Raw genomic sequence first — 115,343 nt, 5'->3', positions numbered from 1 at the left:
AAAGAGCTATGGAAACAGAACCGAACCTGAAAGTAACCCTTCCGAATCTCGTAGACGAAAACTTACTGTAATATATACATTCAACATTGGCAACGATCAACAAAAAACTGTTTTCACATCTGAACGTAGAGGATAATGATTCTGTATGGGAAAAGTTTGCTGAGGTTGAATTTTCAAAAAAAACAATATTTCCGGACCGCAAAGCCTATCTTCTGGAAGATGGGCTTGTCCGGAAATATTACATCAACAGCACATCGGATATTGATACCGAAATCTGTGCAGAATTTTACTTTCCGGGAGATATTTTTACCGTTGAAGAAAAAAGTTCCGATGCCGTTTACGAGTCTATCAATAAAGGACTGGCCTGGGAAATCACTCTGGATGAGGTGAAAAATCTGTTCGCTGTCAATCCACATTGCCGTTTCGTACAGAACTACTATCTGAGCAGAAAGCTCAACGCTGCAATGAAAAGGGAAATGCTTCTGCTGAAAAATACTCCGCAGGACCTTTATGAATACCTGCTGAAGAACAAACCCCATTATATTCAGAATATTCCTCTGAAATATCTTGCCTCCTATATTGGCATTACACCTATTTCTTTAAGCCGAATCAGGAAGCGTATTCATTAGTGTTATTTTTAACGCCACGCTCGCAAAGATTTTTCACTTTATTTTTACGTTCGCAAAGTCGCTGTCGCTCAGCAACAGTATATTTTTAGCTGAATGAAATGCCCTTGCGATCGAAAAATAGCCATCATTATATATTCTTTGCGTACATCGCGTTTTATCTTTCAGTATGTTTATTCATTTATTATCTTTTGTTTATTGACTTGCCTTCCGTAAGTTTCTTCCTTTGCTGAAAAAAGAATATGGAAATACAAAAATTAAACTGGGCAGGGATCAAACTTACTTCTCACAACAAAACGATCTTAATAGATGCTGTGGAAGATTACTCTTATTATAAACCCGTTTTAGGGGATGCAGTGGAGAATATTATAGCATTTTCAGATCATGTACAGGCAGATTATATTCTGTTTACACATATGCATCTCGATCATTTTGATAAAGGAGTGATCCGGAAATGTTTAAAGAAAGACGGAAAGCTCATTGTATACAAAGGGCTTGAAGGTGTGGTAAGAAAAATTTTGAATGAAGTGGAGATCATAGTTCTTGATCTTGATGAAACCTTCACAGAAAACAATATCACTTTCAAACCTGTATTTGCGATGGATGGCGTGGGAGAGATACAGTCTTCATGGATGGTAGATGATGGAGAAACCAAGATCTTTCATGGCGGAGATACCATCTGGCACAACCAGTTCTGGAAGCTTGGAAAAGAAAATCCCAATATAGATTATGCGTTCTTACCCGTAAATGGTGTTGTGGTCAATTTTGAGATCATCGGTTTGGAATACAGTCCTGTTCCTGCTTCACTTAATTTGAAAGAGGCCTTTGCTGCTGCTCATTTGCTTCATGCAAAAAAACTGATCCCTATACACTATGGTTTGTTTGCACATGAGAAATTTTATGTTCCTCAGGTATTTGATGATAAGGATTTGATAAATATATCAGAGGAAGTAGGGCAGGAGTATATGATTTTGAAAGATGGAGCGGTACTGGTGTAATCTTGATTTATTTGTAAGGAAAATTGTCATTCTGAATGAAATGCAATGGAATGGAATGAAGAATCTCAACATCAATAGGAACGGGCTATAATCCTGAGCCTAGTCGAAGGAAGCCCGTTTTCTTTTGTGCGTAATATAATTGGCTTTAGCTAAAATTTAAAATAAAGTTTTAGCTAAAGCCTTTTGTATTTTTATTTTTAATATCGGGCTAAAGCCCGATGCTATTGATGACTTTATTAGATTCTACGCTTCACTTTGTTTCGCTCCTAATGACAAATGTTGCGCATATTTAATTCATACAATTAGTGTATAATTTTTCACCTTTTTTGTCATTCCGTAGGAATCTGAACTGTTATTTTATCATTATTTATTATTAGAATGCCTTCTGTGCCTGGATTCCTACGGAATGACAAGCGTTGCGGATAGGCTAGGGGAATGGTTAATATTATGTCTAGAGTAAATAAGCGGCTATGCACCCACATACATACGTTCACCTTGCGAATCTAAGCTGTTATTTAATCATTATTTATTATAATAACCTTTCGCTGTCCCGGATTCTACGGAATGACAAACTGTGCGTCTAGTCTAAGTGAGTAATTGGTATTAAGTCTACATTAAGTCAGTAGCAAGTAACCGGTTATACACCAACAATTATGCATCCACTTTGTCATTCCGGTAGGAATCTAAACGGAATTAGGTGCTTTAAAAAATGATTGCATTTTTTACATAGTTAATGAAAAACTCCGGCGATCGAAGATGCCGGAGTCTATGTCTATTTCAAAGTAAAAGAGTATTACTTCACAGCCGCAATAGCCGCCTCATAATTCGGTTCCTGGGAAATATCCGGTACCTGCTCTTCGTAGATGATCTTTCCTGAAGGGTCTATCACCACAACAGCTCTGCTCAGAAGCCCTTTCATTGGAGAATCTACCAGCTCCACTCCATAGTTCCACCCGAAGTCGGAACGGAAATCTGAAAGCATTACCACATTTTTGATTCCTTCTGCACCACAGAATCTTTTCTGGGCAAACGGCAGGTCTTTGGAAATACAAAGTACTACTGTATTGGGAAGATTTCCTGCCTCTTCATTGAAATGATGTACAGATGCAGAACACACTCCTGTATCTACACTCGGAAAGATATTCAGAATAACAAATTTTCCTTTGTAGGAATCCAGAGTCTGATCATTCATATTGACATCCGTAAGGGTAAATTTAGGGGCTGGCTTATTGAGAGCCGGCAATTTGGCGTAGGTATGAACTTCCTTTCCTCCCATTAAAACAGTATTGATGGCTTTGGATTTTTGAGCAAAGCCCACAGCAGAACAGAATAAGAGTGTACTGAAAACTAATTTTGAAAACATGAAATTTTATTTTTCAGCTAAATTATTCTTTTTTCAGGAGCTAAGATTAATTTTAATTCAAATAGATCGAATCTATTGTCAGAATATTTTTTTCAAAACAATTTACTTCTACCTTTATATTATTAAATCTCCGGAAGAAGGAGAATCTTATCACATAAAAAAAATAGAAAGATTTATGAGTTCAGAAAATACAGCATCATTTCATCACATTTTTAAGAGTGAAAACGAAATTCCTGAAGAATATAAAGTTCCGGTGATTCATCAGAGAACTTATCTTTTAAATGGCGAACTGGTAGAGTGGAACGGTGATGTCACCGAAATCTATTCACCCGTATGCATTCCTACAGAAAACGGATTGGAAAGGAAACTTCTGGGAAGCATTCCGAATATTGGCCCGAATGAAGCCATGGAAGTCCTGGAAGCCTGTGTAAAAGCCTATGATAATGGTCTTGGTGAATGGCCGACTATGTCTGTGGAAGGACGTATTAAATGCATGCAGAAATTTGTATATCTGATGATCCAGCAGAGAGACCTCATCATTAAGTTACTCATGTGGGAAATCGGAAAAACGCTGGCCGATTCTACAAAAGAATTTGACCGTACTGTAGATTATATCAACCAGACCATTGATGCCCTGAAAGATCTGGACAGGGAATCTTCCCGTTTTCAACAGGCAGAAGGGACAATTGCACAGATCAGAAGAGCGCCGCTTGGAGTCGTTTTAAGTATGGGACCGTTCAACTATCCTCTGAATGAAATCTTTACCACACTGATTCCTGCCCTGATCATGGGAAATACCATCCTTTTTAAACTTCCGAAACATGGTGTATTGGCTCACTATCCTTTGCTGGAGGCTTTCAAAGAAGCATTCCCGAAAGGAACGGTGAATACTTTATACGGAAAAGGTTCAGAAATCATTACTCCGATTATGGAAAGCGGAAAAGTAAACGTGCTTGCTTTCATCGGGTCCAGTAAAGTAGCAAACGGACTGAAAAAGCTGCACCCTAAAGTAAACCGTTTAAGAGCTATTTTAAGTCTGGATGCGAAAAATGCAGCGATTGTTACCAAAAATGCAAACCTGGATGTAGCCGTGAGTGAATGTATTTTAGGAGCACTTTCTTTCAACGGACAGCGTTGCACAGCATTAAAGCTGATCTTTGTACAGAAAGAGGTAGCGCTGGAATTTACAGAGAAATTAAGTGCAGCTGTTTCTGCACTGAAACCGGGGTTGCCATGGGAGAAAGATGTGAAAGTGACACCGCTTCCGGAAGTCAATAAACCTCCTTATTTAAAGGAATGTATTGATGATGCTCTGCAGAAAGGAGCTGCAGTTCTGAATAAGGATGGAGGCTATACGGATGAGTCGTTTGTTTTCCCAGCAGTGGTATATCCTGTAAACAGTGATATGAAACTGTATCATGAAGAACAGTTTGGTCCGGTAATTCCTGTTGTTCCGTTTGAAGATATAGAAGAGCCTATAGAGTATCAGGTAAATGCGTCACATGGGATGCAGGTGAGTATTTTCAGTGAAGATCCTCAGGAAGTGGCAAGACTTATCGATCCGTTTGTAAATCTTGTAAGCCGTGTCAATATCAACTGCCAGGCGCAGAGAGGCCCGGATGTTTTCCCTTTTACCGGAAGGAAAGACAGTGCAGAAGGGACACTTTCAGTTTTTGATGCCCTGCGTTCATTCTCTATCAGGTCGTTGGTAGCGGCGAAATTGACGGATTCCAATAAAGAATTACTGAATACTATTGTAAGAGAACATGATTCCAACTTTTTAAGTACAGATTATATTTTCTGATCCGGTTCAGACTGTATTTAACATAAAATAAAAATCCTCAATAAACGTCTTTGTTTGTTGAGGATTTTTTTAACTTAATACCGGAAATTAAAGTTTTGTGTTATAATAAGGTGGTGTTTTTTAGAAATATCATCTACGATCAGTTTGTAAATCATGTCTTCATCGGAAAAAGAATTTTTAGAGAAAATTGAAAAGCATAAAGGAGTGGTTTTCAAGATCTCTAAAATGTATATGGATAATAAGGACGATCAGAATGATCTCTATCAGGAGATCATTTACCAGGCCTGGAAATCATACGGTGATTTTCAAAAGAGAAGTGATTTCTCCACATGGCTGTACAGAACTGCACTTAACACAGCAATTGTTTTTTTGCGAAGTGAAAAAAAACGTAGTTTTATACAGAATCAGAATGTAGATGGGCTGAATGCCCGGCAGGAGCCTTATAATGATACAGATGATATAAACATGAAACGGATGTATGAAGCCATCCATCAGTTGAGCCCCATTGATAAAGCACTGATATTTTTCTTTTTAGAAGGTTTTTCCGGAAAAGAAATTGCAGCGCAGCTGGGAATTACCGAAGTGAATACAAGGGTAAAACTGAAAAGGGCTAAAGAAAAACTGAAAGAGATCATTACCCGCCAAAATATGGGCTCCTATTAAATGATAACACTATGGAGTTAGACAATTTTAAAGAACTTTGGAATAAAGATACAGGACAGGGATCTCCTGAAATTTCTCTGGAAAAGAAAAGAGAAATCCATTCTCCGCTGCAGATGCTGAAAGTGAATATGGAAACTGAATTCTGGCTGATGATTGTAACACTGCCAATGCTTTTAACCGGTTTCCCTTTTGCTTCTACAGATTATAATATCAGGACCATATCAGCATTTGTTACCATCCTGACCGTTGCGATTATCATTTATTTTTATTCCCGGTTCCTGAAACTGTATAAGCTGCTCAGGAAAAACAGCATCAATACCAATTATGACCTGTTCAATCTTAAAACCCAGCTTCTTGTCTCGAAAGAAATTTATATTTCCTATTATATTTCTTACATCCCTCTCGGATTTCTTTTGTCACTCATCAAAATCAACTTCCATTTTGATATGGAATATAATCTGGCGATTTTCGGAATCAGCCTTCTGATTACATTATTGCTGATCGCTTTTATCATCAGATACTGGATGTATTATATGTACGGAAGATATATTGATGATGTAGTACGGCTGGTAGATGAGCTTAATGGAATTGAAGTAAGTCCGAAACAGGAAAAGAAAAAGACCTGGTTTGAACGATCACAGAGTTTTTTCATGAATAAAATGGGAATTAAAGGAAATATTCTGAATACCGTCATATGGTTTGTATCCATGTATATTTTTATCATTTTATTTTTAACCCTTGTTCTCCTGATTATCATCATATTGGGTGCAAAACTGGAATTCCTCGATATAGGATCATTGCAGAGAGCTTTAAATAAACTGAATTAGAAATGGCTTGTCTTCTTAAATTTTTTATCTTTAAAAAGTCGAGCTGTTAAAAAAAATATCAGATGGAAGAGATTAAAAATCAGATGTATTCTATAGAAGAATTCCTGGAATTCGTAAAGCATAAGAAAGACAGGAAAGAATCCTATGATCCGGAATACAATTATGCGGTGTATTCTTCAAAAGACGAATTTGAGCCTGGAATGAAAGTTTTCATTGGCGATCCTCTAGATATTGGTGAGAATGATAATGAAATCTTACCCGATTTTGTATACCATAATAAACTGAATTATATGTGCTCTGATGAGAATATTCAGGATGTGGTGGATCTTGCTGTCCGGCAGTACGGAAATGTAACTTCTTTCCAGCTTATCACTGCTCTGAATCATTATCTTCAAAAAGATGATTTTCTTGATTTTAAATAATATTGATGTTTCTGCGCAAATAATAAAAGTTTTCTGAAAGAATTGAAGACATAAAAAGTTTCGGCGGGCTGAAAGCCCGCCGAAACTCTATCATTACTGCTTTTTATTTTTCTTTTCCTTGGTAATTTCGTTTTTTATCCAATCCAGTTGAGGATCTTTTTTATCAATAATATCCTGCATGCTCTCAATAATTTTTACATCAGGAACAACTCCTTTTCGTGAATCTGAAAAATTGATATTAGGCTGTACCAGAAGTAATCCGATAGGAAATCTTATTTCAGAATTGGGAAGTTTCTGATATGAATAAAAACCTGCAACGGTCCCGTCATTGGCACCACCGGTCTCTTCGCCCACCAGCGTTGCTCTTTTATCATTCTTAAGTTTGGCGGTGATAATAGAAGACGCTGAAAAGCTTCCACCGTTAATCAGTACAAAAACTTTTCCATGAAAGGCTCCTTTTTTAGGTTTTGTAGGTTTGTCAGCTTTCATTTTATAGAAGACCTTTCCGTCTTTTTTATACGTACTGAAAGCCTGTGCAAAAAAATAACTAGGGTATGCAATACTTTTCAATGCATATTCCAGCGGGTTGCTTTTCCTGAAATAATTGGTACGCAGAGGTGTACTCCTTGCAGCCAGCTGTGAAGGTTTAATCAGTGTAAAAGGAGCATCCGCCAGATAAGAATACAGGTTGTTGATCTCATAAAGAGAGCCTCCATAATTGTTTCTGACATCGATAATGAGATAAGAAGACCTGGCATTATTGATTCGGGTAAAAGTTTCCTTATAGAACCTATCTGAAAAATCTCTGGAGAAACTTTTCACTTTTATATAAGCAATAGTGCTGTCTTTATCGAGAAATTTGAAGCTTCTGTTATAAGAATCGCTGGAAGCCACATAATCGTTCAGTTTCTTTTCCAGGGTCTTCTTCTCCATTTCCTTCTCTTTTTCAAGATCAGAGTCAGATTTTGTTTCCCGGGTTATAGTATACGTTTTCTTTTTTCCCTTATAGAGGGTTTCGAGAGTGGCTTTGCTGCCAAAGCCATTTTCTGCAGTATAAAAATTGAAGAAAAGATCCTTTAAAAAATAAGGATAGAAAGTGGTATTATCACCATCACTGCTGATCAGGCTTCTGTATTTTTTTATATAACCGGATACAGGAACATGATTGATGGATAAAATTTCGGTTCCGGGTTGTATATTTTCGATAGAATCTTTGTTTTCAATAATATACATTCTATCTCCTGAAATATAATATTCAAAACGGCTGAACATTCCTTTCTGATGTTCCAGTCTTTTAATTTCACTTTTGGTAAATTTCTTTCTTGGAATTCTCAGTGAAAGGTGTCCTTCCCGAATGCCGGCAATCACTGGCTGAAGCTTAAAATAAAACTGAAGAGGGGTAAGAGGTTCAGTAATTGTCTGCTTGAGACTGTCAAATTTATGTTCCAATTCCTTCTTGGGAATATACCAGTATAATTGAGGGTGCATTTGCTGTAATTTTGAATAGGCAAAATCCACATCCTCCTTAAGTTGCTCCGGTGGAATACATGCAGCACGCTGTTCGTTGTGTTTTTTTATAGAGGCACAGGACGAAAATATAGCGAGAAGAAATATTACCGAATAATTTTTCAATGTATCTGAGTTTTTAACGTGCTAAAATAGAAAGTTTAAAATTAATCACCATTTAAATGAGTAATAAATTTTCCAAAATACATGATAAATTTAGTTAAAAAATGTAGTAAAATGGAATATATTTTCATTTAAAACTAAAAGTCGATACATTTGAAATTTATTTGTAAAGATGATGTATTGGATTATTACGAGTCTGGCAGTTCTGACAGTTACTTTTTTTATTGTGATCAATATGAAAGCTTTTGGCGGCGTGCCCAAAGGAAAAAGACTGAAGCGGATAAGACAATCGAAACTTTATAAAAACAAACAGTTCCGGAATATCAGCTATACTCCTTCCCTTACAGAAGGATATAAAATGTCGAAGGTAATGTATGACTTCTTTTTAGGTAAGAAGGATCCGCTGCTGAAACCTCTGCATCCGATCCCATTTCTTCATACGGATTTAAAAAATATAGATAAAAATCAGGATGTATTGATATGGCTGGGGCATTCATCGTATTATTTGCAGACAGATGGAGTTTCTTTTTTAATTGATCCTGTTTTGAGTCTGTATGGCTCACCTTTTAAATATTTTAATAAAGCATTTAAAGGATCAGATATTTTTAAGCCTGAAGATATTCCCGGGATTGATTATCTTGTTATCACCCATGATCATTTTGATCATTTGGATTATCCTACTGTACAATCTATCAGAGACAGAACGGGTATGGTCATTTTACCTCTGGGAGTGGGAGCACATTTGGAAAGGTGGGGCTATCCTGAAAACAAACTTATTGAAGAAGAGTGGGGAGCAGAAGTTGAGCTGAAAAATAATCTGAAAATTATTTTTACCCCTGCCAGACATTTTTCCGGCAGGAGGGTGAGGAAGAATGATACCCTCTGGAGTTCTTATGTCCTGATTACACCAACAAAGAAAATTTTCTTGGGAGGAGACAGTGGCTATGATACACATTTTAAGACAATAGGAGAGCAATATGGTCCATTTGACTATGCAATTCTTGAGAACGGGCAGTATGGAGAAGCATGGAAGTATATCCATACATTACCGGAAGATGTTATCCAGGCCGGTATTGATCTCAAAGCAGAACGCATTATTCCTGTTCATTCTGCAAAATTTGCATTGGCACTTCATCCATGGAATGAACCTTTACAGAAGATAACTGCTCTAGGAAAAGAAAAAAAGATAAATATCCTCACTCCCATGATAGGCGAGGTAGTTGATCTGAATCATTCAGGACAGCAATTTACCACCTGGTGGGAAAGCTGATCAGGCATGCCAGATTTCTTTATATCTTGCAGGGTGATTTTCAAACTGCTGTCTTACAAAATCACATTCCGGGTCTACAAGCAAATCTTTTTCTTCTGCATAGCGTACCAATTCATCCAGCAATAGTTTGGCGTATCCTTTTCCCTCACGCTCTTCATCAAGCTTCGTATAATATACAATTAGCAGTCTTCCGTCAACCTCTATGGACATATAACCTGCTTTCTTATCATCAATAAACAGCTGCAATTCATCCTGATATGGAGATACCTGAAACTTTATATTTTCCATAATAAATAAGATTTGGTTGATTAATAATTGAAGAATACTTTTAAAAAAAACATTCTTTTCATTAAAATTACGAAATTAAATCATATGGAATAATAGTTTTTAATAATCTTAACGAATTTTATAACATAAATGGTAAGATAAGGGATAAAGATAAAAGATAAAAGATAAAAGATAAAAGATAAAAGATAAAAGATAAAAGATAAAAGATAAAAGATAAAAGATAAAAGATGTTTATTGTTATAATTCAATAGGGGTGGGCTTTAGCCCACTTATCAAAAAATTATCATCTACTGGCTTTAGCCAAAAATAAAATAAATACATTTTATAAAGCTTAAGTTTTTATTGATAATTTATTGATTATTAATACGATCGACGTTAATGAAAACCTATTACAATACTATTATAATTTTTAAAACAAATAACATTCAATAATTCTAAAAAAATAAAATATATTTTAAAGATAATCAACTGTTTATGGTTTTTCTTAACAAATATTAGCATTTTCGGTTAAAAATTGGCACTTTAATTGACTATCTCTTCATGATTAATCTAAAAGTGGAGTGAAATGAAAAAATTAATATTAACAGCATTATTGGTTGGGACGTTCAGTTTAAGCTATGCCCAGTCCGATTATTATAATGATTACAGAAGGAGTATTTCAGATATCAACTGGCAGAGAGTGATCACTGATCTTGTACTTTCAACAACACAGGCCAATCAGATCTATGTATTGAATGACAGGTATCGTGATTATGATTCATGGAACAGGGTTTATGTAGTAGAGCCGGGAAGATGGAGAAATGACCGTTATTCTGAACTGGAAAGAATCCTCGGTAGAGAAAAGTATATTATCTTCAAAAAGAAATATTACAGAGGACAAAATCCTGTCATAGTGTACGGAAGAAATAAAAATGATTACAAAAAGTTCCGTAAAGAACAGGAAAAATACTATAAAAATCAGGAGAAGTACTATAAGAAACAGAATAAACATCGTGGTCATGGACACGACGACGATTGGGATTAACAATTATCAACTATATTCACTTACATGGCTGGCATCTTTGTCAGCCATTTTTATGTCCGGTCAGAAATATTTTTACCTTTAATTTGTTTGAATTTTATAATTTTGATATATGGAAACACACGAATCACTTAAGGACTTTTATGAAAGAAATGCTCCCAATCTGGAATCATCATGTATCGGAATCAGTAAAATGGGACATTTCAATGTATTTTCCCGGGAACACTGCTCACTACTGACTCCTTACAGCAGGAGATATTATTACAAAATTTCACTGATTATAGGAAAGGGAAAACTTCATTATGCCGATAAATGGATTAAAGTGGACCGCCCTGCATTACTGTTTTCAAATCCTAATATTCCTTATTCATGGGAGGCTGATGATGCCAATCAGAAAGGCTGGTTCTGTCTGTTTACAGATCAGTTTCTGCATAATGGAAGCCGGATGGGCAATCTTCTGGATTCACCGCTTTTTAAAATTGGAGGAACTCCGATTTTCTTTGTTGATGAAGAACAGCAGAAAACACTTTCGGATATGTATACAAAAATGATGACTGAAATTCAGTCGGAATATATTCATAAATACGATATGCTGAGGGCTTATCTTCATCTGATGATCCATGAAACCATCAGAATGCAGCCGGCAGAAAGTTTTGAGCCTTATCAGAATGCCTCACAAAGAGTAGCATCATTGTTTATGGAATTGCTGGAAAGACAATTTCCGATTGACAGTCCTGCTGCCTGTTTAAAGTTAAAAACTCCCAATGATTATGCGCAGAGCCTTTCCATACATGTGAATTCATTAAACCGCTCTGTAAAAGAGATTACAGGGAAAACAACCAGCCAGCAGATCACCGCAAAGATTATTCAGGAAGCCCAAGCTTTGCTCACCCATACAGACTGGAACATCTCTGAAATAGCTTACGGTCTGGGCTTTGAAGAGCCTGCTTACTTTACCAATTATTTTAAAAAACAAACAGGAATTACCCCAAATGCTTTAAGAATGAACCTTGTTTGAATTTTATAATTCTTGGTTTGAATTCTATATAACAGTTGATCTTTCCATATTCTAATTTTGTCTTGTAAAATTAAATCATACCTATCATGAAATTTAAAAAATTAGGAAACACAGAAGAACAGTTATCAGCAATCGGTTTAGGATGCATGGGGATGAGTTTTGCTTATGGTCCTACCGACGAGCAGGAAAGTATCAATACCTTACACAGAGCGTTGGATTTGGGCGTTAACTTTTGGGATACAGCAGATATGTATGCCAATGGAGAAAACGAAAAACTGATCTCTAAGGTTTTGGTTCCAAACAGAGATAAAATTTTTATTGCTACCAAATTCGGATTCAGATTTAAAGACGGTAAAGCAAGCCACAGCGGAGCTCCGGGAACTTATTTCGACGGTTCTCCGGAATGGATCAGACAGGCTGTAGATTTAAGTCTTCAAAGATTAAAAATCGATACTATTGATCTGTATTACGCCCACAGAGTAGATCCAAATGTTCCTGTAGAAGAAACAGTAGGGGCAATGGCAGAATTGGTAAAGGCAGGAAAAGTGAAATATCTAGGATTGTCAGAAGCTTCGGCAGAATCTATCAGAAAAGCCAATAAAATCCACCCGATTGCAGCTTTACAGTCTGAATATTCAATTTTAACCAAAGATATTGAAAAAGAAATTCTTCCAACCATCAGAGAACTGGGGATTTCTCTGGTTCCTTATTCACCGTTGGCAAGAGGGCTCTTCACCAATATCTATGATGCACAAAATCTGGGTGATGACGATTTCAGAAAATCATTACCGCGTTATCAGCAGGAATATCTTGAAAATAACACAAAGCTGGCTAACGAAATCAACGAATTTGCAGCTTCCAAAGGAGTGAAAGGAACCCAGCTTGCGCTAGCTTGGGTATTGAACCAGGGAGATGATATCATTCCGATTCCGGGTACAAAGCGAATCAAATATCTTGAAGAAAATATTGCAGCTGTCAATATAGAACTTTCCCAGTCGGATCTGGATACCATAGATGCCATCCTGAAAAAATATCCTAATGTAGGAGAAAGATACAATGAAGGTTCTATGAAATTGGTAAACAACTAAAAACTATTTTATATAAAAACTGAGTTTCTTCTTATGAAAGAAACTCAGTTTTTCATTTATATTTTAATGAAAAGAACCCGACTATGAACAGAAGAGAATTATTAAAGAACGGATTATTGGCAGGAACATTAAGTATGATTCCTTTTTCCGGTTTAATGGCAGAACATAGATCCATTTCGGTAAAAACAGGGGATGATCTTTCCGGATTTAAAAAACTGAAGCTTGGTGAGCTTGAACTATTTATTCTCACAGACGGATATATTCATGAAGAAAACCTGAATTCATTTGCACCAAGAGGCACCGTTTCAGAATTAAAATCAATTCTTAGAGATAATTTCAGACCAGAGGATTATATTGATCTTGCGATGAATATTCTACTGGTTAAAACAAAGAATAAGCTCATTCTACTAGATACCGGAATGGGAATTTTTGCTGATGAAAGAACAGGATTTCTGTTAAAAAGCCTTCAGAAAGCTGGTTTTACTCCCAAAGATATTACTGACGTTTTTATTTCACATGCCCATCCCGATCATATTGGTGGAGTGATAGATAAAAAAAATCAGCTTATTTTTCCTGATGCAAATATTTTCATCTCCAAAACAGAACATGACTTCTGGATGCAGGCTTCCATGAAAGACTTTAACAACAGTGCTCTGAAAACACAGCCTGAATTCCTCAATCAATTTATCCCGGCCGTCCGGAATATTCTGAAAACGATTAAGCCCAAACTGAAGTTTTATGATTTTAATAATCCCTTGTATGATTATTTTAATTTTCAATTAGCACCTGGTCACACCCCAGGTTTAGCGGTTACAACCATCTCATCTGGAAATGAAAAACTGATCTATATCGCAGATCTGATTCATTCCGATGTAGTCCTTTTTCCGCATCCTGAATGGGGATATTTTGGTGATACGGATCTTGATATCGCGATTGCATCAAGAAAAAAACTGCTGAAACAAATGGCAGATACCAGAATCAGAGCATTTGCTTACCACTTGCCATGGCCAGGTTTGGGTTACACAAAAGAAAAGGCTGCTGGTTTTGAATGGTTCCCGGAGAGTTTTATGAGTTAGAGAGCAGAGGCAGATGATAGGTAACAGGTAGTAGATGATAGCTGTAGAATTAAGGATATGGGGTTGTTGTCACTTAATCAGTGAACAGGTACTCAGTATTCCCCTCCTTTGGAGGGGTGGCAAAAATTGAAAGAATTTTTGACGGGGTGGTTAATATAAACGGGTTACTATACAAGATATTTCAATCAATAGCAGAGGACTTTAGTCCGCTTTCAGGAACAGTAATTATCCATCCGGCTTCAGCCAGAACTTATTGATCCAAACTTTAATGATATAAAACAACAGCACCTCCCGGGAAACGGGAGGTGCTGTTTTGAACATAAGAAAAATTTAAATTATGCTTCTCCAAATACCAGCTCAGGAGAATACAGTTTCCTGAACATCAGATAAGTCATCGTAAGTATGGAAAAAGCAACTATTGCGTCCACCGTAGCCGGAAAACCAAGCACGGCAATTTTTGAAAAGAAAGCAAAGAGAATATCAAAGAACATTCCGGCAAATACCCATTCTTTCAACCTCAATAATCTGTTGGGAAGCAGAAGAACGAGAACTCCTGAAATTTTAAAAACACCCAGGATATAGATAAAATGAGGTGGATAGCCTAATTGCTGTGTGATGTCCCATACTACCGGATTTTTTGTAAGTTCAAAGAACCCGCTGGCTCCAAACCATAGTGACATAAAAATAGCTCCGGCCCAATAGATGATTTTTGTAGTTTTTGTTTTCATTGCTGTATATTTTAGTTGTTATTATGTAGTAGAAATTATTTAAAAGATGTTTTTGCTGATCCCGAGATTTCTCCGGTTTTGACATTCTGAATAAAAGCTATCACTTCCCATTTTTCAGGAGAAAAACCTTCAGGAATTCTGAATGTTGTTGTTCCTTCCTGCTTATTCAATGAGATCTGATTTTGTTTATGAACGATTTGCCAGTGATGCAGATGACGCCCTTCGTTTTCACCTTTACCAACCTGGGTAGAGGAATGTTTTTCAACAAGATTAACGAGAAGAACACTATGAGAATCTGAGGCTGAAGTTTTATATTGAACATCAATTGTACTGCCGGAAATATTTGCCGATAGTGCCACATCTGTTTTTTTAGAAACAAGCAGAGCTTTCTGAATGGAATTTTTAATATGATCCTCATCAGAGCCTACAAATTCCGTTTTTCCATTAATTATCAGTTGTGGAGTATACACCTGTGAATTCAAAATACGGCTGTACTGCTGTTGGCGCTGCGAATTTTCTGCAGTACTGAACCGATCTTTCCATCCAAGACGATTCCAGTAATCAACGTGGTAAGAGAGAAGATAAACAGGCTCTCCTTTATATTCTTTTTCAATTTTTCCCATGAGTTCATCTGCAGGTGGACAGCTTGAACAGCCTTCTGAAGTAAAAAGTTCCAAAACAGCGAAACCATTGGTTTCAGAGGCTGGATGTTGTACTGTCTTTTGATCTTTATTTTGATGAATAAATGCTGAAGTAGCAAATAACACTGCGGTAAAAGCGCTTACTGTGATTAAGTTTTTTAGTATCATGTCTTTTAATTTGATTCAAAAGTAGATACCTGATAAAGGCAAAAGAATACAAAACAGGTTCAACCGGACAAATCAAAAGGTGAACCCGGAAATTGTGAGGGGAAGTAGTTTAAAGCTGGAAGCAGGAAGTTGGAAGCGGGAAGTTTCTGGAGTACCAAAAGAAGAAAGTTTGTCTTTTAAATATTAAATAGAAGCAGGAAAGAGCTTAAGAAATTAAAACAGATCAGATAAAAGCAAAAGAAAAGCCCGATCATATCAATCAGAGTTATAATGTATTTCAAAAGAGTTCTATATCTCAGAATGACTGCAAGTACTTCCAGCTTAGCTTCAGATTTGCTTACTCCTTTACCTGTCCTCAAGCCAGGTAAAGAAACTATGCGTTTTTTCTTTATTGATCAAAAGCTTTTCAGGCGTTTCAACAGTAAGTTTTACAAGGATTTTACGTTGGAAATAATGTTCCATTTCCTTAATGGCTTTGAAATTAACAAGATACTGTCTGTTTACCCTGAAAAATTGCTTGTCTGAAACCTGTTCCGCTACCTGCCCAAGCGGCTGTGAAAGGGGAAACTGTTCTTTGGCAAATGTCACCAGATGCGTGATTTCATTGTGGATATAAAAATAGGCAATATCTTCAGTAGGTATGGTAGTATATTTTTGATTTTTAAAAACCAGGAAACTACTCTTACCGGCAGCAGCAGGCTGGCTGATTTTTTGTATCAGTGATTCCAGATCCGGAAGTTCATTTTTCTGGAAGAATTTTTTCAGTTCATCCACTTTTCTCAGTGCTTCAGCAATATCTTCTTTTGAAAAAGGTTTTAAAACATAGTCAACTCCTTTACTTTTAAAGGCATCCAGCATGTACTGGTCAAAGGCTGTACAGAAAACTACAGGGCAAGTGATCTCCACCGATTTGAAAATCTCGAAGGAAAGTCCGTCAGAAAGATGGATATCCATAAAGATAAGATCAGGTTTGATATCTTTTAAGCCTTCAATACTTGTTTCAATACTGTCGTAAACGCCAAGGATTTTCGAATCCGGTTTTAAGTCTGAGAGTAAATTCTGCAGGGATTTTGCAGCCCTGAATTCATCTTCAATAATGATTATATTCATGGATTAATGGTAGTTTTATCTGGAAAGTTTTTTCATCTGAATGAATGATGATATCCTTTTCCAATAAGTGTTTGTAACGCATTTTAATATTATCAAGCCCGACTCCCAGCGAATCTTCTGCATTCATTTTACGCTGGATGGGATTTTCAATGACAATATGGTTATCGTTGTTATAGATTTTAATATGCAAAGGTTTGCTTTGTGAAACAATATTGTGCTTGATGCAGTTCTCCACCAGAAGCTGAAGCGTGAAAGGCGGAATAAGGGTAGCATTGATTTCTTTTCCAAGTTCGTTGGTGAACTTAATTCCTTCCCCAAAACGTGCTTTCTGAAGAAAAAGATAAGCGTCTACTATTTTCATTTCTTCCTGAACGCTGATCAGATCCAGTTTTCTGCTTTCCAGCGTAAACCGGTAAAAATCTGAAAGCTTTACAATAAAATCAACCGTCTCTTCGTCATGGGTTTCTGCCATCAATTTTAAGGTATTCAAGCTGTTGAAAAGAAAATGCGGATTGATCTGCTGTTTTAATAATTCATACTGGGCTCCAAGATTATCACTCTTTACCTTTTCCAGCTCAAGTTGTATCTGCTGCCCGGTATAATTGTTCTGAAGCAGCGTAAGAAACATATAGCATACCAGATTGATCAGAATTCCCCTTACTTCCACCATCAGCATCACCGGTCCGAAATTAATATGGGAAAGAATCAGCTGCTGGATCCATGCCAGCCCAAACATGATCACCATCCCGAAAGCCAGTACCACCATCAATCTGGAATAGGAGATATGCTGCCTGCGTTTTCCTGTACGGTTCAGCATATAGATATTGATATACCACATGATAATGGAAAAAGCTGCTGTAATCGCCGAATTTACGACTGCCTCTTTCCAGTTGAACTCATGAGAGGCCAGCTGAGGTACAGAAGATAAAACACCCAGGAAAACAGAGCTTATCCAGATAATGGCTGGTGAGATTTTTATTTTTTGCTGTTGCATGAAATCTGCTGATTTGAAAAGGTTAAATTAATGCTTTTTATTTAAAATATTATGATAAATAGTAAAACGGGCGATTTTTATTAAGGTCTGCTTAGGGGGCTGTAACTCATGAAATACTGTATTCTTTCTTCCTTATTTGAGAAAGTATTCTTAGGCTGATCATTTTTAAGATCATAAGAGATATTTCCGGCATTGTCTGCCTGAACGGTTTCGACACTTACCAGTTCTCCGGTGATAGTTCCACCGATATATTGGGGATTGTCGTGATATTTCCAGGTAACCAGTTTCATAACAGCACCTGCTTCTGGTGTCCGGCTTTTCTTCGACAAAGATTCCAGTGCTTTTTCATTTCCATATAGGGCAGACATAGTTTCTTTCTTGGGATTTAAAGAATTGGAGATCAATTTGAGAGAACCCGGATCAAAAACAACTCTGACAAGTCCGTTATTTGGATCATTATTTTCTTTGCTGCACGCGGTAAGGGAAATAAGGCTTACCCATAAAATCAGGATTGTATTTTTCATTTTTTCTGTAAATTTTGAATTAGTCTTTGCGTATTTACTTTCATCGGAACATCAAACAGGTAACCTGTTTTTTCTGCTAATTGTCTGTGACAGGCAATGCAGGATTCTTTGGCAAAAGATGCTGTTTTTCCCGTTGGGTGAAGGTCATCTCCAGAGAATTTTGCAAATCCCCAGCCTTCCGTATCTTTATATTGTCTGGAATCTTTTACCATAAACTGCGCATTGATAAATTTTCCGGGTCTGATTTCTCCATCAGGAAGCTCTTCCTGTTTCCATACAGATTTTACAACAATACTTCCGTCCGGCCATGGGTGAAAATTTTCTGTTTCCACCGCTTTTACTGCGATATCATTTCCATAGATCACACGGATGGAATGATCAAACAGCGTACTCATACTGATCACTTTCCAGTTTTTAAAATCAGGTGTGTATCGAACTCCATTGGGAGAAACCGGAAATTTTGTTGATGCCGAGATGGATGTGCTGCTGGATGTTGCTGCAGGCACTTCACTCTTTTTAGGCGCTGGCGGGTTTACTGAAGATAAAGAAAGCGTATATTTTTTAATGGTTTCAATATCTTTCTCTGTAATCTTAGCTGAAGGATGCAGAAGAGTATATTCATGGAGAGGCATTTTACCACTTTGCATCATATTGAGAATAGCATACATTTTGCCCTGATGTTCTGCAGGAGATAACTTTTCCCATTCTGAGAAGTTCAGGACTTCTCTGGCTCTTTTGATATCTTTGTTTACAGCCCAGGAAACAGGAGCAAGCTTATCATACCAGCTTAGATTCTGCTGATTGGAATGACAGTTGAAACATGAGTTTTCAAGAATACTGATCACCTCCTTTGGGGCTTCTATTTTTCCTGTGACCGGCTTTCCTTCCAGTGGTTTACTGAATAGCTGAAGTCCTCCGAAGATTCCTAATATTGCCAGAAATACGATAGCAATGGGATTTCTCTTTTTCTTTGCGGTATCCATAATGTGTATTGTTTTTATTTTCTGATTCAAAAGTAGGCGGGTAATACATGTTGTGAAACGGAAAACAAACTGAGTTGGACAAATCAAAGGATGAATCCTGAATTTTTAACTCCGAAAATCACATGAAAAATCCCGGTAATACAATTACCGGGATTTGCTTAAATCTGTTTATTATAATGTCATACCGCCATCAATCACAATTTCGGTGCCGGTAACATAGCTTGAAATCTGATCATCTGATAAATAGGTCACAAGTTTTGCAACTTCTTCAGCAGTTCCTGTTTTTTTCAACGGAATCTGTTCTATGAGATGGGTTTGAATATTTTTCAAAGTCTCTTCATCCAGCCCGGCTTTACTCATAATTTCTGTTTTAATAGGACCGGGGCTGATCATATTCACCCTTATTTTTCTTGGAGCTAATTCTGCAGCTGCCGTTTTGGCAATTGAGTTCAGTGCCGCCTTACTTGCCTGATAGGCGGAACTGTTAGGTTTATAGGTAGAAGCGACAATAGAAGATAAAAAGATGACCGAAGCACCATCATTTAATATTGGAATGAATTTGCTTAATGTAAAGTAAGCTCCTCTGAAGTTGATATTCATGACCTGATCAAAATTTTCGACATCCATATTTTCAATCGGAGTCAATGTACCTGTAATTCCTGCATTGATAAACAGGATATCTATTTTCCCGAATTGTGTTTCAATTTCTTCTTTTAAAAGATCAATATCATTGAGGTTTGCCTGATCTGCGATAAATGGAATGGCACCAAGTTCCTGAGCCGCTTTTTCTACAGCCTCTTTGCGCCTTCCGGTGATGATGACAGTTGCTCCTTCTGAAATAAGTTCTTTTGCTGCAGAGAATCCGATCCCGCTGTTTCCTCCTGTTACGACAGCCAGTTTGTTACTGAATTTTTTCATTGTAAATTTTTTTGTCAAAGTTATTTCAAAATGGTATACTTTTGTAACCAGTATCACAGAGTATATCGGTATCATTCATGATATCACTTAACTTTGCAACTATGGAAAGAAACCAAAACGAAGAACTAAGAGCGCTACAGGATACGCTTTATTTTATCGGTGGAAAATGGAGAATTCCTGTGATTAATTCTATCTGTAACGGAAACAGACGCTTCAGGGAAATTGAACGCAGTATTCCCGGAATTACCACCAGAATGCTTTCTAAAGAACTGAAAGATATGGAACTGAATAAACTGGTAAAACGTACCGTTTACCCGGAAACTCCTGTTTTAATAGAATACGAACCTACAGAATACTGCCGAACCTTTGGAAATATCATTCAGGAAATGATCAACTGGGGCAGGGAGCATAGGAGAGTGATTGTGGAAGATAGGTGAAAGGTGACAGAGGTTAGGTTACAGGGATTAGGAGCGAGCCGACCGTTGATGAATAAATATGTGCTCAATATTCCGCTCCTCTAGAAAGGTGGCAAAAATTCAAAGAATTTTGACGGGGTGGTTAAATAAAAAAAGCCCCTTAAAAAAGGAGCTTCTTATTTATATCAGAACGAAATTAGATTCCGTCAATGATTTCATTTAAAACAGTGCTAGGTCTCATGGCTGCGTACGTTTTATATGTATCAGTTTTGTAGTAACCTTCAATGTTCTGAGGTTTACCCTGAGCACCAATTAATTCAGCATTGATTACTTCTTCGTTTTCCTGCATTGCCTGTGCCACCGGAGCAAACTGGGCAGCAAGTTCAGCATCAGCAGTCTGGTTAGCTAAGGCTTCAGCCCAATACATTGCTAAATAGAAGTGAGAACCTCTGTTATCAATTTGACCTACTTTTCTTGCAGGAGATTTGTCTGTCGCTAAGAATTTAGCATTTGCTTCATCCAATGCATCAGCTAAAACCTGAGATTTTGTATTCCCCTGAGTTTGTGCCAAATGCTCTAAAGAAGCCTGAAGTGCTAAGAATTCACCCAAAGAATCCCATCTTAAATATCCTTCTTCTAAGAATTGCTCAACGTGTTTTGGAGCAGAACCTCCGGCACCTGTTTCGAATAAACCACCACCATTCATCAACGGAACAATAGAAAGCATTTTAGCAGAAGTACCAAGCTCAAGGATTGGGAAAAGGTCTGTTAAATAATCTCTCAATACGTTTCCTGAAACGGAGATGGTATCTTTACCTTCTCTTGCTCTCTTCAATGTTTCAGTCATGGCATCTTTTACATCAAGAATTCTGATATCAAGACCTGTTGTATCGTAATCAGCAAGGTATTTTTCTACTTTTTTGATGATTTCTCTGTCGTGAGCTCTTCCTTTGTCTAACCAGAAGATAGCAGGAGTATCAGATAATCTTGATCGGTTAACTGCTAATTTTACCCAGTCCTGAATAGGAGCATCTTTAGTCTGGCACATTCTGAAGATATCATCTTTTTCTACTTTCTGAGAAAGAAGAACGTTTCCGGCTTCGTCCTGAACTTCTACAGTTCCGTCAGCAGATAATTGGAAAGTCTTATCGTGAGAACCGTATTCTTCAGCTTTCTGAGCCATTAAACCTACGTTCGGAACAGATCCCATTGTGGTAGGGTCCAGTTTTCCGTGTGCTTTCATATCATCAATGACAGACTGATAGAAACCTGCATAAGAACGGTCTGGAATGATACAAACTGTATCCTCCTCATTTCCGTCTTTGTTCCACATTTTACCTCCTCCTCTTACAAGAGCAGCCATAGAGGCATCAACGATGATATCAGAAGGTACGTGAAAGTTGGTAATTCCTTTGTCAGAGTTTACCATTGCCACTCTTGGTCCTTCAGCCAGCGCTTTTTCGATATCAGCTTTAATGTCAGCTTCCTGAGCATTTCCTTTGATTTTTTCGAAAAGATCGGCAAGACCGTTATTTGGATTAATATCTAAAGATTTGAATGTCTCAGCATATTTAGTGAATACTTCTTTGAAGAAAGTCTCAACAATAGCCCCGAAAATAATCGGGTCAGAGATTTTCATCATAGTAGCTTTAAGGTGAGCAGAAAGAAGAACGTTTCTTTTTTTAGCTTCTTCGATAGCCTCCTGAACAAATGCTTTTAAAGCTTTTAAGTTCATTACAGAAGAATCAATTACCTCTCCAGCCTGAAGACCTGCGAAGTCTTTTAGTACAGATTCAGAACCGTCATTTCCTTTGAATACAATTCTGTATTTTGTAGCGTTTTCTACTGTTGTAGAAGTTTCTGTACCGTAGAAATCACCATTGTTCATGTGAGCTACGTCAGTTTTGCTGTCAGATGCCCAGTCACCCATTCTGTGAGGGTTTGCTTTAGCATAGTTTTTAACAGCTTTCGGAGCACGTCTGTCAGAGTTTCCTTCTCTTAATACAGGGTTTACAGCACTTCCCAATACTTTGGCATATTTAGCTTTGATCGCTTTTTCTTCGTCATTTTTAGGCTCTGCAGGATAGTTGGGAACTGCGAAACCTTTACCTTGCAATTCAGCGATTGCTGCATCCAATTGAGGCACAGAAGCAGAAATGTTAGGTAACTTAATGATGTTGGCTTCAGGTTTTGTTGCCAGTTCTCCAAGTTCTGCCAAAGCATCACCGATTTTCTGGTCGTCTTTCAAAAACTCAGGGAAGTTGGCCAGGATTCTACCTGCCAAAGAAATGTCCGGTACTGCGATTTCGATATCTGCTGATTTTGTGAAAGCTTTTACGATAGGTAAAAACGAGTGAGTAGCCAGCATTGGAGCTTCATCAGTAAGTGTGTAATAGATTTTTGATTTTTCTGACATTATACTGTTATTTTTTATTTGAAATTTTAAGTCCCACAAATTTAGTAAATATCATTGTTTTATTTGGGATATTTCCATAAAAAAAGAGACTATACCTCTTTAATTTTACATTGATGTAATTGTATGGCTTATAAACCAATTTCTGTTTGAAAAATGATTATTGGATAAAAGAAAAGGTATTTTGACTTTAAGATTAATTTAACCTTAATAAAACAGGAAAAATTTTCTTTTTTGATTACATTTGAAGAACTAAAAAATAAATATTATGTCAACGACAATTACTTTAAAAGGAAACGAAGTACACACAATAGGAACATTACCAGCTGTAGGAACCACTGTAAAAGATTTTGCACTGGTAGACTCAGGATTAAATGTAAAAACCCTTGAAACTTTTGCAGGAAAGAAAAAAGTATTCAATATTTTCCCTAGCATTGATACTCCTACCTGTGCAGCTTCTTCCAGAAAATTCAATGAAGAAGCTTCAAAACTTGATAATACAGTGATCATCAATGTTTCAAAAGACCTTCCGTTCGCATTGGGAAGATTCTGTGCAGCAGAAGGATTGAATAACGTAGAAACACTTTCCGATTTCAGAAGCAGCTTCGGAGATGATTATGAAGTAACCATTGCAGATTCTCCTATGAAGGGATTGTTAAGCCGTGCAGTGATTGTTACAGACGAAAACAACAAAGTAGTATATACGGAGCAGGTTCCGGAAATTGCCAACGAACCTAATTACGATGCAGCTCTTGCAGCATTGAAATAATAAAAATAATTTTTGTAGAAAAGCCTTGTGAATTTAATTTTTACAAGGCTTTTTTTGAATAAATAAAACAGCGCAAAAATGGTAAAAAGAATTGTAGCCAATATTAAAACAGATGATCTTTCTAAAGCAGAACAATTTTATCAGGACATTCTTGAGCTGGATATTCTGATGGATCACGGCTGGATTAAAACACTGGGAAATGATGAAGAGGCAAAGGTCCAGATCAGCTTTGCAGAACAGGGCGGAAATGGTACTGAAGTTCCGGACCTTTCCATTGAAGTGGATAACGTGGATGAAATCTATGATAAAATGAAAAAAGCCGGCTTTGAAATCATTTACGGACTTACTGATGAAGAATGGGGAGTCCGCAGGTTTTTCGTTAAAGATCCTTTTCAAAAGCTGATCAATATTCTGTCTCACCAATAAAAAAGTATCATGAAAGCAGATCGTATCATTCCTATCTTAAGAATTTTTGATTATCAGAAGACTAAAGAATTTTATGTAGACTGGCTGGGCTTCGAGATTGTCTGGGAGCACTATTTTGACGAAAATACTCCTGTTTATATGGAAGTAAAAAGAGAAAATATTATTTTCCATCTGAGCGAACATCATGGAGACGGAACACCCGGAACAAGGGTTGCCGTCTGGGGGGAAGGCGTTCCTCAATATCATAGAGAGTTAATTGACAAAAAGTATAAATATAACCGCCCCGGACTGGAAAAAACATTCTATGGCGCTGTATCCTTCACCGTAATTGATCCTTTCGGGAATAAAATTACATTTGAAGAAGAATATGATGAAGCAAAACATAAAGACCTTGAATTTTTCTCCATTCATTAATTTTAAAGCAGAATAAATCTTACCGAATGTTGATTACAGTCAATGAAAATCCGGAAAATTAAAGCTAATTTTGTAGAATGAAACGTTCAGGAACCGCAGATTTACCCCTTCACTATGGCAAAGTACCGCCATGGTTGTATGAACGTATGTCCGTGCTGGGGCTTTCCATTATCGAAGTAATTCTCATGGATTATGGTAAAGATGAGGTATTGCGAAGGCTGGCAGATCCGTTCTGGTTTCAGAGTTTTGGAGCTGTAATGGGAATGGACTGGCATTCTTCAGGAATTACCACTTCCGTAATGGGAGCATTGAAACGTTCTATTAATCCCAATTCACAATCTTTGGGGCTTTATATCTGTGGCGGAAAAGGAAAGTTTTCGAGAGAAACACCATCGGAACTGATTAAAATTGCAGATAAAACCGGATTGAACGGAACAGACCTGGTAAGAGCCAGCAAACTTTCTGCAAAAGTAGATAATACGGCCATCCAGGATGGTTACCAATTGTATCTTCATAATTTTATTCTCTCAGATAATGGAAATTGGAGTGTTATTCAGCAGGGAATGCATGAATCGGACGGAACAGCAAGACGGTATCACTGGCATTCCCAAAATCTTACCTCATTTGTGGAAAATCCTCATACGGGAATCAACGGAATTTCAAGAGGAAGAATACTGAATCTTACCGATGCAGAAGCTTCAGAAAACAGAAAAGGAATCCTGGATATTTCCCATACCGATTCAACAGAAGTAATGAAGGATTTTGCAAGATTGATTCTTCCTGCCCATCACGATGTTCAGGCTTCTGATGTAGACCTGAAGCGTTTGGGAGCACTTCTGTATGTAACCCGTGAGCAGCAGCCTCAGAATTTTGAGGATTTACTGATGCTGGAAGGTGTAGGTCCAAGAACCATGCAATCGTTGGCTCTGGTAAGTGAAGTGATTCACGGGGCGCCGTCAAGATTTGCAGATCCGGCAAGGTTTTCCTTTGCTCATGGAGGTAAAGACGGACATCCTTTCCCTGTTCCCATCAATACTTATGATGAAAGTATCAGCATTATCAGAAAAGGGATTGAAAAATCCAGACTGGGAAATTCTGATAAACTGAATTCCTTAAATAAGCTGCATCAGATCGTGACCAAGGCAGAAAAAGACTTCACCCCGGATTTTGACATTCAGCAGGTGATTGAAGAAGAAAGACAAAACTCCTGGCGTTTTGGCGGGAAAACGGTATTCGGTGATGCACAGAAACCAAACCCTCCCAAACCCATACAGCTTTCCCTGTTTTAAAAAAAAATTTCCTGTAAAAGCTTACAATTACTGTATCGGCAGATAGTCATTCCCAACCTCCGGAGTGGGGGGCGAAAATTCAAAGAATTTTTGACGGGGTGGTTAAAATAGTTTGTTTTTTAAATGTCTGTTTAAAAAATATTATCCTTACAAATATCTTTTATTTCAGATTGATATCTGCTTTTTTATAAAAGGTTTATATGCTTTGTTTAATATTTTTTCTTTTTAATTCAATTAAAAATTTTATTTTTAAAGACTTAAAAAAATTGACACCAAATGACCAATAAAGCCTTAGAAATCTGCTATGATTTTCCCTTCTTTTTCCGTGAAGAACTTGACGAAATATTTAAGGCTCATGAAAAAACATCTTTTCAGAAAGGAGATTTCATCCTTGAAGAAGGAAAAACAGCCAATGAATACTATATCCTTGAGAGTGGACTTGCCCGTTCATATGTCAATGACTTCAACGGAAATGAAGTAACCACCCATTTTTTTACGGAGAATGAAGTGATTATTGAGGTTTTGTCCATGTTTCAAAGAATACCTTCTCAGGAAAATATCGTTTGTATTACAGACTGTGAATGCTGGAAGCTGGATTATGACACCTTTCAGGAACTTTTCCATAAAATTCCAAACCTCAGAGAGTGGGGAAGATCATGGATGTCCCAGGAACTTTTTGCCTACAAACAAAGATCTGTAGAAATGTTTACCCTTTCGGCAACCAAAAGATACCTTAATCTTCTGGAGCAGAAATCCAAAGTCATCCAGTTTGCTCCTTTAAAACAGATTGCCTCCTATCTCGGAGTTACAGACACCTCTCTGAGCCGTATCCGTAAAGAAATCGTTTCCCATCCCAAGAAAATTTAAATCTTGCCCTATGACAAGTTGATTTTCATTGCACCTTGGTAATTTTGGATAACAGTTTAACACTAAAATTACAGAAAATGAAAGTCAATCAGATTTATGTGAACCTTCCGGTAAAAGATGTACAGAAAACAAAAGAATTCTGGACCAGAGTAGGTTTTTCAATTAATGAACAGTTCTCGGACGAGAAGGCAGCCTGTGTTGCTTTGAATGATACCATCTATGTTATGTTTCTGCAGGAAGATTATTTTATGTCTTTCACCAATAAGCCCGTTGCCAAAGAAAATACCAGCCAGGTTCTTGTGGCAGTAGGATTAAACAGTCGGGAAGAAGTAGATAAAGTAGTGAATACAGCCGTAGAAAACGGAGCATGGCAACATGAGGAACCTCAGGATTACGGATGGATGTATCAGAATTCCTTCTGGGATCCGGACGGGCACGGCTGGAATATCACTTTTGCTGATCTGTCTAAGATGCCAACAGCATAATTCAATCCGGATACAAAATAAATCTTGCCCTATGGCAAGCACTTTCTTAGTATATCCTGATAATTTTGAAGCATAATCACCACTAAATTTATAAAAATGAAAATCAATGAAATTTACGTCAACTTACCGATAAAAGACGTTCAAAAAACCAGAGAGTTCTGGACGAAGCTGGGGTTTTCTATCAATGAGCAGTTTTCAGATGAGAAGGCGATTTGTGTAATCATGAAAGAAAATCACATTTATGCAATGTTTCTCAAAGAAGAGTTCTTCCAAACCTTTACCAACAGGCCTTTTGCGAAAGGAGATACAACACAGGTACTTCTTGCCATAGGAGTCAATAGCCGTGATGAAGTGGATAACATGGTAAAAACAGCTGTAGAAAACGGAGGTTCAAAATACAGCGAGCCTATGGACCACGGATGGATGTACCAAAGCAGTTTTGCAGACCTTAACGGCCATCAGTGGGAAGTAATGCATGCAGATGTTTCTCAATTACCGTCCGAATAATTGCTGTCTTCCAAGATCAAATAACAGTCACATGGAAACACAATCAAACGATATAGAAATCATAAAAAATCAGGTAGTCAGTAACTATTACGTGATGACTATGAATATGGACGGTATTACCCATGAAGAATCGATGATTTTTCCCAATGGTGAAGCCAATTGTATGAACTGGATTCTTGGACATCTGATCTACATCAGAAACCCTTTACTGAATATTTTAGGAGAAGATTCTGTGTGGGATAATGAAAAATTTTCTTTCTACAACAGAGGCGAAATTGCTTTGGATCACAAAGATAAATTGATCAGTTTCGAAGAATTAAAATCTTATTTAAAACAATCTCAGGACAAACTGGAAGCAAAACTCAACACGCTTGAAGGTTTTAAACCTGAAACGGTTAAAGATATCTCAACCCTTAGTCTCCATGAAATTTACCACAGTGGGCAGTTGGGCTATCTCAGACGAATTTTAGGAAAACCAGGCGCAATAAAATAGATTTCTTGCTCTGCTCGGAATAAAATAAACAGCATTAAAATATTCATTAAAGAGCAAAATTTTATCGAAGATAAAATCTTTGCGCCCTAAAAACGCACAGTTTTTACAATACTTAGCGCCTTTGTGTTTATCCCAATTCTATAATTTCTAACTTCTAATATCAAATTAAAATGGACACCCCAAAATCAAAAAAAATAGAAGTCATTATTCCGGCTTACAGAATGCATTCTCAAAGCTTTATGAACGTTTTGGACGGCATTTCGGAAGAAGACGCTTTGAAAAGAATTGAAAATAAAACCAACCATATTGTATGGATGGCAGGAAACTTTATCAATATGCGCTACGGTTTGGGCGCTGTATTGGGAATTCAGGAACAGGATCCTTATAATGACCTGTTTTTTCAGGGAAAAGCACTCGATGAAAGTTTTAAATATCCGACTTTGGCTGAATTGAAGGAGAATTTCCATGCCATTTCTCCTAAGGTATACCAGAAACTGCATGAGGTGACCGACGAAGAACTTGACGAAATATTTGAAATAGGAATGAATATCCCTTTCATCAAAGAAACAAAGCTCAACTTTGCAGGCATGTGTATCGGTCGTGAAGATTACTTATGCGGACAGATAGGCTTAATGCGCAGGATATTAAATTATCCGGGAATGAAATATGATGTTGACGAAAACCTTACATATTAGCGATGAATCCAGTAGAAAAAGGGTATAAGAAGGTTAACGGAATCCAGTTATATTACGAAATCTATGGGGCAGGAAAACCTCTGGTTCTGATTCATGGCGGAGGATCTTCCATTTTGTATGATTTTAAAGAAGTTATTGCCAGACTGGAAGGCAAATTCAAGCTGATAGGAATCGATTTACAGAATCACGGGAGAAGCGAGCACCGCTATATTCCTGAAACCTTTGAGCAGGATGCTGACGATGTTGCAGGACTTCTGGCAGAACTGAATATTGGTAAAGCGTCATTCTGGGGATTCAGCAACGGAGGAAGTACCGTAATGCAGATTGCCCACCGCCATCCGGGAATCGTTGAAAAACTGGTTGTTGCCTCAGCTTTCTACAAAAGAAGCGGAATGATAGACGGTTTTTTTGAAGGAATGCAGGAAGCCACCTTTGACTCGATGCCGGAACCTCTTAAAATTAATTTTTTAAGCCTCAATCCTGATTTTTCAAAGCTTGAAAACCTTTTTGAGAAAGACTGTACAAGAATGCAGACTTTTCAGGACTGGAATGATGAGGTCTTGTCTTCCATACAATCACCCACATTATTCATCAGTGGTGATCAGGATGTCATGAAACCGGAACATGCTGCCGAAATGTGGCGGCTGGTTAAGGGTTCCCGTTTGATGATACTTCCTGCAACGCACGGTGTTTATATGATGCCGGATTTTGACGGAAGTATTGATACCAACTTAATAGACTTTACCGTAAGGGAAGTAGAAAAATTTTTAAACCATTAAGCATTTATATTCATATTAACTTAATTAATTCTTAATGGATCAACAGTAGAACCTATTTTTTATAATTATAACTTTAAAATTTAAAATCATGGCTAAATTAAATCCGTATCTGAATTTTGATGGAACAGCTGAAGAAGCGTTCAATTTTTACAAAACTGTTTTCGGTGGCGAATTCGTCGGGGAAATTCACAAAATGGGAAATGCTCCCGGTACCGAAAATCTTTCAGAAGAAGAAAAAAACAGAGTGATGCATATTGCCCTGCCTGTTGGAAATGATCTTTTAATGGCATCTGATATTGTACCCGGATTTGGGCAGACTCTTACTGTAGGAAACAACAATTACGTATCTATTTTCCCTGATTCCAAAAGTGAAGCCGACAGAATTTTTAAAGAACTTTCTGAAGGCGGAAATGTGGAAATGCCCATTGAAGATCAGTTTTGGGGAGACTATTTCGGATGCTTCCAGGACAAATATGGTGTTCATTGGATGGTGAACTATAATGAAGAATACGCAAAATAGTACTATATTTAACTCATTATAAAAGAGGTGCCCGCTTTATGGGCAGCTCTTTGTTTAAACTTTAAAAAATCAGAACTATGGATCCAATTAAAATAGACATTACAATTTTAGCACCGGTTGAAAAGGTTTGGACTTACTTTAATGAACCCAAACATATCACGAAATGGAATTTCGCCCATGAAAGCTGGCACTGTCCTAGTTCTGAAAATAATCTTGAGGTAGGAGGTAAATTCAGAAACAGGATGGAGGCTAAAGATAAAAGCTTCGGGTTTGATTTTGAAGGGGTATATGATGAAATTATACCTCACCAGGTGATCAGATATCATATGGAAGACGGCCGGAATGTGGAAGTTATTTTCGATAAAATAGATGACAACACAACGAAAGTGATTGAAATTTTCGATCCGGAAAAACAAAATTCTGTGGAAATGCAAAGAGATGGCTGGTATGCTATCTTGAATAATTTCCACAAGTATGTTGAGAATCATTAACAATATTTTTTGTAGCCATGATCAATTTAGTTATCATGTCAAAGAGTTTAAATTCAATGTATGCTTTTAATTATGATTCCAAAGAAGAATTTCTTCACGGGGTTATAGCAATACCGGCAAGAAAGGCTCTGGAAAAAGAAAAAATAAATTCTTTGGAAAAACTGTCAGATTATTCCGAAAAAGAAATCATGCAGCTTCATGGTTTCGGAAAAAATACGATGCTTAAACTGAAGAATTATATGAAAGAGCATCAGGTATGTTTTAAAGAGGCATAATAAGTATTCAACCTGGCATTTCTAAGGTGTCATTGCAGATAAGAAATCACTTTCAGATGCAAAGACATCATATTTCTTTGCTGTTATTTATGGTAAAACTTTTCACAGCATTTTATTCGTTTTGAAACGGAATGATCCATAAGACAAAAATAAAAATACATCTATCAACCCATTTAAATATAAAGTTATGAACAACGATATTTTCCCATGTCTCTGGTATGACGGCGACGCCAAACAATCTGCAGAATTTTACTGTAATGTTTTTGAAGGAGAGATCACAGCAGATACTCCTGTTGTAATGAACATTGACCTGTTCGGACAAAGACTGATGCTGTTGAATGGTGGTCCGCATTTTAAAAAAAATCCTTCCATTTCTTTTATGGTAATCTGTGAGACGGAAGACGAAGTTCAAAAATACTGGGACAGGTTATTGGATGGCGGAATAGCCCTCATGGAACTGGGGTCTTACTCATGGAGCCCGAAATACGGATGGGTTCAGGATAAATACGGAGTAACATGGCAGTTATTCCTGGGAGAAAAAGCAAGCGACCAGAAAATAATTCCTACTTTGATGTTTATCCATGCAAACAATGGAAAAGCTAAAGAAGCGATGGAGCTTTATACGAAGACATTTCCCAACTCAAACATAGGAAACATATTAGCGTATGGAGCAGGAAGTGAGGGACATGACATTCCGGAACCGGCAGAAAATGTTCAGCATGCTCATTTTGTCATTGATAACTACAACTTATTCTGCATGGATAATTCCTATGATCATCCGTTTGATTTCAATGAAGGAATATCATTGGTGGTGATGACAGATGACCAACAGCAAACCGATCATTACTGGAATACACTGACGGCGGACGGAGGAAGAGAAAGTATGTGCGGCTGGCTGAAAGATAAATATGGCCTGAGCTGGCAGATTGTCCCTAAAAAACTCATTCAGCTGATGAACGATTCCGATCAGGAAAAAGCCTATAAAGTAGTTCAGGCTATGATGAAAATGCAGAAAATCATCATTCAGGATCTGGAAGATGCCTATAACTCTTAATGATTTCGGCGTATTGTTTGATGTGGTTTAGAGAAAAAAGATTTGCATATGAAAACACAGAACAAATCAGACTCTAAGTCAAAGGTCCCTAAAGAAGGGCTGTTTCCGGAAATTATCCGGAATGATTATCAGGGAAGCCGGAAGCTGCAAGGGAAAAAAGCAGTGATTTCCGGGGGAGACAGTGGCATAGGACAGGCTGTAGCCGTTCATTTTGCAAGAGAAGGAGCAGATGTTGCCATTATCTATAAAGAAAGTGACGACGATGCCAGAGAAACTCAGAAACTGGTTGAAAAAGAAGGGCAGAAGTGTATCCTGATCAAAGGAGATCTCACCAGGAAAACATTCAGAACAAAGTGCGCAGACAAAATTAAAGCAGAGTGGAAGAGCCTTGATATTCTGATCAACAACGCCGGAATACATACCTCGAAAACAAGTTTGGAAAAGATTTCTGATGAGCAGATTCAGGAAACGTTTGAGACCAATATCATTTCCATGATTTCGTTCACCAGAAATTTTCTTCCATTGATAGGAAAAGGAGGACGTATCATCTGTACAACCTCTGTCACAGCATACCGTGGAAGTGATCATCTGATAGATTATGCGGCTACAAAAGGAGCTGTTTTGTCTTTTATCCGGTCTCTGGCAGATAACCTCGCAGAAAAAGAAATTCTGGTGAACGGAATTGCACCCGGACCTATCTGGACCCCACTGGTGAAAGAAGCGTTTGATGACCTTGACTCATTTGGAAAAGATACTCCGCTGAAACGTGCGGGACAGCCTTCTGAAGTAGCACCAGCTTATGTTTTTCTTGCTTCAAAAGATGCAAGTTATATCACCGGGGAAATCATTCATATTAACGGCGGTGATTTTGTCGGAGGATAAGATAGAAGCCGGAGGCTGGAAGTTAGAAGTTAGAAGTTAGAAGTGATTGATCAGTAATTTCATTCACCCTCAAACTCTCTCACTCTCAAACCCTCCAACCCTCCAACCCTCCAACCCTCCAACCCATTACCACCACTTAATACTTAAAAAATGGAAAAATTATCATACGAAATAGAAATCAATGCCGAACCTGAAAAAGTATGGAGTGTCCTCTGGGGTGATATTACCTACAGGCAATGGACATCAGCTTTTACAGACGGTTCTTTTTATGAAGGAACGTTGGAAGAAAATAATATTGTTAAATTTCTTGACCCAAAAAACAACGGAATGTACAGCAGGGTAGAAAAAGTAATTCCTAACGAGGAAATAACATTTCTGCATCTGGGTGAGATTTACGATGGTATTGAAGTTCCTCAGGACTGGGGTGAGGCTACAGAAGCTTACTTCCTGAAGGAAAACGAAGAAGGAACTTTGCTGAGGACTGAGATTCAGACTCCTGCAGAATTTAAAGAATTTTTTGAGGAGAAATTTCCAAAAGCCATGTCACTTGTGAAACACCTTTCGGAAAATCAACTGTAGGAGCCGCCAAATAATACAAATCATAAAAATTAAAATATGGAAATTTTATCATACGAAACAGTAATTGATGCTCCCATGCAGAAAGTCTGGGATATTCTCTGGAGCCCTGAAACATATAGCGAATGGACCCGTTACTTTGCAGAAGGATCCGTCATGAAATCCGATTGGAAGGTAGGCGGAAAAACTTACTTCGTTAATGCCAGTGGAGAAGGCATGGTTTCTACCATAGACAGTCTTGATGAACCGAGACAGGTTGTATTCAAACATCTGGGAATGATAGATAAGGAAGGTCATGAAGATATACATAGCAAAGAAGTAATGGAATGGAGCGGCAGTTTTGAGAAATATTTCCTGATCGACTTCGATGGGAAAACAAAACTTCATACAGAGGTTCAGGTTGAAAAAGAATGGCAGGATCATCTCAATACAGGATTTACAAAAGGGCTCATGATTGTAAAAAGCCTTGCAGAAGGAGTTAGCCTTGATTCAGTATAATATAATTCAACGTTTAGAGTTCAAGGTCTCAAGTTTAAAACTGATACCTGAGCCTAATCCCTGTAACCTGCAACCTATTATCAACTATGAAACTACTTGTCATACTTTTGGGAACATGTATTCTGGCTTTGCTGGCAACTTTTCTTTTTCATGGGAAACCGGATTTAATATTTTCGGGAAACCTGGGAATGACTGTTTTTATCATCTTTACAGGCTTTTCGCATTTTAAATTCCAAAAAGGAATGGCGATGATGATCCCTGATTTTATTCCCGGAAAACTGTTTTGGGTCTATTTTACAGGGGTACTGGAAATTGCGGCAGGGATTGGCCTCATGATTCCGTCCATCCGTGAAACTACAGCTGTTTTACTGATCATTTTTTATGTATTGGTTTTTATTGCCAACATCAATTCCTCCAGGAAAAAGATCAATATTTTTAAAGCAGATTATACAGGTCCCGGGATGAAATACCTTTATTATCAAAGGATCCCCATGCAGATTATTTTAATTGCCTGGACGTGGTATTTCGGAATTTATTTACACTAAAAAAGACAGTCGGGAAAGGCTGTCTTTTTTCATATTCATAATGTTTTTTTAATTAAGTGATAGAAAATTGTAACATTTTATAGGGTTAATGTGTCTTATTGTATAAATGCACTTGATTTTATTATTTTAAAAAGGTGCTTTCAATAACTTTTAACCCTTAAAATATAAGTTATGAATCTACTGAATCCCAAAATTTTCGGTACAGCCTATATTGTACTGTCTACTATTATGATCAACGCACAAAGTTCTACTGCCAAACTGCCGGGAGATCCTACTTTGCCATCTTCCAAAGCCAATCTTGAAAAGCTTATTTCTTACGACAAGGGAAACTTTAAATACAAAGTTGAAGATTATTTTGCAAGACCAAAAGCTTCAGCATTTAAAATCTCTCCTGACGGAAAGTACCTTTCTTATAAAGAAAAAGATCAGGATAAAAAGAATCACGTCTATGTTAAAGATCTTGGTACCGGGAAAATTACCAAAGCTATTGTTGAGAAAGATGACCTCATAAGAGGTTACGGATGGCTGAACAAAAAACGTCTTTTCTATACACAGGATAGAGGAGGAAATGAAAATATTCACCTTTACGCTACAGATATAGATGGAGGCAATCAGAAAGATCTGACACCGTTTGATGGCGTAAAAGTACAGTCAATTATTCCGATAAAGGATACGGATTTCGTTGTGGTGACCATGAATAAAAACAACAAACAGATCTTTGAACCATTTAAAATCAATTTCGTTACCGGAGAAATGACCCAGCTGTATGAAAATAAAGATGTCAACAGCCCTATTGATGATTACCTTTTTGATAAAGACGGAAATCTGAGAGGATACAGCGTTCTTGAAAACGGATTAACGACAAAAACCTATTATAAAGACCTGCAGACTGACAAATTTAATCTGATCAAATCTGCAGACTGGTCTGATACCTTCAGTATTATTGAATTTAATGAAAATTCTAAAAACAAAGATGAAGCCTATGTAGTAACCAATCTGGATAGCGATAAAGCGAGGATTGTACTGTATGATCTTAAGAAAAATGCTGTGATTAAAGAAATTTATTCCAATCCGGTATATGATGTAAGCTCAATAAGTACTGCAGGTAAAAACAGAAACTATGAGCTTGATTACATCAGCTATGAAGGAACCAAAGGAGAAACGGTTCCAGTAAGTAAATTTTATAAGGAAATACATGATAAATTAAAAGCTCAGTTTGGAGACAAAGAATTTGGAATTGTTTCTTCTGATGATAATAATGATAAACTTCTGGTTATTGTAGGAAGTGATAAGCTCTATGGAACTTATTATGAATATGATACCAAGACCAAGCAAACCAAACTTCTGTATAACCTGATGCCACAGCTGAAGGAAGAAGATATGGCCGAGATGAGACCTATCGAATTTAAAAGCAGAGACGGATTAACAATCCATGGATATATTACATTACCTAAAGCAGCACTGGAAGGTAAAAAAGTTCCCTTGATTGTAAATCCTCACGGTGGCCCTCAGGGAATCAGAGACAGCTGGGGATTCAATCCGGAAGCACAGCTTTTTGCAAGCCGTGGATATGCTACGCTTCAGGTGAACTTCAGAATTTCCGGAGGATACGGAAAATCATTCCAGAAAGCCGGTTACAAACAGATCGGAAGAAAAGCAATGGATGATGTGGAAGACGGAGTAAAATATGCCATTGAACAGGGATGGGTAGATAAGGATAAAGTAGCCATTTACGGAGGAAGCCATGGTGGATATGCAACATTGATGGGACTGATTAAAACTCCGGATTTATATGCTTGTGGAGTAGATTATGTAGGCGTATCCAACATCTTTACTTTCTTTGATTCTTTCCCTGAATACTGGAAACCTTATAAAGAAATGGTAAAACAGATCTGGTATGACCTTGACAATCCCGAGGAAGCAAAAATTGCTAAGGAAGTTTCCCCGGTTTACCAGATTGATAAGATCAAAAAGCCTTTATTTGTAGTTCAGGGAGCTAATGATCCAAGGGTTAATATCAATGAATCTGATCAGATTGTAAAAGCGACGCGTGCCAAAGGATTTGAAGTTCCTTATCTGGTAAAATATGATGAAGGACACGGATTTGGAAAAGAGCCTAACAGGATTGAACTTTATAAGTCAATGTTAGGATTCTTTGCTGAAAATTTTAATAAGTAACCTATAATTTTATAATGTTTGAAACGGAAGGCTCAGGTCTTCCGTTTCTTTTTGTTATTATGACTAGGTGGGTGTTTAGATTCCTACGGAATGACAAGCTGTATGGATCAACTATCATTACAATTGTGTCATTCCGTAGGAATCTCAAATGACGTCAGAAATTGAGAATGGATAAAAAATCTTTATCATTCATCAATTACCAATTATCACTCATCAGCTTAGCCCCGATAGAAGCGGTTACCCCGGAACATGAATGGGAGAGTCTGAGGGCAGGAGTGTGGGATGTTCTGGCGTGAGGAGTATGAGCGGATAGCGGGAAAAAGCTCCCTCAAATATAAGTAATGAGTAATGAGTAATGAGTAATGAGTAATGAGTAATCCGGGGATAATTGAGAAGATAAAAAACCGATGGATAAAAGAAAAACTGAATTGTAAGAAAAATATTTTAAATTTATTAAAGTAAAACCAAAAGGCTAACCGTCATATCAGTATGGAGGTTGTCGAAAAAATAACAATGCCACAGAAGGAGAAAGAAAGCATCATCTCACAGACCGTTTCCAACTACGGAGGGAAGCTGATGTCCTATATTCGTCCCAAAGTGAAAAACACGGAGGATGCGGAAGATATTCTGCAGGAAGTGTGGTATCAGTTCAGTAGCCTTACGAATCTTTCTGAGATCGTAAACGTTGGAGGCTGGCTGTACAGGGTGACGGCAAATAAAATTACCGACCGTTACCGTAAAAAGAAAACAGAAAATCTTGAAGATTTCGTATATGAAGACGAAGACGGTGAGTTCTCTATCAAAGATATCCTTTTGATGGACGAAAGCGCAGGCCCTGAAGTAAAGATGTTTCAGGATGAAATCTGGAAAAAACTGTTTGAGGCGCTTGATGAACTTCCCGAAAAACAAAGGCTGGTCTACGTAGAAAATGAACTGAACGACAAAACCCTCCAGGAGATCGCCGATGAACAGGGAGAAAACATCAAAACCATCATCAGCAGAAAAAACTATGCTGTGAAGCACTTAAGAAACAGATTGAGAAAATTATACGAAGATTTAAAAAGTTAGAAAAAGAAATTATGAATCATAAACACAAAAAGGGTTGGATTTTTTTATTGTTATGCCCGCCATTAATTTTAGCTGCCGTTACATGGATTGTAATGATGCTTTGGAACTGTCTTCTTCCTGAGATTTTAGGAGTGAAAACAATTACTTTCTGGCAGGCAATGGGAATACTGATCTTAAGCAAAATTCTTTTCGGAGGTTTTCATTTCGGTAAAGGAATGAGAGATTTCAAGGAAAGAAAAATGAGAGAAAAAATGGCAGGTTTGTCTCCTGAGGAAAGAGAGAAATTCAAGGAAGTCTGGAGAAACAAATGCTCCGGAGGATTCTTCAACAGAAATAACGAATAATTTAAAAATTTGAAAGAAGTAGTAAAGTAAAATTAAAATTCATTCGTCTCTATAAAAAACAAGAAGTAGTAAAATTTAAAATTTTGAAAAAATGAAAAATTCAGCATTAAAAGGAGCTCTTGGAGCACTAGCCGTTGTGGGTGTAGTCTTAATTGCTAAAAAAGCCGCACAAAGAAAAAGATTTATTAAAGGTATTTTTGACGAATACGGAATCAAAGAAAAATCCCCTTTCGGACTGGCAGATAAGATCAGAGAAATGAATGATGAGGATTATCAGGAACTGAAAGGAAAGTTCAAAAAGGAATTCGGTTCAAGATGCTGCAAAAAGGATAATACCTGCGAAGCATAATCCATAAGAACTAAATTGAAATTGTTTAATTCCGGCGCGGGAAGCTTTGCTTCCCGCGCCGGAATTTTTTTATTTAAACACTTTATATAAACCTTTTTAACGCTACATTTGTATTATAAAAAGTTCGGTTATCATGAAGCTCAGGGATATTTATATTGCATTACTGTCTGTTTTCTCAATCATCATCTATGGACAGAATTCTCAGCAAAAACACTATATTTTCTTTCTGCATAATAAATTTCTGGAAGACCATTCTTTGGAGGAAAAGCATCCAAAATACGGAGTGGCAGAATATGAAGCAATACTTCATCAACTAAAGGAGAACAATACGGTTGTGATTTCTGAAAAAAGAAAAGCAGATACAGATCCTATAGTGTATGCAGGAAAGGTGAAAAAACAGATTGACAGTCTTATGAAAAAAGGAGTCCCTGCTGGAAATATTGCAGTAATAGGAACTTCCCAGGGAGGATATATTGCACAATATGTTTCTTACTATGAGAAGAATCCGCAATTAAAATTTGTGATTATTGGAGCCAGTTTTAAAGATGATTCTCTAGAAAAAGATAAAAATTTCAGATTATATGGAAGAATACTTTCCATCACTGAAAAATCTGATGACGGCCATGTTCTGATGTCGCATGAACAGAGGTTCATCAGGTCTCACATTAAAGATTTTAAGGAAATAGAACTTAATACGGGACTTAATCATGGTTTCCTTTTCAAAGCACTTAATGACTGGATTGCTCCGGCTAAGGATTGGGTTTATCGTAAATAATTACGGTCGGTCTATGACCCTTCGGTTCTTATGGTTGAAGTTACTACGAAATGATCTGGGTAATCTGCGGGAAATACCTTTAATATGAAGTTGAAATTCCTTGCTTTGCTCGGAATGACAAACTCGCCGTTGAAATTTTATCGGAGATAAAATCTTTGCGCTTAAAAAAAATATACAGATTGTTGTGAAAAACTTTGCGGCTTTGCGTTTTTCAACCAATGGATTACGAGCTATATTGAGATTGCTTCACCTTCGGTTCGCAATGACTTTCTGGTTCATACTTTCAACAAAATTTTACCGTAAACATCAAACGCAAAGAAAAATAAATCCTTATTTTTGTATTGCTCAATGAAAGATTACTATTATTTTCTCGGTATATCACAGGATGCTTCAGAAGAAGACGTCAAAAAAGCTTATCGGAAATTATCTTTAAAATACCATCCGGATAAAAATGATAACGATGACTTTTTTGCTGACCGTTTCCGTGAGATTCAGGAGGCTTATGAGACTTTGAGTGATCCGACGAGAAGACGTACATATGACCAGAATCTGGAAAGCCATCAGCGAAGTTTCAGGTATAATATTCCTCCTGCGATCAAAACGTTTACAGCGAATAAAATTCATGCAAAAAAAGGAGAGGAGATTATCATCAACTGGCAGACGAATAATGCCGATGTGGTGAAGGTATTGCCTTTCGGGTTAGAAAAGCCTTATGGAGAGAGGATCTTTAAGATCACAGAATTTAAAGACGGAAAATTCCAGCTTTTGCTTCATGCAACAAATTCTCTTTTGCACAAAACGGTTGTTCAGGGAATCACCATCACGGAAGTTTTTGAGAATGATGCTGAAAAGTTCAAAAATTCGGTGGAAGAAATGTTTAAGCCACAACCTGTAACCAGAATTAACAAATCCGGCCAGCCTAAAATTATGATGCTGATCTGGGGAATTATTATCCTTGCGATTGCAATCTATATATTGATAAAAAACTTTGACTAGCTTAAGCCATTTTTTTTCTTCCCGGGCATTTTTTACATCTTTTACCCTTCTTGAATTTTTTGCAACATGATTTCTTTTCACAGAACATCTCTTCGTTATTGAAAGAGTAAGGTGCCAAAGGCGGAACTTTAAATGGGACTATCATATTCATGATGCAAATATATTAATTTAGAATAAATATAATTAATAAATTTTCATAAAAAATTGCAGGCCTGAAAATTAGACCTGCAATTGGGGCTTTATTTAAATGAAAATGAAGTCGAAAACTGAAGCCTGAAAGCATCACTTCTCATTCCTTCAAAATTTTCTGCACTTGCGTAATTGCCTTCCATACCCATTCTCAGGTTTCTATAGGGATGATAAATAAGATTGATTGCTGCATTCTGAAAACGTTTCATAAGACTAGTCTCAATTGCGGAGCTGGAACCAACCTGTGAATAACTGTAATAAACTGTCGAGCTCCATTTAGAAGACCACCAATGTCCGTAAATTCCTAAAATATTGAACAGACTTAGCATTTCTGCTGTATTTTTTTGAGGATCAAAGACGGCATCATAGCCTTCTCCGCTTAAAACAATATTATTTCTTGCCATTCCTTTTCCGTATGAGGCCTGAAATCTGAAATCATCAAGATTTGTTATATGCTTTCTGAATGAAATCATACCTCCAAATCCTATCTTAGTATACTCATTTTCCTGATTTTCATAATTAACAGGAGAGAGCGTAGCTCCAATTTTAGCATAATCTCTGGCATTTCCATAGCGATACATACCCGTTACAACTGGAATCAGGCTTTTCTTTTTCCATTCCGGATGGTTCTTCGGTACAGTCATACTTACTTTACCAGGATCTTCCAATGAGAAGGATAGGGACTCTTTATCAGAAAGTTTTTCAGTATAACGTAGCTGTATAGATCGCAGAAACATCGCTCCGTTGGCTCCGTTAAAATCAAAAATATTGGGGAAAATCCTGATATCTGTGAAATTACTCCAGGTTTGCCCAATCAGCCATTTTTTCCATTGAAGATAACCATGCCTTAATCTTGGCGTAGTAGTCCCGTTAGGTCCGTAAAAGTCTATTTCTATATAAGCATTAACCGGAGAATCTCCGTTTTTATCTGTCTGTTTTAGCCCTAGCCCTATCTGTGATTGTCTTACACTGAAGTAACTTGACATTGAATTTTGTTGTGGAATTATAATAGAAGGAGCTACAATTCCGTCCTTAGCTCCAAATTTCTGAAAATCAAGCATAGCGTCTGCATGTACAAATCCTTTTAAATAAGCAGACCATTTCCTGCCTGAAGAATCTGGTTCTGTATCGGCAAGAGTTATTTGTGCATGGGCTTTAGTCTGAAATAATATTAAAGTCATAGTAGTGAACGCCGGCATAAAATGCCTGCTCAATCTTTTTTTCATCATTTGTGTTGTTAATAATGGATTACCCTTTATTTACTCACGTAAATTGAATTTATCCGTTAATATTTAAAGTTACACTGCTTAGGACAGTTTTTTGTGTTTCATTAATATACTTGATGCGAATGTACAAATGCTTCTGGAAATGGTGTAAGTGAAAAATTTAAGGTTTTTAATAGGTTTATAGAAGATAAAAGCTAAAAAAAAGAAGCGAAAATGAAAGGAATATTCTTTAAAATTTAATTTTTCTAAAATATAATTCATTAAACAGTGAAATAATAAATTTTATTTTTTAACATTTAAAAAAGATTTTATGCCTCAATTTTAAGAATTTTTAAGAAAATGACTGCCTATTTTCCATGTTGTGAAATCGCTTAAAAAATCGTAATTTTACGAATCTTTTTTACAAACAAAATCTAATAAATAAAAATGAATACAGAACAGTTTGTGAGCCGTCACATTTCCCTTAATGAAGCCGATAAACAGGCGATGTTGGAAAAACTTGGCGTTTCAAGTATCGAAGAGTTAATTTCTCAGACAATCCCTTCTTCAATCCGATTAGAGAAAGATCTTGAGATCTCGGAACCACTTTCTGAATACCAAATGTTGAACCATTCAAAAGAATTGGCATCTAAAAATACAGATTATACAAGTTATATCGGATTTGGATACCACAATACACTTTTGCCTTCAGCAATCCAGAGAAATATTTTTGAAAACCCTAGCTGGTATACGGCTTATACTCCGTATCAGGCAGAAATTGCACAGGGAAGACTGGAAGCTCTTCTTAATTTCCAGACTGTAGTATGTGACCTTACAGGTTTTGCACTGGCAAACGCATCTTTATTGGATGAATCTACTGCTGCTGCTGAAGCGATGCACATGTTCTTCAATAACAGGTCTAAAGACCAGAAAAAAGCGGGGGCTAACAAGTTCTTTGTTTCTGATCTTGTTCTACCTCAGACTGTTTCTGTATTAAAAACAAAAGCTGAAGGATTAGAAATTGAAATCGTAATTGGAGATCATAAAACACATCAGTTTGATGATTCTTACTATGGTGTTTTATTACAATATCCTGGTAAAAACGGAATCGTTTTAGATTATACTGAAGATATCGTAGAATATAAAAAACTTGACCTTCAGGTAGCAGTAGCTTGTGATCCTCTTGCTTTGGTTAAGTTAAAGTCTCCTGCCGAAATGGGAGCTGACTGTGCGGTAGGAACTACACAGAGATTTGGTATTCCATTAGGATACGGAGGTCCTCACGCAGCGTTCTTTGCTTGTAGAGAAGATTATAAAAGAGATATCCCGGGAAGAATCATTGGAGTTTCTCAGGACATGTATGGAAAACGTGCATTAAGAATGGCGTTACAGACAAGAGAACAACACATCAAAAGAGAGAAAGCGACTTCAAACATCTGTACAGCTCAGGTTCTTTTGGCGGTAATGGCAGGAATGTATGCTGTTTATCACGGTCCGAAAGGGTTAAACTATATCGCTGATCAGATCCACTTTAAAGCAAATGCTTTGAAAGGAGGTCTTAAAGCATTAGGATATCAGGTAGTAGAAGAGCCAATCTTCGATACGGTGAAAATCACGATGCCTGAAGAAGAGAAAGCTAAATTAGTAAGACTGATGCTGGATCACAGACTTAACCTTAACTATTTCACAGAAGGTGTTGTAAGTATTGCGATTAATGAAAGTACAACATTAGAGAAATTAAACTATCTGATGGCCTCTTTTGCTCAGTTTAAAGACAAGCAGACTTTCAAATTAGAAATCAAAGAAGGATACAGCATTCCTGAAGAAAACTTAAGAAAAGACGAGATTCTTACAGAAGAAGTATTCAATAAATACCATACGGAAACAGAATTGATGCGTTACATCAAGCGTCTTGAGAGAAAAGATTTATCATTAACACATTCAATGATTTCTTTAGGATCTTGTACCATGAAACTGAACGCAGCCACTCAGATGTTACCGCTTTCATGGGAAAACTGGGGAGCAGTTCACCCATTCGTACCTGTAAACCAGGCTGAAGGATACCAGGAAATGATCCGTGAGTTAGAGAAAGACCTGGCAGAAATTACAGGTTTTGCAGGAACTTCTCTTCAGCCAAACTCCGGAGCTCAGGGAGAATATGCAGGATTAATGGTGATCAGACAATATCATATCTCAAGAGGTGATCACCACAGAAATGTAGTGTTGATTCCTCAGTCTGCACACGGTACCAACCCGGCTTCTGCTGCTATGGCAGGAATGAAAATCGTAGTTGTGAAAAACCTTGAAAACGGGGAAATCGACTTCGAAGATCTTAAAGCTAAAACAGAACTTCATTCAGCCAACTTATCAGCTGTAATGATTACTTATCCTTCAACTTACGGTTTCTTTGATGCCAACATTAAAGAAATTACCAACCTTATCCACGAGCACGGAGGACAGGTATATATGGATGGTGCGAACATGAATGCTCAGGTAGGATTTACAAGTCCTGGAAACATCGGAGCGGACGTTTGCCACCTTAACCTTCACAAGACTTTTGCAATTCCTCACGGAGGTGGAGGTCCTGGAGTAGGTCCTATCTGTGTTGCTAAACACTTAGTACCTTTCCTTCCTTCCAACGCGAATATCAGAATCGGTTCCAAAGAAGCAATCGACGGTATTTCTGCAGCACCTTACGGTTCAGGATTGATCCTTAACATTTCTTATGCTTACATCAAAATGTTAGGAACTGAAGGTCTTAAAAAGGCTACAGGACATGCTATCCTTAACGCTAACTATCTGAAAGAAGTGTTAGCAGAGCATTTCCCGATTTTATATTCAAACGAAAACGGAAGAGTAGCTCACGAATGTATCGTAGATTTCCGTCAGTTCAAGTCTTTAGGAATTGAAGTGGCAGATGTGGCGAAGAGATTAATGGATTATGGTTTCCATGCTCCTACTGTTTCTTTCCCGGTTGCTGGTACATTAATGATTGAGCCTACAGAATCTGAAAGTAAGGCTGAAATCGATCGTTTTGCAGAAGCATTGATCTCCATCAAAAAAGAAATTGATGAAATTGCTAATGGAGAAGCAGATGCAACAAACAACGTATTGAAAAATGCTCCTCACACAGAACAACTGGTGATCTCAGATTCATGGGATAAACCATACAGCAGAGAAAAGGCAGCTTATCCGTTAGAGTGGGTAAGAGACCACAAATTCTTCGCTTCTGTATCAAGAGTAGATGAAGCTTACGGAGACAGAAACTTAGTTTGTACTTGTGAGCCAATTGAAGCTTATATGTAATCTCAGTTTTTAACTATAAAAAAATCCCTTTCAGTAATGAGAGGGATTTTTGTTTTTATAGTCATTGCGAGCGCAGCAATCTCTTTAACGCAAATGTCGCAAGGATTTTTTGACAACTAATTGTTTCAATGTTCGCAAAGGCGTTCCACTCAGCAAAGCTTAAACGATGTGTTTTTTCGGCAAATGGCGAGACTTGTATGGTCATTGTCATTGCGAGCGCAGCGAAGCAATCTCAATACAGCAATGATTTTTTATTTCCAGCTACGCAAAGTCTCCTGACTTTGAGTAAATCATTCATCATTATAATTGCTATATTTCCAAAATTCAGAACTTCTATTTACATTAATCACAGGATTTTCCGCAATTTCAATTGAATTGATTATTCCTGTGCCATTAGAATAATTAGTTGCTGAAGAATAAACGTAGTGAGTTGCTTTTGATACAATCCCTGCACGAACCGGGTTCAGATGTATATAGTTTAATTTATCCCATAGAAACTTTAAGCTGAAAATTTCTTCAGCATGATTTCCATATTGCCAAACCTGAAAATTTTTATTTCTTGAATGAGTTTCAGTAGCTTTAGCCAATCGTTCTAAAATCCAGTCTTTTCGGCTTTCAGGTTCTGTCCTCCAGCTACGCAAAGTCTCCTGACTTTGAGTAAATCATTCATCATTATAATTGTTATATTTCCAAAATTCAGAACTTCTATTTACATTAATCACAGGATTTTCCGCAATTTCAATTGAATTGATTATTCCTGTGCCATTAGAATAATTAGTTGCTGAAGAATAAACGTAGTGATTTGCTTTTGATACAATCCCTGCACGAACCGGGTTCAGATGTATATAGTTTAATTTATCCCATAGAAACTTTAAGCTGAAAATTTCTTCAGCATGATTTCCATATTGCCAAACCTGAAAATTTTTATTTCTTGAATGAGTTTCAGTAGCTTTAGCCAATCGTTCTAAAATCCAGTCTTTTCGGCTTTCAGGTTCTGTCTGCATTTTGTCTAATATTTGTTTCGCTGTAAATTTTTTAAAATCCCTGATTAGATCTGAGAGTTTTCCATCCCTTGACTGTACAATAAAATGTAAATGGTTACTCATGATGACATAACCATATAGAATCATTCCTTTATTTTTGATACAGAATTCTAAGCATTCTATAATGCTATCCCGATATGTTTTCCGGGTAAAAATATCTATCCATTCAATAATCGTGCAAGTTAAGAAATGAGGTCTATCCTGATCTCTGATAACATATCCTTCTTTCATATTTGGTTTTTATCAAAGATAATTAATAGAGTTGTAAATTATATAATTTTTAAGGTTTGATGTTCCTCAAAGTCAGGAGACTCCAGCTACGCAAAGTCTCCTGACTTTGAGTAAATCATTCATCATTATAATTGTTATATTTCCAAAATTCAGAACTTCTATTTACATTAATCACAGGATTTTCCGCAATTTCAATTGAATTGATTATTCCTGTGCCATTAGAATAATTAGTTGCTGAAGAATAAACGTAGTGATTTGCTTTTGATACAATCCCTGCACGAACCGGGTTCAGATGTATATAGTTTAATTTATCCCATAGAAACTTTAAGCTGAAAATTTCTTCAGCATGATTTCCATATTGCCAAACCTGAAAATTTTTATTTCTTGAATGAGTTTCAGTAGCTTTAGCCAATCGTTCTAAAATCCAGTCTTTTCGGCTTTCAGGTTCTGTCTGCATTTTTTCTAATATTTGTTTCGCTGTAAATTTTTTAAAATCCCTGATTAGATCTGAGAGTTTTCCATCCCTTGACTGTACAATAAAGTGTAAATGGTTACTCATGATGACATAACCATATAGAATCATTCCTTTATTTTTGATACAGAATTCTAAGCATTCTATAATGCTATCCCGATATGTTTTCCGGGTAAAAATATCTATCCATTCAATAATCGTGCAAGTTAAGAAATGAGGTCTATCCTGATCTCTGATAACATATCCTTCTTTCATATTTGGTTTTTATCAAAGATAATTAATAGAGTTGTAAATTATATAATTTTTAAGGTTTGATGTTCCTCAAAGTCAGGAGACTTTGCGGAGCGTGGGTGATATTAATATGTAGAGCTGAAGATTTGTACCAAATTCTTTTTAATGAAAACAAAATCACCTCCAGAAAATCTGGAGGTGCTTAGTATTTAAATTCAGGTTTTTTATCTTCGTTTAAAGCTATACGCCAGCAAAATAGCAAAGCCCATAGTAACGCAGGTTATAATTGAAATGGTTTCAATTGAAATTCCACTTTTCATCTGTGTGTTTTCTTTTTCACATGAAAAAAAGAATAATAATGTCATAAACAGACATACCGATAGTAATTTTTTATTCATAAATGTATTTGTTTGGTTACGAAATATTTACATCAAAAACTATACCGGATTTGTAGACTAAGGAATAGGTTTATTGACTTGTCCTTTCAGTTAATACCTGCATTAATGAGTAACAAAGGTTTTCTTATTAATAACCCTTCGGCAGGCTCAGGGTGACAACCCGAATACCAACCGAAATTTTTAAGCGTTGTCAGGCTGAGCCTGTCGAAGCCAGTATTTACTAAAGAGATAGGTTTTTACTGCTTAATTTTCGTTTAAATTTTTGGAAACGTTATCTATTACCAAAATATAATGACAATAATGAATAATAATACCGGCAATGAAAAGTAGAGAAGCTATTATTATCTCAGTAGTCAGGTGATGTAGGATAAAATGCAGGATCAGAAAAAGTGCAGCGGAATAGATCAGGGAAAATAGTATAGAATACAATGCTTTTGTTTTGTAGGTAAGAATTCTTGTATTTTCGTTGTAGTAAAAGTATTCTTTGCCAGGTGAGAAAACTAATGGAGATTTGTTTGCAAAATCAAGTTTAAACATTTTGTTTTCACCTATGATGGTGCCGTCAGCAGGAACAATATAAGTTAAGCCCCTTTCTGTAATTGAATGACATACTACATCAGTGACATTTTTAAACGTTTTGCTATCTTTTATTTCTCTCTCAAAAGTATAAGTAAATGGGAACATAGAGTTTTAAGCTTAGTTATTTGTTTTTCCTTCATCCCAATAATAGCTGTCCGGGTAGATTCTTGCTCCGAAAACGGCAGTTCCCACCCGTACAATAGTGGCGCCTTCTTCAATAGCTGTTTCCAGATCTCCGCTCATTCCCATAGAAAGCTCTTTCATCTCTACGTTGGGAATGTTTTCACGGATGATGTCCTGCTGAAGATTTTTCAGGATTTTAAAGCATGCTCTTACTTTATCGGTCTCAGCACTGAATAAGCCGATCGTCATCAATCCCTTTATCTTTAAAGTAGAGTAGTTGGAAATCTTTCGGGTAATTTCAATAGCTTGATCAGGATTAACTCCAAATTTGCTTTCTTCATTGGATGTATTCACCTGAATCCAAACATCCATTGTTCTGTTTTCAGCCAGAAGTCTTTGATGAAGTTTTTCTGCCAGTTCAAGACGATCCAGAGACTGAACGCAGATGACATCGTATTTCAGGATATCTTTAATTTTATTGGTCTGAAGATGGCCTATAAAGTGACTTTCATGAGGAATGCTCTTTAGATCTTCATATTTCTCCTTCAGTTCCTGCACTTTATTTTCTGCAATTAAAGTGTATCCGTTTTCAAGAGCAATTTTAATACGGTCAGGCGGAACAGTTTTGGTAGCGAGTAATAATTTTACATCATCAGTATTCCTTCCGGATTGTTCACATGCCTTTTTTATTCTTTCATTGATAGCGGCGAGGTTGTGGAGAATATCGTCTTTCATGATGGGATGGTTTCTCTGGCTTCAAGTTTTTTGATCAAAGCGGATTTGACAGCCGTCAAAGCATAGTCTTTCGCTTCAGCAAAAGAAATAGAATACTTTCTTTCAACGCTTCTCATATCTTCAGGAAACTGGGCTAATAAATGATCGTAGTACGTATCAAGAATTTCGTCGGAAGGCATTTCGTAATTAATTTTTAACTGAAAACGTCTTAAAAGGGCAGTGTCAATAATCTCAGGATGATTGGTGGCACAGATGAGAAGTGCATTTTCAGGATAATAATCTATCAACTGAATGAGGGTATTAACGAGTCTTCTCATTTCGCCTACATCCTTATCATCACTTCCTCTTGCTTTCCCGATCTGATCCAGTTCATCAAGAAAAAGTACAGATCTTTCCCTTGCAGCCTTGTCAAAAATCATTTTAATATTCTGTGACGTTTCTCCAATGCGGGACGAAACGATATTGCTCAGGTTTAAAATAATGATATTTTTTTCCAGAGCGTTGGCAACGGCCTTTGCCGTCATGGTTTTTCCGCATCCGGAACTTCCTTCAAGTAAAATCTTATGGTTAACCGGAAGGCCGTATTCCTGTAATTCTTTAGCGTAAGTATGCTCTTTGATAAGCTGTACAAGCTGTTCTCTGTTGCCGGCATTGAGGAATACTTCGTTAAGATTTACCTGTTCTTTATCCTGAATAATAAGGTTGTACAGATTCATGATGATTTAATGATTATTGAATACACAAAGATAAAGCTTTACAGCATGCAAAAAGAAATCCTGAATCATAATAAACATCTGGTCCAGCGCATAGATGAATAATGAATGATGAATGGGATCAGTGGTTAACGAACAAACCAGCATATTCTTTACAATCTTCCTGAAGATCTGTGAAAATCTGCGAAATCTGCGGGAAATACACCTCTACGTTTTTACAGGACGCAACATAAAAAAAATAAAGCCAGACTTACGACCGGCTTTATTCATTTGGATATTAAAATTTGTTATGAAACTAAGATCTTTCTGCTTATGTTTTTGGACCCTTTTACCCGATGGGTAAAAGAGTGATCTGATCTCTCAGATTAAAAACATAAAACAATATAATTAGTATAGATATTCTATAGGCTTGCTTTATTTACTATTAGTTTCTTTCTCTTCTTACTGTCATGAAATATGAAGTAATTACTACTAAACCTGTTGCGATACCGATATAAGTTATCATTTTGTATTATTTTTAATTATTTGACTTTTTTTTATTAATTTTTCAATTGCAATATTACTACTTTCAAATCATGTGCCAAAGTAAAATATTATGATGTTTATCAGTGTGTTACGGTGATTTGCCTTTGTGTTATGGTGATGTTTTGTTTATATTAAATTAATGTATTATTGAAAATTTATTAATATTTTTATTATTCTTTCTGTAAAATTTTATGAAAACGTTAATCGTTTCCTGACTTCTATATTGGACTTGATAAAACAAATAATAAATAATGCCTTGCATAATATCGTTTTTAGATGCCGTTTTTGGCAGTAGATTTTTTCATGTGAAATAGATTTTGTGTTAAGAAAACTTATTATTGGAGATAATTTTTTGTGCCGGAATTTTTGTCAGCTGTGACATTTCCTGATATATAGAATAACTAATGATATGACACAACTGGTTAATAATGAAGCGTAATGGCACATTTTTTCCAGATCAGTCAAATATCACGGAAAAAAGAAAATAACTAAGAATAAGGCACATAAATAATTTTATGTGCCTTTAGAAAGTATTATTGTTTACTGATATTTTTAAAATCAATATAGGAAAGCGAATTGTCGTTAGAGTAATTATATTAATTGTTCTCATTTTGGAATTCCCCGAAGGCTTTCACTATTTTTGTACAAAGAATGAATTTATGGGACGCAGTTATATTTTTCTTGCCCTGGCAATTATATTTGAGATCATTGCTACCTCTTTCCTGAAAAAATCTGAGGAATTTTCCAGACTATGGCCATCTGTTGTAACGGTGATAGGATATGCCTGTGCTTTTTATTTTCTCAGCCTCACCCTTCGTCAAATTCCTGTCGGAATTACCTATGCCATCTGGTCCGGAGTGGGAATTGTCTTTATAACTATAATCGGTGTTATTGCATTCAAACAGGTTCCGGATCTGCCAGCCATAATTGGTATTGCCCTGATCGTACTCGGAGTGATTATTATTAATGTATTTTCAAAAATGGGAACTCATTAAAAAATAATTTCCTGGTGCTTTTGCATCTGCTTCCAGTGCTTAGATCTTGTTTTGTATAAGAAAAACTTTCCCAGTTTATATTTGAACTTTAAATATCCGCGGAACTCAATACCGTCAAATAATGTAAAGGGAGTATCCGGATTTTCTTCTAAAGCCTGCCTGATGCCATTGCTGAATACAGTAGGTCCTGTGGTAGAATGTATATCATGAGGATAGCGGTGAGTATTGATATTATCCATCATCAACTCCAGTGTTTTCTTTAGAAAAGGATGATTCTTATTGAAAATAAGTGCCCATTGAACATACAGATTTTCATGTCTTTCTACACTGATTACTGCTTCATCATTATCCTTAATTAATTTTCTGAACGGCTTAATAATACTGCTGTCCACATCCAGATATACACCTCCTTTCTTATATAGTACGGCATATCTGAAAAAATCAGCTTTTGCGGCACCAATCCTCAGCTTGCGATAAGTTTCAATATAATGAGGAGGGAATTCTTCTTCAAGGAAATTTTCTATATCCTGATCATCATAAAAGTAATAGTCATATTCAGGATTTTTTCGTTTCATATTCCAGATATGATAACGCGTAATGAGAGGAAGTTTTTTAGTTATAAAAGTCTGAAATATCTGTTTGGGTACAGCCATATTCTATTTTTAGTAAGTTCTTATATTAAAATCCTGAAATCATTTTCATAAACCATTTGCATGAGAGGTAATAAGTTTTTCATGAAATAGAATTTCCCGAATTTGTGTTTTATGAAGTTTGATTATATTTTGCGGGAATGGTTAAATACTGAAAAGAGAAAATTTTAATTTTTTTTTAATCTCTCTGATATTGAGACTTCAATAATAAGTTCAGATATTGTAAAATGTGGTTTCACCTTTTAAAGGCTGAATGACAGACTGGAAAAAATTGAAAGTGAAAATTCTGTCATAGAAGATGTCCAGACAGTTTTCAATAATGACATCAGTATAGCTGGTTTTGTCCCGATGGCATGTTTCTTCTACAAAAACAAACCATAGTTCTGAGAGTCCGTATCTTCTTCTGAACGCTTCTGAATCACTGCAGTCAGGTACTGCAGAGTGTTTAAGATCACAAAACAGAATTCCTTTTTTATGGCCATCATGTTCTACAATATTAATAGGGTGGTACAGGTAGCTGAGAATTTTCATTTTCGGGTCGAAGCATTCTACAAAGTGGTACAAATCAATCAGCTGTATTACTTTTTCTTCTTGTTGAGATTCTGTCATAAAAAAGCATTCTGAGGATATTTCCTGAGTCAGTTCATGAAAAGCTTTTAATTCCATATGTGTTCATTTTATAGTGCAAAGGAATAGAGAAAAGTAGTATGCAAACATGTTTTTATACAAAACGGCAGGTATTTTATACCAAAACCGGAAGTATACTAAGAAGTGTACTCATTGGTATAATAAAATACAGGTTTTGTATAATAAAGTAGTTATAATTTCCGTTATTCTCTATTTTTGTTAATGATAAAAGAGCCTATCCTATGAAATACAGTCCGTGGAAATTTGAAGAAACATTTGTGATGGACTTTCTGGTGGAAGCGAAATATGGATTCCGCAGACATCTGCTGTTTCTCATCTTCTTTTTCTTTCTGATTTACAGCACAAGGTTCTGGCACTGGTATTCCGGGATATATCAGTACTACGTTTTATTCTTTGTGTATACCATCCTGATTGCCATGGTCTATATTAATATATATGTATTGGTTCCCAGGTTCTTCTTTAAAACCAAATATATTACCTATCTGGTTTTATTGGTTCTGATGGGCGTGGCGGGACTTAATTTCATCGGGTATGGTTTCAGACATCTCTTTCAGGATTTCAGAACACAAGATATTCCGAAAGATAATGAAAGAGGAGGCATTTATGAAGGTATTCTGATGTGCATCCCGATTATTCTTACCACCACTACCATAAAACTTCTCCAGAAATGGATCAGTGATAATAAAAGAATTAATGAGCTGAGCAATCTTACCCTGAATATGGAACTCAATGAGCTCAGAAATCAGATTAATCCCCATTTTCTGTTTAATATGCTGAATAATGTAAAAGCTCTTATCCGGACAGACCCGGCCAAAGCTTCAGTAGTAATTGTAAAACTTTCCGAGTTTCTCAGATATCAGCTCTATGAAAACAGTGAAGAAAAGACATTACTGACCTCAGAAATAGATTTTCTGTCCAATTTTTTAAATCTTGAAAAAATAAGGCGTGATCATTTTTCTTTTGATATTCAGATTGATATTGACAAAAGAACGGTCAACAGTATCTTTATTCCGCCGAACCTGTTTACCACTTTTGTAGAAAATGCTGTTAAACACAGTGTAGACATCAGTGGAGCAGAGTCTTTTGTGAATGTCAAATTAAATATTGAGAATAAGCAGCTTCATTTTACCTGTGTGAACTCAAGAAGTCCCGGTTATATTGTTCCCGATAAAAAAAACAGCGGTCTTGGACTTGCCAACATTACAAGAAGGCTTGAACTTCTTTATGGTGATACTTTTGATCTGCAGATAGAATCAGGAGATAAAGAATATATTGTAAATTTAAAAATTCCCGTGTGATGAATTGTATTATAGTTGATGATGAACCTTTGGCAAGATCAGAAATGAGATCACTGATCTCCGAAATTTCCGGTATAGATATTCTTAGTGAATTTTCCAGTGCGCCGTCTGCTCTTGAGTTTCTTAAAGATAACGAGGTAGATCTTATTTTTCTGGATATAGAAATGCCTATGGTAACCGGTCTTGAATTTGCTGAAATGCTTCCTAAAAAGTCACTGATCATCTTTACGACGGCCTATTCCCAATATGCCTTAAAAAGTTATGAGCTGGAAGCCGTAGATTATCTTTTGAAGCCCATTGATCCCCAAAGACTGGAAAAAGCAATTGATAAAGCCATTCTTTACACAGAACTGTTGTCCAAAGATACAGTAAAGAATACCGTAGAATCTAATACTGCAGACTTTTTGTTTATCAAAGCCGAACGCCGATTTTACAAAATTAATTTTTCAGATATTAAATTTATAGAAGGACTTAAAGATTATGTTGTTATCCATACCAAGCACCAAAAGCTTATCACGGCTATGAATCTGAAAACCATTCATCAGAAAATTTCAGGTGAAACCTTTATCAGGGTAAGTAAATCGTATGTTGTCAATATGAATTATATTGATTCATTTGATAATCATAATATCTACATTGAAGACTCAGAAATCCCGCTCGGAGAAGTATACAGGTCAGAATTCTTTACAAGATTTGCCGGAGGCCTCCTCAACTCAGACTGATGATGGATGAGTAATGAGCAATAAGTAATGAGAAATTTAATAAGCAGGATTATGATATAAAAAGAATATGCATATTCATCTGTGTAAATCCGTGTAATCTGGGGCTAAAAAATTATTCAACAGAAACGGGCCTTAGCCCGTTAAATCCATAAAAACATTCGACGGCTTCAGCCAAAACTTAAAAATAGTTTATTCAATAAAGTTTCTGATCTTTTTCACAAAAGAAGCTCCTTCTTTTTCCAACACCTGTCTGTTTTTTGATCAGCTTCCGTCCGCAAACCGGACATACAGATTTGGTATGTACCAGCCAGTGTTTTTTCAAAACAAAATCCCTTTTCCATTTCAGGAAATCAAAACTATAATTTCTGGCTTCAGCAATAAGCTCTTTCCTTTTTTTAGCCGGGAGATTGCCCAACAGACTTTCAGGCTGTACTCCAATCCTGAAAAGGACTTCATTTTTGATGATGTTGCCTACACCTGAAAAAATATCCTGATTCATTAAGGCATCGCACACCATCATTTTCGGATTCGATTTTAGTTTTTCTTCCGCTTTTTTCGGATTCCACTGATCGCTCATCACGTCAGCTTCCCAATCAATGGTGGAGAGAAATTCAAGATCTACGGATTTTACCGAGCAGGTGTAAAAATAAATGCTTCCGGTTGGGAAAAACAAAGCCAAACGCAGGCTTTTATCAGGTTTGGTCTGCTCATCAATACCGTAAGAGCCAAACATTAATAAATGGATACGGACGGCCGCTTTCTCAAAAATGAGGTAAGTCTGTTTTCCAAAAGTACGGATTTCGCGAAGGGTCTGCCCGATAAAAGAGTCTTTTTCAAATTTGGCATTCCCTGAAACTTCTGTCACTTGCTGGCCTGCAAATGGCTGCAGGTTTTCTTTCATTAATATGATGGATGGACCTTCAGGCATAAGTTTGTTTTGAGATAAAGATTCAAATAGTATTCCATTATCTGAATCTTCATCCTAAAACAAACCTATGTAAACATTACAGGATCAGTTATGTTTTTGCCCTACAAAACGGATAACAGAGCCTGTTCCGTTGTGAAACAAACCCTCCTTGAGTTCGATTTCTGTTTCTTTTAATTCTATAATATCATAATCCGGGAAATCCGCTTTGATCTCATCAATAGAAAATAAGGATTCAACATCTTTGGGTCCGCCTACTTTCTCATTCCTGGCGATATATTCAAGATGGTTTTTACTGAAAGCTTCGAAAATAATAAATCCGCCTTTACGGAGATATTGATTCAGCATCTGATGGATGGAAGACTTAACTGCTGCCGGAAAATGAGCGTAAATAAGTGCAATGACGTCAAACTGCTCTTTTTGGTAATTCAGATCAGAAAGTTCTCCAACCTGATAATCAATGGTGGTTCCCAGCTGATGAGCAAGCTGCAGTGCTTTATTTCTGCCATTGGCACTGATATCAAAAGCCGAAACCTGCCATCCCTGTGTCGCTGCAAAAACAGCATTCCGTCCTTCGCCTTCTGCGGGAAAAAGTATAGTGCCGGGCTTTAATTGACTAAGTTGCTCCCTCAGGTAATTATTCGGTTCGGTTCCATACGCAAACTCTTCGCTGCTGTACCTTTCATCCCATCTGTTGAGCCATGTGTTGTCCTTCATTGTAAAAGAATTTAAAATTTGCATGAAGAAGAATAAAAAGTATTCTTCCGTTATATTAGCCGCACCAAATGTAAAATATTTCTTCAAGCTTCCGACCTCTAAAAAACGTTTATTATAATAGATTTTTTGAATGAGAGATCTGTTCAATAAAAATCTAAATACTATTCCGTACAATTAAAATTTGAAGTAATTTTGAAAAATGATGAATTTAAACCACATTTTCACCAATCAACGTACAGGAAACAATCCGCAGACCAAAGCTTCAAGAACTGATTTTCAAAGGGATTTCGATAGGATTATCTTCTCTTCTGCCTTCAGGAGACTGCAGAATAAAACTCAGGTTTTTCCTCTTCCCGGCAGTGTTTTTGTACACAACAGACTTACGCATTCTCTGGAAGTATCATCTGTAGGAAGAAGTTTAGGAAGTATTGTCGGTGAATTTATTGCTGAAGATTTTAAAAATGAGCTGACTGAGGATTCAAAGAACTTTTATCTCCATAATTTAGGAAATGTAATAGCTGCTGCATGTTTATGCCATGATGTGGGAAACCCCGCTTTCGGACATTCCGGGGAAGATGCCATTGCAAGTTATTTTGAAAGAAATGAAAAAGATCTGAAATCCAAGTTCAATGAAAAAGAGTGGGCAGATCTGGTAAATTTTGAAGGTAATGCCAACGCGATCAGAGTGCTGGCACAGCAGCAGCAAGGGAAAGATGCAGGAGGTATTCAGCTTACTTTCTCAACGCTGGCAAGCATTGCAAAATATCCGTGTGAGGCTGTAGCTAAGAAAAAAGGAATCATTCACAGGAAGAAATTCGGATTTTTCCAGAATGAAAAGGATATATTCCTGGAAATCGCCAAAGGAACGCAGCTTATTGCTGAAAGTGAAGAACCATATATTTTCAAAAGACATCCTTTCGTATGGCTGGTAGAAGCAGCAGATGATATCTGCTACAATATCATTGACATGGAAGATGCCCACAGACTGGGAATTGTTTCAACAGCAGACTGTAAAAACTTATTTTTCGAGCTGGTAAAATCTGAAACCGATGACATTCAGAGAATTGAGACAAAATTAAGCTCTATCTCCAATGAAAATGAACAGATTTCATATTTAAGAGCAAAAGTGATCAATGCCTTAATCAATAAATCAATTGAGATGTATAAGCATAACTTTGAAACCATTCTTGAAGGAAATCTTGGCAACGGTTTACTGGACATCTATAAAAAAGAAAATAAGGCACTTCAGGACATTGAGAGTTTTTCAGTAGAAAAAATTTATAATCATAAAGCGGTTGTTGAAATTGAAAATGCAGGCTATAATGTGATGTATGAATTGCTGGATCACTTTATTCCTTCCATTCTGAAGTCTGATGAAAAAAGAAAATCTTATGACGAAAAAGCTTTGAAATTAATTCCAAAGCAGTTTATTTACGATAACGGAACCGACTACCAGAAAGTTCTCGGAGTTATTGATTTCGTTTCGGGCATGACGGATAATTATGCTACCGATCTGTATAGAAAAATTAAAGGAATAGACATCGGAATGACCGTGTAAAATCTATTTATTCTAATAATTCAGAAGCCTCTTCGATTAATGATCTCATTAAGGTGGAGGCTTTTTTATGCTTTAAAACCGGAGCAATCTGGCCGGACCAGAAAAATACCAGATCATTTTTCTCTTGTTCTAAAGCAGCTTTTCTCAAGGTTCCCATGAATTGAGCCTGCAAAGGAAACGGCAATGTTTTATCAGTCGCAGTCAAAACATCCTTTGTGATTTTTGTCGTAATTCCGCGCCCTAATCTTCCTGTGTACGCCCTGGTAAGAGTGGTGGATTTTGCAGCTTCGGAAAACAACAGTTCTTTGTGAAAGGGTAGTGCCCCGGATTCTTCAGTTGCAAGAAAAGCCGTTCCAATCTGCACAGCTTCTGCTCCCAGCTGAAAAGCACCTGCAATGCCATGGCTGTCCGCGATTCCTCCGGCAGCAACTACAGGAATCTTTACACGATCCCGGATTAATTGAATTAAAGCAAAAGTTCCCGTTGTAGAAAGTTCAGACCTGTCCAGAAATGAAGGTCTGTGGCCGCCGCTTTCAAATCCTGAGGCGACGATAATATCTACTCCGGTTTTTTCCAAAGCAACAGCTTCATCCAGCGTGGTCGCATTTCCCAACACAACAGTTCCTTGATGATGAAGATCTTCGATGATGTTTTCATTCAGCAACCCAAACATAAAGCTGAAAACTTTAGGTTTGATGTCAAAGATCACTTCCAGCTGATTTTGAAATCTGGATTCAAAAGAGGGTGGAGGTGCCGGAATATCTATATCCAAAAGGTCAAAATAAGGTTTGAAAGTTTCAACAGCCTTCTGATATTGCTCTTTTGTATGTTTTTCGTCAATGATATCATGATCGCTTACCCACAGATTAAGATTGTATGGTTTATCAGTTTTCGACTGTATTTTATGGTGAATGTCATAGATTTCATGGGGTGACATAGTGTAGGCTCCAAAACCTCCAAGTCCGCCAAGATTACTCACTGTAGTTGTCAGTTCAACAGTAGAAAAATCTCCGCCAAAAGGGCCTTGAAAGATAGGGTATTCAATCCCGGTTAATTCTGTAATTCTATTTTTGTTCCACATATTTTTTCGGTTTACTACATTAAAGATTGAATTAAGGTTGTACATGGGTCAGTGTCTTGTTAATAATGAGCCATTTCCCTTCTGTATGATTGAAAGTTATGAAATTATAATAATTGAAGTCATACATTTTTACATGCAATTTCGCGACAGCAATTGAATTGATGATATCAACTGAAATAATTTCAGCTATAAAATCCTTTCCCGATTTTTCCGGACTTACGCGGTTTCCGACTCCTTCAATATACTGTTCTGCAGTTTTGAAATAAGGAATTCCATTGATATCTCCGAAAAGCAGCGCATCTTTATAGAAAGCTTTTTTCAAAAGTTCTGTATCGCCTTTATAAATTCCTTTGAAATAATAATGCTCTATCACATTTCTTATTTCGGTTTCTGATGCCTGAATGGTTTTCATATTCTTAAGATTTTGTGCATGACCGCTCAACGGAAAGCTGAGCAGCCATGCTATAATTAATGATAGTTTCATGATAAATGATGTCCGGCACCCATCCCTCCGTCAACATTGATGATAGCCCCGGAGATTAATTTATTTTTAGCAATAGCAAAAATCATCTGAGCCACTTCTTCAGGCTCCCCGATACGGTTGATGAGGTGTATTCCTGCATTGTTATCTAGGTCTGCACCATGCATTGGAGTCCTGATCAATCCCGGCGCAACTGTATTCACCCTGATATTGTCTATTCCAAACTCTGCCGCAAGCTGCAATGTCAGTGCATGAATAGCTCCCTTACTCGAAATAGGTGCCGTAGAAGGAGATTGGGCAATGGCGTGGTACACTAATGGCGTTCCTATATTGATCACCACACCATCTTTTTGCCTGATCATTTGAGGAATGACGGCCTGCGTGGTAAAGAAGGTTCCTTTTAAATTGGTGCTTAAAAAACGGTCCAGATAGTCTTCAGTAACTTCCAGAAATGGTTTGTTTTCGTAGATTCCGGCGTTGTTGATGAGCACATCAGCAGATCCGAATCTTTCTAAAGCTGTTTTCACCAGCGCTTCTCCTGTTGTCTTATCCGAAACATTTCCGGCAACCATTGCGAGATTTTCTGCGGCTCCCAGTTCATGATACACTTTCTCTAATTTGACTGCCGTTTGTGAATTAATGACCACGTTATCTCCTTGATTTAAAAAATACCGGGCAGTTTCCAATCCTATTCCTGAAGAGGCTCCTGTTACGATTACGGTTTGTTTTTTCATTGCTGATTTATTTTTTGACTGTTGAAAATCCTTGTTCTTTTAATACAGAAACCTGTTCTCCTGCATACCCCCAGTTATCGTCTTCAATCTCATTGATAACAATATGTGTCAAATGAGGATCTTTATTCAAAACTGAGGTTACAGCTTCACTGATTTTTCTGATTAACTGTTGTTTTGTTTCGCGGTTAAGGTCTTCGCGAAGCACATCGACTTTGATGAATGGCATGATGGTAAATTTTTAGAGTTATTGAATTAATAAGCTTCCGCAATAAGATGAATGTTTAAATCAAAGTTGTTGTAGATCAACGTATCACCCAGATTGGTAAAGAAGTTAGAGGACCTGAATCTGATATTGAATTTTGTTCTGTCTACTACAAGTCTGGTTTTTAGAACAGCGGCATTATCTGTTGTTACAATATGAAGGCTGGTGTCGATAGGTTGAGTAATACCTTTGATGGTAAGATGTCCTTGTACGTAATAAAAATTCTCATCACCAGGTTCTGCATGAGTAATTTCAAATGAAGCTTCAGGAAACTGTTCAACATTGAAGAAATCATCAGAAGCCAGGTGGTTGGCAAACTGTCTATTGGTTTCATTATCCTCAATGTCAAGGATTTTGATGGAGCGGGTATCAATGATGAACTTTCCGGACTGAAGTTTTTGGTTTTCAAATATGAAATTGCCTTCTTTTATGCGGATTGTACCGTTATGAGCTCCTGTAACTTTTCTTCCGATCCAGTCGATAGTACTGTTTTCGGTATTGACTTTAAAAATTTTTGTATCCATTTTTATTGGGTTTAAATATGGATACAAAGTTCAGCTCACCGAAAGAAATATTTACGTGATGTACCTCACAAAATGAAGATGAGAATAAACAATATAAAAAGCTGCAGATTATTGATGAAGCCTGCTCAAAGTTTCTCTCGTCACTCCCAGATATGAAGCTATGAGGTGTTTCGGAACCAGATTATAAAGTTGGGGATACATAGATAAAAGCTCCTGGTATCTGAATTTGGCATCATTATTCATAAAAGAAAGAAGGCGTTTCTGTGCAGCTACATACCCTTTATTGGTCCGCCATCTGAAAAAATGTTCAACCTGATGAATTTCTTTACAGATTTTTTCCCTGTCCTCATTGGAAATGGACAAAATTGCTGCATTTGTAATGCAGTCTACATTAATGGTAGCCCTTGTTTTATTGTAAAGAGCATCAAAATCCGTTACCCACCACGTCGGCATGGCAAACTGAAGAATAAACATTTTCATATTGTCATTAAGATAAAATGCTTTCAAACAGCCTTCCAGAACAAAATATTCATGATTCACGAAATCGCCTTCCGAAATAAGACTTTGCCCTTTCTTTAAAGTAATCAGATCAAAATGTCCGAAAACATAGTCAAGTTGTTCATCAGTAAGAGAAGTGAATTTAGAGATGTGATCTTTTAATATTTCTTTAGAATTGACCATGATGTATAATGAATAATCAAAAGTAAGTTTTTTCAGGATCATTTTAATTTAAATGTTGTGAATAATTCTACATGATTTCCGGTAAACGAGGCTTTAAGGCTTAAATTAATTTTTCCTATATTTAAACAGCACAGGTAAATTGTTTTAACAAAACACGATTTATAACGACATATTAAAAAATTAAAAACTATGGGTATATACTTAGCGCCCGTTATTTTCTTCGGGCTTATCATTTTGTTCGCTTCGTTTTTTGTGGTTAAGCAGGAAACAGCAGCGATTATTGAACGCTTCGGGAAATTTCAGGCTGTAAAACATTCCGGTCTTCATCTTAAACTGCCAATCATAGATCAGATCGCTAAAAGACTGAATCTGAGAATCCAGCAGCTGGATGTAATGATTGATACCAAAACATTGGATAATGTTTTTATTAAAATGAAAATTTCCGTTCAGTATCAGGTGATCAGAAACCAGGTGGGAGATGCTTATTACCGTTTGGAAAATCCTGAAAACCAGATTACCTCATTTGTGTTCGATGTAGTGCGTGCGGAAGTTCCTAAACTGAAACTGGATGATGTTTTTGTAAGAAAAGATGATATTGCAGTCGCAGTAAAGAGCGAGCTTCAGGAAGCCATGAACAGTTATGGTTATGATATTATCAAGGCTTTGGTAACAGATATTGATCCGGATGAGCAGGTAAAACATGCGATGAACAGAATTAATGCTGCGGAAAGAGAAAAAACCGCTGCAGAATATGAATCTGAAGCCCAAAGAATCCGTATTGTAGCCGTTGCAAAAGCAGAGGCAGAATCTAAAAAGCTTCAGGGGCAGGGGATTGCCGACCAAAGACGGGAAATTGCAAAAGGGCTTGAAGAATCTGTTAGAATGCTGAATAATGTAGATATCAACTCTCATGAAGCATCAGCGCTTATTGTGGTCACACAGCATTATGATACTTTACATTCCGTAGGAGCAAGTAACAGAAGCAATCTGGTACTTCTTCCGAATTCGCCCACTGCAGCCAGCGGAATGCTGAATGATCTTGTGGTGGCTATGACAACTGCCAACACAGTGGGAGAAGCTACAAAAGGAAAATACCCTGAACCTCCTCAAAAAGAATCAGGTTTTTAAAATTAAAGAAAAAAGAAGCGTAAATGAACCTGAAAAAATGAATTCATGGAAAATTTCCGTGATTGTCAAAATAATTTCAGGCTTCATTCTTCAGCTTCCGCAATAAAAAAACGCTTCTGAATTTCAGAAGCGTTTTTTGTTATTATTTCTTCGTTTTAGAAACCTGTTCTACCAGTGTGTATCTGATAGAAGAAGCATCAGCCGGCGGATTTTCAATTTTTTCTGTTTTCACTTTTAAAACATATTCATAACCTGGCTCATAGGTGAATCCTTCAATACTACTGTAGAAGTTTGTCCAGTTTTCAGAATCATTCTCTTTTACCTGCAGACATTTCATACGACCTGCTCCTGCAGAACAATCTACGGTTTGGGGTCCTACGATAAGTGTTTTTTCATTGGCTGCCACCGCTGTTTTTTTCGTTTTAGAAACCTGTTTTAGCAATGTATATTTTATAGATGATCCATCAGCTGGCGGATTAGCAATTTTTTCTGTTTTTACTTTTAAAACATATTCATAGCCCGGTTCATAAGTAAATCCTTCAATATTGCTGTAGAAATTCGTCCAGTTTCCGGAAGCGTTTTCTTTTACCTGCAGACATTTCATAGGAGCCACGCCTGTACAGTCTGCTGTCTGCGGTCCTACAATGAATGTTTTTTCATCACCTGCGGATGCATTGGTTGTGGTTGTACATTGCGTCATTGCGAATAATGCTAATGCGGGTGCTGCCCCTTTTAGAATTGTTGCTATACTTTTCATAAACTTGATTTTTCCCCTTACGTCGCAATTACCATGCCGAAAATAAATACTGAATTTGTAGTACTTCTGCTATTGTTTTTTACTTTTTTAATCATTTAATTTGAATTTCTTAAACACTAACCAAAATATAATTCTTATAATGAATATGGATAATCAAATGCAAGTTGAAAATTACAGGATTCAAAAACCTGAAATATGGGCAGGAAATATCGGAGATGAGGAAATCATAAGTCGGATCAAAGATTCAGAATTTGCCAGAAAACAAATTGATGAGGGCAGGGATTACTGCTATTTTCTGGATAAAAAATACTATACAAGCAATACGGAAAACAGTGAATATGTCTGCATGGCCTATACGCTGAATGAACCCGGAAATCTGGAAAGAGCCTCTGTTTCTGATGTTATTGTGGAAGAAAACGAAGTATACCAGATCCACAGAATCAGCGTTCTGAGAGACGGGGTGCTGATTGATAAGATTCCGGATACGAAAATCAAAGTCCTTGACAGTGAAAACCAGAGCAGCGGAGGTGTTCTGAGCAGTAATAAAAAGATCAATATTACCATTAAAGATCTGAGATTGTATGATATACTCATTTTAGAGGATTCAAGGATTAAAGAATTTACTGATCGTGATTTCCTGAGAAAGGAATTCTCTAAATACGTCTGGGTAAGTCCTGATAATTACTGGGCTTACGGAAGTTTTAAATTTACCTTCATCAATGAACGTGAACAGACAATTGCTTACAAAAAAACTTTCTTCAGAGACGAACAAGGCAATGTCCTTGAGCCGCAAGTAAACCATCTGAAAAAAGGAGAACGCTTCGTTATTGAAGAACAGAATTATATCAATCCTGTAGATTCAGGACGTGAGATTTTTCCTTATGTGGATTTTGCTACAGAAAGCAACTGGAAAGATCTGTCTAATTATATTGTCCCTTTCTATGAGGAAATTTTCAATAAAGCTTCCCTAAAGGATTTTGCTCCGAATCTTGTTGAAAAACTGGATGCCATTGCCGATCAGGACGAAAAACTTCAGTTTGCCATAGAGTATGTTCAGAATCATATTTATTATATCTTCAATGCAGATGAGATGAACGGGCATAAGCCACAGGAACCTTCAATAACTTATGAAAACAAGCAAGGAGATTGTAAGGCAAAATCGGTTTTATTGAAAGTGATTCTTGATTATATCGGCGTTGAAGCTTCTGTTGTACTGGTGAATTTCAACACAGATTATTATATCAAGTATTATCTTCCATCGTTATTAAGCTTTAATCACGTGGTGGTAAAAGTAAATTACAAAGGACAGGAATATTTTATTGATGCCACTATCCGTGATGAATTCGGATTGATAGAAAACCGCGGATTCATATATTTTATGCATTATCTGGAAGTGAAAAAAGATCAGGAACTGCAGGTAAGAAAACCTTATAAATTCCCTTATTTCTGTATCGATGAAAAAGTAGATTTCAGTGCACAGGGCAATACCGGAAAACTTACTTTGTCAACCACTTACAAAGGAAACAGAGCCAATGCGATGAGAAGGTATTTTAAGAGTACGAATAAAAGGGAAATTATTGACAGCTGGAACAGTTTCCTTTTCTATGCGCTTAACTATTCAGGAGACAGGAATGGTACGGATGTACGGGATGTGTTTAAAGATGCAGCTATTGATGTGGTAAGTGATGATAAGAAGCTGAATGAAGTCAGAATTCAATATTCTGCTGTTATTGAGAATCCTTATTTTGTAGATCCTCAAAAGAATCGTTTCCTGATGTATTTTGACAGAAATGTGGTGAAGGCAAGTGCGAGGGATTTCATGCATAAAGATTTACCATTCTGGCATAATTTCGACAGCGAGAAATACGAGATCAACCTGCATACAGATCATAAAATTGATACTGAAGAAAAATATACGATTCAGGAAAGCACTATTTCTAATCCGTATTTTGATTATAAAAGTCGTAAAAAAGTACATAAGAACGGAGCAAGCGTGTATATAGAATATAGTCCTCTGATTAATATTGAAATTCCTCAGAATGAGTTTGAACAGTTCAGAACAGATCATCATACCATTGCCGACAGTAATTACGGTTTGGGAATTGATATTATCGAACCAGGCCTGATGAACAGACTTAAATTCAGTTTTAAGAAAAAATTTAAATAAGATCCTTTAAGTTTAAAGGTAAGGATTCAATATTGAAGGTTTAGATTTCCGCGGGCGGCGAAGCCGCCCGCGGAAATCTTTTATATTATTTTATTCTAATTATTAAAAAAACACATATTTATGTTTAAGGTATTTTGTCTTGCTTCTTTTCTTGCAGTCTCATCTCTGATTAATGCACAAAAAATAACCAAAGAAAATGTTACAGGATTCTGGAAACTGAAGGAAGCTGGATTTTATGAAGGGAAAGAGAAAGTGATAAAAGAATTCGATAACTGCCGTCTGATGAGAAATTATGCCATCAGGGAAGATGGTTTTGCTGTTTATAATTATACAGAAGGAAGTGTGGGAAACTGCAGCCCGTCCGAGCCCAGACTTTCTTTCTGGAGAATCGTAGAAAACAGGATCCAGTTTTATGTAGATGACCAGAATATCCTTGAAGAAGTAGTGGTAATAATGAATAAAGATAACACGATTACATTTTCAAGTTATATCCCTGAACGAAAAAAAGTAGATGGCGATGCTTTTGCTGAAAAAATAGCAAACACAGTTCACTACGATATCCTTGAAAAACAATAAAGTTTCAGACGTCCGAAAACTCTTCCTAAGCATAGTCATTGCGAACCGAATGTGAAGCAATCCCAATATTATTCATAAGCAGAAAGTTGGAAAACGCAAAGTCACTAAGATATTACAAGCCATATGTATGTAAGACGCAAGGATTTTATCTTCGATAAAATTTCAACGGTACTTTTGTCATTCCGAGCAAAGCAAGGAATCTCAATTATTCAAATAAGGGTTTAAATTTTAAACCCTTATGGATTCTGGGGTTTATTATTAGGCATTATGAATTTCTGCTTCCCAATCAAAAGTTCAAAAAACAGTCTGAAATCTGAGATTAAGGACCATAAAGGATATTTAAACGTAGCAGGCTTATTTCTCTCAATCACGGCATGACTGAACCAGGCAAATCCGTAGCCTACAATAGGAATGTACCATAAAAATCTTTCTTTTCCTGAACTGATAACATATCCTATAACGAAAAATACAAGAAACGTTCCGATAAAATGAAAAATCCGGGTTCCCGTTTTACTGTGTTCAGTAAGATAAAACTGATAAAATTCTCTGTATGTTCTGATTCTTTCAGCCATGGCGGTTAGTTTATGGGTTCTTGTGAAGCTAAAGCAATAATTCTGCCGATTTTTATCAGAGGTAAAATAAAAATGGCAAAATCGCAGATCAGTTTCTCCATCGGGTTTAACATTTCTGCCATTTTGCCTTTTCGCAATTTTGCCAATTATGATTTAGCTATTCTTTAATTCTTTTCCCAGTTTACTGTTTTTGTATCCGTAGCAGAAATAAATAACCATTCCGATCAGGAACCACATCCCGAACCAGAACCAGTTCTCGTGGCTCATTCCCGTAAGAAGATACAGACATGAGCTTAATCCAACCAATGGAATCAATGATAAATTTTTGATAAACGCTACAACACACAGAATAAGGTTGATGATGATAAAGAAGAATATAGAAGCTCTGAATTCTCCTTCATTGGGATCTGACCAGTTCATCAGATTGTCAAAAAATTCCGGCTGCCATTGATAGAAAGCAATTAATCCACCAATAAAAACAACAGGGAAAATGATTTTACCATTCACATAAGGAAGGTGAAATCTGCCTTTTATTTTTTCTTTGGCAGGAAGAAGAAGTACTCCGGCACATACTAACACAAAGGCAAAAATAGTCCCGATACTCGTAAAGTCAAGGATAAAAGTTTTGTCTGTAAACAGGATAGGAATCCCCACTACAATTCCGGTAACGATGGTTGCGTAGGATGGCGTTTTATACTTAGGGTGTATCTTTTGAAATCTTGCAGGCATCAGTCCGTCACGGCTCATGGCATACCAGATTCTAGGCTGTCCCATCTGAAATACTAATAATACTGTAGTAATGGCTACAATAGCAACGAAAGAAACCACAAGTTCCATCCATGCTACATTGGCATTTGTTTTTTCGAAGATGAATGAAAGCGGATCTCCCACACCATCAAATTTCTTATAGTCTACCATTCCCGTTAATACCAGTGTTAAAGCAATATAAATTACCGTACACAGTACAAGAGAGATGATCATTCCTTTTGGTAAAGTTTTCTGTGGATCTTTGGTCTCTTCAGAAAGTACACTTAATGCATCAAATCCGATATACGCAAAGAATACTCCGGATACGGCACTCATTACTCCGGCAAAACCATTTGGCATAAAGGAAGGTGTTCCGGTTGCAGGACTTACAGGAGTCCAGTTTTCAGTGTTGATGTAAGCAAAACCAACCAGAATAACTAATAAAATAACACCGAGTTTTAAGATCACCAATGAGTTGTTGAAATTTTTACTTTCTTTTACTCCTACATAACAAAGCCATGTAATCAATCCGTTGATAACCAATGCCGGAATATCTACAATGAACTTCAGACTACCGATTAACGGCGCTGTTTTCCATGCATTTAATAATTCTTTATTTTCTGAACCATATTGAAAGGCTTTCCTTGCTTCGGTATAGCTGCAGGTCAGATAATCAGGAATGTGCATTCCAAGACGTCCCAGGAAGCTGGTGAAATAGTCTGACCAGGAAAAGGCTACGTAAATATTTCCAAAAGAATATTCCATGATCAGAGCCCAGCCAATTACCCAGGCTATAAGCTCTCCAAAACTGGCATAAGCATAGGTATAAGCAGAACCTGCAGTAGGAATTCTGCTGGCAAATTCAGCATAGCATAACGCGGTAAACCCACAGGCAAAACCGCAAATCAAATATAGAAGGATAACACCGGGACCCCCTCTGAAAACGGCTTCTCCCAAACTGCTGAAACTCCCAGCTCCAATAATGGCCGCAATACCAAAAAAAACAATGTCCCACACACCTAAGACCCTTAAAAGCCCCGTCGAAGTATCTGTATCTGAATAGATTTTTCTTCTAAAAAGTTGACTCATTCAATAACTATATTTGATTTGAAAAAAAGCAAATGTAATGATTTTTTATTTTGATGTTAACAGTCGTTAACAACATTTAAGCAAAAATGCTCAAACAAAAAGTTTTAGTCTTTATAGACAGGGATTTCTACATAGCTGTCATTGTACCATTTTATCTCCAGCGGCTCCCCGGCATCCTTTATTGTTTCATCACTTACATCCTTACCTGAGCCGTAATTAATCTGCCAGTTAGGATTATTATTAACACCAACCAATAAAAGAAATTTGCTTCCTTTCTCTATCTTTCTGCTCATAACATACGAATTCTTAATCGGAATCTGTTCAATTTTATTGGGTTCAAGAAGCTGCCGGTTTTCATTGTCCTTTGCATAGCTTGCTCTCACGATATGAGTTGATAGTAAATAGGATTTTCCATCCGGAGAAATCTGGTACAGATAAGTATCCGTGTCAAAATCTTTTTTATTGACCGAAACATTGAAAACTCCTGACATATTTCCGCTCATGACGATATCTTTGTCAAGTACTTCACTTTCAAAAGCAACAGAATTCGTTGTTTTGATACTGTCTTTTTTGCTGACTTTATAATAGGTGTCTTTCTGATTCCTGTTTTTTAAATCGACGGTTTGCCTGGTGAAGCTATGACTTTCCGGCTTGCTGAATACTGAAGAAGTGTTTTTTGTGTCTTGAAGGTAAAATTTCAAGGAAGAATTGTGCATTTTGTCAAGATCGGCAACATGTTTCCACGTATTTGTATTCATGACGTGAAAATTGATTTTATCTTTTAAAATTTCTGGCTTTTTACCTCCTTTAAGAATATAATCAAACCATGAGAAAGCAAGATCATCAATACTTATTCTGGCCACCGGATCAATAGGATTACCATTCACATACGTAAACCCGAAACTTTGTGCTCCTCCATGATTGTAAGGACCTATTACCAGATAGTGATCTGCATTTTTATTGTATTGATGATGTTGTTTAAAATAATACAATGCACCAATCTGATCGTCGTCATAATATCCTGTAGTCGTCAGGATCGGAATATTGATTTTAGAAAAATCTTCTTTGTAAGGAACCATTTTCTGCCAGTACTCATCATATCCCGGATGATCCAGCCATCGCTGGAAAATTTTACTTGGCTTTCCGCTTATTTTATCTAAAGATCTGAATGATTTCCCGCTTTTGTACCATTTTGTAAAAATAGAATCCCACTTTACAGCATTGGTAAAATCAGCTTCATCGGTAAATTTATTATTGGTTACATACTGAATCCACTGCAACATATAGCTCATGAAGACATTATTCTGAGCAGGATAATCTATCCCAATGCCTACTGCCACCTGTGGAACAATTGTTTTCAAAGCAGGATGCACTTTTTTTACTGCTGCCCACTGGCTGAATCCTAAATAGCTTCCTCCGATCATTCCTACTTTCCCGTTGCACCACGGCTGTTTGCTTACCCAATCTATCACTTCATAGAGGTCTTGCGATTCATGTTCAAAAGGATTATTGGCATCATTGCTGTTTCTCTTGCCACGAGTGTTTACTACAACGCCTACATAATCATAAGTAGCAGCTCTTTTTCCAAAGAAGCCATCAATGGGACCTGCATAGATATTATTGGTTAAGATAACAGGAAGAGGAGATGTATTCTCCTTTTTTCGGATAATAGTAATGGTTAAGGTATTTCCGTTGATCTTAAGGTCTTTTGTTTCAGTAATGAATTTTTCATTATCTTTTGAAGCCAGCAGCTGCATAACCTGAGGTTTGATGCCGGAGTAGGTTTTATAATTCTGATAATTTTTGCATAAAGCCAAAGCGGTTCTGTAATCGATGCTGTCCTTGCCTTTCTGTTTATCCAGTACTTTTTTCAACTGTTTTCTGGATTCTCTTACATCTCCGTTAAGAGCGAGCTCAAGTCTGGGAATCAGTTTTTCAGGAAGGCTCTGATATTTTTGATTAAATACTTTCTGGAGAGCATTCGTAAAAGAGGCGTTGTTTTCTTTTTGCTCCATCTTTGCAAGGCTGTACAGCTCAAATCCAATATATCTGTATCCACCCATATTGTTATCGGCAAAAAGATCACGGTTTTCAGAAAGAGAAGCCAGTGAGTTTTTGTAGTCCTGGGCAACCATCTGCAGACGGAAAAGATTATCCATAAGATCAACGGTATTTTCCGGTTTATACTTTACAGACTGCAGGTGAGGAATCACTTGCTGTGCAAGCTCTGGCATCTGTTTTTCCAATATAAGAGAGTCAGTTACAGTTGTTTTTGGAAAATAAAATTTTTGTGCCTGTATAAGGTTGACAAAAATTAATGCTAAAAGTATCTTAAATTTCATGGAATGGTGTATTTATGGTATGTTTTTAGCTGCTGTTGAAAAAGTATCAAATTAAAATAAGTTTTTGATAACTGTTTATTAAAATTGTTTACATTTTATCAGACGAAAGTAGTAAATTTTATCATTGGACAGTGAGAAAATTTACATTGTTATAAAATTGTTATTTATAACCATTAAATCTGTTAAAACTTGCTTAAACAATAAGTTTTTAATATTTTCGTTAACTTATTTAGACTAATTTTCTTATATCAAGAAGAATGAAATCAAAAAAAATACTTTTAGCGGCTGCGGTCATTTATTTCGGAATCTCCGATGCTCAACAGTCTCAATATTTTACCCAGAAAGAAAATTACAGGTTTAATCTAGCCGAAAATCTTTATCAGACCAAAATATACAACGCCTCTCAATACGAATATGCAAGACAATATTTCTACAACCAGAATTTGTCCCGTTCTAAGAAAGAAGGCGCTCAGTTTTTTGATAATGTGATTGGTGTGATTCTTCAGAAAAATCATGCTGAAGAGGGATTAACTGCTTTCATGAAAGAATATCCTAATTCTGCTTATTTTGCACAGGCTAATCTTCCGCTTGCTGATTATTACTTGGCAAAAAAAGACTTTGACAAAGCACTGGAAACACTTAAAAAAGTGAACCAGTATCAGCTTTCAAAAGAAGAGAATACTGAGTATATTCTTAAGCTTGGATACGCAAAATTCATGACGGGTGATTCTAAAGGAGCTACTGATGCTCTTGAAGAAGCTTATAAAACTGCAGATCAGTCTCAGAAAGGAGATATTGCTTATATGCTTGGGCACTTATATTACAGCAACAGGCAAAATGATAAAGCTTTCCAGTATTTTGATTCCATTAAAGATCAGGATAAGTTCTCAAAGCTTGTACGTCCTTATTATGTACAGATGTATTATAATGATAAGAACTACGATCAGGCTATTACAGAAGGAAACGCCCTGTTGAACGAAAACATTTCGGATTCTTACAAAGCGGAAGTTCATAAGATCATCGGGGAGAGTTACTTCATGAAGAATGATTACACCGCTGCATATCCGCATTTAAAAGATTATCTGAGCGTACAGCAGAATCCATCTGAAAACGATTTGTATGAGATGGGATTTGTGGCGGCACAGCTGAAAAAATATGATGAAGCGGTTTCTTATTACAACCAGCTTCTGAACAGCAACTCTGCTTTAGCACAAAATGCTTACTATCAGTTAGGAAATGCTTATCTGGCAGTTGATAAAAAGCAGGAAGCCCTTTCTGCATTCCGTTCTTCTTACCAGATGGATTATGATGCGAAAGTGAAAAAACTGGCTCATGAGCAGTACGCTAAATTAAGTTATGACATCGGTAACCCGTTTGAAAGTCCTTCAGCAGTTATTCAAAGTTATATCAACGAAAATCAGAATGGTGCCAATGCCACAGAAATGCGGTCATTACTGGTGAAATCTTATCTGTATTCCGGAAACTATAAAGAAACGCTGAACGCGATTGACAGATTGCAGAGTTCAACTCCTGAGATCAACAAGGTAGATCAGGAAGTTTCTTATTTATTGGGAACTGAAGAATTCAATAAAGGAAATTATGATGAAGCTGAAAAGTATTTCTTAAGAAGTCTTGGTTTCAATATCAATAAAGAATTTAACAGCAGAGCTTTATACTGGCTGGCACAGGTGTATTACCAGAAAGGAAATTATCCGTCTGCCATTGTTCGTTATGAAAAACTTTTAAACGAAAACTTCCCTGAAAAGCAGCAACTTCCTTATGACTTAGGATATGCCTATTTCAAATCCAAAAAATTTGATCAGGCTGCCACATATTTCAAACAGTATCTTGCCAATCCTAAACCTGAATTTAAAAATGATGCAGAACTTCGTCTTGCAGATATCCATTATGCCAACAATGATCTGAACGAAGCGATTGCCATTTATGATAAAAATGAAGATGCCACGGATTATACTTTATATCAGAAAGCAATGGCTTTAGGATTCAAAGGGGATACGCAGGCAAAAATTAACAACCTTAAAAACCTTTTATCAAAATACCCTGATTCTGAATATTACGATGATGCTCAGTACGAAATAGGAACGGCATACGCTGCTCAGGATGATTTTGCGAATTCCAATGATTATTTCGGAAAAGTAATTAAAGGTTCTTCCGACAAAGATCTGATCGCGAATGCTTCTATCTACAGAGCACAGAATTATATTGACCAGAATCAGAATGATAAAGCACTTTCTGAATTGAAATCTTTGGGTGAACAGTATAAAAATACAGCATATGCTCAAAAGGTGGTTCAGGCTGCCAAACCTATCTTCACGAAAAACGGAGACGTTTCAGGCTATGAAACTTTCGCAAGAAATATTGGGGTAAATGTAGATGCTGCTGAAATTGATGAGATCAACTTATCAACAGGTAAACAGCTGTTCGCGAAGAAAGATTATAAGAACGCCATTTCTTATTACGAAAAGTATCTGACACAGAACCCGACAGGGGAAGGATTGTATCAGGCGAAGTATGAATTGGGAGAAAGTTATTACCAGACCAATAATTCAACTAAAGCTTTACTTGTACTTCAGGAAGTTGCTGGAATTCAGAACGATTACCAGGATGACGCACAAACTCGTTTAGCTCAGATCTTCCTTGCACAAGGGAATAAAGCGGAAGCCAAAAAGTACCTTGAAGGCATTAAAAATTCTTCCAATATCAGCATTAAAAACTATGCGAACGTTGAATTGATGAAGCTGTATGCAGAAGAAAATAACTTCTCTGAAGCTGAAAAACTAGCCAATGCAGTAATCGCCAATTCTAAAAACTCAGCAGCCGTTATTGAAACTGCGAAGGTGATCAAAGCAAGAAGCCTGATGAATTCAGGAAAAGATAAAGATGCTCAGACAGCCTATACTTCTCTTGAAAAATCATCCAATACTTCGGTAGCTGCGGAAGCTTTATATGCTAAAGCCTATTATCAGAATAAAGGAAAGGCTTTCAAGTCTTCTAATGAAACGATCTTTAAGCTTGCCAACAACTATGCTTCGGAAGAATTCTGGGGGGCAAAAGCCTTGGTATTGATGGCGAAAAACTATATCGGTCTGAAGGATAATTACCAGGCAAGTTATACGTGTGATCAGATCATTGCCAATTATAAGGATTTCCCTGAAATTGTTGCAGAAGCAAAAGAAGTTAAAAAACAGATTAAGAAATAGGAAATGAAGGGTTTTAAAATTGCTGCTTGTTCTTTCTTAGTTTCGGCTTCACTCTGGAGCTGTATCCCATCGTACAGTGCCTATCCAAAAGAGTATAACCATGCAAAAGCTGATTTCGAAAAGCAAAAAGCTTTTGTAGTGAATAAAGAGCTTAAGAGAGAATTTGAGATTTTAAAACATTCTGATATTTATGAAATCGTGGAAGATAGTACCCATGCAGTTAAAATCACACTGCATCCGATGAAGACCTATACTCCTCCTTGTGGAAACCCAATGATTGGGAGTATGATTACAGTCGGGTTGCTGCCTTCGGGATTTCCGTACGATATTGTTTACAGTTATGATGTAGCTGAGAACAGTGAAACAAAAAATTATCAATACAAATTACAAGTTTATCAAAGCCTTTGGCTGTTTAATATATTCAGACTGGGGAGAACTTTTTCAAAACAGTCGGGGAAAGCTTTATTAGGCAGTTATATTGCTTCCAATAAATAAAAGCCCGTTATATATTTTTTTCAAATAAAGAAAATATGAACAAGAAAATTCAAATATTATCCATATTATTTTTAGGGGTTTCGTCGGTGGCGTTTTCCCAGATCAAGGAGGAAAAACTGGTTCTTAACAAAAAAAGAGAACCAGAAGTGAAGAAGATCGAGAAGAAGAAAACTTCCGTAGAAACGATTAAAAATTATCCGCCTGAAGAGAAATCACAGAATCCTGTGAAGTATACTATCACAGATGTTCCTGCTGTTTCAGACTTCAAAACTTCAACGATTCAGGGAGAGGATGTAGCTCCGAAATTTGACGGGACCGCTCAGAATAACTATTTCCAGTTCGGAATGGGTAATTATGGGAAAGTCTTAGTAGATGGAAATGTTTCCAAAACCCTGGAGAATAAGCTTGAAGTAGGAGCAGATGTTCATGTTCTCTCTACGAATGGTCTTAAAAAAGATTATGACTGGAAATCCGGGCAGACATCAGCCAATATCGGTGCGTTCTTAAACTCTTACGGCGAAAAGGGTAAATTCAACCTTAATGCTGAATATGGTCTGGACAGCTATAATTATTATGGAATTTATGCTATGCAGCCTACCGGTGAACTTGACCTGAAACAAAAAGTCAATCAGTTTAAAGTAAACGGGTATTATGATTTTTATTCTAATGAAATACTGAATGATATAAGGGTAAAATCATCTTTCCTGAAAGATCATTTTGATGCCCAGGAAAACCAGGTTTCAATTCTTGCCAATTTCTCCAAACATGCTGTTGAATTAGGAAAATCAGGAATCAATCTGAATGCTGATCTTGGAGTGGGATTAGATGCTGTGAAGACAGATTTTGCCATCAGGGATAAAAACTCAGCTAACTTTTTCAATACCAGCCTGGCTCCTAAAGTGACCTTCAGAAAAGGAGACTCTTATTTGATGTTAGGATCTTCATTCTCTTTCCTGAATGCTAAGAATTCCAATGACCAGCTGGAACAGCAAAAAAATAATAAGACTTACTGGTTCCCGCAGGCAGAATTCCAGTTTGCTGCTGCTAATGAATTTAAATTCTACGGAGGGGTAGACGGTGGTCTGAAACTGAATACTTACGGAGATATGCTGCAGACGAATCCATTCATCCTTTCTGACCAGTTTTTAAAGCCTACAGAGACGAAATATCATTTTTATGTAGGTTTGAGAGGAGATATTGATGAAACGCTGAAATACGACTTCTCTGCAGGTTACGGAAAAATGAGAGACATTATGTTCTTTAAGGCCAATGATCTTTTTGATAACACTTCTGTTAACCGTTCTGCTTACAACTTTGCCAATACATTCTCTGCAATATATGATGACGGAAATGTAAGTGATATCAAAGGAAGCGTACAGTATTTCCCGTTAGCCAATCTTATTTTAGACGGAGAGTTAAGATTTACGAAGTACAATCTTAAGAATTATGACAATATTTATAACGTTCCTTTGTTCAATGCAAGTATCGGAGCAAAATATACGATGCTTGACAAAAAGTTATTGTTAGGATTTAAAGGAATCTTTGCAAGTGACAGAACGACAAACTCTTATGTAATTGAAGCAGTAGGTGCACCGAATGTAATTTATCAGTCTACGGAGAATACAAATGATAAAGTTGGCGGGTATGCTGATTTAAATCTTTCTGCAGAGTATAAAATTCACAAAAATTTCAGTATTTTCGCACTCGGAAATAATCTTCTGAGCTCCAAATACCAGACGTACAAAGGCTATAAAGTCCTTGGTGCACAGATTCTGGGAGGGGTGAAAATTACTTTCTAAAGTGTAAATGACAGGTAATCAGGTATTACTCATTACTTATCATACATTACTGATGAATACGGCTGCATAGTTTAATGGATAGAACTTCGGATTTCGGCTCCGACAGTGAGGGTTCGAATCCTTCTGCGGTCACCTTTCGGGAAAAAGCATTTTCAAAAGTGCTTTTTCCTTTTTTTTTATCTTTTAACTTGTTGCTAATCAATAATATGTGAGAGAGTGCGGAATTTAGCTTAGGTGTTCGAAATGAATTTTCATGAAACTCAAGTTTTTCTGCTAATATCGAACACAGTATGGTGTTTTTAGTTTCATCATTCCCCTGTACATACAGTTTATACAGGTTTGGGACGATTTTAATCACGCGATCAAGCTTGAGCTTAATGTCAGAATTTTTATTAGATAATTTATGATTCTGTAGAGAGATTTCAAGATCATCAATTTTCTTCTTACATTCATTTTTTATAAGTTGATAATCATCATAGTCCAATCTATCTTCTAAATATTTTTCCCTCGCATTATTGAGACGATTATTTAAGGATTGGATCTGGCTGGAAATTTCTTTCTTTTGTGCATCAATATCTTCTTGGATATATTTGAAATTAGTAAAGATTATCTCTTTGAGTAAAGTATTAACTCCCTCGTGATACTCATATTTTTGTAATTCTTTTTCAAATGCACAATTAATTATATTAGAACGATACCTGTAGCCGCAAGTAGAATTACAGTGATAGTAATAGTAAATACTTTTTTTCCCTTTTGAACCGCTACCTGAAATATGCCCTCCACATCTTGGGCATTTCAAAAATCCTCTCAACGGAAATTCTTTTGCAGCATTAATTTTGCCCTTTGGTCTTTCGGTTGTAGTTATACCGCTCAAAACCATTTGCACTTTATTGAACAAACTTTCTGAAATTAAACTTTCATGTTTGCCGTCAACTGTACATGCATCTTCATCCTTGTATGGCTTAATATATATCTTTCCACAGTACAATGGATTTTTTATTGCTCTATAAAAAGATGTTCTACTTATTTTAGTACCAGCCATAGTGTTCATCTTTAGTCTAATTTGATTTATAGAGTATTTACCTTTGGCAATCTCATTAAAAGCCCAACGCATATTTGATGCTTCTGGCTCTTTCAATGCTATATATTTTCTACCATCTTCACTGCATTTATTAATATATCCATAGGAAGCAGTGCCCATTAGTCGTCCTTCTTTTTGGGCTCTTCTCATACCGTAGAAAGTATTTAGGGCTCGTCGGTCATTTTCTACTTCTGGTGCAGCCAAATAAATGGCTAGCATCATCTTATTTTCAGGAATTGACATATCTAATGGTTGCTCTATAGCTTGTGGCGAAATGTTATTGCTTAGAAGCAATTTAATCATTTGATATGCGTCACCTGCATTTCTACTAAAACGATCCCATTTTGTAAATAAAATCAAGTTAGATCGCAAACTTCTTTTCTTTATATTTTGAATATAATTGTTCCATTCAGGACGATTAAAATTTTTAGCTGAATGATCTTCAAAGATTACCTGACCAATGGTTATTTCATTCTGCTGGCAATACTTTTCTAACCTCTCGTGCTGATCTCTTTGTGAATAACCTTTATCAGCCTGTTCATCTGTTGATACCCTAATATATAAATCTGCTATCTTCATGGTAAGTCTGTAAATAATAAATTACGGATTGTAAAAAAGAATAATATGTTTGTTCATATAAATATAAAATTAAACTCACTTATATGCAAATAAGCTGGTCCATATGTTGTCTTTGTAACTAATATCAGCTGTTTACTTCATGCCAATAGCATGTATTTGAAACCAGAGGTGAACAACTATTTAAGTCTATCTTGTCCTTTTAATATCCTTATCGGTAATCAGATTACCTATTTTTTGCTCCTCTTTTTTAAGTAGTATACTTGCATTATGCGCCTCCGCCTTTGGGGTAATAGAAAATAGCACCTGATTCTCGAAATTCCTTTCCTTCATAAAATCTATTTCTTTGTTGGTTTTCATTCTTTTTTCTTTCTCTTTTTTGTACTGAACGAGTAAATGTATTTTAATATCTGGAAGATCCTCTAATTTTTTATCCAGCTGCGCAATTTTGATTTCAGTAGCTTTTGTTTGCTTTTCAATTTCATGAACATTCACACCTTTCATAGCCAATTCTTCAATAACCTCTGTAACTAAAGCCTTAGCAGCATCAATAGCTTTCTGATAGTTTGTCAGCTGATCGGTCCAGTACTCTGCATTTTCTCCCGTCTCTTTTGAATAACCTAATATCCTGTCATAACTATGTTGCGCTCTTGCTACCTCCTGTTGAACCTTGGTAAATCCCTCATATTTTCTTAATATAAATGCAGAATCCGCTAAAAACTTATTTTTCTTACTTTCAATTTTCTTTTTCATCAGTTCGATTTCAATATTCGCCCTGGTTTCAGGATTTGTAATAATGGCAGTTTTGAGCTCCTGCGTGCTGATATCAGAGATATCAAGTACATCAGCACCTTTCTTCATAGCTTCAAGGTACCTTGCCTGTTTTGATTGCAACTTCTGAAGCATAAATACATCGATGCTGTCATTGGTCAGCATAAAATTAACTCTCACATTTTCGTGTCTGTTTCCCTGTCTCCATGCACGTCCTTCAACTTGTCTTAATGTGGTAAAGTTGTAGGGCAGTGATAGCAGATAAAGATCAGTGGTATTTTCCTGCAGATTCATTCCCTCTTGGATGGCTTCACTTCCGATAATAACTTTTATTTTTCCAATGTTAAAATCATTTTGTATCGATATTCTTTGACTTTTAGTGGTCGCGCCCGTAATTATGCCTATTTCTTCAGGTTTGTAACCAATATTTGTCACAAGATATTCTTTCATCCTTGGAAATTCTGCAACAGCTAGCTCAGAATAGATGATTTGTCCCGCTTCCGGAATGTCCCGCTTATTCTGCCGGATCAGATTCATTGTTTCATTCAACTTAGGCGAATTTTCAATAAATTCATCTACTGAGGGAAATTCTCCATAATAGTACGGCGACAAATAAGGTGAAATAGCAATTAACCTCGCATTAAGAATATGAGTAAGAATTGCCCCCTTTTCATTTTCATCAAAGTTATCCGTCAATTGTTCATACTGTTCCTCAGTCAGGTCATTTTGTTCAATTTTATATTCTTTATTAATTTTATTAGGACGGACCAGTTCAGGATTATCTTCTTCGCCTTTTATATCAATAAATTCTGATAAAAGCTGCTGGAACAAAGAATTATTTTTGAACCTGCGAACATTGGCTTTGAACTTCACATCGCCCTTCGCGTCGATCTCCATATCGTTATCAGCCTCCATGAAGGTTTCAAAGAATGTATTGGCATTGAAATACCCTGATTCTTCCAGACGTTTATTGGCGATCAATGAAAGGATAGAATAATATTCAAGAGGTTTGTTAGTGAATGGAGTAGCGGAAAGTAGAGTGACATTCCTCCCGTTGTATTTTTCCTGAATATATTGCGCAGCCATCCAGGTATTGATGCCTAATTTGGAAGTCTGCTGGTTCTGACTTCTGAAGTCGGAAGAGAATCTCCTGTCTTCAATTCTTACTTTACCTACAATATGATTTGCGTTATGAACTTCGTCGAAGGTCATATGATCGAAACCAAAATCTTCCCAATCGTAGATTTTTCCACGCTTCATTTTGCCCTCCACTTCTTTGATTTTCTCCATTTCTTTTTGGAAATCCCGTTCGCTTATGGAATTTACACTTCGTAATTCGCTTTCTGATATATAGGAAAACTTAGAAGAAAGATCCAGAGTGATACTTTCTGAAAATCCGATATTGTTAAAGCCTTCATAAGTAACGATTGTAATCTCCCCATTTTTGTTATCAAATTTTGAAAGATCATAATCGTTACCCAAATTACCAAGGACATTAACCTTAGCATCAGGTATCGTTTCAAAAATCGTTTCCACCCATTGTTTAAGAATACTGTCGTTCGGTACAATGATCAAGGGTCTTTTAGAATTGCCACGTTCCATTGCTTCGTGCATAGAAAGGATTCCTGATAGTGTTTTTCCAAATCCCACTTCATGCGCCAGAAGACCAACACCTTTTGTTGTCAGTCTTCCTATGCCTGCTTTTTGAACCTCGGTTAATCTAAGTTCTTGTCCCTTGAAATTTTTATGAATTTTTGAAAAGAGAGGAAATCTTGAATAGTCAGGAACGTGGATATTATTGTAATTCCTATTAAACTCTTTGACAAATCGCTCCCGAAGCTCATCCGATAACTCTTCCCGGATAAATTTCTGGAAAAGGTCATTAGCGGCGGCTTTTCTTCTTTCCCTTATGAGTGCATTTCTTTCCTTGTCACTACCAGTTACCGTATCGTTATCAACAAATTGTCTGACTTCCCATGCTGAAGATCCTTGGAAGGCATCGCTTGATAAAGTCCCAACAAAATCTTTAAATTTTTCCGCTAGATTATAATCAACAATAACAACTTCGCTGAGCTTGGTATTATAATTATATCTTTCTTTTTCTACCTGCCCCAATGCGAACTGATGCACAAATTCGTGATTGGGGCTAATATATATTTCGTCTATAGATTTAGGTTTCGGAAGAACACTTTCGAGTAATGCTTTCTGCTTTAAATATTGAGCTTCTGAGTATCCTTCGGAAAAGGAAGCCTTAAAATCAATTTCTAATTGCTCTAGTTTTTTATAAATGTTTCCTTCGGCATAATAAAAGTCATGAACCCATTTTCCATCAATGAAATTCGCATATTGATGATGCTTACCGTTTTTATTTAAGACTCCTTCATAAGTCGTGTCTCGAAAAGCTTCCAGTTCCTCAGGTGAGATATCAGAATTGCTCTGAAGAGAAGTATTAACGATTTCATCTTTTTTGGAAAACAAGTACTTTAATACTCCTTTCTTTATTTCCGGTTTAGTCTGAATCCTATACTCTGAATCTTTTTTTGTTTGGTGGGACTGAATGACCCGATCAGCCTTTTCAAGAATTTCAGATAGTTGTTCTTGATTAAATTTTTTTGGATTTTCGGATAATTGACCTTGTAGCTTTTTATATTTGTCAGTCTCCTTTAAAATTGCAAGTGATTTGAATTTTATATCATTAAGAGTAGAAAGCACTGCCCGAATCTTATTCTGAACCTCTACAAAATCAATTTCAGCTGTTTTTCCCAGATCACTTTTTTTGGCTGAAACTATATTGTCTGCTTGCTTTTCTGGTTCGAGGTTATCATATAACAAATCTTCGAAAAGGTTTCCTATCCGTTCAGTTTTCTTTACTTCTTGAAGCCTTTGTAACTGACTTAATGCTTCGTCCAGGTTTCCGTGAACGTAGAGTTCCATCCTTCCAAAACGATTAGGTTTTTCGCGGATTTCGCCCAGAATATTTTGGGGATTCCTTTCAAAATGGTCAGAAATGTTATGCGCGATTTTCTGGCTGTCTTTTCGAAGAAAAATAATATCAGTCCCAACCTTTGTTCCTGCGAAGGCTCCGGTCGGTAACCGGAAAGCTTTTACAAGCTCAGCATTTTTAAGGTTATTCTGGCGGTTCAGCCAGCCGGAAGGAAGAACCATTGCTAAGATTCCATCATGTTTCAAAACATCTAGACTACGTTTAACGAAATAGTCTTCGTACTTGGAAATTTTCGATTCCTCACCCAATCCTTTGTAGAAACCCCGATGCTCTCCATACGGGGGATTACCTATAATTAAATCATAATGCTGATATATTTCGTTTTTGTTTCCTTGCTCATCAATAAATTCTGTTTCAAAAGAACGAACATTAATAGACGCTTCGGGGTGTAGAATTTTAGCAATTTTTGCTGTAGTTTCGTTTATCTCAAATGCGGAAATACTAACATTCACTGGCAGGTCTTTGGCAGCATATAAAAAAAAAATTTCCGGTACCGACGCTCGGTTCCAAAACGGAAATTTCAGTCTGACCTTTGAATTGATCTTTAATAAGGTTTCTGACAGCATCTACGATTTTTCGGTCAGTATAATATTCGTCAAGTATCCCACGACCTTCCTTGGCTATCCCACCGCTTTTAAATTGACCACAAATGTCTTTTAATTCATCGGTAATCGAGATGCCTTCATTAATGAAGACTTCTTTACTCTCAGAAATAAAACAAGTTGCGGACACTACTTCTGCAACTTGTTCATTGGTCAGCTTTTGACCATTATATTTTGAAATGATACTTTCTAATTCTACCTCCTTTGTAGAAGTATCACTTATTTCGGAAAATCCTCTTTTGTATCTTCCTGCACTGGGCGCAATTCTCCCGGATATGATTCGCCCCACGGAATGTTTTTGTTCATCATTCTGCGATTCTGCTGTGTCAATGGCTCTTCTTGTTGATTCTCCGGCTCTGAAATCGTCCCGCTCTGTGTCTCCAAATCCATTTCCAGCATTGTCGCTGCCCATATTTTGTCTGACTCCGTAATTTCTGTTATGTTGGGATTGGTCTTCATCACCAATTCCGACAAGGTTTTGTCCAGATGTTCCGGATTCCAAGTGCTTAGTTTCGGATAGTCCGCTTGATTTAGTTCTAGTCTCGGCATCTTCTGAGAGTTTTGTTTCTACTAAGTTAGAATTTATATTTTGTTGTTGCAATTTCTTTTCAAGATATGCAGTCAGATCTTTATTGCCATTTTGAGAAATTGCATATACGTTTCGAATATCTTTAATGTTCTTTTCCTTATATTCCAGAAGGATTTTAAGCGTTAGCGCGTCTCCGGTTCTGGTGCCTTCAAAACAGAGAAAGATCTTTCCATCGAAATTTTGAAAACGGTTCAGGAATTTCTTGGTATTGGTAGCTGTGTTCAGCGAAACAAGCGTCCTGCTATTGGATTGTCTGTTAATTTCTAACAATTTCTGGAATGACTTTACATCCTCACCTTTTGGAAAAAGGATCAGTTCATTTTTATTTCCTTCAATAATAGAAATGTCATTAATTATGGGCTCAATCATTCTTACTTTGATTTACAAATTGATTAAATTCAAATAGTTCTTTAGCCTCCGGATCCCAGTCTTTTCTCGTAATGAGTTGAAGGGTTACGAAAATATCAGTCTTCTTATTGTAAGAATCAATACGTTCAATCCTGCCGCAATAATCCTTTTCCGCATGCTTGTACAGTGAATAGGGTAGGATAGTGTCAGTAGGGTAAACATAAAACCTAGTATAGTTCCAGGGAGAATTGATCTCGAAACGCTTGTATTGTTTCCCAAACAAAATGGTGTCAGATAATTTTCTTCTGTTCCTGTAATTCGGAATCCATTCTTTTGAAAATACAGCACCTGCTTTCTTATCAAATACCGATAGCGGTTTTTGTTTGAGCCCGATCTCTGAAAGTATAGCAGTCTTTCTTTCGGAATCCAATGGATAATACATAGAATCTATGATCAGAAATAGCTGCTTATTGATTTCAGGAAATGAGCGGTCCGGAACAATCTCGATCAGACCTTCTAACGAATAGCTCATTTTAGAGATATGAAAGCTCTGCATTTGATCCAGTCCTTTAGACGCATCAAAGTAGACATTCGAAATAATGTCGATTCCTCCTTTTTCGGATTTTATTTCTTTATGACAGGAAATTAAACCAAATAAAAGTGCTGCGGATAATAGTGTCAATTTTAATTTCATCTTGTTTGATTTAAAAAAAGCGGCAAATCATCAGACTTACCGCCTTCAGATAATGATCAGGTATTATTATCTTTTAATACTTTGCTCTTTCACATTGTTTTTTTCGTGCTTATTATCCTGTTCTAAACCTTCCAATGGCTTATTGCTGTTAAGCCGATTCATATCATTGTCATAGAGTTTAAGGTTTCTATTCTGGGGATCAAGAATAGCTTTTCCTTCTATGACAGAATCATCCTGCTTAAACTTTACTTTGACTATATTCCCTTTCTCCAAGGATTTTATGGCAGTTTCTTTCCATTCCGGCTTATCGAAAATAAGGCCAGCTTTGTCGGCTATCTTATCGGTGTCTACACCATATTTTTTGTAGAAATTCTGGAAAAGGTAGTTTCCTTTATCGGTTTTGGGCTGATTGAAGTCAAATTGAACAAAGGCAGGTTCTACCTGGTCGGTTTTAGGATTAAGAAATTCAATCTTCACACTTCGTCCTTCCAGAAGATTAATGGCTTCCTTCGCCGTAAAGCTGCTTTCCCTGCTCACCGGAAAATTGTGAGAGCGCTCTTCATTGTTCTCATTGGTCAATGTTGCCTGATATGAATTGAGGAAAATTCCGCCTCTTTCGGTTTTGTTGAATTTCAATGTAAAGTCAACATGGTTTCCAGGTGAGGCTTTGTCCGAACCTGTTTTTATTTCAAACTGCTGTTCTTTAGCATTGATCCCCTTTTCAAGATCTTTGTGAAGTTGTTCACCTTCACCGAAGCCAAGGTATTTCATCTGGTCTTTCAGGTACTGTACCTGGTCGAAATCTTTTTGTGTTTCCATCATGTTTGGATTTTGATTGTTAAATTTTATATCATTCGTTGTTAATATTCTGTACTGTGGAAAAGCATCTTCGTCCATATAAATATTAAGGATTTCGCCGCTTTCCAATAATTCATACGAAACGCCATATAGTGTTCTTTCCAATACTCCATAAGCTAACTCATATTTGTCATTTTTTGACATCACATGACCTTCGATGACATCCGGGATTTTGTCCAGTTGGTGTTCTGTAAGGGTATAATCTCCATCTGTTGTTCCGAATTCCTCTTGTTCTGCATAAGCTTTTCTTTGGTCTGCCGTAATCTCTAAGTTGTCCAGTATGAATTCGTTTTCCTTTTTTAATATCCTATAATTAAGTAGGTTTCTTTTCTCCTCTTCGGAAAGTTTTGGAGAGAGATTATTTTGAGCTGCTGATTCCTTTAAGTCCTTTTCGGCATCGCGTTTAAATTCGTCCAAACTTTTTGGAACATCATAAAAATCCTTCATACTTATCCATTCATTATTGCCATAAGGTGATCGACATTCCTGGGTTTGAAGGTCATAGCTGTAATAGCTATGACCATCTGGACTCCTAAGGGAACCACTTCCATCATCATAATCATTCCACATCCAGCCTTCCGGAAGATCTGACGCCGAAATCATATTTTCATCCCAGTTTGTCTCATACGGACGTGCGACAGAATCCATTCCCGACCTTTTTAGCTCGGCTTCAAAAATGCGGTAATGATGAGCCTGTTTTTCATCAATTTGCGTATAGGTCAAACCACTACTCAGTTCAGTCTTCTTGCTCAATTCTTTAGCCCAGACATCGGAGAGGAATTTTTGTTTATCTGCTTCGTTATCAGTTCCTCTATTCTTTTGAGAATGAATCTGCATAAATTTTTTCTCGCGATCAGAAAATTTCCGCTCACCATCATGGAAAAATATTTCCGGAGAAGTATTTTCCATTTCTTTTACAAAATCCTTATAGGCACGTGTTAGGGGAGTAATGTATTTAGCGTACCAGTTTAGGGCATTTGTAATTGCTGCAGGCGTTTGATCTTGATTAGTATAAAAGTCCTGTTTTTCAATATTCATAGGCCGCAAATCAAACGGCTCCGCATCCAGGCCATAATCAAAGGTATAACCGATAGCCTCGCATTCTTCCTGAAAAGCTTTGCAATCATTATAATCGAGTCCTAAGTGGGCGGCTTTTTCCTGCCAATGGCCACAGACTGCTTTTAACTCTTCGGGCAGTAGGTCGTAATCTTCAAATAAATCCATTTAATATTTATATTTTATGACTTGATATAGAAAGCAGAAGGTTATGTTAGGTTTATCTTTTAAACTTCCGTTTTTCTTCTTGCTGTTGTTCCTCATCCTCTATCATTTGATTGGCATCTTCGTATAGATCTTTATCGTTGACATTAAGCTCGATTTTAGAATTACCACTTTTAGCCATTTGCTTCTCATCACCAGATATGTTGTTTACGGAATCGATCTCTCTGGAAACGATATTCATATCATTTGAGATTTCTTTAGCAATCTGAGGGTGTTGGTCAATTTTGTCGTAGAGGAAGTTTTTAAGCTTTTGCAGTTCAATTTTATAGCGATTTAATTCCTGAATGTCCTTTTTATCTGCGATTATAGCTGTGAGTGAGGCGGCATTTTTAATAAAATCGAATTCCACTATTTTCTCATTTTCCTTATCGAAAATGAAAGCCTTTTTTTCTATATTCCATTTGTCCGGTGATTTTGTTAAGTCTTTGATGTCTGTGTATTGAACTTTTTCTTTGCTGTTTCTGAGAATTTCCGAGAGGCTTTTGTCCCTTTCAAGAAAGATAACCTTCAGTTGGGTATTATTGTCGGTGAGCTGAAAAGTAGCACGATTCTTATTGTTGTCAGCGACTATCGTATAACCACTCAAAAACTTCTGGACATCATCAGCACTTAATTTTTTTGAAAATGTCAGGTCTTCGTCAATGATGCCGTAGGTTTTGAGGTCTTCAGTCGGTAGATTGTGATGTTGCATAATATGATATTTTTATTGTTGACTGTATTTTTTAGTTCTGATACGATGCAGCAAGCAACTGATCAGCTTTGATGAGGTCATTGAGAAAATGTCCAGGGTTTATGTACTTTCCATTTTCCCTGACGGAAAAGTGCAGGTGCGCTCCGGTAGAGTTTCCGGAATTACCGCTTTTTGCGATGATGTATCCGGCTTTCACCAATTCTCCGGCTCTGTAGTAGATTTCCGAAAGATGTAGGTAAGCCGTTTCAAAACGGCCGTAATGCTTTACTTTAATAAAATTACCTCCTCCTTTACTGTCCCAGCCCGTTTCAGTAACCATACCGTCCATTACGGCATATACATTCTCGTAATGGGCTTTTAAGTCAATGCCATTATGTATTCTGGCTGTTCCGAATACCGGATGCATTCTTGTTCCATACGGGGATGCAATAGAAATTTCACGGCTCAATGGCATCGCTATTTTGGAGAATGCTAATTCTTTAGAGCCATTTTCAAAAGCCTTTTTTGTGATTGATAAAGACCTTTTTTGTTCAACATTAACAGTTTGACTATGAAGCTGTAAAATCAGTGAATCTTTTATTTTTTGCATATTCCATTTATTTCGATTTACTTCTGAACTTTCTTTGATGATAGCTTTTAAGGAGTCCAGTTCTTTTTTCAGCTCTGACCTGCTATTACTGTGAAAAATATTCTTCCAAAATTTTTTGCCGTTTTTTTGTTTTGATTCATTGATATCTCGAATGTACCTGTCTGTTATTGAATTGTCTGTTTTCTTTGGCAATACAGGTGTAAGTGTATTGAACTGACCAAACATGGACAGATGAAAAGAAAAAATCAATCCTGTTAAAAAATTTCTAGCTATTGATTTCATGATGCTGTTTTTATATGTTCATTGACAATAAGTTCGACTTCCCGATTGATCCTCCTGAAATTGGACATCAGTATTTCCTCTTTACGGTTCTTACCTTTTTTATCCAGAAATGAATAATAGACCGGCATTGCAACGTAATTATGTTTCTCTTTTTTGATGGTCTTCATATCCAGATTAATTTTTCCGTGAATCGCAGATGTTTTATATTCATCTGTATCGTTTAATTCACCCTGTGCAATCATCCCTACCATTTCACCGGTCTTCAACGCTGCAATCTTTCCTGCAGGTATCATGTTATCCATCTTCTCATTGATGCTGGTCGTCGTTCCCTGTTGTGATATGGACTGGGAATACGATTTCTGTTTGATCTTTCCGAATAGTTTTTCCAGCCAATCCAATGTATTTTTATCTCTGGCGGAACCTGAAATTATATTTCCGACAATGGCAGAAATGGTATCCGCCACCTCCTTTTTATAGAACTGTCTTAGCTGTGGAATTTCCTGTAGGCCAAGTAACACGGCAACCCTGTTGCTCCGAGCCGTTGCAACCACATTATCGATTTTATGGATATAAATGGTTGGGAACTCATCTGCAATAATTCCTCCCTGGAGATTATGCTTCGAATTGATCAGGCGCAGCGTTCTATTCAGAATTGAAGAATATAAAGCAGAATTGATATCCTGTGTTCCGGGATCAGATGCTAAAATAAGAATGGACGGATTTTCTCTGTCGGTAATTTTCAATTCAACTTCATCGCCCGAAAAAACCCAAAAGCTTTCTTTGGTAGCCAACCTTGAAAGGAAGATCTTTAAAGTTCCAATCTGCCCTTCCAGCTGATCAAAAGCTTTGTTGTCGTAAGCCGTTTTGAAGGGTGAAAGCAATGAGCCAATTTCTTCATTGGTAAACAACGTATCAAAGATCTCTTGATAGCTGCGGTTCATAAATGAAAGAATATGTGGCAGGTCCGAATATTTTCCGTTTTCAAGCGTGGCAAAGAAATAAATACAGGATGACAGAAAGTTGATTGCTGATTGGGTAAAGAACGCGTCTGATCCTCCACCGGAGCTGCTTCCTCCTTTTTGGAGTGAGGAAACCATTGATTCTGCCATTTCCTGAGCTTCTGCCAAAGTCTGGATATACTTTTTATGAAAAGGATTAACCCTTTTTGATCTTTCGACTTCATTCAGGTTGATGATGTGGAAACTATAATTGTAATCAGATTGCTTACTTTTTTTCAATAGATAATGATAATAGGCAATCTGCGCCAGGTCCGGAAATTTAAAATCATAAATACAGAGGCAGAAACCTTTAGCGATCATCTGACGAATCGCCGGATTGATCACTCCAAAAGATTTTCCAGAACCGGGTACTCCGATTACAATAGTACCCCTAAAAGGATCAATATTGATATAACCATTATAAGTTTTATTATTATATCTGAAAAAATATGGAATATTGATACTTGTATCAGTGTTAACCATCTCCTTATTCTGGTCAAAACTTTCTTCCACAATGTTCCATCTATCTTTTCCTATTTTCTGCTGTACTAGTTTAGAAATGCTATCAGCTCCCATCTGAAGGATAACAGCTCCTATAAAAGAAAGAACCGCATAGATGACTTGGAATAGGTTGAGTCCGGGAAGTACTTTTGGAAGTTTTGTATTCCCTGCTTCTTCCTGCCAAATTAGTGACGCCAACATCATCATTAATCCAGTTACCATTGGAACGACAATTTCCGTGGCGATATTGAGATCTTTCTTTTTCTTTGCCCTGGTCCCGATGGCAACAAGCCCGATCAGAATAAAGGTGGCTATTTTAGCATTTACCGGTGGATAAATAAAGCTCATTTTCGAGAAGTTCTTCAATAGATTGGAGACCACCGGGACATTAGCACTCATGTAAAAAAGCGAAGTACAATCCAGTGCAACGACTGCATAGACTGCCTTTTGCAGGAATCCGTAGATCTTGATCTGATGTTGTTGTTCTTGCATTAGGAATAGTTATTAAAGTATTCGTTCAGTAATTTGTGTTCCGTAAGTAAATCACGATGCAGCTTCTGCTGTTTTTTAAACATGTTTTCATGTTGTTTCTGCATTTCTATAAGGCTCTCGTCCAACCGACTTAACTGATCAACTAATTCTTGTGCTCGCTTTTCCGTCTTCTCAACAATATAAAACCGGCTGGCTTCTTCGCTAAACTTCTCAATTGATTCATAAAATTTTCTTAGATATCTGTAATCTTGATCAAGGTTCTTTAATTGATTTTGCTGCTCCTGATATTTCAGTTTAAATCTATCAAGGAAGACATCACGTTCCTTGTTTCCTTTAATCATTGAATTAATCAGTATGGCATAAACAATTACAGAAGTCACCATTATCAGATAAAAAAAAGCATTCACCATTTGCTCTAAACTAATAGACACCTCCATAATTAAGTTTTAAAAAGTGTCAGCTTTAAGAATATCTGAATAATTGATCTTCATTTCAATAGTCCTTCCGGAGAGCTGTTCCTCAATTAAGCGTATCACCATAACCTTGGAGTTCGGATAGGTGAACTTTTTAAATACATATATATTTCTGAGGTTTTTCCTGAAGTGCTTTTGAGGATTTAGCCGGAAGACAGGTGTCATCTCGATGCTTTGATTGTTGGTCGCTTTATGAATCTTTTTATCCTCAATGGAGAATTTGAGGTCTTCCAGGTCATAGCTCAGCTTGGAACTGTTTTTAAAAGTCATATCAAGAAAAATATAGTCGCCAACGACGTAGACGTTATTCAGCTGCATGCTGAGATTAAGATTTTTTTCTTTCCTGAGCGGATTTTTTTCAGCCTTATTCTGAATAATATCCATTGCAAATTTCCTCAGTTCACCGTTTGAGAAAGTCATTTTATCGAACTCGATGGGCTGCATCGCTTCTGGTTGAATGTGGATATTGGTTATCGTATTGAGATTATCCTGGTTTCTATACACTGCTTTGTACTGTGCAATGAAGGACTGCCCGACAACAGTGATGATTCCCACCGTATCTCCGCTGAAAAAAGAAATGTTTTGTTTCTTTTTATCCTTTTCGGAGATAGTGTTGTCGGTAATTTTAATTCTGGCGATATTGTTAGCCGGGAGATCGCCCGTCAGTTTATCGGTAGATAGATCAACATACTGAATGGGCTCCGGAGAGATCATATGAAGATTGATGCCCTCCGTGATCTCCAGTTCCGGCAGTTCAGAAATAATTTGTTCAGTAGTCGCAGTCTGCGCTGTTACAATTTGCGTTGTCAATAGTAATAGGCTGTACAATAAGGTTTTCATTATATTATTTATTTTGCTGGTTTTGCGAATCTTTAAGTTGTTTTTCGTCAATCAGGAATACATAAGAGTTGTATTTTAGTTTCGCTTTATTGGTTTTGATTAGATTGGCTATTGATTTAGAGGTGGAAGTGAATAATTTGGAACCGATGCTTGTAAAGAATCCCTGTCCGCCCACATCCATTTGGGTTCCCTGAACCGAGTTGCTTCCCATTTCCCGGATCATATCCCGGAAAACGCTTTGCGGTACATAGAGACCCTTCATTCCGTCCACATCGTAGATGGAGAGATTGACAGGAAAAATTTCACCGTTGGTAAATACAGATATAATTTTAAGATCAACTCTTTGCATCGAAAATCCGGAGATCTGTCCATAAAGTATGGAGCCTTTACTGATTTTCCGCTTGCCCACAAAAATGTCTTCCAATAAGCGGAACCTTATCCTGCTGCCGAGAAAACCTTTATTGTTTTCGTCAATAACAGCCTTGATGAAGCTGTTTTCCTTTTCTTTATAAAAAGCATTGAACACGCTGTTAATTCCTGATTTGCTGACATTAAATGTGGAATTCAGAAACTCTTCCATCTTTTCCTTATTGGCTTTGAGCCTTTGTTCCGCTGCCAATTTGCTTTGATATTCTGGATCTCTGGCTTTTTCCAGGGAATCCATCACGAGCATTTGCTGCTTCAGGTATTTAACAGGGTCAGGTTGGACATTGTTTGTCCCTTTAGAATTTTCAGTTGAGTGGCTGGTTTCTGATTTGCCATAATATTTATCATTCAGCATCCTGATAATTTCAGAAGACCTTTTGAAATCTTTATCCTCATTATGCTGCTTTGGATCATAATATGATGAAGGGTTTGCTTTGGCCTGATATCGGCTCTGCCTTGATGACACCGCTTTAAGGGAATCAATTTTTCTCTTTTGTGCTAATGACAACTGATCATCATAGCTTAGTAAGCTATCTTGTTCCTTATCCAGTCCTTCGAGCATTGTCCGGTTGTCATCTTTTTTGAAAAATGCGTCGTAAGCGTCATTCTTATTCATAATAGAATCCTTGGTTTCTCCCAGTGAAAGGGAAAGCTCTTTGGGTTTGTCTTTGGGTTTATTCTCTTTAGTAAGCTGCACCCCGACATAGCCGAAAAGAAGCAGGAAAGGCAGCGCCAAAAGCGGCAGCACGTATTTTTTCTGTTTGAAATTAATTTTCTTCATTGCGTTTTAATTTTTAAATAAATTGCCTCCGGTGCTACCGGCCATCTTTCAATTGCTGGTATCGGTTAAAGAGAAACTCTATTCTCAAGCTATCCTCTTTTTGTAAGGCATTCCCATCCCTCTTAGTTTTTAGTAATTTGAGTTCGCCAACAATCTTTTCCATTTCTTTATGTTGGACTGAAATAGGATTCTGACTGACGACCTTGTTGGAATAAAGAACAGGGGGCTTTATTTTAAATGAGGTATCAGAAGGAAAGAAAATTCCCTGTATCAGCGAGCCAGTGAAAGAAACCGAAAGAAAAATCATTGAATACATATAGAATCTTTTTGGATTTTTAACTGCACCGGCTAGCCATCTTTGCCCGGTTTGTTTTATAAAAGCATTCATTTTAGTACGAGTTTTTAGTTTGGTTAGAGATTTCTTCGTTGTCGATGATACGCCAGTTTTTCAGCAGCACGCCGTGTGGATTATTGGGACTTCTGATGATGTCCTCAAAGAAGCCTTCGGTGATGAGCTTTCTGGTGATGACCGATGATTTCCTGGTGATCATCTGCTTTCCGAAGAATTGAAATTTGTTCTGCTCCATACTAAGATGAATAGAATCAGCATGGATGCTCACCATCGAGCTTGAAGCCACGATTTGATTGTAAAAGCCTTTTTCCCGAAGATTGGTATATTCCTTTTTCCCGCTGTCATCAATGAGATAAAGAGACTTTTGAATATTCTCCTTGATGTAGGCATCGTCTGGAGCCAATGTAAAGAACAGCCGATGGAATAATTCGATCTGTGCTTTGTATTCAACAGGCCTGTTCAGAAGGACATCTGTTTGTTTGGCTAAAACCGGAACTCCATTATCCAGAACATAGATAGACTTCCGGGAGTCCTGGATCATCCGATATGAAAAGAAAAACCCCGCAATGACTACAAATACAGCAAAGCCAATGGCTGACAACGAAACGATCTTATTGATCTTGATTCTGTGTTCTATATTTTTGATAAGCATCTGTATTTTATAATTGATAATTAATAGTTGATTTTATTTTCCATTTTTCATTGCCTTTTCCACCCTTCCGGATGCAGAACCCGCTGCTGCAGATTTTACAGCAGATACGCCTCCTGTTTTTACCGCCATTACAGCAGTTTTGGCAGTGCTCGCCACCTTTCCGGCTGCATTTTTCATTTTCGTCATGGCACCTGCTCCGCCAGCAGAAACAATACTGTCTGCAATGGTTGGGGTCATTAATACCCCAGTACCAGTCACGATGTAGGCGACACAGGTAAAGAGCTGGTTATAGATCATTCCGGAATTGCTGACGTAGACCATTAGAGCATCCAGGTTGGTGACTGTTCCGTTGGTCAGTAAGGTATCGTATCGTTCTATTTCCATGGTGTAACCGGAAGCAATAAGCTGCTGACCGATGTTAATGATCGTGTACGCCACAAACGTATAGAGATTAATATTGATGAATTTAGAAACCCAGCTGTATAGGGAGTTTTCAAATCCCGGTACCAGTGCCATCCCGACAGCGATGGGTCCCAGTATAATTAAAATATAAGCCCAGATCTTCTGAATGAAAAAGATGAGATAGACGCAAATTCTAAGGATGGAAAGGCAGACAAACTCGATCACTTCGGCGACCAGTTTCTGCATCTGGAACTGCATCCTGATCTGCCATTCCTTGATAGGCTGTAACAGTTTATCAATCCCCTCACTGATATCAAACCAGGAATCATCCGCATCTTTTGAAGTATTGTTAATTACCTCCTGTTTGGCATCTTCTTCTGCATTGAGTTTAATGACCGCATCCAATAATTGTTGTTGTTTTTTGAATCGCTGTATCCTCAGGTCATTGACCTCGGATTCTATATCACTGAAAATAGCAATTCCGGGTTCGGCGATGGCTTCAAACGGCGCCTGTAGCAGATTGACAAATCCCGTCCAATAGACGAGGGTAAACCCAATAAGTATCGGTTTAAGCATCGGGGTGATTTCCCACTCACGGTCTCCGGCAGCCATCTGCCATCCCATATAGCCGAGATACATCAATGCTCCCAATCCTCCAATCGCCCTTCCTACTAATGCTGAGCCTTGTGCATTGTCCTGAACATTGGTATCCAGTTTGGTAAAGACCTCCATAAACCATTTTTCAAAAGCACCATCACCCTTTAGAAATTGAAGCAGGTTACTGTAATCGCCGTCAGTCTGGCAAAAACCCATTATCGGCAGTAATATAGCCAGAAGGCATAAAATTAATGTTGGTTTTCTATTCATAGCTAATATCTGTTTTTGTATTTCTGCATTACATTTTGAACAATGCCTTTGTCTGAAGCAGGCGTCCATTGATTGGGCAATGCCGTGGATAGATGACTGTTCAGGATGTTTTTGTAATCCAAAAGCAGCGTTGTTTTATTATTGTACTTCCTTAGTTCCTGAACAAATTTGCGCCAACGGATTATCGTTTCATGATACATAATGAAGCGTTTTCCCCTTGGCATATCCATCGAGCGTGACAATGAGTACTTTTCCTTGATCATATCCAGTTCCTCCTGTAATCTTTTTAAGGTGCCGGTTGTATTGAGCATTTCATAGGTCTGTTGGTCTTTCAGCCGCCATTCGATGAAATTCTGCGGGTTGTCCGGAAATTCGGTAACAGGTTTGAGCATTCGTTTGTAATACAGCAGCCAAAGTGGATCTGCATCGACTGTGGCCGAAGTCCAGTGCGCCAGGTCCTGAACGCTTCTTTTGTAGATCGTATCGGAGGCAGCCTTGATCTTCTTGGCTTCTTCTTCCTGGAACTTGAGCTGTGCGAATCGTAGATTTTGTTCTCCGGTAGGTTTTAAGGGGCGGATATCTTCTCCATCTTTATAATCCCTGTTGATCTTGGGAGCCCATATGCCCCAAACCGTCGCATAAGCAAAATTGGTCTGGATGCCTAGGAAATATTTCGGATATGGCCGCCAGTCTCCCCAGCTTTCAAAAGTCATTCGCTTGTGCTGGGCAACGATGGAAGGATCGTTCAGCCTCTTAACACTGACTTGTCCGAATATCAGGAAGGAAGCTAACAGAAGTTGTAATAGCTGTATTTTTTTTATTAATGTTTCCATAATTTTAATTGAAGATGTATTTGTATTTAGTAATAATATCTCCGACGATTGCCCTATCGATATTGATGTAATTCCTTAGAACCGGAACCTGATACAGGTATGGGATCTTCTTGGCATTTTCCAGTCTTAAAATGATATAGAGAATGTTGCCGTGAATATTTCTTACCCGTGTAAACACTTTTTCAATAAGCATTTCCCGATCCATTGAATCCATCAGGAAATCCTTATCTTCATTCATAATATCCTGTGCAACTTCCTGCTGGAGCTTGACGACCTGTTTTCCTATTTCAACATAATATTTTGAAACCAGCATAGCATATTCAGGATGCTGTGCGGACAGGTCCAGCATCTTATTGGAATTGCTGACAATCTTCCCTAGATACTGGTAGAGGTACATCAATTTTTTACTCTGGGTTAATGCAGAATTGACATTTTTCAACTGCTGATAGATGTATTCCTGTATCGCAATGACCTGTGCTGTTTTGTTTTTAATATCCTCGTATAATTCTTTTTGCTTTTTGTAAGAATCCAGGAATGCCTGCTCACTGGCTAAACGTACCCCATGATTGACCGTGATCTGTGACAGCAACTTGTCGTTAATTACGATCTGCTGGCTCTGAACTCCCGCAATCGAAAACAAAACAATACTGAAGGTGAATATTTTCTTCATAACTAAAAGGATTTGATGTTGTTCATGATGTCTTGCACGACCTGCCGGTCCCTGTTGACATAGTATTGGAAAGTTCTTTTGTTCCGTAAAACCTTAGCTTTTATATCCTTTATTTTTAAAAGCATATGCGTGGAATTTCTGCTCAGCGCTTTGACCTCTCCCAAAGCATAGTCCAGTAAGATCTTGCGCTCCGATTGTTCCATCTGGTTGATCGCTCCGTATGACAAAATAATTCCTGTCAATAATCGTAAGGTCATTTGAAGATCATCTACAAACTGCACCTGTGAAGGTAAAACTGCAATGATGGAATAAGGCGCAGTATTGATCTCATTAATGATCGCAGTTTGGTTATTCGTTATCTTGGTGATTTCCCTGCTCACTGCTACTCCTGCCGGAATCGCCTGTATGGCAAATGACACGATACGAAGCCTGTCCTGGATTTTGGTGACTTTTTCCTTAAAGTTTTTCCATTGTGATTGGTTAGCCGTTTCTACTGACGCATTGAGTGTTTGCTTTTGCCGCATCTCTTTCTGCCGATCGTGTTCCTTCATTGTAGCATTAATCTCAAGATCCATCATCGGGAAAGAAACATTTTCCTGTTGCCACGCTGGCGTAGAACCACCACCTGATGATGTCAACAGGCAATAAGCTGCAGCAAGGAACAGGGCACAGATCAGGTTCTTTTTCATCATTTTGAGTTTAAAAATTCCGTTTGTAGCGGTTCATAATATCATCCACAATGGCCTTATCGGTATTAATGTATCCGGCAAAAGGATTAATGGAATTCCAGAATCCCAGCCTGTTGGCTTTTTCCAGTCGCAGCTTAATGGCCAACAGCCACAGCTTTAGGTTTTTCACATTCCCTGAAATGTTGTGCAGGATCTTGTAGCGGTCTCCGGCAGTAGCCAAGTTCAGCTCACCCGAAGCCAAAATATCCGATACATCCGTTACGATCTTCAGGCTTTGCTCATAGGTTTTCTGTGAAGCTTTTACCCCAAAAATGGCATACTGCGGATGCTGTGATGCCAACTGGACCACTTGCGAGGAATACGTATAGCATTTGTTTAATTCGGAATAAATTTCCTTAACCTGGATACCGTTTTGTAATGTTCCGGAAACCTCTTTTAAGCCTTTCAGTATTTTATTCTGAATGTCATTGGCAGCAACCATTTGCGTTCCCACCCAGGTCTGCGCATCTTTTAACTTCGAGGTTTCATCAATAACCTCATTCTGCTTGGCTTTCAGATTTTCCGAATAAAGAATCATTGCAGCGGTTACCGTTGGATCGATGTAGGTATTCTGAGCGGATAGCAATCCACAGAACCCTAAAAATAGCATGCTAAACTTCGTCATATTGGTAGTCTTTATTAGTTATCAATTCCGAAAAGCTGATATCAAGGTCTTCCAATTCCTGTGAGATGATCTTGAAAATATTTTTCCCTGGGTGGTTTTTCTTCATCCTTTGGTAGTAAGAGACAACTTTATGATCCAAAGGATTCTGGTACAAATTCACTAAAGACACCAGGTTTTCAAGACTGTCGCCAAAGGCTTTTAAGTCCGAGACAATCTTTACCAAAGCCTCGTCATAATTGCCATACTGTTGCACATAATATTCAACTGCTGATTTCTCAGGCTTCTCGGTCGTATAAGTCAGATACTGCTCAAGCGACACCTCATTGCCATAGACCTCACCCTTGGAACCTCTCTTCAGGTAAAATTCCTTGAAGCGGCTCCGGCCGAATTTATTGTTGAGATTGTTGATCGTGAAGATCTTGTTTTGCTCCACTTTATTCAGCGATAACAAAGACGCTATGCGATCAAAATTGTCCTTGAACTTGGTTTGGTCTAACAGGATAAAGGTGTCAGAATTGTTGATAATGGAATCTTTGACTACGGCATTTCCAATGATGTCATCCAATTCCTGCGTTACAACTACGGCTTCACCCCAAAATTTCCTTACAGTTTTGTAGAGATACAGAATATATCCGCCCATCAGCTTACTGGCAATCGCTTTCCAGGCCTCTTCAATGATGAGGGCTTTTCTTCGGTCTTTACGTAGCCTCATCTTTTGAATAAACGTGTCCATAATGATGAGTGTTACGATCGGAAACAATTTCGGATTGTCCTTCACGTTGTCGATTTCGAAGACAATAAATGCTTCATCGAACAGCTTATTATCGGCAGATTCATTCAATGTGGTCGCATATCTTCCGCCTTTATAAAAATCCCTCAATACAAACAAAAACGTCCTGAGATTGAACTCTCTTTCCGTAATGTTGTGCTTTTTATTATTAAGATAAAGCGGCAGGAATTTATCGCAGTAATCATAGAATCCGTTGAAGGAAAGCTCTTTGGCAGGCAACTTTTCTTCAAGTTCTTTGATCTTTTTGATAATTGCCTTTCTCAACGATTCATTCCAATCTTCTGCCGTCTCCGGATGTTTAATAATTTCTGCAGATCTGATCAAGATGAGTTGTGTTTCATCGTAGATCTTTCTTCGCTCCATATCATTCAACGTTTCGTAAGCCTCGTAAACTTTGTAGAATTGTTCACTGTCATAGTCAGGATTATTGGCATTCTTATCCGGATGATAGAATTTCAATAATTTTCTTCCTGCTTCTTTCACTTCATCCGGGCTGGCATCGAAAGCAATTCCTAAAATATCATAATACGTTCGTTGCTCCTGGACCTCGCTCTCATATTCGGCAAAAACATCTTCTTCGTGAATATTGTACTTGTTGAGATAAAGAATGAGCTCTTCTGAAGTTTTATGGTTATACCATTCGGTTCCTGAATTGAAATATTGATGATAATAGGACATCAGCACATTATCCAGGATGGATTTCTGTGCAGACGATACTGTCGCATCCGGACCTTGCCATATCAGGAAGATAAGGTTGGTTAAAAATTCAATTTTCTCGATATTAAACTCTTTTTTATCCATTAGAAAAGGATTCATCGTGATCGGTTTTTCTTCGGTGTATTGAATATATCTACCGCCTTTATATTTGCAGGTTCCTGAATAAGAATCTCCGGTATCTACGATCACCACATCATAATTATAGGTCAGGTATTGCTCAACAATATTGTTCATCAGGAATGACTTCCCGGAGCCGGATGGTCCTAAAACAAATTTGTTTCGGTTATTGATCCTCCCGGTTTTCATTGGAAGATCAGCGGGATCAACCTTTAACGGAACGCCCTGCCGATCTGTAAATCTCAGGTAGAAGTTAGATTCTTCATTCACGGGATAACTTTCTTTAAAAAAAAAACACAAGGCCGCTTCGCTTGTCGTCATGAAAAGATCGTACTCCCTGAGTTCTGTGGCGTTACCCGGAATGGCTGCCCGAAACAGCTCCATCTGGTTGTAGGCATTTTTTGAAACGATAATCCCTTTTGTGAAGAGCTTATTCTCAATCATGGACTGGATTCCTTCCATTTCTTCCATAGTGTTTGTTGAAAATATCAGGGAAAAATGAGCATTGACCACTAGCTGACCGTCAATGGCAATATTATGCAGCAAGGTTTGGATCTCTTCTGCGATGATGGCATTGGACGGCGAGTTGTTGGCTGCACCTTCGTGTTTTTTCTTTTTCTTATCGAGCTCCCTTTGCTGCTGGGCCTGGATTGGAATCGTTATGACTTGATTGTAAACTATGGTTTCATAGTTTTCAAGCTCATTGATAAAGGTAAAATTATCAACGGCCGTTTCCGCGGCAGCTCCATTGCCTCCTAGAATAGAGTAGGACTCTATTTCAGAAGGAAGGTCAATATTTTCCACATCGACATAGGAAATGTTTTTGACACAGCGGTTTCCGATCTGCAAGTACGCGTTGGTACTTTTGATATTGTCAAAAGTGGGAATCTCAGAAAACTGCATAGACAAAACTCCGGAAATGTAATATTCAAAATCTTTCTCAAACAGAAATTCAGGCTCGCAGTCATTCTGCTTTAACAGCATAAATACCTTCTGAGATTTATCACGAAGCTCCTTATAACTCTTTTCGGAAAAATTGTAATGTTTGTTTTTCTTTTTCAGTTTGTCGTCGACTATATCAGTAAAGAGCAAAATGGTCTCAATAGTTTTGAAGAGTCTGCCTTCAAAATGATCTGAATATTTCTGCTGGAGGAATTGGGTGGATGGCTCAGCAGTATATTTCTTTTTAGTGAATATATCCAGTTTTTGAACAATCCGTCCTTCGCCTATAATGGAGACCACCTGATTTAATACGGTGTGAAATTCCAGGTAATTGTCCGGATCAGCAGAATACTGCTGAACGATGTTTTTGATTCTGATCCCGATGATGGGATTGCCGTATTGTCCAAACAGCACGTCAAAATCCCAATTGAAATCCTTTCCGTAATCGTAGCCGATGAACGGAATGTCAAATACTTGTTTTTTTGCTGTTGCCATTCTTTAAAATTTTATTATTGTTTAGTCTTTTTGGGAAAATGAAGATGTGATCGAAGTGTTTGGTCTTGTTATACAGACCGTATTTGTCCTGTCTTTTGAAGATCAGGTAAACACCTCCGGCTGTTGTTGCAAGCCCCAGGAGTGAGCCGAGCAATCCGAATTTGGATAGTACCAGGGCGGCAACAACGCCAGCGCCGATAACTGCCACGGCGTAAATGATGTACTTGCCTTTAAGCCCGAAGAATACAAGAGGCTTTTTCAGCCCCTTGTAAAGGTAGAATCCCATTTTAGGCAAAAAAGGAGGTTACGAATTCCGGAACAACGATCAGGAAGATCATGGCACCGCCATAACCCAGGATTTCTTTGTTGACGTCCTGGTCGCCGTTGGTCCATTTATTATACACTCTCAGACCGCCAATAAAACCAACCAATCCGCCGACGGCTTTTAAGATCAGCTTTATCGGGTCCCAATAGTCTTTAATATCATTGGCTGCGTTTGAAATGGCTGTTGCACCGCCTTGCGCCAGCATTGGTGTAACGGCTAGCAGTAGCAATGCTGCGGTGAATAATTTTTTTGTTGTCAGGTAACGTTTGTGCGTGTTTTTCATCATATTGAAATTTTATATTGAATTGTGTTTTTGCTTAGAAAAAGGCATAGGAAATGTGCTATCCGACTCAATAGAGCGGATCATTGGTGTATTGAAAATTGTCGTTTTCCTTTCTAGATCATTGAATGGTAGACCTTGAATCCGTCACGGTCTGCAAGTACCTGGACGTGGGTTTCAGCCAGATTGAGGAATTGGTTAAATTGCTGTTTCAGCCTTTGAGAAGCATCTTCTTTATTTTGTTCAGCTTGGAGAATCTCATCATTTTGAGAAGGCAGTTCTGAGAACTCTCTGCTTTCAATGTATTGACTATCTTCTTGATCTGTTGAATCGTGTTGTGTCGTCGGATGTTCATCGATGTTATACGTATCTTCTAGCATATTGATAGCTTGCTCAGATTCAAATTTCTGTCGGTAGTAATCAAGGTGCCGGTTTTCATCAGTGTCTTCTTCAGTAGAAGGGAAAGGCTCTTTTTTGTGGAACGAAGTTGGGGTGCTGAGCTGTTCCACATCATCAATGTTGACCTCTATTATTTCATTCGTATTTACCTCAGCAAAGGCTGCGAGGGCGAATTCTTCACCTTCTTCGTCTTTTAAGACAGTGTCCTTTTTAAGGAAAAGGTCATAAAGGATATTTCCTGCGTAATAGAGCAGATAAACGGCCAGAATGGTAATACATATTTTGATCATCGTGGGTAAAGTGTTTTTAGTAGGTTGAATTATTATAGGTTAATTTCCAGCTTTTGGTTAATGTGATTAATCAATTCCATAAATGGATTTTTCACAGCATATTTCTGTTCATAAGTCAGTTTTCTTGTATCAATGGTCTGAAGACAGTTCCTTTTGAATACAGGACTTTTCAACAGTATTCCGTATTTGCTGATCTCAGCATCCATACCTTCCTGGTTCTGGTATTTATAGCCTTTATCGTATTTCGACCGTATGAATATCCGTTCTGCCTGGCTTTCGAGCAATCCTAAAAAATTGATAAACACAAGGGTTGATTTAGCGGAGACATTGGAATATTCAAACGGGATTACGATAAAATCACTGTAGATCAGTAGATCACTATAACGCGCATCTAAGGTTCCAGCCAGGTCAAAAAGATGGACATCTTCACTTTCCTTCATTTCAATAAGATGTTCAAAGTCCGAGAACGGCTGCTCGTTGTCCTCATCGATGATCTCTACATCATAAAGCTTCGGCAGATCTGATTCCTCGTCTTCTCGCCATTTATGACAGAAAGATTTCTGAAAATCAAAATCGAAAACTTTAACCTTTCTTTCAGACATTCCCGAAATATAATTGGCAAAAGCAATCGCAAGCGTGGTTTTACCAGTTCCTCCTTTTTGTGTTCCAAATGTTATGATCATCGCTTTTGTTTTTTTGCTGCCTATTTCGTTTCCGGGTGGCCCAATCGAACGCACCTCGTTTATCTCTTTTTTTTCTTCCGTTTTTTCCGCTCATCCTCCACCAGGTCTTTTGCTCCGCCTGAGCTATTCTGCCATTCAAAAAGCATTTCATTGACGGCCTGTTTAAATTCCTTTTCGGTGTTACTTTCGGCCAGCTTTTCACTTTTAATTTTCGGATTCAGAAACTTTTGATACTGTTGTTCGCCAATCAACAATTGCAGTTCTCCGATAAAATGCAGCTTGGAATGAACAGCATAATATTTTCCGTCCTCTGATCTCACCAGGCTTACATCATATTTACCCTGGGTTTTGAGATATTGTTTTACATCATTCCTGATCCTATTGAATATTTCTTTGTTTTTCAGTTTTTTATTGTCAAACAGCATATAATCGCTCAGTTCATTTTCAGGATAGGTTGCTTTCAAATATTTCAGCAGTACGTTTTTGGTTTCAGCATTGGGAATGCTGTAATCTTTCAACTGCTCAAAAAGTCTTTTATTCATTATTGCCGAGGTGAATTCAAATAAGCTACCCATTTTCATGATTTCACCGCCTTTATAAACTGCGCCTGTCTTGTGATCGATCAATGTATAACCAAAAGGTTTGTTGCCATCCTTATGATGAAATACGACATCAATTCCGAAGAGGTCCCTCAGTTTTTTCTGAAGCTCGCTTTCAAATTCTATTTCCGGTTTCCAATGATCTTTGTGCTTTTCCTCCGGAAGCATGGCTTCCTGCTTTCTATAGTCATCAACCCTGAATACTCTATTAGAATACAGCCCTTTGTACTTTGAAAAAATGGCTCTGATCTGCTTTACCCGTTTCTCGTTCATTTTATTGCTGAAAACAATTTGATCAGCTGAGAACCTTCGTTGTACTATGCCGTTTTTTGAAATGGTAACGGATCTTCCATCATTTGTGTTTTCGCTAAGTTGATAACCATTTCTGTTAAGCAAAGTCCTAAGTTGCTGAAAAGAGCCAATTTTATAGTTCAAGAGTTTATCTAATTTTTCCTTCTCATTAATTCCATATAGTTTTTCTATCACCCTGGTCAAAGCTTTTTGCGCCTTTAGCTTTTCGTAACTGTCATCAATCTTTTTTCCGGTCTGCTTATCTACTCTTGTGGAAACAATATGGATGTGATTGTTCTCAGTATCATTGTGAAAAACTGCTATGTAAGGCTGTTCCCCATAACCCATTTTATTCATAAAATCTTCACTGATCTCTGTGAGCTCTTCTTTGGTATGATCCTGAAATTTAGTGGAGATTACAGCATGGAATTGCGGTTTTTGTACTTTCGTACTTTTGGATATCGCTTTTAAATAATCCCTTACCTGTTGCTTGTCACCGTCTTTATTGATAAATGAAGGGAAGTTTTTCATCAGCATCAGTTCGCCTTTTCCTTTTTCTACCTTCTTATCATTGTAATTGATTCCAGGGAAATGATTTCCCGCTGGCTTCATAAGCTTGACGATCATTTTGAAAGCAATGCGTATATGTTTTCAAACATCTTGTTTTGCTGTGCTTTAAGCTTCTGTACCTCGGAGAGTTGTTTCGAAAATAATTCCAGTTGTTTTTCCGAAATGTTCTTCTGTCCGTTAACCAGCTTTGCCACCTGGTTGATATTGGTTTCGATCCTGGCAAAGATGTTATCCTGCTTTTCGATGAAGTTCAGGACTTTTCTTCTTTCATCATCCATCAGTCTATTCTCCACCGAATCGATAATCAGGCTGGTCAGGGAGATGTTTCTTTCTCTGCACGTTCTTTTCCAGTCAGCCTTTCTTTCCAGTTTGATCCTGAAAAAGATCACTTCAGAACTTCTACTTCCCTCCTGCTTCATGGGACACTCCAGCTGGGAATGCCATTCACACTTTTAAGGATATAGGTTCCGCTAGAAGGTGGCGCAGGAATCAGTTCTGTGGCGAACCCAAATGAACCGTCTGCTTTGGCAACTACTTTCTTGGTATATGCCGGATCACCATCTGCATTAGGCATTTGTGATGGTGTCACGCTTAGCTTACCATTAATATTGAGCCATCGCTCAGAAAAATCCCCCGAGATCAACGCAAATTTATAATCCGTATAATTATTGGTAATACTGTCCCAAAAGCTGGTTGAGCTTGTTGTTACGGGGGTGGAATGTATAGCTAACTTATTGCTGACACTTCTGTTTCCTGTTGCGGGGCTTCCGGCACCAGCTCCAATGAACACATTATTAGAGCCTGTCCTGTTCCCGGTTCCCGATAAATACCCGATCGATATATTATCATTTCCGGAAGTAATGTATGACATGGCTCCGGCGCCTATCCCTATATTCCGGCTTCCTGAAATTACGCTATTTGCAATTCCATTCAATGCTGATACACCAGCGCCATAGTTCAATTTCCCGGTAACTTCTCCCTGGGACATGGCATAAGCGCTGGCAGAGTTACCTTTTCCTGATGTAATATTGGCATCGGTAGCTAGAATAGAGTTGTATTCGCCTGTGATGGGGCTTCTTGATTTTCCCAGGATATAATTTTCCTTTTGGTCAAAATCAAGTTTCAAACTATTTTTCACCACCAACTCAACCGAGGAAGTGTTGCCTCTGAGTGCGACGATTTCTAAAGGATCGCTTTGCAAAACAGGAATCCATTGCTGGCCGTCGAAACAATATAAGCCCGATTTTTCGATATGAGCCGCCTGTCCCACCAAATTAGTAGCTGGTGATGTCACAAAGATTAATGCCCCTTTCTGAGCAGTAGAGAATGATTTTGCAGAGATCTGATCCCCTGTAATACGGGGTGGAATAATACCATCAAAATGATTCGCGTCGTCCGGCTTTCCGACCACTTCAAAAGTGGCTTTTGGTGTCTGAGTATTAATACCGACCTGTGAAAAAACACTGGTGGTCATTAATACAAAGAATAATTTGAGAAAATTGTTTTTCATTGTGTTATGTTGTTTTAATTTCATTTGGTTTTTAGAATCTTACTTTAAATATGGAACCCGCCAGTTGGAATACCCCTGTACTTCTCCGTAAGTGTAAATGGAAGTCGATATCTGGTTCAGCGAGCTTTGAGGAATTTGTATAGCGTAATTTTCTAGCAATGCAGGAAAGTACTGGGTTGAATTTTCGTTGTGTAAGAGAACAATTTGATTGGGAATATAACCTATATCGTTAAATATGTCTTCAATATCAATAAGAGCCTTACCCGTAACAGGTGTAGAATTGTCGGTTCGATGCAAACGAAAACGAACATTAACAATACCGTTGATTTTTCTGAATACAACAAATCCTTCAAGCCCTCCAAAGTTTTTTGAGCCTATGGTGTAATTTTTAGAAGAGGTCAGGTAATTGTTTGTATTCGCCCATTGATTTCTTGGTTCCGTCCAGGTGGAGGTTGCGGCAAGACTTGCCGTGCTGTTAGAATCGAAAGTCAATAAAATGTAATATTCTATCGGATCAACATCTTTTGATACAGGTTGCCAGGCCGTACCATCGAAGTAATACAATCCGGTAGTTCTAACATTGATAACCTGCCCGGATAAGTTTGTAGCAGGAACAGTCACAAATACGACGGTTCCTCTTTTTGAAATTGAATATGATTTTCTGGACAATTGATCTCCCGTTATTCGTGGTGGAATAATCCCGTCGTAATGATTAGGATCAACCGGTTTCCCTGTAACGTCCAAAGTGGTCTCTGGTGATACAGTATTGATTCCAACCTGTCCCGAGACCCATATGGTCAATAAGCTAAAGAAAAAGTAAAGATATGTTTTCATCTTTTTTGATTATGATTTCTGTTGCAAAGTTGGAACATCAAAATCGTGAAAACAATAGTATTCAAAGGGCTTGGGCTAAATAAGACCATTCTGGTCTAATCTGTAAATCGTGGAGATTAATAAAGAATAAATTGGAATTTGTATATGATTTCAATAAAGAAAAAAACGAGTTCCGAAGTTTTTTCCCCTTTTGCAAAAAGGCAAGAGAGTCTTTGGATGTACAACTTGAAAAGTTTGTATATACAAAGACACATCTTGCTAAAAAGAGGAGGGTAGTTTTAAGAGTTCTGAAAAATAATTGTAAAAGTTTGATTCTGTTGATGATGCGTGATCTTTATCGTGTATTGCTTTTGAAAGGAAAAAAATACTTAGATAATAGATTTTCAGTTTGTATCTACTTTACCCACGTTTTGAAATTGCGTGTAGCTATTTTACGCATCCAAATAGAAAGTTTGTATTCATTTTACTCACGTTCAGAAATTGCGTGTAGTTATTTTACCCATCTAAATCGAAAGTTTGTATTCATTTTACATATAGTTGGAAAATGTGTGCAGTTTCGTATGTTGCTAAGTACAAAAGCTTGTATCTATTTTACCCACGTTCAGAAATTGCGTGTAGTTATTTTACTCATCTTGGTCGAAAGCTTGCATTCAATTGACGTAATGTTGGAAATTCTGTGTAGCTTTTTTACACAGCTAAATAGAAAATTTACATCCATCTTACCAAAGGTTGGAAATGGTGTATAGTTATTGATTACCATTAATATTAAGGTGAGTTTCATAAATCATATAAACTTTTTATATCTGTCAATGCAATTTAAGTTGGAGTTGGTGTCAATTACGAAGTATAAGAATTTGTACTGTATTTGACTTTAGAAAATGCGAAACTCTCCAATATAAGAATTGGTTGAATCCCATTGCTATGACTGTATCAAAGAAATTTGTAAGTAAAGAAAAAAAATGGTTAATTTACAAACTCTTAATAACCACGAAATTACATTCTTATGAAAAATCTACTTTTTGTAGCTCTATTATCAATAGGACTTTTTTCTTCTTGCAAAGATGATGAGCAGGATCAAAATGTATTGCCAGAAGCAACGCAATCCGGTAAAAACACTGCAGGGGCATTAATAAATGGCAAAGTTTGGGTAGCTACCACAAAAAAGATTAACCAACCCGGCACCTATTGTGAAAAGTTGAATAATAACTATTATTTAATAAAATTAGATTTAAGAAAAGATCCTGAGAGATACACTGAATCTATTGACCTAATTGTATCAATCCCCAACTTAGAGATTAACCAAACATATGAAGTTGTTAATCAAACACCTGACGATGGTTACAACTATGCAAGCTATACAAGTAATGATAAGGTTAGTTACTCATCAAACTCAAACAACACCGGTAGAATAAAAATAACGAGACTCGATCTTCAAAACCAAATTGTTTCTGGAACATTTGAATTCAAAGCCGAAGATAGCAATGGGAATATTGTTACTATAACAGAAGGACGCTTTGATAAAAAGTTCGATTAAAAACTAAATAAACACTAACCTATGAAAACAAAATTAAGTATTTTGGCAGCATTCCTATTGCTGTCAAAGCTTCTACTTGGACAAGTCCAAGTTAGTCCACAACTTGTAGCGCAGCCGAGTGATCCCGTCAATCCGGTCCTGGAATCTACACTTTTATTGCCCTTTTCAGATTTGGACAAGACAAAAATACAAACAGGTCTACTACTGGATGCAGGAATAGAGTTTGCGGATCTTAAGAAATATAATGGAACTCCTACGGATAGTTCATTTACCACATCTAAAATCATAAATGACATTTACGGGTCATTAGTAATGAGTAAAATATCGTCGAATGGCAGTGCTCTTAAATCTCCCGCTGATTTTCAAAGTGAGTGGTTTCAGGACCAGACAATTGATCTACTGCCGATAGGTGGAACCTATTTCAAATATAACCAATTTTCAGAAAGCAATCAACTAGCTTTTCAGAATATGGCTCCGAATCTGCCTACTGATAGATTGAATAATATTTCTACAGGATCTCTAACGTTAACACCTCAAAATAAAATTTTAGATGTTTACGTAAATAATGTCTGGCAAGATCCTTATGAGATCAACAAAGTTTTTGCAATGGCACCAATTGCGAACAGTCACAACAAACTACATTTCAATGTTGTTTTTCCACCTACTCTGTTTCTAAGTAATTACACTAGTGAAATCTCAATTCTCGAAGTGAAATTTTCCGATGCCACCAACTTTCAGACAGTGACATTGGGTCAGATGATACCTGTTAGTTATCCCTCTGCCGGTGAATATACCTGGACATATAAACTTACATTAACGAATGGACAAATACTATACTCAAAAAACAAATTTTCAGTTACTGGAGATTTGGAAAAATATGTCGATATAAATGACAATGGGCAAGCTTTTTCTGCTGCAGCTAACTTGTCCACCAACAATTACTGGAAAGTACAACTGGAAAATTATCAGTATTTTATTCCTTTCCCCCCGACGGTTGTAAATAAACCAAAACTTACACTATATATTAAACTTCGTAATGGGCAAACTCAAATCACAAAGCCTTTTATTGTAGCAGAAGGCTTTGATACAGGTCATATAACAGCACCTAGACAAGAAGGCGGAGATAATAATATTGATGATTTTTTAAATAGAGGAGGTATGCAAAATACTGCATTAAAATCCTATTTAGAAGGGAATTACGATATCATCTATGTAGATTGGGGTATTGGTACTGACTATATACAAAATAATGCTGAACTATTAAAAAAAGCAATCAGATGGGTAAATCAGAATAAAATAGGAAGCGAGAAGAATGTAGTTTTAGGGCAAAGTATGGGAGGTCTTATTGCTCGATATGCGCTAAAGGATATGGAGGATAACGGGGAAAACCACGATACAAAATTATTCATTTCTCACGATTCTCCCCATTTGGGCGCAAATACACCTTTAGGGTTGCAATATATGCTTAGACATATTTCAAAAACTTTTCTTCGTTCGCCCATTGTTGCTGGTCTTAATTATGTTTTTTCGCCTATATTCACTGGTGGTGCTCCTGTAAGCGACATTCTTACGATTGCCGATACTCCTGCTTCCAGGCAAATGTTAATCAATTATATTAATAGTAACTATAGCATTGATAATTCTGTCCACAACACCTGGCAAGCAACTTTAAAGTCAAAAGGTTATCCTCAGCAAACTAGGAATGTAGCTATTTCAAATGGAAGCGAATGTGGTACCGATCAAAACCTCCAGGATTTGGTTACAATGCATCACAATAGTAAAGGCTGGTTTGTAGATTTTATCGGGGCATTGATTGGTGGCGTAACATTAGATCCTGCTCAGGTAATACTTTCTGTTGTTCCGGGAAAATCCCGCTATTACTATGATTTTGTTGCTCGACCAATGTCTAGCATTAATGAGTCAAAGCAATTATATTATGGAAAGATAGTATATAAAAAAGATATTTTATGGGTAATCCCAGCTCAACATACCCTACTTTCTGGAAGCAGAAATCAGCCCTCTAATGTGCTGCCTATTGATAAATATGGTGGTGGGAAATACAGATTTCCAACATCTTCATTACCTGAATTTCTCGGCAATCATATTACTGCAACTGATTTTTCTTTTGTTCCAACACCCAGCGCTTTGGATTACAATTTTGGAAATACAACGCTTACAGAAAATGAATATCAGAAAACTTTTTCACCAGTTGACGATGCCAGTAATATCCCTTTTGCAAACTTTGTAGCGGAGGAGATAGGAAGTTACTATGGAGAAAATACAAGCCATACCTATTTTAGCCCAAGGAATAGACAGTTTATTCTCAATCAATTCTCAGAAGCCACCAAAGATCAAAAGTTAACTACCGCTTTTTTGTGTGGTAGCAAAGTAAAAATAGGCGGAGACGCACTATTGTGTGGAAATAATAACACAACTTATACAACAGGTTTTGCACCAACAATCCAATGGTCGGTAATAAATGGCGCTAACCTCGTTGATATAATTGGTCCTAGTAACCAGCCTCAAATCTCACTTACTCCTAAAGCAAATGCGAATGGTTTACTGAAGTTACAAGCATATCTTGCTGGGGGTGGAGCAAGCAATACGGTTACTAAGGAGGTTTGGATAGGAAAACCTATGTTTAGCGTGTCCCAGATTAACGATCCCACTTACTACAACGAATCTCATTTCTATTTAAGTAATAGTAATGCAACACCTGTCGGTAGCGAGCAGGGCATTACTCAGGTAACCTGGACAAAATTGTCATCAAGTCCCCAATATGGTGTATTTCTCCATACCTATAATAATCAACTTGAAGGATTTGCACGAGGAAGTAATAATAATTGGTCTATGGAGGTAAAAGTAGAAGCAACAAATGGTTGTGGAACATCTACTCAAACAGTAACTATAACACCACCGCCGGCTGCACCTTGTGAAACATTTTCTATTGCAAAAAATGGAGAGACTTCTGATAGCTATGTTGTATTGAAATATATTGAACCACCTTGTGTTTCGGGAAAAACTGTAATTTCGAAACAAGAAGAACAATATCAAATAACTGTTGCCAACAGTATGGGAGCCGTTGTAATTTCCAAAGCGGGAAACTCTTTCGATCTACAAGGTTTTCCGACAGGAATGTATGTAGTAAATATTTCAAAAGACAACGAAACCTTAGTAAATCAAACGATAATTAAAAATTAGTTTTAATTAACAATAGAAAAACAGGAAGATTCAGTCTTCCTGTTTTTTAATATCAATATCTCGAATTTGTTTAATTACTGGTAGTTAGGATAACTTATTTCTGAACCAAGATTTAGTTTTTCCAAAAAAATTGTACTAAAGTATGCAATTGACTGTTATAAAACCTTAATTAACCTAAATGTCAAATTGATTCTCTCTTTCATAGGAATAGTTGACTTAGCAATTCTATGCTCCCAATGCTCCTGCAAATCTCCTTTCATAATGAGCAGTGAACCGTTTGGAAGCGGCAAGCTGTACTTGCTTTGATGATGATCCTTTTTTCTGAAATCAAAGTTTCTGGTTTGTCCGAGACTAATGGATGCAATGACAGGGCGTTTCCCATAACGGTTCTCCTTATCCCTGTGCCAGGCTACTGAATCATTATTATCGCGATATAGGTTGAGCAAAACACCATTGAACTGATAACCGAATTCTTTTTCAATTCTTTCTTTTAGAGCATATAATTCAGGAGTCCATTCATTCCTTACAGTTGTATTATTATCAGCCGAATCGTAAGACTTTGTATCACCATACCACGCAGTGAGACGAGGCGTTATTACCGTTTTGTCGTACATTTTTTGTGTGCGTTGCTCCCAACGTGTAGAATGGAGCAGTTTATCTTTCAAAAGGTCTGCTTCTTCCTTGCTCAGAAAAAATTCTCTGAATTCCAAAAGGTCTTTTGGAAACTCGTATAGATCTTCGGAATCGAATAAGCTGAGCTGAGTCATGATCTGTAATTCAATTTATTTATATATTTGTCGCCCTCTCTTAATAGAGAGTTTTTTCATCATTTGTGTTTTTACTTCCCTTCGGGGAAGTTTTTTTATTCTTGGCTTAATCTCAATAAGCTATTTTCCAGTTTGCTAATACTCTTTTTAGCTTCGTCCACTAAATTTTTCAAATTCGCTTTATCAGGCAGGGTGTGCGGTTTATAATCCTGCGGCAAAATTCCTCTCACGTAGCGCCATACCTGAGCAATCTCGTCCAAAGCAATATTATATGGTTCATAAAATGAATTGTCCGCTAAAACGGTAATGTACTTTTTATTTCTTTTCAAAAAAGTCTTATAGGTAATCCCTTCCTGCGTCACAAAAATATATTCCTTGTTGGCTTTTAAATCTTCTAGTTTTTCAACATACTCACCAATGAGAATAGACTGGTCGGCAAATGGAGGCATTGAATCACCATCAGCTAAAAATCCTCTGTATTTCCCATTCTTAAGGAAGGGAAAATATATTTTTTGTAGGTTTTCAATGTATTCAGGGTCACTAAAGCCTTTCAGATATCCCATAGAAGCCTTCTGCGGAACAATCTCAATAAAATTATTACCTTCCGTATCTACAACTATTGGAAGCAACACCTTATTCGCCGGAAGGTTGATCATATCTTCCAAAGGATATTTCCTGATATCAACTGTAAGTAAAAGGTCAATACTGATGTTAAAATATTTCGAAATCCTGATCAAAACTTCGTAGGGAGCCTCTGAACGACCATCTTCGTATTTCGAATAACGCACCCTACTCAAAAAAATTTCTTTTGCCAGCTCTTGCTGTGATAATTTTTTTTGAGCTCTTAAATACCTGATGTTTTCTGAAAAAATTGACATTGATACAATTTGTATCTACAAATATATAAAAAATGATACAATTAGTATCTAATTTTGTCAAATGAGACGAGCAATTGCACATATGGATTTGGATACTTTTTTTGTTTCCTGTGAGCGGCTGAGACACTCTGTGTTAGAGAAACAGCCTGTTATCATAGGAGGTGGAGATCGTGGAGTAGTGGCATCATGTTCCTATGAAGCCAGAAAATTCGGGGTACGTTCGGCAATGCCGATTAGAATGGCTCTGCGATTATGTCCCGAAGCACAGGTCATTAAAGGCGATATGGAATACTACTCCAATATGTCGCATATGGTAACAGAGATCATTCAGGAAAAAGTGCCAGTTTTAGAGAAAGCGAGTGTGGATGAATTTTATCTGGATCTCTCCGGAATGGATAAGTTTTTCGGATGTTATCAATGGACAACTGAAATTGCCGATGCCGTGACCAAGCAATCAGGATTACCCATCAGTTTTGCATTGTCTACCAATAAAACCGTTTCAAAAATTGGAACTGGTGAATCTAAACCCGCCGGAAGATTTGAAGTGAAGCCTGAATATATTCAGCCTTTTTTAAATCCTTTATCGGTCAAAAAGATTCCGATGGTCGGCGATGTGACCTTTCAGCTGCTTTCAAGATTAGGCGTCAGAAAGATAGAGACACTTTCCCAAATGCCTGTTGATGTATTGCAGCAACTGATCGGAAAGAACGGAACGGAACTATGGAAGAAAGCCAACGGTATTGACAATACGCCTGTCATTCAATATTCTGAAAGAAAATCTATTTCTACGGAAACAACTTTTACCGAAGATACTATCGATGTTCAGAATATCAGAAGTATTCTCTCCGGAATGGTAGAGCAGCTCTGTTACCAGCTGAGACACGAGCAATGGCTGACCTCGACCGTTTCTGTTAGAATACGATATGCGAACTTTGATACAGAGACTAAACAATGTAAAGTACCTTATACTTCAGCAGATCATACTTTGCTCAAATATGTTTTAGAATTGTTCAGAAAAGTATATACCCGCAGGATGAGAATTCGTCTAGTCGGGGTAAAATTTACCGGACTTGTTCACGGAAGCCATCAGATGAATCTTTTCGAAGATACGGAAGAACTGATCTCATTATACCAGACAATGGATAAAATCAAAGACAGGTTTGGAGTAAAAAGCGTTGGACGTGCTTCGGGCCTTTTAAATTAAAAATAACTTATGTTTCTCAATTGCCATACTTATCATAGCTTACGTTATGGGACTATTTCTGTTGAAGATTTAGTGCAGTTGGCTGTTGATTATAAGTTAAAAGTTTTGGCATTGACTGACATCAATACGGTAACCGGGATCTATCAGTTTTATAGACTTTGCCAGGATAACGGTATTAAACCGGTTGTCGGGGTCGATGTACGGGTTGAAAATGTGCAGTATTATATCTGTCTAGCTAAAAATCCTAAAGGCATTGCTGAAGTCAACAGGCTTTTGACGGATTACAACTGTGATGGTATTAGTATTCCGAAAATGAATCCTCCGTTGGAACATTGTTTTGTCATCTACTCTTTACAAAATATACCTGAAAAACTATTGGAACACGAGTTTATTGGAGTCAGAGAAAATGAATTAAACCTTTTAATCAATTCCGAACTCAAATCTTTAATACATAAAATGGTCATTCTTCATCCGGTAACCTTTAAAACCGATGAAGAATATAAGCTTCATAAAGTATTGAGGGCGATTGATGGCAATACCCTTTTTACTAAACTGACTGAAAAAGATTATTGCAGAAAAGATGAATGTTTTATTGATAAGAAAAAGCTTTTGAGTCAATTCGGACACTACCCTGAAATTATTGAAAATACTAAACATATCGTTAATGAGTGCAGCTTTGATTTTGAATTTAATACACCTAAAAATAAAAAGTATTTTACTGACAGCAGGGAAAATGATTTTAAATTACTGTCTCAGTTAGCATATGAAGGTTTAAGTAAAAGATATCCTGATAATAGTCAATTGGCGAAAGCAAGGGTTGAAAAAGAACTAAAAGTTATTGATGAATTGAATTTTTGCGGTTACTTCCTCATCACCTGGGATATTATTCAATACAGCAACCGGATGGGATTTATGCATGTTGGCAGAGGTAGCGGCGCTAACAGCATTATTGCCTATTGTCTTGGAATTACAGACATATGTCCTTTAGAACTTGATCTTTATTTTGAACGTTTTCTTAACCTGAACCGTAAATCGCCTCCTGATTTTGATATCGACTGGAGCTGGAAAAATCGTGATGTCATTTTAGAATATATTTTTAAAAAGTACGGAAAAGATCACGTGGCATTTTGCGGAACTAATGTGGAATTTAAAAGAAAATCAAGATTCAGAGAGTTGGGAAAAGTATTCGGACTTCCTAAAGATGAACTGGATCAGCTTTCTAAAAAACCGAAAGAACAACACGACCAGAATTCAGTGGTTCAGCTCATTTATAAATATGAGCAACTTTTGGTAGGATTTCCTAATCAAAGAAGTATGCATTCCTGTGGGATTCTGATCTCTGAAGAACCGATCACCAATTATTCAGCTTTAGAATTCCCACCAAAAGAATTTCCGATCGTACAATTTGATATGCATACGGCAGAAGATATTGGATTGGAAAAGTTCGATATTCTATCTCAGAGAGGGCTGGGAACAATTAAAGATACGGTTAATTTGATTAAGGAAAAAAGAGGAATTCACATAGATATTGAGGATACAAGAATCTCGAAAGATGAAATAAAGTGTAATGAGTATTTGAGTGTTGGAAAAACCATTGGCTGTTTCTACATTGAATCACCAGCGATGAGAGGCTTGTTGCGACGATTGAAATGTGACAATTACAAAGTATTGGTAGCAGCATCTTCCATTATCCGCCCGGGAGTTGCCCAAAGCGGAATGATGCGTGAAT

Annotated in this window: 113 protein-coding genes, 1 tRNA gene and 1 pseudogene (2 of these 115 cut by a window edge); 54 read left to right on the top strand and 61 right to left on the bottom strand. The window is 37.2% G+C overall.

The window, feature by feature from the left end; genetic code table 11:
• From hutU to EL165_RS08020, 3 genes are all read left to right on the top strand, one after another.
• Window positions 1–71 carry the 3' portion of a urocanate hydratase gene (gene hutU, locus EL165_RS08030; protein ID WP_002977999.1) on the top strand. It extends 1,915 nt beyond the left edge of the window, so only the last 71 of its 1,986 coding nucleotides appear in the window; its start codon lies off the left edge, out of view; its stop codon occupies window positions 69–71.
• A gap of 15 nt (window positions 72–86) precedes the next feature.
• Window positions 87–629 (top strand): Crp/Fnr family transcriptional regulator, encoded by a 543-nt coding sequence (locus tag EL165_RS08025; RefSeq protein ID WP_002978000.1) that lies wholly within the window; start codon window positions 87–89, stop codon window positions 627–629.
• A 239-nt stretch (window positions 630–868) separates the two neighbouring features.
• On the top strand, window positions 869–1,624 hold the full coding sequence (locus EL165_RS08020) for an MBL fold metallo-hydrolase (RefSeq protein WP_002978001.1): 756 nt from the start codon (window positions 869–871) through the stop codon (window positions 1,622–1,624).
• 793 nt (window positions 1,625–2,417) lie between these two features.
• Here the strand turns inward: EL165_RS08020 and tpx (EL165_RS08015) are convergent.
• Window positions 2,418–2,987, bottom strand: coding sequence for a thiol peroxidase (gene tpx, locus EL165_RS08015; RefSeq protein WP_002978002.1), 570 nt, complete (start codon window positions 2,985–2,987; stop codon window positions 2,418–2,420).
• 175 nt (window positions 2,988–3,162) lie between these two features.
• Between tpx (EL165_RS08015) and EL165_RS08010 the strand changes: the two genes are divergently transcribed.
• The 4 genes from EL165_RS08010 (at window position 3,163) to EL165_RS07995 (ending at window position 6,703) form a co-directional block, all read left to right on the top strand.
• Window positions 3,163–4,791, top strand: a complete 1,629-nt coding sequence (locus tag EL165_RS08010; protein WP_041461688.1) for an NADP-dependent glyceraldehyde-3-phosphate dehydrogenase — start codon at window positions 3,163–3,165, stop codon at window positions 4,789–4,791.
• Between the two features lie 153 nt (window positions 4,792–4,944).
• Window positions 4,945–5,454, top strand: coding sequence for an RNA polymerase sigma factor (locus tag EL165_RS08005; RefSeq protein ID WP_002978004.1), 510 nt, complete (start codon window positions 4,945–4,947; stop codon window positions 5,452–5,454).
• Window positions 5,455–5,465: 11 nt separating this feature from the next.
• The gene (locus EL165_RS08000; RefSeq protein ID WP_002978005.1) at window positions 5,466–6,281 is read left to right on the top strand and encodes a hypothetical protein; all 816 of its coding nucleotides are present in this window, start codon (window positions 5,466–5,468) and stop codon (window positions 6,279–6,281) included.
• Window positions 6,282–6,343: 62 nt separating this feature from the next.
• A complete protein-coding gene (locus EL165_RS07995) occupies window positions 6,344–6,703 on the top strand; it encodes a DUF7716 domain-containing protein (RefSeq protein WP_002978006.1) in 360 nt (119 codons plus the stop codon).
• Between the two features lie 93 nt (window positions 6,704–6,796).
• On the opposite strand, the gene EL165_RS07990 is transcribed toward EL165_RS07995, so the two are convergent.
• Window positions 6,797–8,335: a S41 family peptidase gene (locus EL165_RS07990; protein ID WP_002978007.1), complete on the bottom strand. Its 1,539-nt coding sequence runs from the start codon at window positions 8,333–8,335 to the stop codon at window positions 6,797–6,799.
• Window positions 8,336–8,504: 169 nt separating this feature from the next.
• Here EL165_RS07990 and EL165_RS07985 point away from each other — a divergent pair, with 169 nt between their 5' ends.
• Window positions 8,505–9,602: an MBL fold metallo-hydrolase gene (locus EL165_RS07985; RefSeq protein ID WP_002978008.1), complete on the top strand. Its 1,098-nt coding sequence runs from the start codon at window positions 8,505–8,507 to the stop codon at window positions 9,600–9,602.
• Here EL165_RS07985 and EL165_RS07980 read toward each other — a convergent pair whose 3' ends face one another.
• Window positions 9,603–9,890, bottom strand: coding sequence for a GNAT family N-acetyltransferase (locus EL165_RS07980; protein ID WP_002978009.1), 288 nt, complete (start codon window positions 9,888–9,890; stop codon window positions 9,603–9,605).
• Between the two features lie 565 nt (window positions 9,891–10,455).
• On the opposite strand from EL165_RS07980, the gene EL165_RS07975 reads away from it, so the two are divergent.
• The 4 genes from EL165_RS07975 (at window position 10,456) to EL165_RS07960 (ending at window position 14,093) form a co-directional block, all read left to right on the top strand.
• Window positions 10,456–10,914: a hypothetical protein gene (locus tag EL165_RS07975; protein ID WP_002978010.1), complete on the top strand. Its 459-nt coding sequence runs from the start codon at window positions 10,456–10,458 to the stop codon at window positions 10,912–10,914.
• Window positions 10,915–11,023: 109 nt separating this feature from the next.
• On the top strand, window positions 11,024–11,929 hold the full coding sequence (locus EL165_RS07970; protein ID WP_002978011.1) for a helix-turn-helix domain-containing protein: 906 nt from the start codon (window positions 11,024–11,026) through the stop codon (window positions 11,927–11,929).
• Window positions 11,930–12,015: 86 nt separating this feature from the next.
• Entirely contained in the window at window positions 12,016–13,017 is a 1,002-nt protein-coding gene (locus EL165_RS07965) for an aldo/keto reductase (RefSeq protein ID WP_002978012.1), read from the top strand.
• Window positions 13,018–13,100: 83 nt separating this feature from the next.
• Window positions 13,101–14,093 (top strand): MBL fold metallo-hydrolase, encoded by a 993-nt coding sequence (locus tag EL165_RS07960; RefSeq protein ID WP_002978013.1) that lies wholly within the window; start codon window positions 13,101–13,103, stop codon window positions 14,091–14,093.
• A 335-nt stretch (window positions 14,094–14,428) separates the two neighbouring features.
• On the opposite strand, the gene EL165_RS07955 is transcribed toward EL165_RS07960, so the two are convergent.
• The 7 genes from EL165_RS07955 to EL165_RS07925 form a co-directional block, all read right to left on the bottom strand.
• Window positions 14,429–14,821 carry a DoxX family protein gene (locus EL165_RS07955; protein WP_002978014.1) on the bottom strand — a complete coding sequence of 131 codons (393 nt, stop codon included), beginning with the start codon at window positions 14,819–14,821 and terminating at the stop codon, window positions 14,429–14,431.
• A gap of 35 nt (window positions 14,822–14,856) precedes the next feature.
• A complete protein-coding gene (locus tag EL165_RS07950) occupies window positions 14,857–15,630 on the bottom strand; it encodes a DUF1223 domain-containing protein (RefSeq protein ID WP_002978016.1) in 774 nt (257 codons plus the stop codon).
• 345 nt (window positions 15,631–15,975) lie between these two features.
• Entirely contained in the window at window positions 15,976–16,740 is a 765-nt protein-coding gene (locus tag EL165_RS07945; protein WP_002978018.1) for a LytR/AlgR family response regulator transcription factor, read from the bottom strand.
• Entirely contained in the window at window positions 16,721–17,734 is a 1,014-nt protein-coding gene (locus EL165_RS07940) for a sensor histidine kinase (RefSeq protein ID WP_002978020.1), read from the bottom strand. The genes EL165_RS07945 and EL165_RS07940 overlap by 20 nt, the downstream gene beginning before the upstream one ends.
• Before the next feature lie 80 nt (window positions 17,735–17,814).
• Window positions 17,815–18,258 carry a hypothetical protein gene (locus EL165_RS07935; RefSeq protein WP_002978021.1) on the bottom strand — a complete coding sequence of 148 codons (444 nt, stop codon included), beginning with the start codon at window positions 18,256–18,258 and terminating at the stop codon, window positions 17,815–17,817.
• Window positions 18,255–19,241, bottom strand: a complete 987-nt coding sequence (locus tag EL165_RS07930) for a heme-binding domain-containing protein (RefSeq protein WP_002978022.1) — start codon at window positions 19,239–19,241, stop codon at window positions 18,255–18,257. The genes EL165_RS07935 and EL165_RS07930 overlap by 4 nt, the downstream gene beginning before the upstream one ends.
• Window positions 19,242–19,412: 171 nt before the next feature.
• A complete protein-coding gene (locus EL165_RS07925) occupies window positions 19,413–20,159 on the bottom strand; it encodes an SDR family oxidoreductase (protein ID WP_041461427.1) in 747 nt (248 codons plus the stop codon).
• A gap of 101 nt (window positions 20,160–20,260) precedes the next feature.
• On the opposite strand from EL165_RS07925, the gene EL165_RS07920 reads away from it, so the two are divergent.
• Entirely contained in the window at window positions 20,261–20,596 is a 336-nt protein-coding gene (locus EL165_RS07920; RefSeq protein WP_041461428.1) for a winged helix-turn-helix transcriptional regulator, read from the top strand.
• A gap of 175 nt (window positions 20,597–20,771) precedes the next feature.
• On the opposite strand, the gene EL165_RS07915 is transcribed toward EL165_RS07920, so the two are convergent.
• On the bottom strand, window positions 20,772–22,991 hold the full coding sequence (locus tag EL165_RS07915) for an NADP-dependent isocitrate dehydrogenase (RefSeq protein ID WP_002978025.1): 2,220 nt from the start codon (window positions 22,989–22,991) through the stop codon (window positions 20,772–20,774).
• Window positions 22,992–23,256: 265 nt separating this feature from the next.
• Here EL165_RS07915 and tpx (EL165_RS07910) point away from each other — a divergent pair, with 265 nt between their 5' ends.
• The 25 genes from tpx (EL165_RS07910) (at window position 23,257) to EL165_RS07795 (ending at window position 40,263) form a co-directional block, all read left to right on the top strand.
• The gene (gene tpx, locus EL165_RS07910; protein WP_002978026.1) at window positions 23,257–23,757 is read left to right on the top strand and encodes a thiol peroxidase; all 501 of its coding nucleotides are present in this window, start codon (window positions 23,257–23,259) and stop codon (window positions 23,755–23,757) included.
• A gap of 78 nt (window positions 23,758–23,835) precedes the next feature.
• Window positions 23,836–24,183: a VOC family protein gene (locus EL165_RS07905; protein ID WP_002978027.1), complete on the top strand. Its 348-nt coding sequence runs from the start codon at window positions 23,836–23,838 to the stop codon at window positions 24,181–24,183.
• A 9-nt stretch (window positions 24,184–24,192) separates the two neighbouring features.
• On the top strand, window positions 24,193–24,597 hold the full coding sequence (locus tag EL165_RS07900) for a glyoxalase superfamily protein (protein ID WP_002978028.1): 405 nt from the start codon (window positions 24,193–24,195) through the stop codon (window positions 24,595–24,597).
• 77 nt (window positions 24,598–24,674) lie between these two features.
• Window positions 24,675–25,886: a DUF763 domain-containing protein gene (locus EL165_RS07895; protein ID WP_002978029.1), complete on the top strand. Its 1,212-nt coding sequence runs from the start codon at window positions 24,675–24,677 to the stop codon at window positions 25,884–25,886.
• 276 nt (window positions 25,887–26,162) lie between these two features.
• Entirely contained in the window at window positions 26,163–26,753 is a 591-nt protein-coding gene (locus EL165_RS07890; protein WP_002978030.1) for a Crp/Fnr family transcriptional regulator, read from the top strand.
• A gap of 77 nt (window positions 26,754–26,830) precedes the next feature.
• Entirely contained in the window at window positions 26,831–27,238 is a 408-nt protein-coding gene (locus tag EL165_RS07885; RefSeq protein WP_002978031.1) for a VOC family protein, read from the top strand.
• Between the two features lie 96 nt (window positions 27,239–27,334).
• Window positions 27,335–27,745, top strand: coding sequence for a VOC family protein (locus EL165_RS07880; protein ID WP_002978032.1), 411 nt, complete (start codon window positions 27,335–27,337; stop codon window positions 27,743–27,745).
• A 31-nt stretch (window positions 27,746–27,776) separates the two neighbouring features.
• On the top strand, window positions 27,777–28,238 hold the full coding sequence (locus EL165_RS07875) for a hypothetical protein (RefSeq protein ID WP_002978033.1): 462 nt from the start codon (window positions 27,777–27,779) through the stop codon (window positions 28,236–28,238).
• Window positions 28,239–28,408: 170 nt separating this feature from the next.
• Window positions 28,409–28,933 (top strand): hypothetical protein, encoded by a 525-nt coding sequence (locus tag EL165_RS07870; RefSeq protein ID WP_002978034.1) that lies wholly within the window; start codon window positions 28,409–28,411, stop codon window positions 28,931–28,933.
• 2 nt (window positions 28,934–28,935) lie between these two features.
• A complete protein-coding gene (locus EL165_RS07865; protein ID WP_002978035.1) occupies window positions 28,936–29,712 on the top strand; it encodes an alpha/beta fold hydrolase in 777 nt (258 codons plus the stop codon).
• Between the two features lie 88 nt (window positions 29,713–29,800).
• Complete coding sequence (locus EL165_RS07860) at window positions 29,801–30,232, top strand: VOC family protein (RefSeq protein ID WP_002978036.1); 432 nt, start codon at window positions 29,801–29,803, stop codon at window positions 30,230–30,232.
• A 77-nt stretch (window positions 30,233–30,309) separates the two neighbouring features.
• On the top strand, window positions 30,310–30,723 hold the full coding sequence (locus EL165_RS07855; RefSeq protein ID WP_002978037.1) for an SRPBCC family protein: 414 nt from the start codon (window positions 30,310–30,312) through the stop codon (window positions 30,721–30,723).
• 35 nt (window positions 30,724–30,758) lie between these two features.
• Window positions 30,759–30,998 carry a helix-hairpin-helix domain-containing protein gene (locus EL165_RS07850; protein WP_041461429.1) on the top strand — a complete coding sequence of 80 codons (240 nt, stop codon included), beginning with the start codon at window positions 30,759–30,761 and terminating at the stop codon, window positions 30,996–30,998.
• A 187-nt stretch (window positions 30,999–31,185) separates the two neighbouring features.
• The gene (locus EL165_RS07845; RefSeq protein WP_002978039.1) at window positions 31,186–32,052 is read left to right on the top strand and encodes a VOC family protein; all 867 of its coding nucleotides are present in this window, start codon (window positions 31,186–31,188) and stop codon (window positions 32,050–32,052) included.
• Window positions 32,053–32,100: 48 nt separating this feature from the next.
• Window positions 32,101–32,934: an SDR family oxidoreductase gene (locus EL165_RS07840; protein ID WP_002978040.1), complete on the top strand. Its 834-nt coding sequence runs from the start codon at window positions 32,101–32,103 to the stop codon at window positions 32,932–32,934.
• A 150-nt stretch (window positions 32,935–33,084) separates the two neighbouring features.
• Window positions 33,085–33,513, top strand: a complete 429-nt coding sequence (locus EL165_RS07835; RefSeq protein WP_002978041.1) for an SRPBCC family protein — start codon at window positions 33,085–33,087, stop codon at window positions 33,511–33,513.
• A 36-nt stretch (window positions 33,514–33,549) separates the two neighbouring features.
• The gene (locus EL165_RS07830) at window positions 33,550–34,008 is read left to right on the top strand and encodes an SRPBCC family protein (protein WP_002978042.1); all 459 of its coding nucleotides are present in this window, start codon (window positions 33,550–33,552) and stop codon (window positions 34,006–34,008) included.
• 86 nt (window positions 34,009–34,094) lie between these two features.
• Window positions 34,095–34,553 carry a DoxX family protein gene (locus EL165_RS07825; RefSeq protein WP_002978043.1) on the top strand — a complete coding sequence of 153 codons (459 nt, stop codon included), beginning with the start codon at window positions 34,095–34,097 and terminating at the stop codon, window positions 34,551–34,553.
• Window positions 34,554–34,724: 171 nt separating this feature from the next.
• Window positions 34,725–36,731 (top strand): S9 family peptidase, encoded by a 2,007-nt coding sequence (locus EL165_RS07820; protein WP_002978044.1) that lies wholly within the window; start codon window positions 34,725–34,727, stop codon window positions 36,729–36,731.
• A 167-nt stretch (window positions 36,732–36,898) separates the two neighbouring features.
• Window positions 36,899–37,027: a hypothetical protein gene (locus tag EL165_RS26475; protein ID WP_002978045.1), complete on the top strand. Its 129-nt coding sequence runs from the start codon at window positions 36,899–36,901 to the stop codon at window positions 37,025–37,027.
• 217 nt (window positions 37,028–37,244) lie between these two features.
• Entirely contained in the window at window positions 37,245–37,799 is a 555-nt protein-coding gene (locus EL165_RS07815; RefSeq protein ID WP_232529173.1) for an RNA polymerase sigma factor, read from the top strand.
• Window positions 37,800–37,810: 11 nt separating this feature from the next.
• A complete protein-coding gene (locus EL165_RS07810; RefSeq protein WP_002978047.1) occupies window positions 37,811–38,143 on the top strand; it encodes a hypothetical protein in 333 nt (110 codons plus the stop codon).
• Window positions 38,144–38,234: 91 nt separating this feature from the next.
• On the top strand, window positions 38,235–38,492 hold the full coding sequence (locus EL165_RS07805) for a hypothetical protein (RefSeq protein WP_002978048.1): 258 nt from the start codon (window positions 38,235–38,237) through the stop codon (window positions 38,490–38,492).
• Between the two features lie 133 nt (window positions 38,493–38,625).
• On the top strand, window positions 38,626–39,267 hold the full coding sequence (locus EL165_RS07800) for an alpha/beta hydrolase family protein (protein ID WP_002978049.1): 642 nt from the start codon (window positions 38,626–38,628) through the stop codon (window positions 39,265–39,267).
• Window positions 39,268–39,615: 348 nt separating this feature from the next.
• Complete coding sequence (locus EL165_RS07795; RefSeq protein ID WP_002978050.1) at window positions 39,616–40,263, top strand: J domain-containing protein; 648 nt, start codon at window positions 39,616–39,618, stop codon at window positions 40,261–40,263.
• 239 nt (window positions 40,264–40,502) lie between these two features.
• Here the strand turns inward: EL165_RS07795 and EL165_RS07790 are convergent, their stop codons facing one another.
• Window positions 40,503–41,681 (bottom strand): DcaP family trimeric outer membrane transporter, encoded by a 1,179-nt coding sequence (locus tag EL165_RS07790; RefSeq protein WP_002978051.1) that lies wholly within the window; start codon window positions 41,679–41,681, stop codon window positions 40,503–40,505.
• A 423-nt stretch (window positions 41,682–42,104) separates the two neighbouring features.
• Between EL165_RS07790 and gcvP the strand changes: the two genes are divergently transcribed.
• Window positions 42,105–44,963 (top strand): aminomethyl-transferring glycine dehydrogenase, encoded by a 2,859-nt coding sequence (gcvP, locus tag EL165_RS07785; RefSeq protein WP_002978052.1) that lies wholly within the window; start codon window positions 42,105–42,107, stop codon window positions 44,961–44,963.
• A 290-nt stretch (window positions 44,964–45,253) separates the two neighbouring features.
• Here gcvP and EL165_RS07780 read toward each other — a convergent pair whose 3' ends face one another.
• From EL165_RS07780 to EL165_RS07750, 6 genes are all read right to left on the bottom strand, one after another.
• Window positions 45,254–45,604, bottom strand: coding sequence for a hypothetical protein (locus EL165_RS07780; RefSeq protein ID WP_002978053.1), 351 nt, complete (start codon window positions 45,602–45,604; stop codon window positions 45,254–45,256).
• 21 nt (window positions 45,605–45,625) lie between these two features.
• On the bottom strand, window positions 45,626–46,237 hold the full coding sequence (locus EL165_RS07775) for an REP-associated tyrosine transposase (protein ID WP_126358602.1): 612 nt from the start codon (window positions 46,235–46,237) through the stop codon (window positions 45,626–45,628).
• A 115-nt stretch (window positions 46,238–46,352) separates the two neighbouring features.
• Window positions 46,353–46,964: an REP-associated tyrosine transposase gene (locus EL165_RS07770; protein WP_002978054.1), complete on the bottom strand. Its 612-nt coding sequence runs from the start codon at window positions 46,962–46,964 to the stop codon at window positions 46,353–46,355.
• A gap of 617 nt (window positions 46,965–47,581) precedes the next feature.
• Entirely contained in the window at window positions 47,582–48,022 is a 441-nt protein-coding gene (locus tag EL165_RS07760) for a hypothetical protein (protein ID WP_002978056.1), read from the bottom strand.
• Window positions 48,023–48,034: 12 nt separating this feature from the next.
• Complete coding sequence (locus tag EL165_RS07755; RefSeq protein ID WP_002978057.1) at window positions 48,035–48,775, bottom strand: YggS family pyridoxal phosphate-dependent enzyme; 741 nt, start codon at window positions 48,773–48,775, stop codon at window positions 48,035–48,037.
• Window positions 48,772–49,491, bottom strand: a complete 720-nt coding sequence (locus EL165_RS07750; RefSeq protein WP_002978058.1) for an AAA family ATPase — start codon at window positions 49,489–49,491, stop codon at window positions 48,772–48,774. Before EL165_RS07750 ends, EL165_RS07755 begins: the two co-directional genes overlap by 4 nt.
• A gap of 1,181 nt (window positions 49,492–50,672) precedes the next feature.
• On the opposite strand from EL165_RS07750, the gene EL165_RS07745 reads away from it, so the two are divergent.
• The gene (locus EL165_RS07745; RefSeq protein ID WP_041461431.1) at window positions 50,673–51,008 is read left to right on the top strand and encodes a DMT family transporter; all 336 of its coding nucleotides are present in this window, start codon (window positions 50,673–50,675) and stop codon (window positions 51,006–51,008) included.
• Here EL165_RS07745 and EL165_RS07740 read toward each other — a convergent pair.
• Both EL165_RS07740 and EL165_RS07735 read right to left on the bottom strand, forming a co-directional pair.
• A complete protein-coding gene (locus tag EL165_RS07740; protein ID WP_002978061.1) occupies window positions 51,005–51,661 on the bottom strand; it encodes a glycosyltransferase family 32 protein in 657 nt (218 codons plus the stop codon). The two genes, EL165_RS07745 and EL165_RS07740, sit on opposite strands and share 4 nt — an antisense overlap.
• 210 nt (window positions 51,662–51,871) lie before the next feature.
• On the bottom strand, window positions 51,872–52,324 hold the full coding sequence (locus tag EL165_RS07735; protein ID WP_002978062.1) for a hypothetical protein: 453 nt from the start codon (window positions 52,322–52,324) through the stop codon (window positions 51,872–51,874).
• A 203-nt stretch (window positions 52,325–52,527) separates the two neighbouring features.
• On the opposite strand from EL165_RS07735, the gene EL165_RS07730 reads away from it, so the two are divergent.
• Window positions 52,528–53,604 carry a sensor histidine kinase gene (locus tag EL165_RS07730; protein WP_002978063.1) on the top strand — a complete coding sequence of 359 codons (1,077 nt, stop codon included), beginning with the start codon at window positions 52,528–52,530 and terminating at the stop codon, window positions 53,602–53,604.
• Window positions 53,604–54,326, top strand: coding sequence for a LytR/AlgR family response regulator transcription factor (locus EL165_RS07725; RefSeq protein ID WP_002978064.1), 723 nt, complete (start codon window positions 53,604–53,606; stop codon window positions 54,324–54,326). The genes EL165_RS07730 and EL165_RS07725 overlap by 1 nt, the downstream gene beginning before the upstream one ends.
• A gap of 193 nt (window positions 54,327–54,519) precedes the next feature.
• Here EL165_RS07725 and EL165_RS07720 read toward each other — a convergent pair whose 3' ends face one another.
• Both EL165_RS07720 and EL165_RS07715 read right to left on the bottom strand, forming a co-directional pair.
• Complete coding sequence (locus tag EL165_RS07720) at window positions 54,520–55,254, bottom strand: DNA-formamidopyrimidine glycosylase family protein (protein WP_002978065.1); 735 nt, start codon at window positions 55,252–55,254, stop codon at window positions 54,520–54,522.
• An 84-nt stretch (window positions 55,255–55,338) separates the two neighbouring features.
• A complete protein-coding gene (locus tag EL165_RS07715) occupies window positions 55,339–55,968 on the bottom strand; it encodes a class I SAM-dependent methyltransferase (RefSeq protein ID WP_041461692.1) in 630 nt (209 codons plus the stop codon).
• Window positions 55,969–56,170: 202 nt separating this feature from the next.
• On the opposite strand from EL165_RS07715, the gene EL165_RS07710 reads away from it, so the two are divergent.
• Window positions 56,171–57,526, top strand: coding sequence for a deoxyguanosinetriphosphate triphosphohydrolase (locus tag EL165_RS07710; protein WP_041461693.1), 1,356 nt, complete (start codon window positions 56,171–56,173; stop codon window positions 57,524–57,526).
• 7 nt (window positions 57,527–57,533) lie between these two features.
• Here EL165_RS07710 and EL165_RS07705 read toward each other — a convergent pair whose 3' ends face one another.
• The 6 genes from EL165_RS07705 to EL165_RS07680 all read right to left on the bottom strand — a co-directional run bounded on the left by EL165_RS07705 (window position 57,534) and on the right by EL165_RS07680 (window position 61,331).
• Window positions 57,534–58,607 (bottom strand): NAD(P)H-dependent flavin oxidoreductase, encoded by a 1,074-nt coding sequence (locus EL165_RS07705; RefSeq protein ID WP_041461694.1) that lies wholly within the window; start codon window positions 58,605–58,607, stop codon window positions 57,534–57,536.
• A 31-nt stretch (window positions 58,608–58,638) separates the two neighbouring features.
• Complete coding sequence (locus EL165_RS07700; protein WP_002978069.1) at window positions 58,639–59,091, bottom strand: nuclear transport factor 2 family protein; 453 nt, start codon at window positions 59,089–59,091, stop codon at window positions 58,639–58,641.
• Window positions 59,088–59,822, bottom strand: coding sequence for an SDR family NAD(P)-dependent oxidoreductase (locus EL165_RS07695; protein WP_002978070.1), 735 nt, complete (start codon window positions 59,820–59,822; stop codon window positions 59,088–59,090). The genes EL165_RS07700 and EL165_RS07695 overlap by 4 nt, the downstream gene beginning before the upstream one ends.
• Before the next feature lie 7 nt (window positions 59,823–59,829).
• A complete protein-coding gene (locus tag EL165_RS07690) occupies window positions 59,830–60,048 on the bottom strand; it encodes a tautomerase family protein (protein WP_002978071.1) in 219 nt (72 codons plus the stop codon).
• 26 nt (window positions 60,049–60,074) lie between these two features.
• On the bottom strand, window positions 60,075–60,608 hold the full coding sequence (locus tag EL165_RS07685; protein ID WP_002978072.1) for a YceI family protein: 534 nt from the start codon (window positions 60,606–60,608) through the stop codon (window positions 60,075–60,077).
• A gap of 108 nt (window positions 60,609–60,716) precedes the next feature.
• A complete protein-coding gene (locus EL165_RS07680; protein WP_002978073.1) occupies window positions 60,717–61,331 on the bottom strand; it encodes a Crp/Fnr family transcriptional regulator in 615 nt (204 codons plus the stop codon).
• 147 nt (window positions 61,332–61,478) lie between these two features.
• On the opposite strand from EL165_RS07680, the gene EL165_RS07675 reads away from it, so the two are divergent.
• On the top strand, window positions 61,479–62,417 hold the full coding sequence (locus tag EL165_RS07675) for an SPFH domain-containing protein (protein ID WP_002978074.1): 939 nt from the start codon (window positions 61,479–61,481) through the stop codon (window positions 62,415–62,417).
• A 142-nt stretch (window positions 62,418–62,559) separates the two neighbouring features.
• Here EL165_RS07675 and EL165_RS26270 read toward each other — a convergent pair whose 3' ends face one another.
• The gene (locus EL165_RS26270) at window positions 62,560–63,174 is read right to left on the bottom strand and encodes a DUF4377 domain-containing protein (RefSeq protein WP_002978075.1); all 615 of its coding nucleotides are present in this window, start codon (window positions 63,172–63,174) and stop codon (window positions 62,560–62,562) included.
• Window positions 63,175–63,319: 145 nt separating this feature from the next.
• Between EL165_RS26270 and EL165_RS07660 the strand changes: the two genes are divergently transcribed.
• Both EL165_RS07660 and EL165_RS07655 read left to right on the top strand, forming a co-directional pair.
• Window positions 63,320–65,341 carry a DUF3857 domain-containing protein gene (locus EL165_RS07660; RefSeq protein WP_081457783.1) on the top strand — a complete coding sequence of 674 codons (2,022 nt, stop codon included), beginning with the start codon at window positions 63,320–63,322 and terminating at the stop codon, window positions 65,339–65,341.
• A gap of 120 nt (window positions 65,342–65,461) precedes the next feature.
• On the top strand, window positions 65,462–65,917 hold the full coding sequence (locus EL165_RS07655; RefSeq protein WP_002978077.1) for a lipocalin-like domain-containing protein: 456 nt from the start codon (window positions 65,462–65,464) through the stop codon (window positions 65,915–65,917).
• Between the two features lie 236 nt (window positions 65,918–66,153).
• On the opposite strand, the gene EL165_RS07650 is transcribed toward EL165_RS07655, so the two are convergent.
• From EL165_RS07650 to EL165_RS07640, 3 genes are all read right to left on the bottom strand, one after another.
• Window positions 66,154–66,489 (bottom strand): Mpo1-like protein, encoded by a 336-nt coding sequence (locus EL165_RS07650; protein ID WP_002978078.1) that lies wholly within the window; start codon window positions 66,487–66,489, stop codon window positions 66,154–66,156.
• A 153-nt stretch (window positions 66,490–66,642) separates the two neighbouring features.
• The gene (locus tag EL165_RS07645; RefSeq protein ID WP_002978080.1) at window positions 66,643–68,325 is read right to left on the bottom strand and encodes an APC family permease; all 1,683 of its coding nucleotides are present in this window, start codon (window positions 68,323–68,325) and stop codon (window positions 66,643–66,645) included.
• Between the two features lie 104 nt (window positions 68,326–68,429).
• Entirely contained in the window at window positions 68,430–70,667 is a 2,238-nt protein-coding gene (locus EL165_RS07640; protein WP_002978081.1) for a CocE/NonD family hydrolase, read from the bottom strand.
• A 257-nt stretch (window positions 70,668–70,924) separates the two neighbouring features.
• On the opposite strand from EL165_RS07640, the gene EL165_RS07635 reads away from it, so the two are divergent.
• The 4 genes from EL165_RS07635 (at window position 70,925) to EL165_RS07620 (ending at window position 76,314) form a co-directional block, all read left to right on the top strand.
• Window positions 70,925–73,888 carry a tetratricopeptide repeat protein gene (locus EL165_RS07635; protein WP_002978082.1) on the top strand — a complete coding sequence of 988 codons (2,964 nt, stop codon included), beginning with the start codon at window positions 70,925–70,927 and terminating at the stop codon, window positions 73,886–73,888.
• Between the two features lie 3 nt (window positions 73,889–73,891).
• Window positions 73,892–74,383: a hypothetical protein gene (locus tag EL165_RS07630; protein ID WP_002978083.1), complete on the top strand. Its 492-nt coding sequence runs from the start codon at window positions 73,892–73,894 to the stop codon at window positions 74,381–74,383.
• Between the two features lie 35 nt (window positions 74,384–74,418).
• Entirely contained in the window at window positions 74,419–76,182 is a 1,764-nt protein-coding gene (locus tag EL165_RS07625) for a TonB-dependent receptor (RefSeq protein WP_002978084.1), read from the top strand.
• A 60-nt stretch (window positions 76,183–76,242) separates the two neighbouring features.
• A tRNA-Arg gene (locus EL165_RS07620) sits at window positions 76,243–76,314 on the top strand.
• Window positions 76,315–77,062: 748 nt separating this feature from the next.
• Here the strand turns inward: EL165_RS07620 and EL165_RS26625 are convergent.
• The 27 genes and pseudogenes from EL165_RS26625 to EL165_RS07490 form a co-directional block, all read right to left on the bottom strand.
• Window positions 77,063–77,842, bottom strand: a pseudogene (locus EL165_RS26625) (recombinase family protein); the annotation flags it as partial.
• A gap of 186 nt (window positions 77,843–78,028) precedes the next feature.
• A complete protein-coding gene (locus EL165_RS07610; protein WP_002978085.1) occupies window positions 78,029–82,066 on the bottom strand; it encodes an SNF2-related protein in 4,038 nt (1,345 codons plus the stop codon).
• On the bottom strand, window positions 82,056–83,174 hold the full coding sequence (locus EL165_RS26265) for a hypothetical protein (protein ID WP_232529172.1): 1,119 nt from the start codon (window positions 83,172–83,174) through the stop codon (window positions 82,056–82,058). The genes EL165_RS07610 and EL165_RS26265 overlap by 11 nt, the downstream gene beginning before the upstream one ends.
• Window positions 83,167–83,847, bottom strand: a complete 681-nt coding sequence (locus EL165_RS07605) for a hypothetical protein (protein WP_002978087.1) — start codon at window positions 83,845–83,847, stop codon at window positions 83,167–83,169. The genes EL165_RS26265 and EL165_RS07605 overlap by 8 nt, the downstream gene beginning before the upstream one ends.
• A gap of 66 nt (window positions 83,848–83,913) precedes the next feature.
• Window positions 83,914–85,929, bottom strand: coding sequence for a hypothetical protein (locus tag EL165_RS07600; protein ID WP_002978088.1), 2,016 nt, complete (start codon window positions 85,927–85,929; stop codon window positions 83,914–83,916).
• 52 nt (window positions 85,930–85,981) lie between these two features.
• Window positions 85,982–86,677, bottom strand: coding sequence for a hypothetical protein (locus EL165_RS07595; RefSeq protein WP_002978089.1), 696 nt, complete (start codon window positions 86,675–86,677; stop codon window positions 85,982–85,984).
• Window positions 86,678–86,708: 31 nt separating this feature from the next.
• On the bottom strand, window positions 86,709–87,548 hold the full coding sequence (locus EL165_RS07590) for a M23 family metallopeptidase (protein WP_002978090.1): 840 nt from the start codon (window positions 87,546–87,548) through the stop codon (window positions 86,709–86,711).
• A complete protein-coding gene (locus tag EL165_RS07585) occupies window positions 87,545–89,539 on the bottom strand; it encodes a type IV secretion system DNA-binding domain-containing protein (protein ID WP_002978091.1) in 1,995 nt (664 codons plus the stop codon). Before EL165_RS07585 ends, EL165_RS07590 begins: the two co-directional genes overlap by 4 nt.
• Entirely contained in the window at window positions 89,539–89,880 is a 342-nt protein-coding gene (locus tag EL165_RS07580; RefSeq protein WP_126358601.1) for a hypothetical protein, read from the bottom strand. The genes EL165_RS07585 and EL165_RS07580 overlap by 1 nt, the downstream gene beginning before the upstream one ends.
• Before the next feature lie 105 nt (window positions 89,881–89,985).
• Entirely contained in the window at window positions 89,986–90,852 is an 867-nt protein-coding gene (gene traN / locus EL165_RS07575; RefSeq protein WP_002978093.1) for a conjugative transposon protein TraN, read from the bottom strand.
• 4 nt (window positions 90,853–90,856) lie between these two features.
• Window positions 90,857–92,059: a conjugative transposon protein TraM gene (gene traM / locus EL165_RS07570; RefSeq protein ID WP_002978094.1), complete on the bottom strand. Its 1,203-nt coding sequence runs from the start codon at window positions 92,057–92,059 to the stop codon at window positions 90,857–90,859.
• Window positions 92,060–92,093: 34 nt separating this feature from the next.
• Window positions 92,094–92,447, bottom strand: coding sequence for a hypothetical protein (locus EL165_RS07565; RefSeq protein WP_002978095.1), 354 nt, complete (start codon window positions 92,445–92,447; stop codon window positions 92,094–92,096).
• A 1-nt stretch (window position 92,448) separates the two neighbouring features.
• The gene (gene traK, locus EL165_RS07560; RefSeq protein ID WP_002978096.1) at window positions 92,449–93,063 is read right to left on the bottom strand and encodes a conjugative transposon protein TraK; all 615 of its coding nucleotides are present in this window, start codon (window positions 93,061–93,063) and stop codon (window positions 92,449–92,451) included.
• Window positions 93,064–93,096: 33 nt separating this feature from the next.
• Window positions 93,097–94,332 (bottom strand): TraJ family protein, encoded by a 1,236-nt coding sequence (locus tag EL165_RS07555; RefSeq protein WP_002978097.1) that lies wholly within the window; start codon window positions 94,330–94,332, stop codon window positions 93,097–93,099.
• Between the two features lie 2 nt (window positions 94,333–94,334).
• Window positions 94,335–95,165: a hypothetical protein gene (locus EL165_RS07550; protein ID WP_002978098.1), complete on the bottom strand. Its 831-nt coding sequence runs from the start codon at window positions 95,163–95,165 to the stop codon at window positions 94,335–94,337.
• A 4-nt stretch (window positions 95,166–95,169) separates the two neighbouring features.
• The gene (locus EL165_RS07545; RefSeq protein WP_002978099.1) at window positions 95,170–95,835 is read right to left on the bottom strand and encodes a hypothetical protein; all 666 of its coding nucleotides are present in this window, start codon (window positions 95,833–95,835) and stop codon (window positions 95,170–95,172) included.
• A gap of 2 nt (window positions 95,836–95,837) precedes the next feature.
• Window positions 95,838–96,527: a hypothetical protein gene (locus EL165_RS07540; protein ID WP_002978100.1), complete on the bottom strand. Its 690-nt coding sequence runs from the start codon at window positions 96,525–96,527 to the stop codon at window positions 95,838–95,840.
• Window positions 96,528–96,534: 7 nt separating this feature from the next.
• On the bottom strand, window positions 96,535–97,188 hold the full coding sequence (locus tag EL165_RS07535; protein WP_002978101.1) for a hypothetical protein: 654 nt from the start codon (window positions 97,186–97,188) through the stop codon (window positions 96,535–96,537).
• Window positions 97,175–100,249: a TraG family conjugative transposon ATPase gene (locus tag EL165_RS07530; RefSeq protein ID WP_002978102.1), complete on the bottom strand. Its 3,075-nt coding sequence runs from the start codon at window positions 100,247–100,249 to the stop codon at window positions 97,175–97,177. Before EL165_RS07530 ends, EL165_RS07535 begins: the two co-directional genes overlap by 14 nt.
• Window positions 100,221–100,535: a DUF4133 domain-containing protein gene (locus tag EL165_RS07525; protein WP_002978103.1), complete on the bottom strand. Its 315-nt coding sequence runs from the start codon at window positions 100,533–100,535 to the stop codon at window positions 100,221–100,223. The genes EL165_RS07530 and EL165_RS07525 overlap by 29 nt, the downstream gene beginning before the upstream one ends.
• A gap of 1 nt (window position 100,536) precedes the next feature.
• Window positions 100,537–100,860, bottom strand: a complete 324-nt coding sequence (locus EL165_RS07520; protein WP_002978105.1) for a DUF4134 domain-containing protein — start codon at window positions 100,858–100,860, stop codon at window positions 100,537–100,539.
• 110 nt (window positions 100,861–100,970) lie between these two features.
• The gene (locus EL165_RS07515; protein WP_002978107.1) at window positions 100,971–101,543 is read right to left on the bottom strand and encodes a hypothetical protein; all 573 of its coding nucleotides are present in this window, start codon (window positions 101,541–101,543) and stop codon (window positions 100,971–100,973) included.
• Window positions 101,544–101,575: 32 nt separating this feature from the next.
• Window positions 101,576–102,226, bottom strand: a complete 651-nt coding sequence (locus EL165_RS07510; protein ID WP_041461432.1) for a ParA family protein — start codon at window positions 102,224–102,226, stop codon at window positions 101,576–101,578.
• Window positions 102,227–102,285: 59 nt separating this feature from the next.
• Window positions 102,286–103,728 carry a relaxase/mobilization nuclease domain-containing protein gene (locus tag EL165_RS07505; RefSeq protein ID WP_228370511.1) on the bottom strand — a complete coding sequence of 481 codons (1,443 nt, stop codon included), beginning with the start codon at window positions 103,726–103,728 and terminating at the stop codon, window positions 102,286–102,288.
• Window positions 103,729–103,739: 11 nt separating this feature from the next.
• On the bottom strand, window positions 103,740–104,105 hold the full coding sequence (gene mobC / locus EL165_RS07500) for a plasmid mobilization relaxosome protein MobC (protein WP_002978113.1): 366 nt from the start codon (window positions 104,103–104,105) through the stop codon (window positions 103,740–103,742).
• A complete protein-coding gene (locus EL165_RS07495) occupies window positions 104,102–105,196 on the bottom strand; it encodes a hypothetical protein (protein ID WP_085951003.1) in 1,095 nt (364 codons plus the stop codon). Before EL165_RS07495 ends, mobC begins: the two co-directional genes overlap by 4 nt.
• A gap of 39 nt (window positions 105,197–105,235) precedes the next feature.
• Window positions 105,236–106,030, bottom strand: coding sequence for a hypothetical protein (locus EL165_RS07490; RefSeq protein ID WP_088583901.1), 795 nt, complete (start codon window positions 106,028–106,030; stop codon window positions 105,236–105,238).
• Window positions 106,031–107,033: 1,003 nt separating this feature from the next.
• Between EL165_RS07490 and EL165_RS07485 the strand changes: the two genes are divergently transcribed.
• Both EL165_RS07485 and EL165_RS07480 read left to right on the top strand, forming a co-directional pair.
• Complete coding sequence (locus tag EL165_RS07485) at window positions 107,034–107,564, top strand: Riean_0653 family protein (protein ID WP_002978121.1); 531 nt, start codon at window positions 107,034–107,036, stop codon at window positions 107,562–107,564.
• Window positions 107,565–107,585: 21 nt separating this feature from the next.
• Window positions 107,586–110,765 (top strand): T9SS type A sorting domain-containing protein, encoded by a 3,180-nt coding sequence (locus EL165_RS07480; protein WP_002978123.1) that lies wholly within the window; start codon window positions 107,586–107,588, stop codon window positions 110,763–110,765.
• 155 nt (window positions 110,766–110,920) lie between these two features.
• On the opposite strand, the gene EL165_RS07475 is transcribed toward EL165_RS07480, so the two are convergent.
• Both EL165_RS07475 and EL165_RS07470 read right to left on the bottom strand, forming a co-directional pair.
• Complete coding sequence (locus EL165_RS07475) at window positions 110,921–111,532, bottom strand: alpha-ketoglutarate-dependent dioxygenase AlkB family protein (RefSeq protein ID WP_002978125.1); 612 nt, start codon at window positions 111,530–111,532, stop codon at window positions 110,921–110,923.
• 95 nt (window positions 111,533–111,627) lie between these two features.
• Window positions 111,628–112,410: an XRE family transcriptional regulator gene (locus EL165_RS07470; RefSeq protein ID WP_002978126.1), complete on the bottom strand. Its 783-nt coding sequence runs from the start codon at window positions 112,408–112,410 to the stop codon at window positions 111,628–111,630.
• A 61-nt stretch (window positions 112,411–112,471) separates the two neighbouring features.
• Here EL165_RS07470 and dinB point away from each other — a divergent pair, with 61 nt between their 5' ends.
• Both dinB and EL165_RS07460 read left to right on the top strand, forming a co-directional pair.
• Window positions 112,472–113,614, top strand: coding sequence for a DNA polymerase IV (gene dinB / locus EL165_RS07465; protein ID WP_002978128.1), 1,143 nt, complete (start codon window positions 112,472–112,474; stop codon window positions 113,612–113,614).
• 9 nt (window positions 113,615–113,623) lie between these two features.
• Window positions 113,624–115,343 carry the 5' portion of a DNA polymerase III subunit alpha gene (locus tag EL165_RS07460; protein ID WP_002978130.1) on the top strand. Its footprint extends 1,355 nt past the window's final position, so only the first 1,720 of its 3,075 coding nucleotides appear in the window; it begins with the start codon at window positions 113,624–113,626; its stop codon lies beyond the right edge, outside the window.

This window comes from Chryseobacterium gleum, from assembly GCF_900636535.1.
GTDB classification, from domain to species: Bacteria; Bacteroidota; Bacteroidia; order Flavobacteriales; family Weeksellaceae; genus Chryseobacterium; species Chryseobacterium gleum.
The sequence above is the reverse complement of the archived record's forward strand: the minus strand, read 5'-3'. Positions and strand labels throughout refer to the sequence as shown.

Bases quoted from the DNA above. Each gene is read 5' to 3' on its own strand.
- EL165_RS08005 (WP_002978004.1), top strand. From the start codon at position 4,945: ATGTCTTCATCGGAAAAAGAATTTTTAGAGAAAATTGAAAAGCATAAA.
- EL165_RS07925 (WP_041461427.1), bottom strand. From the start codon at position 20,159: ATGAAAAAATTCAGTAACAAACTGGCTGTCGTAACAGGAGGAAACAGC.
- EL165_RS07525 (WP_002978103.1), bottom strand. From the start codon at position 100,535: ATGGGATTCTACCTTTACAAGGGGCTGAAAAAGCCTCTTGTATTCTTC.
- EL165_RS07835 (WP_002978041.1), top strand. From the start codon at position 33,085: ATGGAAAAATTATCATACGAAATAGAAATCAATGCCGAACCTGAAAAA.
- EL165_RS07530 (WP_002978102.1), bottom strand. From the start codon at position 100,249: ATGGCAACAGCAAAAAAACAAGTATTTGACATTCCGTTCATCGGCTAC.
- traM (WP_002978094.1), bottom strand. From the start codon at position 92,059: ATGAAGAAAATTAATTTCAAACAGAAAAAATACGTGCTGCCGCTTTTG.
- traN (WP_002978093.1), bottom strand. From the start codon at position 90,852: ATGAAAACCTTATTGTACAGCCTATTACTATTGACAACGCAAATTGTA.
- EL165_RS07720 (WP_002978065.1), bottom strand. From the start codon at position 55,254: ATGCCTGAAGGTCCATCCATCATATTAATGAAAGAAAACCTGCAGCCA.
- EL165_RS07775 (WP_126358602.1), bottom strand. From the start codon at position 46,237: ATGAAAGAAGGATATGTTATCAGAGATCAGGATAGACCTCATTTCTTA.
- EL165_RS07580 (WP_126358601.1), bottom strand. From the start codon at position 89,880: ATGATTAAAGGAAACAAGGAACGTGATGTCTTCCTTGATAGATTTAAA.
- EL165_RS26265 (WP_232529172.1), bottom strand. From the start codon at position 83,174: ATGATTGAGCCCATAATTAATGACATTTCTATTATTGAAGGAAATAAA.
- EL165_RS26270 (WP_002978075.1), bottom strand. From the start codon at position 63,174: ATGAAAAGTATAGCAACAATTCTAAAAGGGGCAGCACCCGCATTAGCA.
- EL165_RS07505 (WP_228370511.1), bottom strand. From the start codon at position 103,728: ATGAAGCCAGCGGGAAATCATTTCCCTGGAATCAATTACAATGATAAG.
- EL165_RS07635 (WP_002978082.1), top strand. From the start codon at position 70,925: ATGAAATCAAAAAAAATACTTTTAGCGGCTGCGGTCATTTATTTCGGA.
- EL165_RS07650 (WP_002978078.1), bottom strand. From the start codon at position 66,489: ATGGCTGAAAGAATCAGAACATACAGAGAATTTTATCAGTTTTATCTT.
- EL165_RS07475 (WP_002978125.1), bottom strand. From the start codon at position 111,532: ATGACTCAGCTCAGCTTATTCGATTCCGAAGATCTATACGAGTTTCCA.
- EL165_RS07750 (WP_002978058.1), bottom strand. From the start codon at position 49,491: ATGAATCTGTACAACCTTATTATTCAGGATAAAGAACAGGTAAATCTT.
- EL165_RS07705 (WP_041461694.1), bottom strand. From the start codon at position 58,607: ATGTGGAACAAAAATAGAATTACAGAATTAACCGGGATTGAATACCCT.
- gcvP (WP_002978052.1), top strand. From the start codon at position 42,105: ATGAATACAGAACAGTTTGTGAGCCGTCACATTTCCCTTAATGAAGCC.
- EL165_RS07915 (WP_002978025.1), bottom strand. From the start codon at position 22,991: ATGTCAGAAAAATCAAAAATCTATTACACACTTACTGATGAAGCTCCA.
- EL165_RS07545 (WP_002978099.1), bottom strand. From the start codon at position 95,835: ATGAAGAAAATATTCACCTTCAGTATTGTTTTGTTTTCGATTGCGGGA.
- EL165_RS07730 (WP_002978063.1), top strand. From the start codon at position 52,528: ATGAAATACAGTCCGTGGAAATTTGAAGAAACATTTGTGATGGACTTT.
- EL165_RS07690 (WP_002978071.1), bottom strand. From the start codon at position 60,048: ATGCCATTCATCAAAGTCGATGTGCTTCGCGAAGACCTTAACCGCGAA.
- EL165_RS07565 (WP_002978095.1), bottom strand. From the start codon at position 92,447: ATGAATGCTTTTATAAAACAAACCGGGCAAAGATGGCTAGCCGGTGCA.
- EL165_RS07900 (WP_002978028.1), top strand. From the start codon at position 24,193: ATGAAAGCAGATCGTATCATTCCTATCTTAAGAATTTTTGATTATCAG.
- EL165_RS07520 (WP_002978105.1), bottom strand. From the start codon at position 100,860: ATGATGAAAAACACGCACAAACGTTACCTGACAACAAAAAAATTATTC.
- EL165_RS07875 (WP_002978033.1), top strand. From the start codon at position 27,777: ATGGAAACACAATCAAACGATATAGAAATCATAAAAAATCAGGTAGTC.
- EL165_RS07715 (WP_041461692.1), bottom strand. From the start codon at position 55,968: ATGAAGGACAACACATGGCTCAACAGATGGGATGAAAGGTACAGCAGC.
- EL165_RS07895 (WP_002978029.1), top strand. From the start codon at position 24,675: ATGAAACGTTCAGGAACCGCAGATTTACCCCTTCACTATGGCAAAGTA.
- EL165_RS07985 (WP_002978008.1), top strand. From the start codon at position 8,505: ATGATGTATTGGATTATTACGAGTCTGGCAGTTCTGACAGTTACTTTT.
- EL165_RS07515 (WP_002978107.1), bottom strand. From the start codon at position 101,543: ATGATCAAAATATGTATTACCATTCTGGCCGTTTATCTGCTCTATTAC.
- EL165_RS07695 (WP_002978070.1), bottom strand. From the start codon at position 59,822: ATGAAAAAACAAACCGTAATCGTAACAGGAGCCTCTTCAGGAATAGGA.
- EL165_RS07600 (WP_002978088.1), bottom strand. From the start codon at position 85,929: ATGGATTTATTTGAAGATTACGACCTACTGCCCGAAGAGTTAAAAGCA.
- EL165_RS07945 (WP_002978018.1), bottom strand. From the start codon at position 16,740: ATGAATATAATCATTATTGAAGATGAATTCAGGGCTGCAAAATCCCTG.
- EL165_RS07905 (WP_002978027.1), top strand. From the start codon at position 23,836: ATGGTAAAAAGAATTGTAGCCAATATTAAAACAGATGATCTTTCTAAA.
- EL165_RS07830 (WP_002978042.1), top strand. From the start codon at position 33,550: ATGGAAATTTTATCATACGAAACAGTAATTGATGCTCCCATGCAGAAA.
- mobC (WP_002978113.1), bottom strand. From the start codon at position 104,105: ATGAAGCAGGAGGGAAGTAGAAGTTCTGAAGTGATCTTTTTCAGGATC.
- EL165_RS08010 (WP_041461688.1), top strand. From the start codon at position 3,163: ATGAGTTCAGAAAATACAGCATCATTTCATCACATTTTTAAGAGTGAA.
- EL165_RS26475 (WP_002978045.1), top strand. From the start codon at position 36,899: ATGGATAAAAAATCTTTATCATTCATCAATTACCAATTATCACTCATC.
- EL165_RS07880 (WP_002978032.1), top strand. From the start codon at position 27,335: ATGAAAATCAATGAAATTTACGTCAACTTACCGATAAAAGACGTTCAA.
- EL165_RS07870 (WP_002978034.1), top strand. From the start codon at position 28,409: ATGGACACCCCAAAATCAAAAAAAATAGAAGTCATTATTCCGGCTTAC.
- EL165_RS07595 (WP_002978089.1), bottom strand. From the start codon at position 86,677: ATGCAACATCACAATCTACCGACTGAAGACCTCAAAACCTACGGCATC.
- EL165_RS07660 (WP_081457783.1), top strand. From the start codon at position 63,320: ATGGATAATCAAATGCAAGTTGAAAATTACAGGATTCAAAAACCTGAA.
- EL165_RS07675 (WP_002978074.1), top strand. From the start codon at position 61,479: ATGGGTATATACTTAGCGCCCGTTATTTTCTTCGGGCTTATCATTTTG.
- EL165_RS07970 (WP_002978011.1), top strand. From the start codon at position 11,024: ATGGAAACACACGAATCACTTAAGGACTTTTATGAAAGAAATGCTCCC.
- EL165_RS07920 (WP_041461428.1), top strand. From the start codon at position 20,261: ATGGAAAGAAACCAAAACGAAGAACTAAGAGCGCTACAGGATACGCTT.
- EL165_RS07950 (WP_002978016.1), bottom strand. From the start codon at position 15,630: ATGATACTAAAAAACTTAATCACAGTAAGCGCTTTTACCGCAGTGTTA.
- EL165_RS07770 (WP_002978054.1), bottom strand. From the start codon at position 46,964: ATGAAAGAAGGATATGTTATCAGAGATCAGGATAGACCTCATTTCTTA.
- EL165_RS07805 (WP_002978048.1), top strand. From the start codon at position 38,235: ATGAAAAATTCAGCATTAAAAGGAGCTCTTGGAGCACTAGCCGTTGTG.
- EL165_RS07955 (WP_002978014.1), bottom strand. From the start codon at position 14,821: ATGAAAACAAAAACTACAAAAATCATCTATTGGGCCGGAGCTATTTTT.
- EL165_RS07640 (WP_002978081.1), bottom strand. From the start codon at position 70,667: ATGAAATTTAAGATACTTTTAGCATTAATTTTTGTCAACCTTATACAG.
- EL165_RS07815 (WP_232529173.1), top strand. From the start codon at position 37,245: ATGCCACAGAAGGAGAAAGAAAGCATCATCTCACAGACCGTTTCCAAC.
- EL165_RS07865 (WP_002978035.1), top strand. From the start codon at position 28,936: ATGAATCCAGTAGAAAAAGGGTATAAGAAGGTTAACGGAATCCAGTTA.
- EL165_RS07845 (WP_002978039.1), top strand. From the start codon at position 31,186: ATGAACAACGATATTTTCCCATGTCTCTGGTATGACGGCGACGCCAAA.
- EL165_RS07485 (WP_002978121.1), top strand. From the start codon at position 107,034: ATGAAAAATCTACTTTTTGTAGCTCTATTATCAATAGGACTTTTTTCT.
- tpx (WP_002978002.1), bottom strand. From the start codon at position 2,987: ATGTTTTCAAAATTAGTTTTCAGTACACTCTTATTCTGTTCTGCTGTG.
- EL165_RS07800 (WP_002978049.1), top strand. From the start codon at position 38,626: ATGAAGCTCAGGGATATTTATATTGCATTACTGTCTGTTTTCTCAATC.
- EL165_RS07710 (WP_041461693.1), top strand. From the start codon at position 56,171: ATGAATTTAAACCACATTTTCACCAATCAACGTACAGGAAACAATCCG.
- EL165_RS07470 (WP_002978126.1), bottom strand. From the start codon at position 112,410: ATGTCAATTTTTTCAGAAAACATCAGGTATTTAAGAGCTCAAAAAAAA.
- EL165_RS07980 (WP_002978009.1), bottom strand. From the start codon at position 9,890: ATGGAAAATATAAAGTTTCAGGTATCTCCATATCAGGATGAATTGCAG.
- dinB (WP_002978128.1), top strand. From the start codon at position 112,472: ATGAGACGAGCAATTGCACATATGGATTTGGATACTTTTTTTGTTTCC.
- EL165_RS07590 (WP_002978090.1), bottom strand. From the start codon at position 87,548: ATGAAATCAATAGCTAGAAATTTTTTAACAGGATTGATTTTTTCTTTT.
- EL165_RS07605 (WP_002978087.1), bottom strand. From the start codon at position 83,847: ATGAAATTAAAATTGACACTATTATCCGCAGCACTTTTATTTGGTTTA.
- EL165_RS07510 (WP_041461432.1), bottom strand. From the start codon at position 102,226: ATGATCATAACATTTGGAACACAAAAAGGAGGAACTGGTAAAACCACG.
- EL165_RS07940 (WP_002978020.1), bottom strand. From the start codon at position 17,734: ATGCAACAGCAAAAAATAAAAATCTCACCAGCCATTATCTGGATAAGC.
- EL165_RS07655 (WP_002978077.1), top strand. From the start codon at position 65,462: ATGTTTAAGGTATTTTGTCTTGCTTCTTTTCTTGCAGTCTCATCTCTG.
- EL165_RS07790 (WP_002978051.1), bottom strand. From the start codon at position 41,681: ATGATGAAAAAAAGATTGAGCAGGCATTTTATGCCGGCGTTCACTACT.
- EL165_RS07825 (WP_002978043.1), top strand. From the start codon at position 34,095: ATGAAACTACTTGTCATACTTTTGGGAACATGTATTCTGGCTTTGCTG.
- EL165_RS07960 (WP_002978013.1), top strand. From the start codon at position 13,101: ATGAACAGAAGAGAATTATTAAAGAACGGATTATTGGCAGGAACATTA.
- EL165_RS07760 (WP_002978056.1), bottom strand. From the start codon at position 48,022: ATGTTCCCATTTACTTATACTTTTGAGAGAGAAATAAAAGATAGCAAA.
- EL165_RS07810 (WP_002978047.1), top strand. From the start codon at position 37,811: ATGAATCATAAACACAAAAAGGGTTGGATTTTTTTATTGTTATGCCCG.
- EL165_RS07975 (WP_002978010.1), top strand. From the start codon at position 10,456: ATGAAAAAATTAATATTAACAGCATTATTGGTTGGGACGTTCAGTTTA.
- EL165_RS07755 (WP_002978057.1), bottom strand. From the start codon at position 48,775: ATGAAAGACGATATTCTCCACAACCTCGCCGCTATCAATGAAAGAATA.
- EL165_RS07735 (WP_002978062.1), bottom strand. From the start codon at position 52,324: ATGGAATTAAAAGCTTTTCATGAACTGACTCAGGAAATATCCTCAGAA.
- EL165_RS07585 (WP_002978091.1), bottom strand. From the start codon at position 89,539: ATGCAAGAACAACAACATCAGATCAAGATCTACGGATTCCTGCAAAAG.
- EL165_RS07890 (WP_002978030.1), top strand. From the start codon at position 26,163: ATGACCAATAAAGCCTTAGAAATCTGCTATGATTTTCCCTTCTTTTTC.
- EL165_RS07795 (WP_002978050.1), top strand. From the start codon at position 39,616: ATGAAAGATTACTATTATTTTCTCGGTATATCACAGGATGCTTCAGAA.
- EL165_RS08000 (WP_002978005.1), top strand. From the start codon at position 5,466: ATGGAGTTAGACAATTTTAAAGAACTTTGGAATAAAGATACAGGACAG.
- EL165_RS07480 (WP_002978123.1), top strand. From the start codon at position 107,586: ATGAAAACAAAATTAAGTATTTTGGCAGCATTCCTATTGCTGTCAAAG.
- EL165_RS07550 (WP_002978098.1), bottom strand. From the start codon at position 95,165: ATGGAAACATTAATAAAAAAAATACAGCTATTACAACTTCTGTTAGCT.
- EL165_RS07885 (WP_002978031.1), top strand. From the start codon at position 26,831: ATGAAAGTCAATCAGATTTATGTGAACCTTCCGGTAAAAGATGTACAG.
- EL165_RS07860 (WP_002978036.1), top strand. From the start codon at position 29,801: ATGGCTAAATTAAATCCGTATCTGAATTTTGATGGAACAGCTGAAGAA.
- EL165_RS07625 (WP_002978084.1), top strand. From the start codon at position 74,419: ATGAACAAGAAAATTCAAATATTATCCATATTATTTTTAGGGGTTTCG.
- EL165_RS07495 (WP_085951003.1), bottom strand. From the start codon at position 105,196: ATGAAAAACAATTTTCTCAAATTATTCTTTGTATTAATGACCACCAGT.
- EL165_RS07930 (WP_002978022.1), bottom strand. From the start codon at position 19,241: ATGGATACCGCAAAGAAAAAGAGAAATCCCATTGCTATCGTATTTCTG.
- EL165_RS07740 (WP_002978061.1), bottom strand. From the start codon at position 51,661: ATGGCTGTACCCAAACAGATATTTCAGACTTTTATAACTAAAAAACTT.
- tpx (WP_002978026.1), top strand. From the start codon at position 23,257: ATGTCAACGACAATTACTTTAAAAGGAAACGAAGTACACACAATAGGA.
- EL165_RS07540 (WP_002978100.1), bottom strand. From the start codon at position 96,527: ATGATGAAAAAGAACCTGATCTGTGCCCTGTTCCTTGCTGCAGCTTAT.
- EL165_RS07850 (WP_041461429.1), top strand. From the start codon at position 30,759: ATGTCAAAGAGTTTAAATTCAATGTATGCTTTTAATTATGATTCCAAA.
- EL165_RS07820 (WP_002978044.1), top strand. From the start codon at position 34,725: ATGAATCTACTGAATCCCAAAATTTTCGGTACAGCCTATATTGTACTG.
- EL165_RS07630 (WP_002978083.1), top strand. From the start codon at position 73,892: ATGAAGGGTTTTAAAATTGCTGCTTGTTCTTTCTTAGTTTCGGCTTCA.
- EL165_RS07855 (WP_002978037.1), top strand. From the start codon at position 30,310: ATGGATCCAATTAAAATAGACATTACAATTTTAGCACCGGTTGAAAAG.
- EL165_RS08020 (WP_002978001.1), top strand. From the start codon at position 869: ATGGAAATACAAAAATTAAACTGGGCAGGGATCAAACTTACTTCTCAC.
- EL165_RS07965 (WP_002978012.1), top strand. From the start codon at position 12,016: ATGAAATTTAAAAAATTAGGAAACACAGAAGAACAGTTATCAGCAATC.
- EL165_RS07490 (WP_088583901.1), bottom strand. From the start codon at position 106,030: ATGAAAACATATCTTTACTTTTTCTTTAGCTTATTGACCATATGGGTC.
- EL165_RS07645 (WP_002978080.1), bottom strand. From the start codon at position 68,325: ATGAGTCAACTTTTTAGAAGAAAAATCTATTCAGATACAGATACTTCG.
- EL165_RS07680 (WP_002978073.1), bottom strand. From the start codon at position 61,331: ATGATCCTGAAAAAACTTACTTTTGATTATTCATTATACATCATGGTC.
- EL165_RS07700 (WP_002978069.1), bottom strand. From the start codon at position 59,091: ATGAAACTATCATTAATTATAGCATGGCTGCTCAGCTTTCCGTTGAGC.
- traK (WP_002978096.1), bottom strand. From the start codon at position 93,063: ATGCTTATCAAAAATATAGAACACAGAATCAAGATCAATAAGATCGTT.
- EL165_RS07725 (WP_002978064.1), top strand. From the start codon at position 53,604: ATGAATTGTATTATAGTTGATGATGAACCTTTGGCAAGATCAGAAATG.
- EL165_RS07685 (WP_002978072.1), bottom strand. From the start codon at position 60,608: ATGGATACAAAAATTTTTAAAGTCAATACCGAAAACAGTACTATCGAC.
- EL165_RS07745 (WP_041461431.1), top strand. From the start codon at position 50,673: ATGGGACGCAGTTATATTTTTCTTGCCCTGGCAATTATATTTGAGATC.
- EL165_RS07555 (WP_002978097.1), bottom strand. From the start codon at position 94,332: ATGAATAGAAAACCAACATTAATTTTATGCCTTCTGGCTATATTACTG.
- EL165_RS07535 (WP_002978101.1), bottom strand. From the start codon at position 97,188: ATGACGAAGTTTAGCATGCTATTTTTAGGGTTCTGTGGATTGCTATCC.
- EL165_RS07840 (WP_002978040.1), top strand. From the start codon at position 32,101: ATGAAAACACAGAACAAATCAGACTCTAAGTCAAAGGTCCCTAAAGAA.
- EL165_RS07935 (WP_002978021.1), bottom strand. From the start codon at position 18,258: ATGAAAAATACAATCCTGATTTTATGGGTAAGCCTTATTTCCCTTACC.
- EL165_RS07995 (WP_002978006.1), top strand. From the start codon at position 6,344: ATGGAAGAGATTAAAAATCAGATGTATTCTATAGAAGAATTCCTGGAA.